Below are 109527 nucleotides of genomic sequence, written 5' to 3'. Positions count from 1 at the left end.
CATCGAGGTCGCGATCAATCTCGGCGTCGATCCGCGCCACGCCGACCAGATGGTCCGCGGTGTCGTGACCCTGCCAAACGGCACCGGCCGTACGCTCCGCGTCGGCGTGTTCGCCCGCGGCGCCAAGGCCGATGAAGCCAAGGCCGCCGGTGCCGACGTGGTCGGCGCCGAGGACCTGGTCGAGAAGGTGCAGAACGGCACGATCGATTTCGACCGCTGTATCGCCACCCCCGACATGATGCCGCTGGTCGGCCGCCTCGGTAAGGTGCTCGGCCCGCGCGGCCTGATGCCGAACCCGAAGATCGGTACCGTGACCATGGACGTCACCGGTGCGGTGAAGGGCGCCAAGGGCGGCTCGGTCGAGTTCCGCGTCGAGAAGGCCGGCATCCTGCAGGCCGGCGTCGGCAAGGCCTCGTTCTCCGAGGAGAAGCTAGTCGAGAACATCAAGGCTCTGGCTGACGCGGTCTCCAAGGCGAAGCCGGCCGGTTCCAAGGGCACCTACATCCAGCGCGTTGCGGTGTCCTCGACGATGGGCCCCGGCGTGAAGGTCGAGCCGGGCACCATTCTCGGCTGAGGTTTGGAAATTGCATGAGGCGAGGGGCGGGATCGGGCGACCGATTCCGCCCCTCGTCGTTTGTGGCGGCGCTCTTCGGAAACAACAACAATGGCTGACAAGGTCCTGATCTACTCGCGCTTTCCCAAGTCGATGATGGCGCGCTTCGCCGAGCGGTTCGAGCTGCTCGACACCGGCGGCAAGCCCGTGCGGGAGGTGTTTCCGGCGGAGGAGCTGGGCGGCATCCGCGCACTGCTGACTGCTGGCGGCTCGCCACTCGGTGCGGAGGCGATGGACCTGTTTCCGAAGCTCGGCGCCATCGTCTGCTATGGGACTGGCTATGATGGCGTCGACTTGAAGGCGGCGGCCAGCCGGAACATCGCGGTCGGTCACAGCCCCGGTGCCAATGCGGCTTCCGTCGCCGACATCGCGATGACCTTGATGCTGGCGACGACGCGGCGGATTTTGGTGGCCGACCAATATGTCCGCAGCGGCGATTGGGCGGCCTCGAAACAGTCACCGATGATGCGTCCCCAGGCCGGCATGCCCGGCCGCCGCATCGGCATCTACGGCATGGGTGAGATCGGCCGCAAGATCGCCGCGCGTTGTGCTGCTTTCGAGAGCGAGGTCGGCTATTTCAGCCGCACCCGGTATGATCTGCCCTATCAGTACTTTCAGACCCTGGAGGCGCTCGCAGATTGGTGCAGCGTCCTGATGATCGCGGTGCGGGCAGGGGCCGAGACCCAACATGTTGTCAACGCCGATATCCTCAGGCGCCTCGGCGCGGACGGCTATGTCGTCAACATCTCCCGCGGCTCCGTCATCGACGAGCGGGCACTGGTCGCCGCGCTCACCGACAAGACGATCGCGGGGGCGGGCCTCGACGTCTTCGAGAAGGAACCGCACGCGCCTGACGCCCTGACCGAACTCCCCAACGTGGTGTTCGCCCCGCATATCGGCGGCCACACCCTGGATTCGCACGTCGCCATGCAGAACTGCGTGCTGGCCAACCTGACCGCGTTCTTCGAGGGCAAACCGCTGCCGTATCGGGTCAAATCGGCCTGAATCGGCCCTTGTTGGGCCATCTCAAGCCCAACCGCCAATCGATTGGAACTGGTGTGAATTTTGCTCTTGGCAAGCAGGCTCCGAGCGGTTAAAGAACCGCTTCCGGACGTGCCGGCCTCGGCTGGCGCGCTCGTGCACGCATTCCGAAAACCCGACACGACAGGAGATCATTCCTTTTCAGGACGTCCGTGAGGATTTGCCCGAAAAGGAAGGAAGATCCGTCGTTTGGCAGGGATGCGGGCAGAGGTCGGGCGGTTCGCCGGCTGACCTCGTCCTGTCCAAGACTGCAGGCGCCCGCGGGGAATTTCGATTCCTCAACGGCTTAATCGCATGGCCTGCATAGACGGGTGAAGACCGGATTTCACTTCGCATCCAGCTTTAAGGGCTGGTTTTGCGAAACGGGTCTGGTTCGGACCTCGACACGCCGTGGGCCCTTGGGCTCCCGGAGGGCAGGCTTTGAATTGTCGTCTTGCCCGGCGTGTCCGATGGGTTTTTGGCCCGGAGGTTCAGGTTGGGGCGGGACGATGGGTGCAACCCGGCGGTCCCGCTTCTCGCGATGACCGCCAACCGGAGAGAGCTTGCTGTGGAACGAGCGGCAAAAAAAGAAGCGGTCGAACAGCTCAACGAGGTCTTCAAGACCACGAGCGTCGCGATCGTTGCTCAATATTCCGGCCTCACCGTCGCCCAGATGCAGAAGCTGCGCCAGCAGATGAAGCAGGCGGGCGCCTCGGTGAAGGTCTCGAAGAACCGTCTCGCCAAAATTGCTCTTGAAGGCACTGACGTCGTTGCCATCGGCCCCATGCTGAAGGGGCCGACCGTGATCGCGACTTCGAACGATCCGGTAGCGGCGCCAAAGGTCGCCATCGAATTCGCCAAGGCGAACGAAAAGTTCGTCATCGTCGGCGGATCGATGGGGAAGACCGTCCTGAATGTCGACGGCGTGAAGGCGCTTGCCTCGCTGCCGTCGCTTGACGAACTGCGCGGCAAGATCGTCGGCCTCATCGTGGCCCCGGCGACCAAGCTGGCCCAGCTCGCCAACGCGCCCGCGGGCAAGCTCGCGCGCGTCATCCAGGCTCATGCCTCAAAGGGCGAAGCGGCCTGACGCCCTTCGCAAAACTCAAACCCGAACCAGACTTACAGTTAAGGAAACTGAACAATGGCTGACCTGCAGAAGATCGTTGACGACCTCTCGAGCCTGACCGTGCTCGAAGCTGCCGAACTCGCGAAGCTCCTCGAAGAGAAGTGGGGCGTTTCGGCTGCCGCGGCTGTCGCCGTGGCCGGCCCGGCCGCTGGCGGCGGCGGTGCTGCCGCTCCGGCGGAAGAGAAGACCGAGTTCACGGTCGTTCTCGCCAGCGCCGGCGACAAGAAGATCGAGGTCATCAAGGAAGTCCGCGCCATCACCGGTCTCGGCCTGAAGGAAGCAAAGGACCTCGTCGAGGGTGCTCCGAAGCCGCTGAAGGAAGGCGTGAACAAGGACGAAGCCGACAAGATCAAGGCCCAGCTCGAGAAGGCTGGCGCCAAGGTCGAGCTCAAGTAAGCACTGCTTACTGGCGGGATCCCGGGCGGGCACGGCTCTGCCCGGGATCCTGGTCCCCCTTCGAGAGGGTGGACCGGAATGCAAAAGGCGTGCGACGGAACGATCCGACGCAGGCCAAACACGAAAAAGTGTGGGGATTTGAGGGTTTGACCCTCGAATCTGCACTATTGTCGCCCCATATCGGGTCGGCAGCACGAAAGCGCGGTGGGCAGGGATGCCGGATTTCCCTGTAAGCCGTTGGGAGAGCAGGCTATTTCGGGCTTTTGCAGTCCGTGAAGATGATCGTTGTGACGGGCGGGCGCGCATCTGCGCCCCGCGCGTCGTTTTGCGTTTTGAAGGTCTGAAGAACAGATTCAGGACATCGGCGCCTGAAACTGCGTCTCCGGCCCCCCAAGACGGGTTCGAAAATTCAACCCGGAAAGCGGTGGCAGCCGCGGTCCGGACGGTGCGCCCAGGGCGGGCGACGAAAATGAGAGGCCACGATGGCGCAGCAGACATTCACCGGTCGCAAACGCGTTCGCAAGTTCTTCGGACACATCAAGGAAGTCGCCGAGATGCCGAACCTCATCGAGGTTCAGAAGGCGTCCTATGACCAGTTCCTGATGGTGGACGAACCCCAGGGCGGACGTCTCGACGAGGGTCTGCAGGCGGTGTTCCGCTCGGTGTTTCCGATCTCCGACTTCTCCGGCACCTCGATGCTGGAATTCGTCCGCTACGAGTTCGAGCAGCCGAAATACGACGTCGACGAGTGCCGCCAGCGCGGCATGACCTTCGCTGCGCCCCTCAAGGTGACGCTGCGCCTCATCGTGTTCGATATCGACGAGGAAACCGGCGCGAAGTCGGTGAAGGACATCAAGGAGCAGGACGTCTACATGGGCGACATCCCGCTCATGACGATGAACGGCACCTTCATCGTCAACGGCACCGAGCGCGTCATCGTCTCGCAGATGCACCGTTCGCCCGGCGTGTTCTTCGACCACGACAAGGGCAAGACCCATTCCTCGGGCAAGCTGCTGTTCGCCGCCCGCGTCATCCCGTATCGCGGCTCCTGGCTCGACATCGAGTTCGACGCCAAGGACATCGTCTATGCGCGTATCGACCGTCGCCGCAAGATTCCGGTGACGTCGCTGATGTTCGCCCTCGGCCTCGACGGCGAGGCGATCCTCTCAACGTTCTACAAGAAGATTCTCTACAAGCGGACCAAGGAAGGCTGGCGCGTTCCGTTCGACGCCAACCGCTTCCGCGGCTACTCCACGGTCAACGACCTGATCGATGCCGACACCGGCAAGGTCGTGCTCGAGGCCGGCAAGAAGCTCACCGTCCGCGCCGCCCGCCAGCTCCAGGAGAAGGGGCTGAAGGCGCTGCGCATGGCCGACGAGGAGCTGGTCGGCAACTACGTCGCCGAGGATCTCGTCAACCCCAAGACCGGTGAGATCCACGCCGAGGCCGGTGAGGAGATCACCGACAAGCTGATGAAGGCGCTCAACGAGCAGGGCTACAAAGAGCTGCCGCTGCTCGACATCGACCACGTCAATGTCGGCCCCTACATCCGCAACACGCTCTCGGCCGACAAGAACATGACGCGCGAGGACGCGCTGTTCGACATCTACCGCGTGATGCGTCCGGGCGAGCCGCCGACGCTGGAATCGGCGCAGGCCATGTTCCAGTCGCTGTTCTTCGACGCCGAGCGCTACGACCTCTCCGCGGTCGGCCGCGTCAAGATGAACATGCGCCTCGACCTCGATGCGCCCGACACCCAGCGCACGCTGCGCAAGGAGGACATCCTCTCCGTCATCAAGACGCTGGTGGATCTGCGCGACGGCAAGGGCGAGATCGACGACATCGACCATCTCGGCAACCGCCGCGTGCGTTCGGTCGGCGAGCTCATGGAGAACCAGTACCGCATCGGCCTGTTGCGCATGGAGCGCGCGATCAAGGAGCGCATGTCCTCGGTCGACATCGACACGGTCATGCCGCAGGACCTGATCAACGCCAAGCCGGCCGCCGCCGCGGTGCGCGAGTTCTTCGGCTCCTCGCAGCTCTCGCAGTTCATGGACCAGACCAACCCGCTCAGTGAGATCACCCACAAGCGCCGCCTCTCGGCGCTCGGACCGGGCGGTCTCACCCGCGAGCGCGCTGGCTTCGAGGTGCGCGACGTGCACCCGACGCATTACGGCCGCATCTGCCCGATCGAGACGCCGGAAGGTCCGAACATCGGCCTGATCAACTCGCTCGCGACCTTCGCGCGCGTGAACAAGTACGGCTTCGTCGAGACGCCGTATCGCAAGGTCAAGGATGGCCGTGTCACCGACGAGGTCGTGTACCTGTCGGCGATGGAGGAAGGGCGCTATTCCGTGGCCCAGGCCAACGTGCCGGTCGACGCCAAGGGCCGCTTCACCGAAGACCTCGTGGTCTGCCGTTCGAGCGGCACCCGCGACGTCGTGCCGATGACGCCCGACAAGGTCGACTACATGGACGTGTCGCCGAAGCAGCTCGTTTCGGTCGCCGCGGCGCTGATCCCGTTCCTCGAGAACGACGACGCCAACCGCGCGCTGATGGGCTCGAACATGCAGCGCCAGGCGGTGCCGCTGGTTCGCGCCGAGGCGCCGTTCGTCGGCACCGGCATGGAGGGCGTGGTTGCCCGTGACTCGGGCGCTGCGATCGCGGCGCGCCGTTCGGGCGTGATCGACCAGATCGATGCGACCCGCGTCGTCATCCGCGCCACGGAAGATCTCGATCCGACCAAGTCGGGCGTCGATATCTACCGCCTCATGAAGTACCAGCGCTCGAACCAGTCGACCTGCATCAACCAGCGTCCGCTGGTGAAGGTCGGCGACGTCGTCAGGAAGGGCGACATCATCGCCGACGGTCCCTCGACCGATCTCGGCGAGCTCGCGCTCGGCCGCAACGTGCTGGTCGCGTTCATGCCGTGGAACGGCTACAACTTCGAAGACTCGATCCTGCTCTCCGAGCGGATCGTGAAGGAGGACGTCTTCACCTCGATCCACATCGAGGAGTTCGAGGTGATGGCCCGCGACACCAAGCTCGGACCTGAGGAAATCACCCGCGACATTCCGAACGTCTCGGAAGAAGCGCTGAAGAACCTCGACGAAGCCGGTATCGTCTACATCGGCGCGGAAGTGCGCGCCGGCGACATCCTGGTCGGCAAGATCACGCCGAAGGGCGAAAGCCCGATGACGCCGGAAGAGAAGCTGCTGCGCGCCATCTTCGGCGAGAAGGCCTCCGACGTCCGCGACACCTCGCTGCGCGTTCCCCCGGGCGTGCAGGGCACCATCGTCGAAGTGCGCGTGTTCAACCGCCACGGCGTCGACAAGGACGAGCGTGCGCTGGCGATCGAGCGGGAGGAGATCGAGCGCCTCGCCAAGGACCGCGACGACGAGCAGGCGATCCTGGACCGCAACGTCTACAACCGTCTTGCCGAGCTGCTCGAGGGTCGGCAGGGCATTGCAGGTCCCAAGGGCTTCAAGAAGGACACCAAGATCACCCGTGCGGTGCTCGAGGAGTATCCGAAGTCGCAATGGTGGCTGTTCGCTTCGCCGAACGACAAGCTGATGGCCGAGATCGAGGCCATGCGGAAGCAGTACGACGAGTCGAAGAAGGGGCTGGAACAGCGCTTCCTCGACAAGGTCGAGAAGCTTCAGCGCGGTGACGAATTGCCGCCCGGCGTGATGAAGATGGTCAAGGTCTTCGTCGCGGTGAAGCGCAAGATCCAGCCCGGCGACAAGATGGCCGGCCGCCACGGCAACAAGGGCGTGGTGTCGAAGATCGTGCCGATCGAGGACATGCCGTTCCTCGAAGATGGCACGCATGCCGACATCGTGCTCAATCCGCTCGGCGTGCCTTCGCGCATGAACGTCGGACAGATCCTCGAGACCCATCTCGGCTGGGCCTGCGCCGGCCTCGGCAAGCGTATCGGCCAGACCGTCGATGCGTACCTGTCGAGGCAGGACATCAAGCCGCTGAAGGAGACCTTGAAGAAGGTCTACGGCGAGGACGAGACGATCAAGTCGCTCAACGACAACGAGCTGCTCGAACTCGGCCATAACCTCAGCCGCGGCGTGCCGATCGCAACCCCGGTGTTCGACGGTGCCAAGGAAGCCGATATCGAGGAGATGCTGAAGCTCGCCGGTCTCGACGCTTCGGGTCAGTCGACCGTCTATGACGGCCGCACCGGCGATCCGTTCGATCGCAAGGTGACGGTGGGCTACATCTACATGCTCAAGCTGCACCATCTGGTCGACGACAAGATCCATGCTCGTTCGATCGGTCCGTACTCGCTCGTCACCCAGCAGCCGCTGGGCGGCAAGGCGCAGTTCGGCGGCCAGCGCTTCGGCGAAATGGAGGTGTGGGCGCTCGAGGCTTACGGCGCGGCGTACACGCTCCAGGAGATGCTGACGGTGAAGTCGGACGACGTCGCCGGCCGTACCAAGGTGTACGAGGCGATCGTGCGCGGCGACGACACGTTCGAGGCCGGTATTCCGGAATCGTTCAACGTGCTGGTCAAGGAAATGCGCTCGCTCGGCCTCAACGTCGACCTGCACAACTCCAAGATGGGACCGGCGCCGACGTCGGAAGCGGCCGAGTAATTCGACCTGTCATGCCCGGCCTTCGCGGCCGGGCATCGGCGCCCCGCCCGAGGCCTTGAGGGCAGGGCGCCATGCAGAAGTGATTTTCGAATTTGCGGCCGGAGGCGACCGGCACGCGAGGAGAAGACGATGAACCAAGAAATTATGAATCTCTTCAATCCGACGACGCCGGCTCAGGTCTTCGACCAGATCCGGATCTCGATCGCGTCTCCAGAGAAGATTCTGTCCTGGTCCTACGGCGAGATCAAGAAGCCGGAGACCATCAACTATCGTACCTTCAAGCCCGAGCGCGACGGACTGTTCTGCGCCCGCATCTTCGGGCCGATCAAGGACTACGAGTGCTTGTGCGGCAAGTACAAGCGCATGAAGTACAAGGGCATCATCTGCGAGAAGTGCTCGGTCGAGGTCACGCTGTCGCGCGTCCGGCGCGAGCGCATGGGTCATATTGAGCTCGCAGCCCCCGTCGCGCACATCTGGTTCCTGAAGTCGCTGCCCTCGCGCATCGGCCTCCTGCTCGACATGACGCTGAAGGATCTCGAGCGGATCCTCTACTTCGAATATTACGTCGTGCTCGAGCCGGGCCTCACCGCGCTGAAGGACCGTCAGCTGCTGTCGGAAGACGAGTATCTGAAGGCGCAGGACGAGTACGGCCAGGACAGCTTCACCGCCATGATCGGCGCCGAGGCGATCCGCGAGCTGCTCAAGGGCATGGACCTCGAGAAGCTCGAGGCCTCGCTGCGTGCCGAGATGCAGGAGACCGACTCCGACATCAAGCACAAGAAGCTCGCCAAGCGTCTGAAGATCGTGGAAGCGTTCCGCCATTCCGGCAACAAGCCGGAATGGATGATCATGACCGTGATCCCGGTGATTCCGCCGGACCTGCGTCCGCTGGTGCCGCTGGACGGCGGCCGTTTCGCGACCTCTGATCTCAACGATCTCTATCGCCGCGTCATCAACCGCAACAACCGCTTGAAGCGGCTGATGGAGCTGCGCGCGCCCGACATCATCATCCGCAACGAGAAGCGCATGCTTCAGGAAGCGGTCGATGCGCTGTTCGACAACGGCCGCCGCGGCCGCGTCATCACCGGCGCCAACAAGCGTCCGCTGAAGTCGCTCGCCGACATGCTCAAGGGCAAGCAGGGCCGCTTCCGCCAGAACCTGCTCGGCAAGCGCGTCGACTATTCGGGCCGTTCGGTGATCGTGGTCGGTCCCGAGCTGCGCCTGCATCAGTGCGGCCTGCCGAAGAAGATGGCGCTCGAGCTGTTCAAGCCGTTCATCTATTCGCGGCTCGACGCCAAGGGCCTGTCCACCACCGTGAAGCAGGCCAAGAAGCTGGTCGAGAAGGAACGGCCCGAGGTCTGGGACATCCTGGACGAGGTGATCCGCGAGCATCCGGTGCTGCTCAACCGCGCCCCGACGCTGCACCGCCTCGGCATTCAGGCATTCGAGCCCGTGCTGATCGAGGGCAAGGCGATCCAGCTTCACCCGCTGGTCTGCTCCGCGTTCAACGCCGACTTCGACGGCGACCAGATGGCCGTGCACGTTCCGCTGTCGCTCGAAGCGCAGCTGGAAGCGCGCGTCCTGATGATGTCGACCAACAACATCCTGCATCCGGCGAACGGCCAGCCGATCATCGTGCCGTCGCAGGACATCGTGCTCGGTCTGTACTACGTCTCGATCATGCGCGAAGGTCTGCCCGGCGAGGGCAAGGTGTTCGGCGACATGGCCGAGCTCGAGCATGCGCTGCACGCGAAGGTCATCCACCTCCACACCAAGATCAAGTACCGGTGGGAAGGCATGGACGAGACCGGCAAGGTCTCCAAGCGCTGGATCGAGACCACCGCCGGCCGCGTCATGCTCGGCAATCTGCTGCCGAAGAACCCGCGCATCTCCTACGAGATCATCAACAAGCTGATGACCAAGCGCGAGATCTCCGGCGTCATCGACCAGGTCTACCGCCACTGCGGCCAGAAGGAGACGGTGATCTTCTGCGACCGCATCATGGCGCTCGGCTTCTACAACGCCTTCAAGGCCGGCATCTCGTTCGGCAAGGACGACATGGTCGTGCCGCACGGCAAGTGGAAGATCGTCGACACCACCCGTACGCTGGCGAAGGATTTCGAGCAGCAGTACAACGACGGCCTGATCACCCATGGCGAGAAGTACAACAAGGTCGTCGACGCCTGGTCGAAGGCCACGGAAGAAATCGCCAAGGCGATGATGAAGGAGATCTCCGCCACCAAGAAGACGGCGAGCGGAGCCGACGCCGACATCAACTCGATCTACATGATGGCTCACTCCGGTGCCCGCGGTTCGCCGGCCCAGATGCGCCAGCTCGCCGGCATGCGCGGCCTGATGGCCAAGCCGTCGGGCGAGATCATCGAGACGCCGATCATCTCGAACTTCAAGGAAGGCCTCTCGGTGCTCGAGTACTTCAACTCGACCCACGGCGCCCGCAAGGGCCTCGCGGACACCGCGTTGAAGACCGCGAACTCCGGCTACCTGACCCGTCGTCTCGTCGACGTGGCGCAGGACTGCATCATCACGCAGAGCGACTGCGGCACCAAGCTCGGCATCAAGATGCGCGCCATCGTCGACGCCGGTACCGTGGTCGCCTCGCTCGGCTCGCGCATCCTCGGACGCACGGCCTGCGAAGACGTGCGTGACAGCTCGGGCCAGGTGATCGTCAAGCGCGATACGCTGATGGAGGAGAGCCACGTGGATGCCATCCATCAGGCCGGCATCCAGGAGGTGAAGATCCGCTCGGCGCTGACCTGCGAGCTCGTCAACGGCATCTGCGGCAAGTGCTACGGCCGCGACCTCGCCCGCGGCACGCCGGTCAACCACGGCGAAGCGGTTGGCGTCATCGCGGCGCAGTCGATCGGCGAGCCGGGCACCCAGCTCACCATGCGCACCTTCCACATCGGCGGTGCGGCGCAGCTCAACGAGCAGTCCTTCGTCGAAGCCAACTTCGACGGCAAGATCGTGATCAGGAACAAGGCCATCGCCCGCAACAGCGAAGGTCACCTTATCGCGATGGTGCGCAACATGGTTGTCGCGATCGTCGATGCCGACGGCACCGAGCGTGCGACCCACCGTATCCAGTACGGTTCGCGTCTGCACGTCGACGAGGGTGACATGGTCAAGCGCGGCCAGCGCATCGTCGAATGGGATCCCTACACCCGTCCGCTGCTCACCGAGGTCGAAGGAACCATCGGCTTCGAGGATCTGGTCGAGGGGCAGTCGATCTCGGAAACGCTCGACGAGGCCACCGGTATCGCCAAGCGCGTGGTCATCGACTGGCGTTCGACGCGCGGCGGCTCGGACCTGCGTCCGGCCATCGTGGTGAAGGGCAAGGACGGCAAGGTGCTCAAGCTCGCCCGTGGCGGCGATGCCCGCTACATGCTGTCGGTCGACGCCATTCTCTCGGTCGACATCGGAGCCAAGGTCCAGCCGGGCGACATCCTGGCCCGTGTCTCGACCGAAAGCGCCAAGACGCGTGACATCACCGGCGGTCTGCCGCGGGTGGCGGAACTGTTCGAGGCTCGGCGCCCGAAGGATGCGGCGATCATCGCCGAAATCGCGGGCACCATCCGGTTCGGGCGCGACTACAAGAACAAGCGTCGCATCTCGATCGAGCCGATGGACAAGACCGACGAGCCGCGCGAGTACCTGATCCCGAAGGGCAAGCACATCCACCTTCAGGACGGCGACGTCGTCGAAAAGGGCGACTTCATCGTGGAAGGCAACCCGGCGCCGCACGACATCCTCGCGGTCAAGGGCATCGAGGAGCTCGCTGCCTATCTGGTCAACGAGATCCAGGAGGTCTACCGGCTGCAGGGCGTGCTCATCAACGACAAGCACATCGAGGTGATTGTCCGTCAGATGCTCCAGAAGGTGGAAATCACCGACCAGGGCGACACGGACATGATCTCCGGCGAGCAGGTCGACAAGATCGAGTTCGACGCGCTGAACGTGAAGGCCAAGGAAGAGGGCAAGAAGCCCGCCACGGGAACGCCGGTTCTGCTCGGCATCACCAAGGCGAGCCTCCAGACCCGCTCCTTCTTCTCGGCGGCATCGTTCCAGGAGACCACCCGCGTCCTCACCGAGGCGGCGGTCAACGGCAAGATCGATCCGCTCGAAGGCCTCAAGGAGAACGTCATCGTCGGCCGACTGATCCCGGCGGGCACCGGCGCCTCCATGGCCAAGATCCGCGAAGTCGCCATGAAGCGCGACAAGCTGATCCTGGACGAGCGCGAGAAGCAGGCCGCCGTCGTGTCGCCGGCGCCGGAAGCCGAGCTTCCTGCGCTGCCGCCCGCGGAATGATCGTTCATCCGTAGGAATACCGAGGACAATGAAAAGGCCGGCTTTTGCCGGCCTTTTTGCTGCTTTGTTGCGATGCGGGATCAACCTTTGTTCATCTTTCCTTCAGCCGCAAAAGCGCTTGTGCTATGGCGCCTTAGACCGGTGGTCCCGCCAAGGGGGCAGGGCCGGAAGACCACGGAACTCTCATGCTTGATCTCGCAATCGTAGGCGGCGGCCCCGGCGGGCTGATGAGCGCCTGGTACCTGAAGCGCAAGCTCGGCGACCTATGCCGCGTCACCATCTACGAGGCCTCCGACAGGCTTGGCGGAAAGATCGCCACCCGCAAGTTCGATTCGGCGCCCGCGATGTACGAGGCCGGCGTTGCCGAGATCTACGACTACTCGATGACGGGCCCGGACCCGCTGCGCGAGCTGATCCAGCATTTCGGCCTTCAGACCATTCCGATGGATGCCGAGCAGGTGCAGTTCGGCGGTGAGCTGCTCAACGACGTTCCCGGCATGCGCCGCAAATACGGCGCCAAGACTGCCGCCGCGATCGAAGCCTTCCGCAAGCGCTGCGCCGAGGTGATGTCGCCGGTGGAATATTACGAGGGCGTCGGCGCGCACGACAACGAACATCCCTGGGCCTACAAGACCGCCGAGCAGGTGCTCGACGAGGAGGTCGAGGACGTCACCGCAAAGCGCTTCTTCAAGGTGATGGCGCGTTCCGACATCGCGACCGAGAGCCACAACACCAACGGGCTCAACGCGCTCAAGAACTATCTGATGGACGTCGACGGCTATATCGGCCTCTATTCCATCCAGAACGGCAACGAGCAGCTGATCGAGTGCCTGCAGTCGGAGGTCAATGCCGACATCCAGCTCAATCACCGCGTGCTCACCGTCGGCAAGGCGCCGACCGGCCGGTATCAGCTCAAGATGATGAACGGCAAGGGGCCGGAGACCCGTGACTTCGATCTCGTGCTGGTCTGCCTGCCGCATTCCTGGCTCGCCACTCTCGGCTGGGAGGGCGAGCAGCTGCGCAGGTCGATGGTCAAGCACGTGGCCTATTTCGACCGGCCCGCGCACTATCTGCGCGTCTCGATCCTGTTCGACGAGCCGTTCTGGGGCGACAAGATTCCGGGCGCTTGGTTCATGTCGGAAGCCTTCGGCGGCTGCTGCGTCTACAACGAGGGCGCACGTCACGACGTCGGCAAGCATGGTGTTCTGAACTGGCTCATTCCCGGCTCCGATGCGCTGGCTTTTGCCAATCTGTCGGACCAGGAGCTGATCGAGGCCGCCCTGAAATCGCTGCCGGCTTCTCTCGGCGATGCGCGTCTGCACTTCATGGAAGGCAAGATCCACCGCTGGCTGTCCTCGGTGAACGCGCTGCCTGGTGGTTTGCCGGTGCGCGATGTCATGACAAATCACCGGCCCGAGCCGAAGGAGCATCCCGGCATCGTGGTGGTCGGCGACTATCTGTTCGATTCGACGCTGAACGGCCTGCTCGATTCCTCGGACGCGGCGACCGACATCATCCTGACCGAGATGATGCGCCTGCGCCGCCAGCGCGCGCAGGACGTCAAGCCGCTCTCGGACAAGATCGATCGCAAATATTTCGAGAATTATCGCGGTCTCGGCCCCTATCACCAGGCGTGGCGGCACTTCACCGATCCCGACTACCTGACGAAGCTGATCGGCATCGTCTGGGGCAGGGCGGCGGGCGCCAAGCTGCTGGTCGCGGGCTCCGCCAGCGGCGAACTGGTTGGCGCCCTGCGCGATCGCGGCATCGATGCATGGGGAATCGAGAACAACCGCGCGATCCACGCCAGGACGCCGAAGGCGTTGAAGAAGTACAACAAGCTCGGCACGATCACCGACATGCCGTTCAAGGACGCCACGTTCGACTTCGTGTTCGAGACCAGCCTCTGCCACGTTTCCCCGAAGCAAGTGGTCCGCGCGATCCGCGAGCTCAACCGCGTGGTCAAGACCGGCCTCGTGTTCGGCTCCATCACCTCGGACATGGCGCCGGCATTGATCGACCGCTACGACCTCTTGCGCGGAGTCAAGAAGCTCGGCACCTGGTGGGAATGGTCCGAACTGTTCTTCGGCAACGGCTTCGACCTGTCGATGCACCGCAAGGATTGCACCGATGCGCTGTGGGAGGCGACGCTCGCCGCCAACAAGGGGCCGGGGCAGTGGTACGCCGACGCGGACAGCTTGCGCTATTCCTTCTTCGACAAGGTCGAGGACGAGGACTAGCCTGGGGGACGCCAACCGAGTTCGCCAATTGTTTTGCCGAATTCATCCTGATCGCATAGAATCGGTGCAATAGCGGTTGCCGCTATTTCCTGCGTTCTCTGCGGTCATGCCGGCCGTCAGCATCGGTTGGTTTCATGGCATCCAAGCCTTTCTTGCCTGGCGACAAGCCTCTATCTCCCGATCAACAGAAGCTCGCCGCGGAGGAGGCGGCCGGGCTCGATGGCAAGCTCGCCGACGCTGCCAAGCCGGATATCAAGGACGACGAGGACGCCGAAGACGAGGGGGATGACGAGCTGGAGCTCGACGAGGACGATGAGGACGAGGACCTCGTCGTCTTTACCGCGCGCGAAGCCGCCGGGGCCCTTGCGACCATTGTCGGGTTCGTCAAGCCCTATCTCTCCAACTACAAGCGGATGCTGTCATTCGTGGCATTCGGCGTCGTGGTCGAGACGTTGTTCAACGTCATCATGCCGCTCAGCCTCAAGTTCCTGATCGACGATGCACTCGGCGAGGAGGATTTTCAGGCGCTCTACAAGATCCTCGGCGTGCTCGCCGTCGCCGGCATTTTCACCTCGATCGTTGCAGTCTGGTACGAACGCTGGGACGCCCGACTTGCCGCTTGCATCATCTCCGATGTCCGCAAACGCCTGTTCGAGCACGTCCAGGACCTGCCCGCCGCCTATTTCGGCCGCACCAGGCGCGGCGAGATCCTGTCGCGCTTCTCGGTCGATCTGTCGGCCTTCGAAGGCTCGGTCAAGACGTTCGCCAACAGTGCCGCGCTGCCGTTCCTGGAGCTGATCGCCGGCATCATCCTGATGTTGTTCCTCAACTGGCAGCTCGCCGTCGTCGCGCTGCTGGTGTTCCCGATCACGCTGATCGGCCCGCGGATCCTGACGCCGAAGGCGGTGCAGGCCAATTACGAACAGAAGCTCAATGAATCGGCGTTGCTGGGCCAAGTCCAGGAGAACGTGGCCGCCCAGGCGGTCATCAAGGCATTCAGCCTGCAGCGCAAGATGTTCGGCTTCTTCAGGTTGCGCAACGATGAGACCCGCAACAAGATGGCCTCGGCCACATTCCTCTCGACCATGGTGGAGCGGACGGTCACCATCTCGGTGCTCCTCCTGCACCTTGTGGTGCTCGCGATCGGCGCGTATCTGGCGACCACGGGCCATATCACCATCGGCACCTTCGTCACCTTCGAGAGCGCGTTCTGGGAGGTCTCCTACAACATCGCCCATGTGATGCATTTCATCCCGGTGTCGATCTCCTCGGCCGCCGCGATCCGCCACATCCAGGAACTGCTCGACGAGCCGACCCGCAGCGCCGATCGCTCGGGCGCGCCCGATCTGCCGCGCATCACCCACGACATTACCTTCGATCACGTCACCTTCCAGTACGAGGGTGGTCAGACGCCGGTGCTGGACAATCTCAGCCTCAAGCTCGATGCCGGCAAGCGCATCGCGATCGTCGGTCCGAGCGGCTCCGGCAAGAGCACGCTGCTCAATCTGATCCTGCGGCTCTACGTGCCCGACGAAGGCCGCGTCACCATCGACGGCGTCGACGTCCGCAAGGTGACGCTGGACTCGCTGCGCCGGAGCATGGCGGTGGTGTTCCAGGAGAACATGCTGTTCAACATGTCGATCCGCGAGAACATCCGGCTCGGCAAGGAGGGCGCAACCGACCAGGAGGTGGAGGAGGCGGCCAAGAAGGCCGAGATCCACCGCTACATCATGAGCCTGCCGCAGCGCTACGACACGCCGGTCGGCGAGCGCGGTGACACGCTGTCGGGCGGCCAGCGCCAGCGCATCGCGATCGCGCGCGCGATCATCCGCAACCCCTCCGTGCTGCTGCTGGACGAAGCCACCTCGGCGCTGGACCAGACCACCGAGGCCGCGATCAACCGGACGCTGCTCAAGGTCGCCAAGGGCCGCACCATGATCTGGTCGACCCATCGCCTGACCTCGGTGGTCGAAATGGACGAGATCATCGTGATTTCAGGGGGCAGGGCGATCGAGCGCGGTTCCCATGCCGAACTGCTTGCCAAGAACGGCACCTATCGCAAGCTGTGGAACGACCAGATCCACCAGCCTCATGGCGCGGCAGCTCATGCCGACGACGACCGCGATGATGACGACGAGGACGAAGACCTAGATGACGATGAGGACGACGAGGAGGAGTAACCGCGGGCGGTTAGCTTCGAGCGGCCGCGTCTGATCGTCTCGTCTCACAGGCAACGCGCGGTTCAGCGCCGACTCGTCGATTCTCTGATGCAAGGCGTTCGGCCGCCGCGACGCCGCTTTTTTTCGCACGCATGGCTTGGGGCAAGAGCCATCCGCGGCTCGACAGGTCCGGGCCGAAGCCCGGTCACACCGGGCATCGCGGCGGGCCGGGAAAAGCTGGTAGACCGGCCACCAGCCAGCAAACTGAGCGCAGGCAGGAGAAAAGCCCCTCAGCTTGGTAATAAAACTACATTAAACCCGGGTACAATTTCTTTCAGATCTGGCAGGTCAAGCGCCTCGATCCTATATCAGGCAGGCGCGGGGAGGCGGCGAAGAGGCGATTTTTTGCAGGCGCATGAAGCGCTTTGTGACTGTCGTTTCACCTTGACTTGACCGATTCCCACTTATAGAAAGCGCCTCACTTAACGACAGGCGGTGAGCATCGCCAGCGTCGGAACGGGCCACCCGTTGATCCCCAAAGACTAGATCTGCCAGGGGTCGCAAAGACGGGCACCAACCTCGACGAATGCCGCTCAAACGCTGTCGATCATAGCTAGGCAATGCCAGTGCGACTTTAGTTCTCTCGAGCACGTTCTCTTGAGATCGAATTCGGATGCATGACCTCAGTGCGCGGGCCGCGGCGTTACGCTGAATGGCTTCGAGACTGCGGTCCTCTGTGGCGTCGAAGCGCTTTCCGCTCGTTGATGGAGCGGTTGGCGCAATTTCGCTTTGCGCGGGTCATTCGCGCCAGGCGGCCCGTTCGGGCGGGTAGCTCGAGCAGAATTTGCGGACCCGGTGACGGGCCGCGGCAAGACAGCGGACCCGAGAGGGGCCGCAGCAGAAAAGGGTGAAGGCCAGAATGCCGACGATCAACCAGCTGATCGCTCAACCGCGGGAAGTGCAGAAGTCGCGCAAGAAGGTGCCGGCGCTGCAGCAGTCGCCGCAGAAGCGTGGTGTTTGCACGCGCGTCTACACCACGACCCCGAAGAAGCCGAACTCGGCGCTTCGTAAGGTTGCCAAGGTGCGCCTGACCAACGGCTTCGAGGTGATCGGCTACATCCCCGGCGAGGGCCATAACCTCCAGGAGCACTCGGTGGTCATGATCCGCGGCGGCCGCGTCAAGGACTTGCCGGGCGTGCGCTATCACATCCTCCGCGGCGTTCTGGACACCCAGGGCGTCAAGAACCGTAAGCAGCGTCGTTCGAAGTACGGCGCCAAGCGTCCGAAGTAAGCGGGAACCAAGCCTATGTCTCGTCGCCACTCTGCGGAAAAGCGCGAAGTTCTTCCGGATCCGAAGTTCGGGAACATCATCGTCACGAAGTTCATGAACTCGGTGATGTACGCCGGCAAGAAGTCGGTTGCGGAAGGCATCGTCTATGGTGCGTTCGGCATCATCGAATCCAAGACCAAGCAGAACCCGCTCGGCGTGTTCGAGCAGGCGCTCGAGAACGTCATGCCGACCATCGAGGTTCGCTCCCGCCGCGTCGGCGGCGCGACCTACCAGGTTCCGGTCGAGGTCCGCTCGACTCGCCGGCAGGCGCTCGGCATTCGCTGGCTGATCGCGGCTGCGCGCGAGCGCAACGAGAAGACCATGACCGAGCGGCTCTCGGCGGAGCTCTTGGACGCATCGAACAACCGGGGGAACGCCGTCAAGAAGCGCGAAGACGTGCACCGCATGGCGGAAGCCAACCGCGCCTTCTCGCACTACCGCTGGTAACGGCGACACACTCGGACTCGCAAGGAACGACCCATGCCCCGCCAACATGCCATCGAGGACTACCGTAACTTCGGTATCATGGCGCATATCGACGCCGGCAAGACCACGACGACCGAGCGCATCCTCTATTACACCGGCAAGAGCCACAAGATCGGCGAAGTGCACGAAGGTGCCGCGACGATGGACTGGATGGAGCAGGAGCAGGAGCGTGGCATCACGATCACCTCGGCTGCGACCACCGCGTTCTGGAACGGTAAGCGCCTGAACATCATCGACACTCCCGGTCACGTCGACTTCACCATCGAAGTCGAGCGTTCGCTCCGCGTGCTCGACGGCGCCGTCTGCGTGCTCGACTCCAACCAGGGCGTCGAGCCTCAGACCGAGACCGTCTGGCGCCAGGGCGACAAGTACAAGGTTCCGCGCATCGTCTTCGCCAACAAGATGGACAAGATCGGTGCCGACTTCTTCAAGTGTCTGGCGGACATCGTCGACCGTCTGGGCGCCAAGCCCGTCGCGATCCAGCTTCCGATCGGTGCCGAGAACAACTTCAAGGGTCTTGTCGACCTCGTGAAGATGAAGGGCGTCGTCTGGAACGACGAGTCGCTCGGTGCCAAATTCGACTATGTCGACATTCCGGAAGACCTCGTCGACCAGGCCAAGGAATACCGCGAGAAGATGGTGGAAGCCGCCGTCGAGCTCGACGACGATGCCATGGCCGCCTATCTCGACGGCAAGGAGCCGGACGAGGCGACCCTGAAGCGCCTGATCCGCAAGGCGGTGCTGACCGGCGCGTTTTATCCCGTGCTGTGCGGTTCGGCCTTCAAGAACAAGGGTGTGCAGCCGCTGCTCGACGCCGTGGTCGACTATTTGCCGTCGCCGCTCGACGTGCCCGCGATCAAGGGCACCGACGACAAGGGCAACGAGATCGTGCGCAAGGCGGACGACAAGGAGCCGCTGGCGCTGCTCGCGTTCAAGATCATGGACGACCCGTTCGTCGGCACCATCACCTTCTGCCGCATCTATTCCGGCATTCTGCAGAGCGGCACCGGCGTCGTGAACTCGACCCGCGAGAAGAAGGAGCGGATCGGGCGCATGCTGTTGATGCATGCGAACAACCGCGAGGACATCAAGGAAGCCTATGCCGGCGACATCGTCGCGCTGGCGGGCCTGAAGGAAGCGCGCACCGGCGACACGCTGTGCGATCCCGACAAGCAGGTGATCCTGGAGAAGATGGAATTCCCCGAGCCGGTCATCGAGATCGCGATCGAGCCGAAGTCCAAGGCCGACCAGGAGAAGCTGGGCGTGGCGCTGGCCAAGCTCGCCGCGGAGGATCCGTCCTTCCGCGTGTCGACCGACCACGAGTCCGGCCAGACCATCCTCAAGGGCATGGGCGAACTCCACCTCGACATCAAGGTCGACATCCTCAAGCGCACCTACAAGGTCGACGCCAACATCGGCGCGCCGCAGGTCGCCTTCCGTGAGCGCGTCACCAAGCGGGTCGAGCACAGCTACACCCATAAGAAGCAGACCGGCGGTACCGGCCAGTTCGCGGCCGTGTCGTTCATCGTCGAGCCGAACGAGCCCGGCAAGGGCTACGAGTTCGAGTCGAAGATCGTCGGTGGCGCGGTGCCGAAGGAATACATTCCCGGCGTCGAGAAGGGCCTGGAGAGCGTGCTGTCGTCTGGCGTGGTCGCGGGCTTCCCCGTGGTCGACGTCAAGGTGCAGCTGGTCGACGGCAAGTATCACGACGTCGACTCATCGGCGCTCGCCTTCGAAATCGCCTCGCGCGCCTGCTTCCGCGAAGCGCTGCAGATGGGCAAGTCGGTCCTGCTCGAGCCGATCATGAAGGTCGAGGTGGTGACCCCGGAAGACTACACCGGCTCGGTCATCGGCGACCTGAATTCCCGGCGCGGTCAGATCCAGGGGCAGGACATGCGCGGCAACGCCAACGTCATCAACGCGATGGTGCCGCTCATGAACATGTTCGGTTACGTGAACAATCTGCGCTCGATGAGCCAGGGTCGCGCGACCTTCACCATGCAGTTCGATCACTACGCAGAAGCGCCGGCCAACGTGTCGGCAGAAGTCCAGAAGAAGTTTGCCTGATTGTCGTCGGTTGAAAGCTGACGATTGAACGGAGAGTCAAATGGCCAAAGCAAAGTTTGAACGTACCAAGCCGCACTGCAACATCGGCACCATCGGTCACGTCGACCATGGCAAGACGTCGCTGACCGCGGCGATCACCAAGGTTCTCGCCGAAGCCGGCGGTGCGACGTTCACCGCGTACGACCAGATCGACAAGGCGCCGGAAGAGAAGGCCCGCGGCATCACCATCTCGACCGCGCACGTCGAGTACGAGACGCCGAACCGCCACTACGCCCACGTCGACTGCCCCGGCCACGCCGACTACGTCAAGAACATGATCACCGGCGCTGCCCAGATGGACGGCGCGATCCTGGTCGTGTCGGCCGCTGACGGCCCGATGCCGCAGACCCGCGAGCACATCCTGCTCGCCCGCCAGGTCGGTGTGCCCGCGCTCGTCGTGTTCCTCAACAAGTGCGACATGGTCGACGATCCGGAGCTGCTCGAGCTCGTCGAGCTCGAAGTCCGCGAGCTGCTCTCCAAGTACGAATTCCCCGGCGACAAGATCCCGATCATCAAGGGTTCGGCGCTCGCCGCTCTCGAAGACTCCGACAAGAAGCTCGGCCACGACGCCATCCTCGAGCTGATGAAAAACGTCGACGAGTACATCCCGCAGCCGGAGCGTCCGATCGACCAGCCGTTCCTGATGCCGGTTGAAGACGTGTTCTCGATCTCGGGCCGCGGCACCGTCGTGACCGGCCGTGTCGAGCGCGGCGTCGTCAAGGTCGGCGAGGAAATCGAGATCGTCGGTCTCCGCGCCACCCAGAAGACCACCGTCACCGGCGTCGAAATGTTCCGCAAGCTGCTCGATCAGGGCCAGGCCGGCGACAACATCGGCGCGCTGCTCCGCGGCACCAAGCGCGAAGACGTCGAGCGCGGCCAGGTTCTGGCCAAGCCGGGTTCGGTCAAGCCGCACACCAAGTTCAAGGCCGAGGCCTACATCCTCACCAAGGAAGAGGGCGGTCGCCACACCCCGTTCTTCACCAACTACCGTCCGCAGTTCTACTTCCGCACCACCGACGTGACCGGTGTCGTGCACCTGCCGGAAGGCACCGAGATGGTGATGCCGGGCGACAACATCGCGATGGAAGTGCACCTGATCGTGCCGATCGCGATGGAAGAGAAGCTCCGCTTCGCGATCCGCGAAGGCGGCCGCACTGTCGGCGCCGGCGTCGTCGCCTCGATCATCGAGTAACAACGCGAATAGGGAATGGCGAGTGGCGAATAGTTTCTATTCGCTATTCGCTACTCGCCACTCACTAAGAAAGATTCGGCAATGAACGGCCAAAACATTCGTATCCGTCTCAAGGCGTTCGACCATCGTATCCTCGATACGTCGACCCGTGAGATCGTGAACACGGCGAAGCGCACCGGCGCGCAGGTCCGCGGACCCATTCCGCTGCCCACCCGCATCGAGAAGTTCACCGTCAACCGTTCGCCCCACGTCGACAAGAAGAGCCGCGAACAGTTCGAGATGCGCACTCACAAGCGCCTGCTCGACATCGTCGATCCGACCCCGCAGACCGTCGATGCTTTGATGAAGCTCGACCTGGCCGCCGGTGTCGACGTCGAGATCAAGCTCTAAGATTTTGGATCCCGTTCGCCAAAAGCGGACAAAGAGAACAGGAAGCAAGCCGATGCGCTCCGGAGTGATCGCACAAAAGGTCGGGATGACGCGGGTCTTCACGGAGGCCGGCGAACATATCCCCGTGACCGTGCTGAAGCTCGGCAATTGCCAGGTCGTAGGCCACCGCACCGAAGAGAAGAACGGTTACGTCGCGCTCCAGCTCGGTTCGGGCAGCCGCAAGACCGTTTACATGCCGAAGGCCGAGCGCGGCCAGTTCGCGGTCGCCAAGGTCGAGCCGAAGCGCCGGGTCGAGGAATTCCGCGTCACCGCGGACGCCATGATCCCGGTCGGCGCCGAGATCCAGGCCGACCACTTCGTCGTCGGCCAGTTCGTCGACGTCACCGGCACCTCGGTCGGTAAGGGCTTCGCCGGCGGCATGAAGCGCTGGAACTTCGGCGGTCTGCGCGCCACGCACGGTGTGTCGATCTCGCACCGCTCGATCGGTTCGACCGGTGGCCGTCAGGACCCCGGCAAGACCTGGAAGAACAAGAAGATGCCCGGCCACATGGGTGTCGACCGCATCACCACGCTCAACCTTCGCGTCGTCCAGACCGATGTCGAGCGCGGCCTGATCCTCGTCGAAGGCGCCGTTCCCGGCTCCAAGGGCGGCTGGATCCGCGTGCGCGACGCCGTCAAGAAGCCGCTGCCGAAGGAAGCCCCGAAGCCCGGCAAGTTCAAGGTTGCTGGCGACGCGGAAGCCGCTCCGGCTGCGCAGGAGGCGTGAGATGGAATTGAAGGTCACCACCCTCGAAGGTAAGGAAGCCGGCTCCGTCCAGCTGTCCGACGCCATTTTCGGCCTCGAGCCGCGCGAGGACATCATCGCGCGCTGCGTGCAGTGGCAGCTCAACAAGCGCCAGGCCGGCACGCACAAGGCCAAGGGCCGCGCCGAGATCTGGCGCACCGGCAAGAAGATGTACAAGCAGAAGGGCACCGGCGGTGCTCGTCACGGCTCGGCCCGCGTGCCGCAGTTCCGCGGCGGCGGTCGTGCCTTCGGTCCGGTGGTGCGTTCGCACGCCACCGACCTGCCGAAGAAGGTCCGTGCGCTCGCTCTGAAGCATGCGCTCTCGGCCAAGGCCAAGGACGGCGATCTCGTCGTGATCGAGAAGGCCGCGCTGGAAGCTGCCAAGACCAAGGCGCTGCTCGGCCACTTCTCGGGCCTCGGCCTCACCAACGCGCTGATCATCGACGGTGCCGAGCTCAACAACGGCTTCGCCGCTGCGGCTCGCAACATCCCGAACATGGACGTGCTGCCGATCCAGGGCATCAACGTCTATGACATCCTGCGCCGTCAGAAGCTCGTTCTGACCAAGGCCGCCATCGATGCGCTGGAGGCGCGCTTCAAATGAGCAAGAACATCGAGCCTCGCCACTACGACGTGATCCTGTCGCCGGTCGTGACCGAAAAGGCGACGATCGCCTCGGAGCACAACAAGGTGCTGTTCAAGGTGGCCGCCAAGGCGACCAAGCCGCAGATCAAGGAAGCGATCGAGAAGCTGTTCGACGTCAAGGTCAAGAGCGTCAACACGCTGGTCCGCAAGGGCAAGGTCAAGGCCTTCCGCGGCACCATCGGCTCGCAGTCGAACAGCAAACGCGCGATCGTGACCCTCGAAGAGGGTCACCGGATCGACGTCACCACCGGTCTGTAAGGTCGTACGACGATGGCACTGAAGACATTCAATCCCACGACGCCGGGCCAGCGCCAGCTGGTCATGGTCGATCGTTCGGCCCTCTACAAGGGCAAGCCGGTCAAGGCGCTCACCGAAGGCAAGAAGTCCTCGGGCGGCCGCAACAACACCGGCCGCATCACCGTGCGCTTCCGCGGCGGTGGTCACAAGCAGACGCTGCGTACCGTCGACTTCAAGCGTGAGAAGATCGACGTGCCCGCGACCGTCGAGCGTCTCGAGTATGATCCCAATCGCACCGGTTTCATCGCCCTGATCAAGTATCAGGACGGCGAGCAGGCCTACATCCTGGCGCCGCAGCGCCTGGCGCTGGGTGACACGATCATCGCCGGCAATTACGTCGACGTGAAGCCGGGCAACGTCATGCCGCTCGGCAACATGCCGGTCGGCACGATCATCCACAACATCGAGGTCAAGATCGGCAAGGGCGGCCAGCTGGCGCGTTCCGCCGGTACCTACGCCCAGCTCGTCGGCCGTGACCAGGATTACGTCATCATCCGCCTGAACTCGGGCGAGCAGCGCCTCGTGCACGGTCGTTGCCGCGGCACGATCGGCGCGGTGTCGAACCCGGATCACATGAACACCTCGATCGGCAAGGCCGGTCGCAAGCGTTGGATGGGCCGCAGGCCGCACAACCGCGGTGTTGCGATGAACCCGATCGACCATCCGCACGGCGGTGGTGAAGGTCGTACCTCGGGCGGCCGCCACCCGGTCACCCCGTGGGGCAAGCCGACCAAGGGCAAGAAGACCCGCACCAACAAGTCGACCAACAAATTCATTCTCCTAAGCCGCCACAAGCGGAAGAAGTAAGGAACGCCGGACATGGTTCGTTCAGTCTGGAAAGGCCCGTTCGTCGAGGGTTCTCTGCTCAAGAAGGCAGATGCCGCGCGCGCGTCCGGCCGTCACGACGTCATCAAGATCTGGAGCCGTCGCTCGACGATCCTGCCGCAATTCGTCGGCCTGACCTTCGGCGTCTACAACGGTCAGAAGCACGTGCCGGTGGCCGTGAACGAGGAAATGGTCGGTCACAAGTTCGGCGAGTTCTCGCCGACCCGGACCTTCCATGGCCACTCCGGCGACAAGAAAGCCAAGAAGGCTTGAGGATTAAACGATGAGCAAACCTAAGCGCGAACGGAGCCTCGCCGACAACGAGGCCAAGGCGGTCGCCCGGATGCTGCGGGTGAGCCCGCAGAAGCTCAACCTGGTCGCCCAGCTCATTCGCGGCCGGAAGGCGTCTGCCGCGCTCGCCGACCTGCAGTTTTCGCGCAAGCGGATCGCGGTCGACGTGAAGAAGTGCCTGGAATCGGCGATCGCCAACGCCGAGAACAACCACGACCTCGACGTCGACGATCTCGTCGTGGCGCAGGCCTTCGTCGGCAATGGCCTCGTGATGAAGCGCTTCGCCGCTCGCGGCCGCGGTCGCTCGGGCCGTGTCTACAAACCGTTTTCGCAGCTGACGATCATCGTTCGTCAGGTCGAAGCTGAAGCCGCCGCTTAAGGGCGCAGGAGAACACGATGGGTCAAAAGATCAATCCGATCGGTCTGCGTCTCGGCATCAACCGGACCTGGGATTCCCGCTGGTTCGCCGGCAAGCAGGAATACGGCAAGCTGCTGCACGAGGACGTCAAGATCCGCGAGATACTGCACAAGGAGCTCAAGCAGGCGGCCGTCGCCCGCATCGTGATCGAGCGTCCGCACAAGAAGTGCCGCGTCACCATCCACTCGGCCCGTCCGGGCGTGGTGATCGGCAAGAAGGGCGCCGACATCGACAAGCTGCGCAAGAGGGTCGCGGACATCACCTCGTCCGACGTCGTCATCAACATCGTCGAGATCCGCAAGCCGGAGCTCGATGCGACGCTGGTGGCCGAATCGATCGCGCAGCAGCTCGAGCGTCGCGTGGCGTTCCGCCGTGCCATGAAGCGCGCCGTGCAGTCGGCAATGCGTCTCGGCGCGGAGGGCATCCGCATCAACTGCTCGGGACGTCTGGGCGGTGCGGAAATCGCGCGCATGGAGTGGTACCGCGAAGGCCGCGTGCCGCTGCACACGCTGCGTGCCGACATCGACTACGGCGTTGCGACCGCGTTCACGACCTTCGGCACCTGCGGCGTCAAGGTCTGGATCTTCAAGGGCGAGATCCTCGAGCACGATCCGATGGCCCAGGACAAGAGAATGGCCGAAGGCGAGACCGGCGGCAGTGGCGATCGCGGTGGCCGTCAGCGCCGCGAGACGGCCGCTGCCTAAGGCCAGACAGGAATTTGAGGGCTTAAAGCCATGATGCAACCTAAGAAAACGAAGTTCCGGAAGGCGCATAAGGGCCGCATCCACGGCGTTGCGTCTTCGGGCGCGACGTTGGCGTTCGGCCAGTTCGGCCTGAAAGCGACCGAGCCTGAGCGCGTCACCGCGCGCCAGATCGAAGCCGCCCGCCGCGCGCTGACCCGCCACATGAAGCGCGCCGGCCGCGTCTGGATCCGCGTGTTCCCCGACGTTCCGGTGTCGAAGAAGCCGGCCGAAGTCCGCATGGGCTCCGGCAAGGGTTCGCCGGAATTGTGGGTCGCGCGCGTCAAGCCGGGCCGGGTGCTGTTCGAGATCGACGGCGTCAACACCCAGACGGCGCGTGAGGCGCTGACCCTGGCGGCCGCCAAGCTGCCGATCAAGACGCGCTTCGTCGAGCGCATTGCGGAGTAATGGCCATGGCACAGATGAAGATCGAAGACATCCGCGCGATGAGCCCCGACCAGCAGGATGAGGCCATCCTGAACCTGAAGAAGGAGCGCTTCAACCTGCGCTTCCAGCGCGCCACCGGGCAGCTCGAGAACACTTCGCGCCTGCGCGAGGCCCGCCGCGACATCGCCCGGATCAAGACCATCGCCGCGCAGACGCGCGCGAAGAAGAAGTAAGAGGCTTACGAAGATGCCGAAACGTACTTTGCAGGGCGTGGTCGTCAGCGACAAGCAAGCCAAGACCATCGTGGTGCGCGTCGACCGCCGCTTCACGCACCCGATCTACAAGAAGACGATCCGCCGTTCGAAGAACTACCACGCGCACGACGAGAGCAACCAGTTCAAGCCGGGCGACATGGTGTGGATCGAGGAAACGAAGCCGATTTCGAAGTTGAAGCGCTGGGTCGTGATCCGGGGCGAACACAAGAAAAGCGCCTGATCTGTTGGCTTTAGCCGACTGACTTCAGGGAAATGTTGAGCGCCGGCTGGGCTGGCGCAAAGAGAAAGAGGACGAGGTGCATCAATGATTCAGATGCAGACCAACCTCGACGTGGCCGACAATTCTGGCGCACGCCGTGTCATGTGTATCAAGGTGCTCGGAGGCTCCAAGCGCCGCTACGCCACGATCGGCGACATCATCGTCGTGTCGATCAAGGAAGCCATTCCGCGTGGCAAGGTGAAGAAGGGCGACGTGATGAAGGCCGTCGTGGTGCGCGTCCGCAAGGACATCCGCCGCGCCGACGGCTCGGTCATCCGTTTCGACCGCAACGCCGCCGTGCTGATCAACAACCAGTCCGAGCCTGTCGGCACCCGTATCTTCGGGCCCGTGCCGCGCGAGCTGCGCGCCAAGAACCACATGAAGATCATCTCGCTCGCGCCGGAGGTGCTGTGATGGCTGCGAAGATCCGCAAGGGCGACAAGGTCGTCGTGCTGACCGGCCGCGACAAGGGCCGCACCGGCGAAGTGTTCGAGGTTCGCCCCGACGCCGGCACCGCGCTGGTGCGCGGCATCAACATGGTCAAGCGTCACCAGAAGCAGACGCAGGCCCAGGAGGGCGGCATCATATCGAAAGAGGCGCCGATCCAACTGTCCAACATCGCGTATGTCGGCAAGGACGGGAAGCCGACCCGCGTCGGATTCAAGATTCTGGCGGACGGCAAGAAGGTCCGCATCGCCAAGAGCTCGGGAGCTGAGATCGATGGCTGAGGCCGCTTACACGCCGCGCCTGCGCGCGGAATATGACGCGAAGATCCGCACGGCTCTGACCGAGAAGTTCGGTTACGAGAACGTCATGCAGGTTCCGCGCCTGGACAAGGTTGTACTGAACATGGGCGTTGGCGATTCCGTCAACGACCGCAAGAAGGCCGAGACCGCCGCCGCCGAATTGACCCAGATCGCCGGCCAGAAGGCGATCGTCACCTATTCGCGCATCGCGATCGCGACCTTCAAGCTGCGTGAGAACCAGCCGATCGGCTGCAAGGTCACGCTGCGCAAGGCCCGCATGTACGAGTTCATCGATCGCCTGGTGAACGTCGCGCTGCCGCGCGTGCGCGACTTCCGCGGCCTGAATCCGAAGAGCTTCGACGGCCGCGGCAACTACTCGCTCGGCATCAAGGAGCACATCATTTTCCCCGAGATCGACTTCGACAAGGTCACGGAAGCCCGCGGTATGGACATCACCGTCTGCACCACGGCCAAGACCGACGAAGAGGCAAGGGCCTTGTTGACCGCTTTCAATTTCCCGTTCCGGCAGTGAGACGCTGACTTAGAGCCTCTCAAACGCGGATACCCAGGAGCCAAGCATGGCAAAGAAGAGTTCAGTCGAGAAGAACAACCGGCGCAAGCGGATGGTGAAGAACGCCGCCGCCAAGCGCGAGCGGTTGAAGGCGATCATCGCCGACAAGACGCTGCCGATGGAGGAGCGGTTCGCCGCGACCCTGAAGCTGGCGGAAATGCCGCGCAACTCGTCGGCGACCCGCATCCGCCTGCGTTGCGAGCTGTCGGGCCGTCCGCGCTCGAACTATCGCAAGAACAAGCTGTCCCGTATCGCGCTGCGCGAACTTGGCTCCAAGGGCATGGTCCCGGGCCTCCTGAAGTCCAGCTGGTAAGGAGGGTCGTTTAGATGTCTACGCACGATCCAATCAGCGATCTGATCACCCGTATCCGCAACGCGCAGATGCGTTCGAAGACCAAGGTCTCCACGCCCGGCTCGAAAATGCGCGAGAACGTGCTCGAGGTTCTGAAGGCTGAGGGCTACATCCGCGGTTACGCCACGCTCGAGCACTCCTCGGGCCGCAGCGAGATCGAGATCGAGCTGAAGTATTTCGACGGCGAGCCCGTCATTCGCGAGATAGAGCGCGTTTCCAAGCCCGGGCGCAGAGTCTACGCCTCGGTGAAGAACCTGCCGCGGGTGAACAACGGTCTCGGCATTTCGGTGTTGTCGACGCCGAAGGGGATCATGGCCGACCACAGCGCGCGCGACGCGAATGTGGGCGGTGAAGTCCTCTTCACGGTGTTCTGAGAAGGATTTTTCATCCATGTCACGAGTTGGCAAAAGGCCTGTGGCGGTTCCGTCGGGTGTGACCGCGACCGTCGATGGGCAGACCGTCAAGATGAAGGGGCCGAAGGGCCAGCTTCAGTTCGTCGTCCACGACGACGTCGAGGTGAAGCTCGAGAACGGCCAGGTCAAGGTCAAGCCGCGGACCGAGACCAACCGCGCGCGGGCCCTCTACGGCACCGCTCGCGCCCAGGTCGCGAATCTGGTCGAAGGCGTCACCAAGGGTTTCGAGAAGAAGCTCGAGATCACCGGCGTCGGCTATCGCGCCGCGATGCAGGGCAAGAACCTGCAGCTCGCGCTCGGTTACAGCCATGACGTGATCTACCCGATCCCCGAGGGGATCACGATCACCGTGCCGAAGCCGACCGAGATCACGGTGGCGGGCAGCGACGTCCAGCGCGTCGGCCAGGTCGCCGCCGAGATCCGCTCCTATCGTCCGCCGGAGCCCTACAAGGGCAAGGGCGTGAAGTATGTGGGCGAATTCATCTTCCGCAAGGAAGGCAAGAAGAAGTAACGGAGCCGGTCATGTCGAAAGCCAAGGTTACGAATGCCCGGCGCAAGCGGAGTGTGCGGCTGAAGCTGCGCCGCTCCGCCGGCGGCCGTCCGCGCCTGTCGGTGTTCCGCTCGTCCAAGCACATCTACGCCCAGGTCATCGACGACCTGAAGGGCGAGACGCTGGCCTCTGCCTCGTCGCTCGAGAAGTCGATGCGCGACGGCGGCAAGACCGGTGCCGACATCGATGCGGCGAAGGCGGTCGGCAAGCTGCTGGCTGAGCGCGCTGCAGAGAAGGGTGTCAAGGAAGTCGTGTTCGATCGCGGCAGCTATCTCTATCACGGGCGCGTCAAGGCTCTTGCCGATGCAGCGCGTGAGAGTGGGCTGAGCTTCTAACAGAATTTGAGGATTGAGGCGTAAGTCTCTGAAGGATTAGAAAAATGGCAGAACGCGAACAACGTGGTGGACGCGATCAACGCGGCGGCGGACGTGAACGCAGGGAGCGCGAGGAGCGCGACAGCGAGTTCGTCGACAAGCTCGTCCACATCAACCGCGTGGCCAAGGTCGTCAAGGGCGGCAAGCGCTTCGGTTTCGCAGCGCTGGTCGTGATCGGCGACCAGAAGGGCCGCGCCGGCTTCGGTCACGGCAAGGCGCGCGAAGTGCCCGAGGCGATCCGCAAGGCGACCGAGTCCGCCAAGCGCAACCTGACGCGGGTGTCGCTGCGCGAGGGCCGCACGCTCCATCACGACATCGCCGGCCGTCATGGCGCGGGCCGTGTCTATCTGCGTGCAGCTCCGGCCGGTACCGGCATCATCGCCGGTGGCCCGATGCGCGCTGTGTTCGAGACGCTAGGCGTCCAGGACGTGGTGGCGAAGTCGATCGGCTCGTCGAACCCGTACAACATGGTGCGCGCGACCTTCGACGCGCTCAAGCACCAGGATTCGCCGCGTTCGGTCGCCGCCCGCCGCAACATCAAGGTGTCCACCCTCCAGTCCCGTCGTATCGGCGGTGATGCCGAGGCGGCCGCCGACTAACGGAAGCTTTTCGGAGTAGACTCCCATGGCCAAGGCCGCAAAGACGATCAAGGTCGAGCAGACCGGCAGCGCGATCCGCCGCCATCACTCGCAGCGTTCGACCCTGATCGGGCTCAAGCTCAACAAGATCGGCCGCACCAGCGAACTGCCGGATACCCCGGCGGTCCGCGGCATGATCGAGAAGGTTCACCATCTCGTCCGCATCATCGACGAGAAGTAAGCAAAGGCGCACGGTCCCGGAGAGCGGGAAGCGGTTTTCGGTGAAGATCGTGCGCAAGACACAAGGAGAAGGGCGATGAAGCTCAGCGATATCGCCGACAACGCCGGCTCGCGCAAGAAGCGTATGCGCGTCGGCCGCGGCATCGGTTCCGGCAAGGGCAAGCAGTCCGGCCGCGGCGGCAAGGGCCAGACCGCGCGCTCGGGCGTGCGCATCAAGGGTTTCGAAGGCGGCCAGATGCCGATGCATCGCCGTCTGCCCAAGCGCGGCTTCAACAACATCTTCCGCGTCGAGTTCGCCGAGATCAATCTCGACCGGCTCCAGGAAGCGGTCGACGCCAAGAAGATCGACGCCGGCAGCGTCGTCAACGTCGAGGCCCTGGTGAAGGGCGGCGTGCTGCGCCGCGCCAAGGGCGGCCTGCGGCTGCTCGGCCGAGGCGAGCTCAAGTCCAAGCTCAACATCGAAGTGCACGGCGCCAGCAAGACCGCGATCGCTGCGGTCGAGAAGGCCGGCGGCTCGGTGAAGATCCTCGCCCAGCCCAAGGAAGAAGGCGAGGCGGCGTAACAACTGCGTCATTGGCCCGCGCCTCGCGGGCCTTTACGCATGCGGGACGTGGACTTATCGAAGCCGAGCCCCAGATAATGTCCGGCGTCCGCTAATTCAGCCCGGCCGCGGGCATCAACGGCGCAACAGGCGGCGGGAGAAAGTCCAAGATGGTCTCTGCAGCGGAACAACTGGCAGCCAATCTCAATTTCGGCGCGTTTGCCAAGGCCGACGAACTGAAGAAGCGCATCTGGTTCACCCTGGGTGCGCTGCTCGTTTATCGGCTCGGGACCTACATTCCGCTGCCCGGCATCGACCCGAGCGCCTGGGAACAGGTGTTCCGCTCGCAGGCCGGCGGCATCCTCGGCATGTTCAACATGTTCGCCGGCGGCGGCATCAACCGCATGGCGATCTTCGCGCTGAACATCATGCCGTATATCTCGGCCTCGATCATCATCCAGCTGTTGACCACAGTGTCGCCGCAGCTCGAAGCGCTGAAAAAGGAAGGCGAAGCCGGCCGCAAGACGCTGAATCAGTATACCCGCTATCTCACGGTGATCCTGGCCGCGTTCCAGTCCTACGGCATCGCGGTAGGACTTCAGGGCGCCGGCAATGTCGTCAGCGAACCTGGACTGTTTTTCCTGCTCTCGACCTCTATCACGCTGACCGGCGGCACCATGTTCCTGATGTGGCTCGGCGAGCAGATCACCTCGCGCGGCATCGGCAACGGCATCTCGCTGATCATTCTCGCCGGCATCGTCGCCGAGTTGCCCGCGGCACTCGCCGGCATGCTCGAGCTCGGCCGTCAGGGCGCGATGTCGACCGGCCTGATCCTGGTCGTCATCATCATGGCCGTCGTCGTGATCGCCTTCATCGTCTTCATGGAGCGTGCCCAGCGCCGCCTCTTGATCCAGTATCCGAAGCGCCAGGTCGGCAACAAGATGTTCGAGGGCCAGTCCTCGCATCTGCCGCTCAAGCTCAACACCTCCGGCGTGATCCCGCCGATCTTCGCATCCTCGCTGCTCCTCTTGCCGACGACGGTTGCGAACTTCAACACGGGCAGCGGGCCGGAATGGTTCCAGTGGATCACGACACAGCTCGGCCATGGCCGTCCGCTGTTCCTGATCATGTATCTGGCGCTGATCGTGTTCTTCGCCTTCTTCTACACCGCGATCGTGTTCAACCCGACCGAGACCGCGGACAATCTGAAGAAGCACGGCGGTTTCATTCCCGGCATTCGCCCGGGCGAACGCACCGCGGAATACATCGACTACGTGCTGTCGCGCATCACCGTGCTGGGTGCGATTTATCTCGCCATCGTCTGCTTGATCCCGGAAATCCTGATCTCCTACGCTTCGGTGCCGTTCTATTTCGGCGGCACCTCGCTGCTGATCGTCGTCAGCGTCACCATGGACACGGTGGCGCAGGTCCAGGGCTATCTGCTGGCGCACCAGTATGAAGGTCTGATCCGCAAGTCCAAGCTGCGGGGCCGCCGTAGATGAGCAGGGAGCTCGCGCGCCGAATCGCTTTCACGATCGGCGCGCTGCTCCTTTTCAGGCTCGGCACGCAGATCCCGATTGCGGGACTGAATCTCTCCGACGTCTCGCCGGCGCTGGATCTCGTCTCCCGGCTTTCGATCTTTGCGCTCGGCCTCATTCCCTATCTGACTGCGGCAATCTTGATCCGGCTGCTGTCCGTGGTGTGGCGCGGCCTGAGTTCGCTCGAACGATCCGGCGAGGGCGGACGGCGTAAGATCGCACGTGCCACGCTCGGGCTCACACTCGGAATTGCGGCCTTTCAGGCCTACGGCATCGCCTCGGCACTGACGTCGATCCCGGGCCTCGTCAAAAATCCCGACGGCTGGTTCGTGACGACGGCTACGGCCTCGATGGTCGGCGGCGTCGTCGTGCTGGTGTGGCTCAGCGAACAGATGACCCGCTACGGCATCGGCAATGGCTTGGCGCTGATCTTGAGTGCCGCCTTCATCGTCGCCGTTCCGCAAAACATTGCCGGTATCGCGGATCTCGTGCGGAGCGGGACGATCTCGGGCAATCTTGTGCTCGGCCATGTCGTGTTTTGGATCGCGATCGTCGTCGTGATCGTGCTTGTCGAAGGTGCGCGGCGAAATATCCGGGTTCAGTTCGCAGCACAAAGCGTCGGTACGCGGCAACTGCCTGTGCGTGATGCAATACTGCCGATCAAGCTCAACAGCGCCGGGTTCGTGATTCCCGTCACCGTGGCGCCGTGGATATTCTATCTGCCGCTTGCCTTTGCGGGCTTCATCCTGGGAGGCGATCATCCCCTGGTTGCCGCAACCTACCGGCATCTCCAGCTGGGGCAGCCGGCGCACCTCATTCTCGTGTCGATCGCCGTGTTCGTGCTCGCCTTCGTCTACACTGCTTATGTGATCGATCCCGAATACAGCGCCAAATCCCTGACCCGCCATGAGGGCGCAATTCCCGGTGTCGCTCCCGGCGAGGCCACCGCGGACTATCTCGATCGCGTCGTGTCATTGACGACAGTCGTCGGAGCCGTCTACCTGACGGCGTTGCAGTTGATTCCGGAGGTGTTCGAGCTTTACGGGATCGGGCTGCCTTATAGTATGGTCGTCAATGGTGGTGCAGTGCTGGTTGTGGTTTGCACCGTTCTTGATATCAAAACGCAGGTGCGCGAGGTGTCGCTCACCAATCCGGGGGGCGTACGCCGATGAGAATTATACTTCTGGGACCGCCGGGGTCGGGCAAGGGGACCCAGGCCCAGCTCTTGGTGCAGCGCTATGGCATTGTCCAGCTCTCGACTGGCGAGATGCTGCGTGCCGCGGTTGCGGCCGGCACCCCGGTCGGGTTGAAGGCCAAGGAGATCATGGCGAGCGGCGGCCTCGTGCCCGATGACGTCGTGGTGGGAATCATTTCCGACCGCATCGAGCAGCCGGACGCCAAGAGCGGTTTCATCCTCGACGGTTTCCCCCGCACCGTGCCGCAGGCCGAGGCGCTGGACGAACTGCTCAAGCGCAAGCACCTCAAGCTGGACGCCGTGATCGAGCTCCGGGTCAATGAGAGCGCGCTCCTGAGCCGCGTCGAGACCCGCGTCGCCCAAATGCGGGAGCGCGGCGAGGAGGTCCGGCTCGACGATACCCCGGAGGTCCTGACCAAGCGGCTGGCCAGCTATCGCAGCCAGACGGAACCGCTGATTCACTACTATTCCGAGCGGCGGAAGCTCTCGACCATCGACGGCATGATGACCATCGACGAGGTCACCCGCGCCATCCACCGCCAGCTCCTGGCTCTGGGGGCGGTCGAGCCAAAGACGCATGCCCGGAGCGCCGCCAAGGCGGCGCCGGCTAAAAAGGCCCAGGCGGGGAAGAAGGCGGCGGCAAGGCCGGCAAAAACGGCCAAAAAGGGCGTCAAATCCGCTAAAAAGGCCGCCAAATCGGCGGTGAAAGGCCCAAAGAAGGCGGCCAGGAAAGCCTCCAAGAAAGCCACCAAGAAAACCGTCAAGAAAGCAGCCAAGAAGTCGGTCAAAAAGGGTGCCAAAAAGGCCGCAAAAAAGGTCACGAAAAAGCGAGCCAAGCGCTAGCAGCGGTTGACGAAAGCCCCCGGAATCCCCTAATAAGCCCCGCATCCAAGTCGGATAGTTTCAGACGATGCCGGGCCCCAGGAAGACCGGGGGTGGGCGTCGTGTTCGCGTTTGTGAACACCTGCCCGAGAAAGCAAGCACTTAAAGCCCGATCCCTGACGAGGGATCGGCAACAGGAGAGAAGGCCGTGGCCCGTATTGCCGGCGTGAACATTCCCACCAACAAGCGCGTGCTGATCGCGCTCCAGTACATCCATGGCATCGGCCAGAAGATCGCTGGTGAGATCCTCGAGAAGGTGAAGATCCCCGTGGATCGTCGCGTCAATCAGCTCAGCGACGCCGAAGTGCTCCAGATCCGCGAAGTGATCGACCGCGACTATCTCGTCGAGGGCGATCTGCGTCGTGAGGTCGGCATCAACATCAAGCGTCTGATGGACCTCGGCTGCTATCGCGGCCTGCGTCATCGTCGCGGTCTACCGGTGCGCGGTCAGCGGACCCACACCAATGCGCGCACGCGCAAGGGCCCGGCCAAGGCCATCGCCGGCAAGAAGAAGTAAACTGGCGAATTGGACGTGGCGAGTGGCGAGTAGGGGGCTTCCCTATTCGCCACTCGCTACTCGCTATTCGCTTCCATAGGTGTAGCCGCTGGCATTACGGCGGCGTTTGAGATCTTCAGGAAAGGGACTCAATGGGCAAGGAAGCCACCCGCGTTCGTCGTCGTGAGCGCAAGAACATCGCCTCCGGCGTCGCGCATGTGAACTCGTCGTTCAACAACACGACCATCACCATCACCGACGCGCAGGGCAATACGATCGCCTGGTCCTCGGCCGGCACGATGGGCTTCAAGGGCTCGCGCAAGTCGACCCCGTATGCCGCGCAGGTTGCCGCCGAGGACGTGTCCAAGAAGGCGCAGGAGCACGGCATGCGCACGCTGGAAGTCGAGGTCGCCGGTCCTGGTTCGGGCCGCGAATCGGCGCTCCGCGCGCTCCAGGCCGCCGGCTTCACCGTCACCTCGATCCGCGACGTGACCACGATCCCGCACAACGGTTGCCGTCCCCGCAAGCGTCGGCGCGTTTGATTTTGACGAGCTGCGGGCGCGTCGGCGCCCGCGGCGACTTTGCAAGAAGCCGCGGGAATGATCTGCGGCCTTTCTCCAACGCCAGTATTTGCACCGTCAAATTGACTGGCCTGTATGGGTGAAACAGTGACGATCCAGAAAAATTGGCAAGAACTGATTCGGCCGAACAAGCTCCAGGTCACGCCCGGCAGCGATTCCTCGCGTTTCGCGACCATCATCGCCGAGCCGCTCGAGCGTGGCTTCGGCCAGACCCTCGGCAATGCGCTGCGCCGCATCCTGCTCTCCTCGCTCCAGGGCGCGGCGGTGCAGTCGGTGCACATCGACGGCGTGCTGCACGAGTTCTCCTCGATCGCGGGCGTCCGTGAGGACGTCACCGACATCGTGCTCAACATCAAGGACATCTCGATCAAGATGCAGGGCGAAGGCCCCAAGCGCATGGTCGTGAAGAAGCAGGGCCCGGGTGTCGTCACCGCCGGCGACATTCAGACCGTCGGCGATGTGGTCGTGCTCAACCCTGATCTGCAGATCTGCACGCTCGACGAGGGCGCCGAGATCCGCATGGAGTTCACGGTCTCGACCGGCAAGGGCTACGTGCCCGCCGAGCGCAACCGTCCCGAGGACGCGCCGATCGGCCTGATCCCGGTCGACAGCCTGTACTCGCCGGTCCGCAAGGTCTCCTACAAGGTCGAGAACACCCGCGAGGGCCAGATCCTCGACTACGACAAGCTGACCATGACGATCGAGACCAACGGCGCGATCACGCCGGATGACTCGGTGGCCTACGCCGCCCGCATCCTGCAGGATCAGCTCAACGTGTTCGTCAACTTCGAAGAGCCGCGCAAGGAAGTCGCCCAGGAGATCATCCCGGACCTCGCCTTCAACCCAGCCTTCCTCAAGAAGGTGGACGAGCTCGAGCTGTCGGTGCGTTCGGCCAACTGCCTAAAGAACGACAACATCGTCTACATCGGCGACCTCGTGCAGAAGAGCGAGGCGGAAATGCTCCGCACCCCGAACTTCGGCCGCAAGTCGCTGAACGAGATCAAGGAAGTGCTGGCCCAGATGGGTCTGCACCTCGGCATGGAAGTGCCGGGCTGGCCGCCGGAGAACATCGACGAGCTCGCCAAGCGCTTCGAGGATCATTACTGAGCGCAGCATGATCCCGGAAAAGTGCGAAGCGGTTTTCCGATAAGGATCATGCTCAAACAAGAAAGCGCGTCGCGCTTTCGCGGGCGAACGCAGGAAGCCCACCTGAAAACCAGTCGCTGAACCACCGCGACACAATCGAAAAGGACTACACACATGCGTCACGGCAAGGTTCATCGGAAGCTCAACCGCACGGCCGAGCACCGCAAGGCGATGTTCGCCAACATGGCGGCCGCGCTGATCAAGCACGAGCAGATCGTCACCACGCTGCCCAAGGCCAAGGAGCTTCGCCCGATCGTCGAGAAGCTCGTCACCCTCGGCAAGAAGGGCGGCCTGTCGCTGCGCCGTCAGGCCATCTCCGAGCTGCGCGACGTCGATATGGTCAAGAAGCTCTTCGATACGCTCGCGACCCGCTACAAGGACCGCCAGGGCGGCTACACCCGCATCATCAAGGCCGGCTTCCGCTATGGCGACAACGCCGCGATGGCCGTGATCGAGTTCGTCGATCGCGATGTCGATGCCAAGGGCCAGGATTCCGGCCCGGTGCTGGAGAAGGAAGCCGAGGCGGCGTAAAGCCCGATCGGCATGACGTTTCAAAAGCGGCGCCTTCGGCGCCGCTTTTTTTCTGATTGGAGTATCCTGCGCAAAACGGCGGCGAGGTGGAACGTCAAATGAGTGCCCCAGAACTGCAAGTCGTCTACAGGACCGACGAGGAATACACCGGGCAGATCAGGGCAACCGTAAAGTCAGGTCCATTCTCTGCAGCAGGGGCCGCCTGGTTTGATCGGATCAACGTCAAGGAGACGTTCCTGGTCGCGCTTCGGAAATTTCCGCTCCCGGAGAATGATCCGCCAACACTTGAAGGCGGCTTCTGGCAAAGTGGAAATCCGAAGCGCCTCGACCAATGCCATCTGAGAATCAGCATCAGGCCGTACGATCGCCGCGGAACGTTGCTTGTGCACGTGGATGTATCTTCTGAAGTTTGGAAAACACCTGATGCCGACCTTCAGAATTCGGCGTCTCTTCGTTTCCGAGCCGAATATCCGGCGGTGGAGGCCTTCACGCGAGAGTTCGAGGAGGTTCTCGACGGGAAGAGGGAGATTGCCATCCTTACGGGCATCGTGGCGTAACAGCTCCGCGTCGTCGTACCGAAAGGGTGAGCGCGCTGCACTTTGCTGCCCCTGCGCTTAGCCCGTCGCGACGGTAGATGCTCACGCGTCGGTGAAGGACGGTTGCAGCTGCTTTTGCTGCGCACGATATGCCCGTCAGCGTCAGAGGAGACTGCGCATGAACATCGACCTTTCCGGAAAAACCGCCCTCGTCACCGGCTCGACCGCCGGCATCGGCCACGCCATCGCCAGGGGTCTCGCTGGCTCCGGCGCCAGCGTCGTGATCAACGGCCGCGGCCAGGAGAAGGTCGATGCGGCGGTACGCAGGCTGGAAGGGACGGGCGCCAAGGTCCGCGGCATCGCGGCCGACGTCTCGACCGCGGCAGGCTGCAAGGCACTCGTAGCGGCGCTGCCCGAGGTCGACATCCTCATCAACAATGCCGGTATCTTCGAGCCCAAGGATTTTTTCGACATCCCGGACGAGGATTGGAGCCGCTTCTTCGAGGTCAACGTGATGAGCGGCGTGCGGCTGTCGCGGGCCTACATGAAGGGCATGCTCGCGCGCAAATGGGGCCGCATCGTCTTCATCTCCTCGGAGTCCGGGCTCAACATTCCCGTCGAGATGATCCACTACGGCATGACCAAGACGGCCCAGCTTTCGGTCGCGCGCGGCCTGGCGCAGCTCACCGCTGGCACCGGCGTCACCGTCAATTCCGTGCTGCCGGGCCCGACCATGTCGGAAGGCGTCGAGACGTTCGTCAAGGATCTCGCGAAGCAGAACGGCCAGTCCGTGGACGAGGCCGCCGCCAATTTCGTCAAGCAGCATCGCCCGAGCTCGCTGCTGCAACGCTTCGCCAGCGTCGACGAGATCGCCAGCATGGTGGTCTATGTCGCCTCGAAAGAGGCATCCGCCACGAACGGCGCAGCGCTGCGCGCCGAGGGTGGCATCGTCAACACGATCGCCTGAGGGGAAGCGGTCGGCTACTCGTCTTTGATGCCGGCCTTCTGCGCGATGTCCTTCATCTCGGCCGTCTCTTTGGTCACCGCACCGGCCCAGTCGTCAACGCGCGCGAAGCCGGGCTCGAAGCCGACCTTGACGAAGCGCTCCACAACGGAGGGGCTATTGATGATCTCCTCCAGCGTCGCCGTGAGCTTGTCGCGAACCGGTGGCGGCAATCCCTTGGGCGCGACCACCGCGCCCCATGACGAGAAGTCAATGGCGGGATAGCCGAGCTCTGCCAACGTCGGCACGTCCGGCAGGAACGGCGTGCGCTTGCCCGAGAACACCGCGAGCACCTTGACGGCGCCCGCCTCGATCTGCGGCTTGGCGGCGATCACCGTGTCGACATGGTACTGAATGTGCTTGCCGATGAGATCGTTCATCGCGGGGGCGCTGCCCTTGTAGGGCAGGTGAACCATCTTGATGCCGGCATTCGACTTGAACAACTCGCCGGCGAAATGCGACACCGTCGCGACGCCGAAGGAGGCCAGCGACAGCTTGTCCGGGTTAGCTTTTGCCTCCGCGACCAGCGCAGGCAGATCCTTGACCGGATTGTCCTTATAGGTGACCAGCGCCAGGGTGATCTTGCCGACCCGGCCGAGCGGCTCGAAATCCTTGGCCGCATCGTACGGAACGCTCTCCTTCACGGCGGCCGGCAAGGTGAAGCTCGAATTCGAGCTGAAGAACAGGGTGTACCCGTCGGGGGCCGCGCGCGCGACCTCCTTGGCCGCGATCGTGGTGCCCCCGCCGGGGCGGTTCATGATGATGACGGGCTTGCCGAGCCGCGCTTCGAGCTCGCCGCCGATGATGCGGGCCACCACGTCCGAGGCTCCGCCCGGCGGGAACGGGACGATCAATTGCAGGGATTTCTCGGGATAGGTCGATTGGGCGGTTGCGAGTGAGTTGACGCTGATCGAGCCGATCGCGGCGAGCGCTAGCGCCAGGAACGTTGTTTTCATCGTGTCGTTTTTCCGCGGTTGAGGTTTCAATCGAAGGCGAGAAATCCCGGCTTGTCCGCAATCGGCGGCTGCCTGGCGAGCCACGCAATGTCGGGAACGGGGCGGGCGGTATCCGGATTGGCGGCGAGCACCGCTTCGATTTCGCGCGCGACCGCGAGCGTTGAGAGATCGCCGCCGCGCGGGCCGATCACCTGGATGCCGAACGGCAGGCCGGCGTCGTCGCGTCCGGCCGGGATTGCGACGGTGGGATGGCCGACATTGGTGACGGCATAGGCGAGCGCGAGCCAGTGGAAATAGCTCTTGGTCGGCCTGCCGTCGATCTCGGCTGGATAGAGTTCCGACCACGGCCGTGGACTGATGGTGACTGGAGGCGCGAGAATGAAATCGTGATCCGCGAAGAAGGTCTGCCAGCGCCGGTAAAGGTCGGTCTGCATCGAGAGCGCGCGCGCCACGTCGGCAGCGGAATAGCCAAGCCCCTCCGCAACATTGTCGCGGATGTTGGGCCCGACCTTGTCCGGAAACTTTTCCACGAGCTCGCGGTGGCGGCCGAGGAATGCGACGGCGCGCAGGATGCTGAACACCTCGTCCGCGCCGGTGCAATCAGGATGAGCCCATTCGACTTTGTGAAACACCGTTTCGAACGAATTGAGCTTCTGTCTGAAGGTGCGGGCGACCGCCCCCTCGGTCGGCGCAAAGCCGAAGTCGCTGGTTGCAGCAATGCGGAGCGCGGAGAGATCGACGCGCGGCGGATTGCGATAGAGCGCCGGCGAAGGCGCGCCGCCCGCATGAAGGATCGCCGACAACGGATCGCGGGCGTCACGATCCAGCATGCAGGACAGCATCAGGCAAACGTCGGACACGGTTCTCGCCATCGGCCCGAGTTGCGAGATCTGCAGCCAGGCCATGTTGCGGCTGTTGCTGGCGATTAGTCCGGGCGAGGGCCGGAATCCGACCACGCCGCAAAAGGATGCCGGATTGCGGACGGAGCCGCCGGTATCGGATCCGGTCGCGAGCGGCACCATGCCAGTGGCGAGCGCGACCGCTGATCCCCCCGACGAACCGGCGGCGGATCGATGGGGATCGAAGGGATTGCCGGTCGCGCCATATACCGCGTTGCGCGTATTGCCGCCGGCGCCCCATTCCGGCACATTCGTCTTGCCGAGCACGATCGCGCCCTCGCGCTTGAGCATCGCGACGATGGCCTCGTCCTGCCTGGCGACATTGTCCGCGAATAGCACGCTGCCGAAGCTGGTCGGCAATCCCTCCGCATCGATCAGGTCTTTGACACCGAGCGGCAGCCCATGCACCGCGCCGAGGGTCTCACCGCGCATCACGGCGGCCTCGCGCTCGCGCGCCGTCTTGCGCGCGGTTTCGAACGAGCGCGCAACAACGGCATTGACCGCCGGATCGACCGCTTCGATGCGGCGGATGCAGCTATCCGTCAGCTCGACGGGGGAAAGCTTGCGCTGTCCGATCAGCGCGCGTGCCGCGACCGCCGACAGGTCGCATGGTTCGGTCATCATCAATCTGCTTGTTGCTGGTCCCGGCGGGCGGGGGGTCGGCCCTCTTGTCCGGGACCGCAGACGCATGATGCATCAATCGTGCCAAGCCTACCACCCCTCCAGCACGATCTTGCCGCGCGACTTGCCGCTCTCCAGCAGCGCGTGCGCGCGCTTGAGGTTGGCTGCGTTGATTGTGCCAAAGGTCTGGTCCAGCGTGGTGCGCAACACGCCCTTGTCGATGAGGTCGGCGACATCATTGAGCAGATGATGCTGCGCGATCATGTCAGGGGTCTGGAACGAGGAGCGCGTGAACATCGATTCCCAGTGCACCGAGATTGCCTTGCCCTTGAATGCGGCAATCGTGAACTCCGGAGGATCATCGATCAGGCCGAACTTGCCTTGCGGTGCCATGAATTCCGCAATCGCCTTGTAGTGCTGGTCGGTAAAGGTGAGGCTGGCCACGAGTGCGACCGGCGGCAGCTTCAGCTTCTCGATCTGCTCCTTCATCGGCTTGCCATGGTCGATCACCACATGCGCGCCGAGATCAAGGCACCATTTCTGCGACTCCGGCCGCGTCGCGGTGGCGAGCACCGTCAGCCCGGTGAGGCGGCGGGCGAGCTGGATCAGGATCGAGCCGACGCCGCCGGCGCCGCCCGTGATCAAGAGGGCACGCGGATCGACGCTCTTGCCCGGCACCGCGCCGAGCCGGTCGAACAGCAGCTCCCAGGCGGTGATGGAGGTGAGGGGAAGAGCGGCGGCTTGCGCGAACGACAGGCTCTTCGGCTTGTTGCCGACGATGCGCTCGTCGACCAGGTGGAATTCGGCGTTGGTGCCCTGGCGTAGGATCGACCCGGCGTAGAAGACCTCGTCCCCCGGCTTGAACAGCGTCACGTCGGGGCCGACGGCATCGACTACGCCGGCCGCGTCATAGCCGAGGATTTTCGTCTCGCCCTCGGGCGGGGCGGCGCGCTTGCGCACCTTGTAGTCGACCGGATTGGCCGAGATCGCTTTCACGGCGACGCGGATGTCGCGCCCTTTGGGGTCGGGTTTAGCGGTCTCGAAATCGAACAGTGACTCCGCGTCCTCGATCGGAAGCGATTTCTTGTAGCCGACGGCTTTCATGGCGTGTCTCCATCAGATGGCTTTGTTCGCCTGCTGCCTTAACTGTCGCTCTGGCTCCGATTTGGCAAGTACTGTAAATTTGGGGATATAGTCCCTGTTTGGATACTATTGGGAAAAAGCGCATGAAACGCCGTAGTTTCGCCCGCCGTCCAGGCTGCTCCGTCGAGGCGACGCTGGACCTGATCGACGGCAAGTGGAAGGGCGTGATCCTCTACCACCTGCAGAGCGGCACCCAGCGCTTCGGCGAATTGCGCCGCCGGATGCCTGGCATCACCCAGCGCATGTTGACGAAGCAGCTGCGCGCGCTGGAGGAAGACAAGCTCGTCATCCGCAAGGTCTATGCCGAGGTGCCGCCGCGCGTGGAGTATTGCCTGTCCGAGCTGGGCGAGAGCCTGAGGCCCGTGATCGACATCCTGAAGGCCTGGGGCGAGAGCCACCAGGAGCGGTTGTCCTGCGCGCCGCCGCCCGTGGTCGTGAAGAAGAAGCGCGCGGCGTGATCGTTCGGAGCGGACGCTGCCGCTCCCGAACGAGCGCGTTCTAAAGCGCGATCGCGCTTTAGGTTGTTGTTTGAGCATGATCTTTTCGGAAAACCGCTTCACACTTTTCCGGATCATGCTCTAGAACGCGAACTGCGTGCGCATCGCGACCGCGTCGAACTTCGAGCCGACGTCGGCGGTCGAGATCGGCGAGGCCTGTCGCGACACCGTGCCGTGCAGATAATCGAGCATGAAGCGCACGTTGCCGTTGACGTACCAGTTGAGCGCGAGCGTATAGACGGTCTGCCGGCCGCCTGCGACGCCGCTCGCGGTCGCGAGCTGATCGTTGAGGTCGATCGTCGAGAACCGTCCTGCGATCTCCCACGCGCCCCAGCCGCCGCCGTCGAGCGAGAACGGATGTGCCGGCTTGACGCCGCTATAGGCCGCGTTCGCCGCATTGTAGGAGCGGCCTTCGCCGGTCAGCACATAGCCGGCCTGCGCGTAGCCGCCTTGGAATTTCAGGCTCGGTGCACCCGTCAGCGGCACGGCCGTGTTGGCGGTGCGATCGACATTGTACCAGAAATACTCGCCCTGGACGATGAACGGACCGTAGGTCGCCGCCGCCTCGACGCTGTAGACCTGCGCGCCCGAGGCATTGGCGATAGCGCCGGTCGAGATCAGCGTGGTCGGGTCGAGCCGCAATTCCGGACGATCGCTTAGCGTGACCGTCTGGGTGTTGGCGATCAGATTGCGCGGCGGCTGGATCAGCCATTGCGCATTGGCGCCGATATGCACCGAGTAGTCCTTGGTGCTGATCGGATTGCCGGCGACGCGCGCCACGGCACCATATTGCTCGCTGGTGCCGGGCGGCGCCGCGCTCGAGGCGGAATGGATCGCACCGGTCGTCGGTCCCGTGACATAGCCGCCGATCCAGAGCTGGTCGTTGAACCAGCGCGCACCGGCTGCGGAACGGAAGTCACCGGCGGCGATGTTGGTCGCGATCACGCCGGGCGAGGCGCGCTCCATGAACATGATGTCGTTCGAGCTCGTGGCTTCATCCATGGTGTAGGGCAGGTCCATGATGCCGGCCTCGATCGCCATCTTGCCGCCGAACGGCTTCAGGCCGGTATAGCTGATATAGGCGTTCTCGACGCCGGAGACGCCGCCGCCGGGCAGCGATCCCGGCGCGGCGCCGCCAAATCCGTCGGACGAGCCGCCGAAATCGTAGACCAGTGCGAAATTCCAATCGTGGAAGAACTTGCCGGTGACACCGATGCGCGCGCGGCGGACGTTCTGGCCGCTATCGAGCTTTTGCGGCACGGTGGCCGCGGTGTTGGGGCGGTAGTCATAGCCGCCGACATCCCAATGCAGGCGACTGGTGATGGCGACGCAGTTGGCCTGGTCGGCGGTGCAGATCGTCGGCCGGTTGTTCGGCATCGTCACGACGACGCCGGAGGCCGGCGCCGGCCCCTTGACGGGGATCGCCGCGTTGGCATTGGCCACCGCGGCCTTTGCCTCCGCGCGCGCCTCGGCTTTGGCCTCAGCCTTGGCTTCGACTTTCGCCTTTGCTGCGGCGGCCGTGTTCGCCGCGGTCTGGCTCTGCAGCTTGTCGAGCTTCTGCTCGAGCATCTTCAACTGCTGCTTCAACAGCGCGATCTCCTGCTCGCTGCTGCTTGCCGACTGGGCCTGGGCCTGCGAGGCCGCCAGCGCGCCGGCGAGACCCATCGCTGCAGCCGCAATTCTTGTTCTGCTCACGTTACGCTCCATCATCTGACTGTTTTCCCCAAGTCGCGAACGGAGAGCCTAGGTGTGATCGATGACTGCCCCGCGACGCTGCGATCGGTTGCATGGGTTCCCACTGATGCAAATTCGCCGCAACCGAATCCGCTTCCCACCACCATGCAAGATGACGAACATCATGCCAATCCGCGCCCGAGCAAATTGCCGATTCGCACGGCACCATTGCATGCCGGACACGGCTGGGAAGGGGCCGAATATTGCCTCCGGCGGCCTTCTATTGGGAGGCGAACGCGCCTATATTCCGGCGTCTTTTCCAAGAGGTAGGAATGTTTCGAGCGACCTGGACTGCCGCCCTCACGGCGCTGTGCGTAGCCTTTTCGGCCACCTTCAATCCGACTGCTGCGCAGGACCGTCGGGTCCCGTCGTCGCCGGCCGAGCTGCGGATGTCCTATGCGCCGATCGTGCAGCGGGTGCAGCCGGCGGTCGTCAACGTCTATGCCGCAAAGGTGGTGCAGAACCGCAATCCGCTACTGGACGATCCGATCTTCCGCCGCTTCTTCGGCGTGCCGGGCCAGCAGCCCGAGCAGATGCAGCGCTCGCTCGGCTCCGGCGTCATCGTCGATGCCTCCGGCCTCGTCGTCACCAACGTCCACGTCATCGAGGGCGCCGACCAGGTGAAGGTATCGCTGTCGGACAAGCGCGAGTTCGAGGCCGAGATCCTGCTCAAGGATTCCCGGACCGATCTCGCCGTGCTGCGCCTGAAGGACAGCAAGGAGAAGTTCCCGACGCTGGACTTCACCAATTCCGATGAGCTCCTGGTCGGCGACGTCGTGCTCGCGATCGGCAATCCGTTCGGCGTCGGCCAGACTGTGACCCAGGGTATCATTTCGGCGCTGGCGCGCACGCAAGTGGGCATCACCGACTATCAGTTCTTCATTCAGACCGATGCGGCGATCAACCCGGGCAATTCCGGCGGCGCGCTGGTCGACATGGGTGGCAAGCTCGCCGGCATCAATACCGCGATCTATTCGCGCTCCGGCGGCTCGCAAGGCATCGGCTTTGCGATTCCCGCCAACATGGTGCGCGTCGTCGTCGCCTCCGCCAAGAGCGGCGGCAAGGCGGTGAAGCGGCCCTGGCTCGGTGCGAAATTGCAGGCGGTGACGCCCGACATCGCCGAGAGCCTCGGCTTGCGCTCGCCGACCGGTGCGCTGGTCGCGAGCGTGGTGTCGAACGGTCCGGCGGCGAAAGCCGGCCTGAAATCCTCCGACCTCATCACCGGGATCGACGGCCAGATCGTGGATGATCCCAACGCCTTCGACTATCGCTTCGCAACCCGTCCGCTCGGCGGCACCGCGCAGCTCGACGTGCAGCGCGGCGGCAAGTCGGTGAAGCTCACGGTAGCGCTGGAGACTGCGCCCGACACCGGGCGCAACGAGCTCGTCGTCACCGCGCGTTCGCCGTTCCAGGGCGCGAAGGTTTCGACCATCACGCCGGCCGTCGCCGATGAGCTGCGTCTGGATGCCGACACCGAAGGTGTCGTGATCACCGATATCGGCGGCGATACCGCTGCTGCGAGTGTCGGCTTCCAGAAGGGCGACATCATCCTGGCCGTCAACAATCAGAAGATCAGCAAGACCGGCGACCTCGAGAAGGCCGCAGGTGAACGGGCACGGATCTGGCGCATCACGCTGGTGCGCGGTGGCCAGCAGATCAACGTCACGCTGGGCGGATGAGTCCGAAGCGACCAACGGAGACACCGACTCTCTTTGCTGCGGCGGGGCTCGATCACGATGCGCCGCATCCGCTGCCGGACCGGCTGCGCCCGCGTGCGCTGTCGGAGGTCGTCGGCCAGGATCACATCCTCGGCCCGGACGGTGCGCTGACGCGCATGCTGGAAACGCGCACGCTCGGCTCGCTGGTGTTCTGGGGCCCGCCCGGCACCGGCAAGACCACGGTGGCGCGGCTCCTGGCTGACGCGACGGATCTGCATTTCGAGCAGATCTCCGCGGTGTTCTCTGGCGTCGCCGACCTCAAGAAAGCGTTCGATGCCGCGCGCGCCCGCCGCGAGATGGGCAAGGGCACGCTGCTGTTCGTAGATGAGGTGCACAGATTCAACCGCGCCCAGCAGGACTCCTTTCTGCCGGTGATGGAAGACGGCACTGTCGTCATGGTCGGCGCCACCACCGAGAACCCGTCCTTCGAGCTCAATGCAGCGTTGCTCTCGCGTGCGCGCGTGCTGGTGTTTCGCTCGCTCGATGCTGCCGCGATCGAGAAGCTGTTCGCGCATGCCGAGGCGGTCGAGGGCAGGAAGCTGCCGCTCGATGCGGAGGCGCGCGCGGTGCTGGTGCGCATGGCCGATGGCGACGGAAGGGCCTCGCTGACGCTTGCCGAAGAGGTCTGGCGTTCGGCGCGGGCGGACGAGATCTTCAACGCAGCGCAGTTGCAGGAGATCCTGCAGCGCCGCGCGCCGATCTACGACAAATCCGCCGATGGCCACTACAATCTGATCTCGGCACTGCATAAATCGGTGCGCGGCTCCGATCCCGATGCCGCGCTGTATTACCTCGCGCGCATGCTGGACGCCGGCGAGGACCCGCTGTTCCTGGCCCGCCGCGTCGTGCGCATGGCGGTCGAGGACATCGGGCTGGCCGATCCGCAGGCGCTCGTCATCGCCAATGCCGCCAAGGACGCCTTCGACTTCCTCGGCCATCCCGAGGGCGAGCTCGCCATCGCCCAGGCCGTAGTCTATCTCGCCACCGCGCCGAAGTCGAACGCGGTCTACACTGCCTTCGGCACCGCGATGCAGGTCGCCAAGCAGGCCGGCTCGCTGCTGCCGCCAAAGCACATCCTCAATTCCCCGACCAAGCTGATGAAGTCCGAAGGCTACGGCTCCGGCTACGCATACGACCATGATGCGCCTGACGCCTTCTCCGGCCAGGATTACTTCCCGGAAGCCCTGGGACGTCAGACCTTCTACGACCCGCCCGAGCGCGGCTTCGAGCGCGAGATCAGGAAGCGGCTCGATTATTGGGCCAAGCTGCGCAAGGAGCGAGGCGGGACGTAGGGCTGTCGAGGTTACTACAGGGCGTACATTTACGGTTTACGTAACGCGTAAATCTTGCTACTCGCCGGGGAAACTCCCATGGCTCATACACCAACACATCCCGGTGAGCATCTTGCCGAAGAGCTGCGCGAAATCGGCATCACGGCCGCAGAGCTGGCGCGTCAGATCGACGTGCCTGTGAATCGCGTCACCAGCATCATCAACGGGCAGCGCGGCATTACCGCTGACACGGCGTTGCGCCTGGGTCACTGGTTCGGCACCAGCCCGCAATTCTGGATGAACCTGCAACAGCAATATGAGCTGCGGCTGGCGGAGAAGGAGGTGGGCGCGCAGGTTGCGTCGCTGCCCCGCCGGGCCAATGCGCAGTCGACGCGAAAGCTTGGAAAAACCGCATGAGCCGCCGTATCAAGAGAATGAACCCAAAGCCGCGTTCGCGTGACGAGCGCGACGACTCGCGGCCGCATCAGGCGCGTAGCGCGAAGAAGGCGGGGCCGCGTCCGGGTGGCAAGCCCGGCGGTAAGCCGCCGCGCTTTGTTGGCGAGCGCGCCGAGCGGCGTCCGCCCAAAGCGGTCCAGGAGAGGCCTGCGCCTGAAAAGTCCGTCGAGGCGCTGCTACCGACCAAGGTGCAGACCGTCACGGTCACGGCCGACGAGAACAACATGCGCGTGGATCGATTCCTCGAGGCGCGCTTTCCCGGCCTGTCGTTCTCCCACATCCAGCGCGTCGTACGCAAAGGCGAGCTGCGCGTTGACGGCAAGCGCGTCGACAGCAAAGACCGGCTGGAGGAGGGACAGAGCGTCCGTATCCCGCCGCTCAAGCTCGATGCGCCGAAGGTCGTCGGCGAGCTCTCGGAGGCCGCGCAGAAGACGCTGAAGGCGCTGAAGGAGATGACGATCTGGGAGGACGACGACGTCCTCGTCCTGAACAAGCCGGCCGGCCTTGCCGTGCAGGGTGGCTCGGGCATGACGCGGCACATCGACCAGATGCTTGAGGTGATGCGCGATGCCAAAGGCCAGAAGCCGCGTCTCGTCCACCGTATCGATCGCGAGACCTCGGGCTGTCTCCTGATCGCCAAGACGCGCTTCGCTGCCTCACACCTGACCGGCGCGTTCCGCTCGCGCTCGGCGCGGAAGGTCTATTGGGCCTTGGTGCCGGGCCTGCCGAAGCCGAAGCAGGGCCGCATCTCGACATTCCTTGCAAAGGAGGAGGGCGAGGACGACACCATCATGCGCATCGCCCAGCATGGCGATGAGGGCGCCAGTCACGCGGTGACGTACTACGCCGTGGTCGAGACCGCCGGTAACAAGCTGACCTGGGTGTCGCTGAAGCCGGTGACGGGCCGCACCCACCAGCTGCGCGCCCACATGGCCCATATCGGCCATCCCATCGTCGGCGATCCCAAATATTTCAACATCGAGAACTGGCAGCTGCCGGGCGGCTTGCAGAACCGGCTGCATCTGCTCGCACGCCGGATCGTCATCCCGCATCCGCGCGGCGGCGTGATCGACGCCACCGCGCCGTTGCCGCCGCACATGCAGCAGTCGTGGAACCTGCTGGGTCTGGACGCAACCAGATTTGATCCGATCGAGAATGCGCCTGAAGAATAGTGAGGTTGAATAGGGGCGCCTGGCGCACGACATGTTCCCCCATGAGACGATTGTCGATCTGCTTTGCGCTCTTGGCTACTCTGTTGGTAGAGCCGGCCGCCCGCGCGCAATATGTCTCGCCGGACGCCGCGCGGCTCGCTCCACCGCTGCCTGCGCCGCCACCGCCGCCGAAGATCGAGGTGCCCAAGGTTCCGCAGTTTGACGCGCCGCCGCGCTACAATTACCAGCCGCTCCCGCGCAATTCGTTCAGCGATCGCGTCACGAAATGTCTTCACGACGGCGCAGCCGCAGGACTGGGGCCGGCCGATCGCGGCACGTACGCGCGCATGTGTGCGAACTAGCAGCACTCCTGGTCCTACTGGCGAGGTCGTGATGACACTGGTAATTCGACTGACGACAGGAACAAAAAAACGACATGCGCGAATTGTTCGAAGAAGCTGCGGGGCAGCCCCCGCCTGATCCCCGGGAATCGGCGCGCGCGTCCGCGCGCACGCCGCTGCGCAAGCGCTTCTACAAGGAGGCCGGCGTCGTCGATGCCGAGGGCGGCTTCGCCATCACTCTCGACGGCAAGCCGATCCGTACGCCCTCCGGCCGCCAATTGGAGATCCCGACGCGCGCGCTCGCAGATAGTGTCGCCGCGGAATGGTCCGCCCAAGGCGAGGAGATCGATCCCGTGACCATGCCGTTGACGCGCATCGCCAACAGCGTGGTCGAGGGCGTTATCGATCGCGTCGAGCTCGTCAGCGAGGACCTCGCCAAATATTTCGAGTCTGACCTGCTGTTCTATCGTGCCGGCCATCCTGAGGGACTGGTCGCCCGGGAGGCCGCGCATTGGGATCCTGTGCTGTCCTGGGCGGCGCAGACGCTGGGTGCGCATTTCATCCTGTCCGAAGGCGTCATGCACGTGAAGCAGCCGGACGAGGCGGTGAAGGCCGCACGGGCCGCGCTGCCCGGCGACCCCTGGTCGGTCGCCGCGCTCCACATGGTGACCACCCTGACCGGATCGGCGCTGCTCGCGCTGGCGCTGGACCAGGACGTGCGCGATGCCGACCAGGTCTGGGCCGCCGCGCATGTCGACGAGGACTGGAACGTCGAGCAATGGGGCGTGGACGAGGAGGCGGCCGCCCGCCGCGCCGCCCGCCTGAAGGATTTCCAGGCCGCTGCGACGGTTCTGGCGGCGGTGAAGCCGCCGGCCGTGCCAGGTTAACGAGAGGTTTACGAGGCGGCGGTTACGGTAGCCAGCATTCCCCTAGGGCTGCCGAGATGCCGACGCCGGTCACCCCCATCGCTCCCGTCAACGCTGCCAGCCGCCCGGCTGATGCGGCGACGCCGGATCTCGTGCTGCAAGCCGGCAGTGTCGTCGATGCCAGGGTGGTCAGCGTGCTCGCCGACAATCTGGTGCGGATCGCGATCGCCCACCTGGCGATGGACGTGATGTCGGAGGTGGCGTTGACGCCGGGGCAGAATCTCCAGCTCGCGGTCTCGCAGAGCAACGGCACCATTCGCCTTGCAGTCATGGGCGGGGCGGGCGAGGCGGCGGGAGATCAGGTCACGCTGACGCCGCGGGCGGCCTCGCTGGTGGACAGCCCGCCGCTGGCGCCGTCGGTGGCCACGGCACGTAACACCCTCAGTCCGTCCGAGCAGGTCGCCGTCCAAACGGCCTCTGCCGGAGCCGTGACCAAACAGGGCAGCCAGGCGCCGCTGTTCGCCAACCTGGCCTCTGTTGTGACGAGCAGCAATCTGCCCGCAGGGCTGAAGCAGGCGGTGCTCGATGTGCTGGCGCAGCAGACGCCGCTCAACACCGCCCTCGACGGCGGCGATATCGAATCCGCGTTCCAAAAGTCAGGGCTGTTTCTCGAGGCGTCATTGGCCGCAGGCACGTCGCCGTCCTCCGGCACGATCCCGGACTTGAAGGCCGCTCTGCTGGTGTTGCGCCAGACCCTGGCATCGACCTCCGGCGCGCCGCAGGCAACTGCGCCAGGTGTGGCGCTGCCGGCGAGTGCTGCGGCCACGACGCAGACCGCAGCCTCCGCGCTGGCGGGCGCAACGGCCCAAGCGGCGTTGCCGGAACTCGCCCGGCCGGCGCAAGCGTCGCGCGGTGCGCTTGCTGCCGCTCTGCTGGCAGATGTGGCGGGCAACAATCCGCAAGCCTTGGTGTCGCGCACCATGTCCGCGCGCCTTGCCGCGAGCCTGCTGCAGGAGGTCACGGAAAACCTGCCGCGCCTGACCGGCAACGTGCCGGGCTCCAACAAGTCCGTGCCGGACGCCCATATCTTCGAGGCGGCCGCACACCCGACACCTCCGCCGGTCCGCGGTGCGCTGCCGGCGCCTCAGTCCATCGCCGCGCCGTCGCTCGCACCGGATACGCCGCTGGCTGCGACCGTGCATCGTCTGCTCGATGACACCGATGCCGCGATCGCGCGGCAGACGCTGTTGCAAATTGCCTCGCTTCCCGATCGCACCGACGCCAGCGGCCACCGCATCGATCCGGCCGCGCCGCAGTGGAATTTCGAGATTCCGTTCGCGACCCCGCAAGGTACCGCGATGGCGCAGTTCGAGATCTCGCGCGACGGCGGCAATGAGTCGGACGATCCCGCCAAGCGCGCCTGGCGCGCACGCTTCTCACTCGATGTCGAGCCGCCCGGACCCGTGCATGCGCTGATCACGCTGAACGGCGACAAGACCTTCGTTCGGATGTGGGCGGAGCGGCCGGCCACGGCGCAGCAGCTCCGCGCCGGCATCGGTGAGCTCAGCCAGGCCTTGACGAAGGCCGAGCTCAAGCCCGGCGATATCGTGGTCCGCGACGGCACGCCGCCGCAACCGGCGCCGGCTCGCGCCGGCCACTTCCTGGATCGCGCCACATGAGCGATCCCTCCAAGCTCGCGATCGCGCTGCATTACGAGAAGGGATCTGGCGCGCCCATCGTCGTCGCCAAGGGCAAGGGCACGATCGGCGAGAAGATCGTCGAGATCGCCAAGGCCCACGACATTCCGATCGAGGAGAACGAGGTCCTGGCCGGCGCGCTGTCGAAGGTCGAGCTCGGCGACGAGATCCCGCCGGATCTCTACAAGGCCGTCGCCGAGGTGCTGGTGTTCGTGCTGCGGCTGTCGGGCCGGGGGCGGTAGAGCATGATCCGGACCCGAAGGGCCGCGCTAGCGCAAAGTGTCTAGCGGTTTCCCGAATAGATCATGCTCAAGATGTAACCTGTCATCGTTTCACCATGGAGCGGCTGCATGGTCGCGCTGGTTTTCGCTGCTCACGGATATCGCTTTTGCTGACCCGCCGTTCCACCCTCGGCCTCCTCGCCGCAACCGTGATCCTGCCTCAACGCGCGCGCGCCCATGTCGCGCCGCCGCGCAATGAAATCCGCGACGCTCTTGCAAAGCGCTTCACCGACCTCGGCACGTCGGGCACCTTCGTCGGCTACAAGGTCGAGGATTATCTGATCGTCGCCAGCGACAAGGAGCGCTCGGGCGAGGGCAAGTTGCCGGCCTCGACCTTCAAGATTCCCAACTCGCTGATTGCGCTCGAGGCCGGCGTCGTCACTGACCCCGACAAGGACGTGTTTGCCTGGGACGGCGTCAAGCGCCCGATCGAGGCCTGGAACAAGGATCACACGCTGCGCAGCGCGATCGCGGTGAGCGCGGTGCCGGTCTATCAGGAGATCGCGCGCCGCATCGGCGAGGCGCGCATGCAGCAATATGTCGACGCGTTCGACTACGGCAATCGCGACATCGGCGGCGGCATCGACCAGTTCTGGCTCACCGGGGCCTTGCGCATCGATCCGGTCGAGCAGGTCGATTTCGTCGACCGGCTGCGCCGCCGCGCGCTGCCGATCTCAAAGCGCAGCCAGGATCTCGTTGCCGATATCCTGCCGGCGACCAAGGTCGGCGACGCCGTCATCCGCGCCAAATCCGGTCTCCTGGGCGCCGAGCGCGGCGAGCCGTCGCTCGGCTGGATGGTCGGCTGGGCCGAGAAGGGCGAGGCCCATACCGTGTTCGCGCTCAACATTGATTGCAAAGAGTCACGGCACATCGAGGCTCGCATGACGCTGACGCAAGCCTGCCTTGCCGAGATCGGCGCGCTCTAGCGCGACCGTGTGGTTGATGGAGAAGCAACCCGATCCCACACGGTCAGCTTAAGCGCGCGGTTGCAGATCAAGCCGGCACCTGAACCTCGGTCGTCGCAATCAGGCGCCAATCGGCGAGCGCGGCCAAACGGTGGGGCTCGGCCTCACGCCGGTAATCGGAGCTCGAGACGATCGCTCGAAAGGTCGCGAAGTCCGGGTAACGAACGATTGCGGCGTCGTGCCAGGCTTCGCCTTGCGCGGCCACCAGCAGAGCTCCGACAGAGCCAAGCCAAGTCGGCGTGACCCGTAGCGGAATCGCGACCTTGCGAAATGCGGGGACATAGCGCGTGTAATAGGCCTCGCGGCCGCTACAGGCCGGAAGCTCGGTCTTGCCCGGGTACAAGGCCTCATCTCGATAGCGCAGAAGATTGAGCATGAAGATGGGTTGATCTCCGGGCAAGCTCGAGGCTGCCCTTTCGAGTGAGGCATTGTCGATATCGACGAACATTGTTGTCTCCGGTCGTGGGTTCCTGCTGCGAGCTGATATCGCTTCCAACGCCCGGCTTTGTAGTGGCTTCGATGTCACTGCTATGATGACGCAAGGGCAACACCAGTCGCCACCAGCTCCTCAATCTGCTCCAGTTCGTTCGCGTTGTCGACGCGGGCTCCTTTGCCGAAGCTCTCCGCCGCGCCGGAACGTCGATCTCGGCGATGTCGAAGGCGATCGCTCGGTTCAGACAGGATCTGACTTCGCGGTCAGCGCGCGGTCGATCGCAAAGCCGCCGATCTCGCTCATGGCCTGCGAGATCGGATCGCCGCGCCGGGCAAAGCCGCTGGAGAGATAATCGAACTGCGTGCGCGCCAGCCGCAGCACCTCGATCGGCACCGAGACCGCCGTCTCGTTGAAGCTCTCGACGGAGGTGCGCAAGCTGTCGAGCTCCGTCGTGAGCTTGCCGATATGTCTCTCGGCATGCTGCATCAACTCGAACAGCTTGCCGCGCTCGGCATCGAAGGCGGCGCGCTCGGCTGCGGTCGCGGCGGTTAGCTCGACGAGCTGTGCCCGCAGCGCCGCGATCTGGCCGACCATGGCGTCGGAGGCGAGTTTGGCGGACTCGCGCAGCTCGGCGTTGCGCGTGCTCTCTTCCTGCGCCTGATGATAGAGCCGCTCGGCCGACATCGCCCGCTGGTTCAGCGACTCGATCATGCTGGCCGCGCGCAGCAGCATCTCGCCGTTCCGCCCCGACACCATGCCGGCCATGCGGCGCAGGAAGTCGATGGTTTCGGACGATGGATTCGGCGGCAGGGGGACGACCGTCGCGGACATCTCGGTGATGCCAGTAGGTAGATGCTGGAGCCAGGGCGTGAGGATCGCCGCCGTACCAACTGGGCTCACGCAACATTCGGCGCCTGATCTGACTCGGAGCAAGCCTGAATCGGTGGGCCCGGTCAACCTGCCGGGCTGCCAAATTTGAGGTCAGGAATCCTTCTGCCGCCCGATCCGCCCCAAATGGGTGAAGCCGAATCCGGCGGAATATTTCAAGCCGTAGCCGAGCGCCCGGTCGATGCCGATATGGGCAACCCAGATCAAGGCGATGGAGAGGGTGAGGGGCGAGGCGAGGGCGAAGCCCAGCGTCAGCAGCGCCACCGGTGCCATGTAGCTGTGAGCGGCGTTGTAGACCATCGCACCGAACCTGGCGTCGGACAGGTAGGCCAGGAAGCTCAGATCAGGCACGAAGAACAGCAGGGCAAACACCAGCCACGAGCCGTCCCAGGCCGCATAGAGCGTCACCATCCCTGCAAACAGGGTCAGGCCCTCCAGCCGCAGCAGGATGTTGACGCCGCCAGTCGCGGCGCCTGTCTCGGCCGTTCCTTCGCTCACGCTCGCCTCCTGGGCAAAACTTTGTAATTCCTTGCGCTTTCCCGCTGCGGCAGGGCAGCCCTGCGACGGCGAAAGCGGCTTTCCGGGCCGCAAAATGCCGTGTTAGAACCCGCCCACCACTTAAGAACTGGCGGGAGCAAATGAAACACATCCTGGACGCCCTTGAAGATCGTCGTGCCGGCGCAAAGCTCGGCGGCGGGGAGAAGCGCATCGAGGCGCAGCACGCCCGCGGCAAGCTGACCGCCCGCGAGCGCATCGAGCTGTTGCTCGACAAGGGATCGTTCGAGGAGTTCGACATGTTCGTCGAGCACCGCTCCACCGAGTTCGGCATGGAGAAGACCAAGGTGCCGGGCGACGGCGTCGTCACCGGATGGGGCACCGTCAACGGCCGCAAGACTTTTGTCTTTGCCAAAGACTTTACGGTGTTCGGCGGCTCGCTCTCGGAAACGCACGCGCTGAAGATCACGAAACTCCAGGACATGGCGATGAAGGCGAGGGCGCCCATCATCGGCCTTTATGACGCGGGTGGCGCCCGCATCCAGGAAGGCGTCGCCGCGCTCGCCGGCTATTCCTACGTGTTCCGCCGCAATGTGCTCGCCTCAGGCGTGATCCCGCAGATCTCCGTCATCATGGGCCCCTGCGCCGGCGGCGACGTCTATTCGCCTGCGATGACCGACTTCATCTTCATGGTGAAGAACACCAGCTACATGTTCGTCACGGGCCCCGACGTGGTGAAAACCGTGACCAACGAGGTCGTCACCGCCGAAGAGCTCGGCGGTGCCTCGGTGCACGCCACGCGTTCCTCGATCGCCGACGGCGCCTTCGAGAACGACGTCGAGACGCTGTTGCAGATGCGTCGCCTGATCGACTTCCTGCCGTCCAACAACACCGACGGCGTGCCGGAATGGCCGAGCTTCGATGACATCGAGCGGGTCGACATGTCGCTCGACACGCTGATCCCCGACAATCCGAACAAGCCCTATGACATGAAGGAGCTGATCCTGAAGGTCGTGGACGAGGGCGACTTCTTCGAGATCGCGGAAGCCTTCGCCAAGAACATCGTCACCGGCTTTGGACGCATCGCCGGGCGCACCGTCGGCTTCGTCGCCAACCAGCCGATGGTGCTGGCCGGCGTGCTCGACAGCGACGCATCGCGCAAGGCGGCACGCTTTGTTCGTTTTTGTGATGCCTTCAACATTCCGATCGTCACCTTCGTCGACGTGCCAGGCTTCCTGCCCGGCACCGCGCAGGAATATGGCGGCCTGATCAAGCACGGCGCCAAGCTCCTGTTCGCCTACTCGCAATGCACCGTGCCGCTCGTCACCATCATCACCCGCAAGGCCTATGGCGGCGCCTTCGACGTCATGGCCTCCAAGGAGATCGGCGCCGACATGAACTACGCCTGGCCGACCGCCCAGATCGCGGTGATGGGCGCCAAGGGCGCGGTCGAGATCATCTTCCGCTCAGACATCGGCGACCCGGACAAGATCGCCGCCCGCACCAAGGAATACGAAGACCGCTTCCTGTCGCCCTTCATCGCCGCCGAGCGCGGCTATATCGACGACGTCATCATGCCGCACTCGACCCGCAAGCGCATCGCGCGGGCGCTGGCGATGCTGAAGGACAAAAAGACGGAAATGCCGGCGAAGAAGCACGACAATTTGCCGTTGTAATAGGAGGTAGCCGGGATGAGCGCAGCGAAATCCGGGTCTTTGCCGAGGTCCCGCATGTCGCTTTGCTCATGCGGGCGACAGGCTCCTTCTGATTTGGCACGCTCGATCCAATGACCGAAGACGATCCGACGGACGAAATCTCCGACATCGAAGATCGGATTGAGCGGCTCGCCGAGATCGCCGAACGATGCCGGAAGTACATTCTGGCGTCCAAGATCGCCATAGGTGGCGGGGCGGCGCTGCTGCTGGTGACGATCCTCGGTGTGTTCGGCTTCGGTCAGACCGCAGCGCTCGGATCTATCGCGCTGGTGCTGGGCGGGATCGTCTCGCTCGGCTCGAATGTCTCGACGTTGCGACAGACGGACGAGGCCATTAGTGCCGCGGAGGCGCGGCGTGCGGCGTTGATCGGCAGCATTGACCTCAGGGTCGTCGCCGATGCACCGCTGAAGCTGGTGTGACGCATCCGGCGCCAGCACGCTTCACGCAGCGGACTTGAGCGTCAGCTCCGATAATTCGGCGCGGCATTCGGCGGCGTAGGCCTGGAGCCGGTCGGCGGTCTGCCGGTCGAGGATGGACTTGGCCAGCCGCTCGGCGCGGGCGATCTGTCGCTTGAGATATTCGATGCGGACCATGGGTCACCTGTCGAATTGAATCGTTCCGATGCCGGCGACTTTATGCCAAGCACAGGATCGGTTATGTGAGGCACATCACGCCCCGCGCGCCTTATCCGCCGCAGCGAAATGCGCCAGCTGATCGGCGTGGGCCTTGGCGAACGCCGGACGTCCGGTGGCGCGCGCGACGTAAGCGCGGCAGGCAGGACTGTCCGTCAGCCCGTTGAAACCATCGACGACGCGCAGCACGTCCGCCATCAGGATGTCGGCGACGGAGAAGGAGCCCGCCAGCCATTCGCGGCTGCCCAGCACCGGCTCGAGATGCCTAAGCCGAAGCTTGAGGAAGTCATCCACGAACTTCCATGCTGCCGTGTCGGTCGGATGTCCCATGAATTTCGACATGCCCCATGGCAGGCTGGCCATCTCCACCGAATTGAGCGCCGCGAACACCCATTCCGTCGCTTCAGTGCGGCCGCGCTGGTCCTTTGGCATCAGCCTCTCACTGAGGCCGCCGAGATGCAGCAGGATTGCGCCGGTCTCGAAGATTGAGACGCTGCCGTCGGTCAGCCAAGGAACTTGGCCGAACGGCTGGTGGGCAAAGTGCGCAGGCGCGCGATCGTCGAACGGAGTGCTGGCGACGCGATACGGCAGGGCGGCCTCTTCGAGGGCCCAGCGCACGCGGAAGTCGCGCACGAAGCCTCGCGGCGCTGCGGGAACCCAATCGAAGGTAGTCAGGGTGAGCTCGGCCATTTTCTGTCTCCGTGTCCTGGTTCGATGCAAAGGACGAACGAAGGGCGCCCGTTCCGACACCGGAGGCAACTCTTTTTGCCACCGGCAGCTTGAGCGGTTAGTCTCGCGTCAAACAACAGGAGGAAATCCGATGTCAGCAGCCTTCTTCGTCGTTCGCGCCGTCGTTACCGACACCAGCAAGCGCGCTGCTTTCGACCGATGGTACGAGACGGAACATTTGCCCGACGCGGTGCAGGCCTTCGGCGTGAGCAAGGCTTGGCGATTCTGGAGCCTCGACGATCCCTCGCTGCACCAGGCGATGTATCAGTTCGATGACGAGGCCAAGCTGAACGCGATGCTGAAAGGTGATGCGCTGAGAAAGCTCGTCGCCGATTTCAACCGCGACTGGCCCGACGTGAAGCGCTCGCGCGAGACGCTGGTGCTGGCGCAGGAGTTCGCGACGTAGCGAGGTCCTGTAGCCCGGATGGAGTTACGAATTCTTCATCTCGGCTCGCATGAATCTGAACGCCAGCTTCAGCTTCGGTTCATGGCGTTGCGGCGACATTCCTTCTGCATCACGTGCACGATGATCTAAGAAGGAAGAAACGATGGAGCGCCGGAATTTTTTGAAACTTGCTTTGGGATTGACGGCGGGCGCCGCCGCTTTCGCCGCGACGGCCGCACAGGCCGCGCCGCTGTCGCCGCAGCCGCTCGCTGATCCCGCCCGTCCGCTGCAAGGCAATCCCGACGCTCATCCTGCCGTCGCCACCGGCGAGGAAGCTGCGCAGCTCGCTCCCGAGCAGGTTCACTGGCGTGGGCGTGGCCGCCACTGGGGCTGGCACCGCCGTCATTGGCGCCGGCATCGCCGGCGCTGGCACCGCCGCCACTATTGGTAGGCTCGCGACCATTCGCGGACCGGACGGGGATCGCCGTTGGCGGTCCCCGTTTCGATTTGGGAGGTGCTTCGGTTCCGCGGCGGACAGATCGTCAGCAACAAAAATGGCCGCGCAGGCTTTCGCCGCGCGGCCATTTTGCAACGGAATGGAGAAGATCAATACGGGCGGCAGCGGCCGGCGTACCAGCGGAAGCCGTAGGGGCACACGCGCGCACGCGGTACGACGACGACCGGCGCTGGGGCGACCACCACGGGGGCGGGGCGAACCACGACAGGGGCGCGCATCGGACGGCAGCTGCCATAGGGGCCGCGATACCAGCCCGGGCCGCAACCGCCGGCGGCGCTGGCCACCTCGCTGAAACCGACGACCGTGCTGGCGAGCATGACGGCGGCTAACAGGTATTTCATTTTTGACCTTCCTTCTTATCCTTTGGGGCAGGCTCGGAGAATGGCGCTTGTGGCGCACGATGAATCAAGAGACACGATTCGACACGTTAAATCTGGGACGTGCCGACACGTCGCGATCCAAACCTGCCAATCATGACCTGAATGCGGCATGAACGTTTTCCGTAGCTGGCTTTGGGCGACACGCTGGTGTCGCTAGCGGCCGAGAAAGCCCAGCACCAGTTCCTTGTACGTCTCCGGCGCCTCCAGGAACACGAGATGGCCGGTGTCGGGGATCACCTCGGCCCGCGCGTTCGGCATCTTCGCGGCGAGCTGCTTCGCAAGCTCTGCATTCTGCCCCATCTTGGCCCGCAGCGGCTCCGGCGCGAGCGGCCGGCCCGGCGCGTTGTGGTCGTCCGCGCCCATGATGAACAGAGTCGGTGTCGCGATCAGCGGGATCTCGTGCGCCACCGGTTCACGATAGATCATCTGGCCGGAAGAGACGAAGGCGCGCAGCCAGCGCGGATAGTCCGGGCTGCCCTTGATATTGAAGCGGGCCTCGATGAACGGCGTGATCGCCTCGGCCGGCAGCTTGATCGCGTAATTGGTCTGGAGTTGCTTGCGATAGCCGTCGGCGGTGAGCTTGTCCTCGGTCTCGATCATCTTCTCGGTCGGTGTCGGCGGCACGTAGAGGCGGTAGTCCTCGAGCCCGATCGGCGCGGTCAGCACCAGATGGACGAGGCGGTCCGGATAGGCGCGGGCGATGCGCACGCCGAGCATGCCGCCGAGCGAATGCGCGACGATCTCGGCCTTATCGATCTTGAGATGATCGAGCAGCGAAATGGTGTTGCGGGCCAGATTGTCGAAATGCAGCTCGCCCTGCGGCTTGGATGATTTGCCGAAGCCGACCTGGTCCGGTACCACGACGCGAAAGCCGGCCTCGCTCAGCATCTTGATCACGGGTACCCAATAGCTCGACGGGAAATTGCGCCCGTGCAGCAGCACGACGGTGCGGCCGTTCGGCCGCGCCGCGGCGACATCCATATAGGCCATGCTGAGCTGCTCGCCGTCGTTGATAACTGGGAGCAAGTGCACGGGGTAAGGATAGGCAAAGCCTTCGAGCGCGATGCCATAGGGCTCGCGCGGCGTGGCATCGGCGGCGTGGGTCGATGTGAGTTGGAAAGTAAGAAGGGCGGCGGCGAGCGCGGCCAGGAAGATGCGGTTCATGACTAGTCTCCGTCATGCCCGGGCTTGTCCGGGCATCCACGTGTCCGCCGCAATAAAGACGTGGATGGCCGGGTCAAGCCCGGCCACGACGGAAGCGAGAGGGCACACGCAAAAGTGTGATCAGTCTTTGCCGCCGCCGAACAGCGCGGCGAACTGCTTCTCGCCGGTGCGGGTGAACGTCACGACGCGGCTGCCGGGCGCGGGATCGCGCGCGGCCCATTTCAGCTCGGCGAAGCGCTGCATCATGGCTGCGCCCAACGTGCCGGCGAGGTGGTGCCGCCGCTCGCTCCAGTCGAGGCAGGCCTTGCAGACCGGGCGGCGCGGGTGGCTGAGCATGTCGGGCGAGATCTGCAGGTGCTTGGCGAGAAAGCGCTCGCCCTCGGCCGTCAGCTCGATCTCCTGCTTCCTCTGCCGGACCAGATGCCGCTCGCGCAAGGAGTCCAGCATCTGGACGCCGAGGTCGCCGGCGAGATGGTCGTAGCAGATCCGCGCGCGCCGCAGCGCAGGGTCCTTCGGCCCGGTGCGCACGCGCATATGGCCGGTCCGCGCGGCAAGGCCGGCGAGCCCCTCAAGCACGCCGGCGACGTCGTCGTCGGTGAGGCGGTAGTAGCGGTGGCGGCCCTGTTTCTCCGGCTCGATCAGGCCGCCGGCCTCGAGCTTCGACAGATGCGAGCTTGCGGTCTGCGGGGTGATGCCGGCCTCCTGCGCCAGCTCGCTCGCCGTGAGCGCGCGGCCGTTCATCAGCGCCGTGAGCATGTTGGCGCGGGCGGGATCGCCGACCAGCGAGGCGACCATGGCGATGTCGGGTCCTGATTTCATTGCTTCGATGGTAACCGAAGCGTTGGTGTCGGGCAAGGGCGTAGCGTGTTGTCACGAGCACGTCATTGCGAGCGAAGCGAAGCAATCCAGACTGCGTCCGCGGAGGGACTCCTGGATTGCTTCGCTACGCTCGCAATGACGGCGAAAACAAAGGAGCCCATCATGTCCGTCACCGTCTTCATCCGCTACCAGCTCGATCCGTTCAAGCGCGCGCAGTTCGAGGAATATTCGAAGCGCTGGCTCACCATCATCCCGAGATGTGGCGGCGAGTTGATAGGCTACTTCATGCCGCATGAGGGCACCAACAACATCGCGTCCGCCCTGATCTCGTTCGAGAGCCTGGCCGCCTATGAAGCCTATCGCAAACGGCTGCGCGCCGATCTCGACGGTATGGCAAACTTCAACTTTGCGGAGGCGGAGAAATTCATCCTCGCCGAAGAGCGCACCTTCCTGCGCAAGGTGGTATTGTAGGTCCACCAACAGCAGGAGACGCCCATGATCGCCGTGATCTTCGAGGTCTGGCCCAAGCCGGAACACCGCCAGACCTATTTCGACCTTGCAGCCGACCTGAAGCCGCTGCTGCAGACCATCGACGGCTTCATCTCGGTCGAGCGCTTCGAGAGCCTGACGGAGAAGGGCAAGATCCTGTCGGTGTCGTTCTGGCGGGATGAAGCGGCCGTCCAGGCCTGGCGCAACACGATGGAGCACCGCCGCACGCAGGCCAGGGGCAGGGCGCAGATCTTCGCCGATTATCACTTACGCATCGCCAGCGTCATCCGCGACTACGGCATGAACGATCGCGACGAGGCGCCGAAGGACAGCCGCGCGGTGCACGACGCGCACTAGCGGACTCGAAAACGCAGCCTTATCTCTGCGCGGCCAACAAGGGAGAGAAACATGCACGTGACGACCGCTGACAAGCGCGCGACGTTCAGGAAGATGCACGAGAGCGGCTGCTTCATCCTGCCCAATCCGGTCGATGTCGGCAGCGCGAAAGCCTTGCAGCATCTCGGTTTCAAGGCGATCGCGTCATCGAGCGCCGGCTTTGCCTGGACCATTGGCAAGGCCGACAATCACGTCACCCTCGAGGACGTCTGTCAGCATCTGGCAGCATTGAGCTCGGCTGTCGACATCCCCGTGAACGCCGATTTCGAGGGTGGCTTTGCGGTCGAGCCCGACAAGGTCGCGGACAATGTCGAGCGCGGTGTGCGCACCGGCGTTGCGGGCCTCTCAATCGAGGATTCCACCGGCGACAAGGACAAGCCGCTCTACGATCGTGTGCTGGCCGTCGAGCGCATCAAAGCCTCGCGCAAGGCGATCGGCGACAGCGGCACGCTGCTGGTCGGCCGCTGCGAGGCCTATCTGTGGGGCGTGACCGATCTCAAGCTCGTCATCGACCGGCTCACCGCCTATGCCGACGCCGGCGCCGACTGCCTCTATGCGCCGGGTCTGAAGAGCCGCGAGGACATCGCCGCGGTGGTCAAGGCGGTCGCACCGAAGCCGTTCAATCTTCTGATCGGCGGCTCCGGCCTGTCGCTGCAGGAAGCCCAGGATCTCGGCGTGCGCCGCATCAGCGTCGGCGGCTCGCTCGCCCGCGCCGCCTGGGGCGGCTTCATGCGCGCGGCCAAGGAGATGGCGGAGAAGGGGACCTTCACCGAGCTCGGCGGCGGCTATCCCGGCGGCGAGCTCAACAAGATGTTCGGGTAGGCAAACGAAAAGCGGCGGGATGTTGCATCCCGCCGCTCTCGCGCATCATTACGAAATGTTACTTCGCGCCGTCGGACGGAGCTGGCGTATTCGGGGCCGGCCTGTTCGGCGCTGCACCCGTGGTCACGCCCGGCTCGGTGTTGCTGCGCGGCGTCACGTCACGCATGCCGGGAGGTGCGGCCGGATTGGTCGGCTGCGTCTGCGCAGTCTGCGAGGCCGGTGTGTTGCTGGCCTCGTTGGTGGTGCTGGAATTGTTCAAGCCGTAGAACACTGCGCCCAGCACCAGGGCGACAGCGACCGCAAACAGCGCGATCTTGCCGCTGGAGGCGGGGCCTTCCCCGAGCTCGGGATCGGCCTGCAGGTCGGCATCCCGGCGCGCCGCGCGAGAGTACTCATCGTCGGCGAGGTTCGGGCGGTACGGATCGTTGGGAAAACGGTCGTCTGCCATCGATTTGGTCTCCTCGGTTATGACCCCGGGACAACCCTCAGGTGCGAGATTCTGTTCCGCCCGCCTTGATGCTTTCGTCGCATGTTGCCTCGGTGTGGGGAATCGGGAACCTGTTCCATGGGAACCCGCGCCTGAGTTCGAGGGCCACGGAGAGGGAACACGCGATGTGGAGCCTGCCGCCTACCGATAGCGTGCTGCATTTCCTGTCCCTGGCCGCGGTGGCCGCGCAGGGCATGACGGCTGCGCTCGCTGCCGGACGCCGCAGCATGGATTGGCTGGGCGTCTGCTTCCTCGGCTGCATCACCGCGCTAGGCGGCGGCACGTTGCGCGATCTCTTCCTCGGACATTATCCGCTGGCTTGGGTGCAGAACCCCATCTATCTCGCGCTCGCCGGCGGCGCCGCCTTCCTCACCATCCTGTTTGCGCGCCTCGTGCACCGGCTGAAGGTCGCCTTCATCGTGCTCGATGCCATCGGTCTCGTCGTCTTCACCATGGCCGGCTGCGACGTAGCCTGGCAGATGGATGCTTCGCTGCCGATCGTCATCGTCTCGGGCATGGTGACGGGCTGCGCCGGCGGCGTGTTGCGCGACGTGCTCTGCAACGACGTGCCGCTGCTGTTTCGCTCCGAACTCTATGCCAGCGTCTCGGTGGTGACGGGGTTGTTCTATGCGACCGCGTTCGGTCTCAAGCTCAACGCGGAGCTCTGGACCATTTTGACATTTGTCCTCGGCATCAGCTTCCGCCTGCTTGCGGTGCGCTACAAATGGGAGATGCCGAAATTCGTGTTCACGGGGGATGAAGAGCGGTGAGCGCTGTCGCGCGCGAATGGCGAATAGCGAATGGTTCTGGGCCATTCGCCACTCGCTATTCCCCATTCGCCTCTCGCTTCCTTGCTTTTGCCACCTGTGCCGGTGTCACCAGCGGGCCGGCATTGCCCCAGGAATTGCGGATGTAGTTCGTCACCGCGGCGATCTCGGCGTCGGACAGCTGCTTGGCGTAAGCCGGCATCTCGCCGGTGTTCGGCGCGCGCGGCGTCGTCACGGTGTGGGCACCGTCGAGGATGATGCGCAAGGTCGAGGACGGATTGATCGATTGCAGCAGCGCATTGCCCGGCAGCGGCGGGTAGATGCGCGGGCTGCCTGTGCCGTCGGCCTCGTGGCAGGCGATACAGAGCTTTGCGTAGACCGCCTGGCCGGCCTTCATCTCGGCAGCGTCCGGCGGCGTCACGATGGTCTCGCGCCGGGCCGGCGGCAGGCTCTTCAGATAGATCGCGATCGCGCGCACGTCGGCATCGCTCATCTTCGAGGTCGAGTTGACGACGACCTCCGCCATCGGCCCGCCGGCGTGGCTTTTGGCGTTGCGCCCGCTTTGCAGGTACTCCGTGATATCGGCCTCGCTCCAGGATTTCAGCCCGGTGCGGGCGGCGCCATCGAGCCGCGGTGCGAACCAGCCGCCGACCGCGTTGCCGGACAGCGCCTGCGCATCCCGGTCGGCGCCGAAATAATTCTTGGGCGTGTGGCAGGCGCCGCAATGGCCGAGCCCGGTGACCAGGTAGCCGCCTCTGTTCCAGGCCGCGCTCTTCGTCTGGTCCGGCTCGAACAGGCCGGGCTTGAAATACATCGTGTTCCAAAGCCGCATCAGGCCGCGATAGCCGAATGGCCAGCGCAGCTCCGGCGGCTTGTTGCGGCTGGTGACGGGCGCCAGCGTGGCGAGATAGGCGCGGATCGCCAGCGTGTCGTCCTTCGTCATCCTCGTGAAATAGGGGTAGGGAAACGCCGGGTAATAATTCGAGCCGTCAGGCGCGATGCCGGTGCGCAAGGCGCGGGTGAAATCGGCATCCGTCCAGCCGCCGATGCCGGTGTCGCGGTCCGGCGTCAGGTTCGGCGCATAGATCGCGCCAAAGGGCGTGTCGATGCGCTTGCCGCCCGCGAACGGTTTTGCCGGATCGGCAGTGTGGCAGCCCGCGCAGTCGCCGGCCTCGGCCAGCGCCTTGCCATAGGCGATCAGCTCGGGCGATGGTCCGGCGGCGCCGGCCGCGCTTGTGACCGTACTTGCAACCGCACTGCACAACGCCAGGCCCACAAGCGCCAGGCCCGTCAGAATCGTCCGCATCGACAGCCTCCCCTGCGACCCATCGACCCTACCTGCGTGAAGGGAAGCGTCGATTCATTTCGCAACGATGGGGGTATGGTGACACAAACTGAAAATCGCCAACGTGTTTCAGGCCACGAAATTGCGATTTTTACCCGAGGCCTCCTTTGGTCCAGAATTGTGATGCGGAGCATGAAATATCCGACATAGAGTGGCGGAGGTGGTCGGCGCGCCCTAGCTAAAACCAATGGGCAGGCAACGACTTAAGTCAGCAAGACCTGAACAGGGCGCAAGCGAGGACAGCATGGGCATCAACCAGGGTCCGATCAGTCTCGATCAAAAGTACACCCAGCAGACCGGACACGTCTTCACCACGGGCATCCAGGCCCTGGTCCGCTTGCCGATGGCCCAGATCCGGCGCGACCGCGCCAACGGCCTCAACACCGCGGGCTTCATCTCCGGTTATCGCGGCTCGCCGCTCGGCGGCTACGACCAGCAGCTGTTCGCCGCGCGCAAGCATCTCGAGCAGTACAATATCAAGTTCCAACCCGGCGTGAACGAGGACCTCGCCGCGACCGCGGTATGGGGCTCGCAGCAGCTCAACCTCTCGCCCGGCGCCAAATACGATGGCGTGGTCGGCATCTGGTACGGCAAGGGCCCGGGCGTCGACCGCTGCGGCGACGTGTTCCGTCACGGCAATGCCGCGGGCTCGGCCAAGAACGGCGGCGTGCTGTGCCTTGCCGGCGACGACCACGGCGCAAAATCCTCCACCGTCCCGCATCAGTCCGACCATGCTTTCATGTCGGCACTGATGCCGTATCTCTATCCCTCGAGCATCCACGAGATGATCGAGATGGGCCTGCTCGGCATCGCGATGTCGCGCTATTCCGGCTGCTGGGTCGGCATGAAGGTGATCACGGAGACGGTGGAGACCACCGCCGAGATCGACCTCACCGACGAGATGAAGCCGTTCATCATTCCCACCGATTTCGAGCTGCCACCCGGCGGCCTCAACCTGCGCTGGCCCGACGACCGCTTCGAGCAGGATCGGCGCCTGCAGGACTACAAGGGCTTTGCCGCCATCGCCTTTGCCCGCGCCAATAAGGTCAACCGTGTCACCATGGATTCGCCGAGCGCCCGTTTCGGCATCATGGCCTCTGGCAAGAGCTACGAGGACGTTCGTCAGGCGCTGCGCGAGCTCGGCATCACCGAGGAGGTCGCCGCCAAAATCGGCCTTCGTCTCTACAAGATCGGCATGCCCTGGCCGCTCGAGCCGGAAGGCGTGCACGAATTCGCCGTCGGCCTGGAGGAGATATTCATCGTCGAGGAGCGGCGCGAGATCGTCGAGAACCAGGTCAAGCAGGTGTTGTTCAACTGGCGCGACGATGTGCGCCCGCGCATCGTCGGCAAGATGGACGAGCACGACAAGCGCTTCCTGACCTTCGCCGCCGAGCTCAGCGTCGCCTCGCTCGCGACCTCGCTCACCGAGCGCCTGCTTCGACTTGATCTCAACCCTGAAATTGCGGAGATGCTCCGCGCCAAGGCCGATTGGTTCAACGGCCGCCAGGCGACCCAGATGCAGGCGGTCGCCCCTGTCTCCCGAACCCCGTATTTTTGCTCCGGCTGCCCCCACAACACGTCGACGAAAGTCCCCGAAGGCAGCCGCGCGCTGGCCGGCATCGGCTGTCACTTCATGGCGCTGTGGATGGACCGCTCGACCGAGACGTTCACGCATATGGGCGGCGAGGGCGTGCCCTGGGTCGGCATCGCGCCTTTCACCAACGAGAACCACATCTTCGCCAATCTCGGCGACGGCACCTACTTCCACTCCGGCATTCTCGCCATCCGCCAGGCGATCGCCTCCAAGGCCAACATCACCTACAAGATCCTCTACAACGATGCGGTAGCCATGACCGGCGGCCAGCGTCATGACGGCGATCTCTCGCCGCAGCAGATCACCCAGCAGCTTTACGCCGAAGGCATCCGCGAGCTCTATCTGGTCTCGGAAAACCCCGACGCTTACCCGGCCGATACCATCGCGCCCGGCGTGAAGAAGTATCACCGCGACGAGCTCGACAACGTCATGAAGATGTGCCGCGAGTTCAAGGGCACCTCGGCGATCGTCTTCGTGCAGACCTGCGCCGCCGAGAAGCGCCGTCGCCGCAAGCGCGGCCTGATGGAGGACCCGGCGCGCCGCGTCATGATCAATCCGGCCGTCTGCGAAGGCTGCGGCGATTGCTCGGTGCAGTCGAACTGCATCTCGGTCGAGCCGCTGGAGACCGAGTTCGGCCGCAAGCGCGCTATCAACCAGTCATCCTGCAACAAGGACTATTCCTGCCTGAAAGGATTCTGTCCGTCCTTCGTCACCATCGACGGCGGCGCGCCGCGCCACCGCGCGCCAGCCGAGCTCGCTGAGATCGGCGCGCTGCCCGAGCCGGCCTCGCGCCCGACGCTCGACAAGCCCTATAACATCGCCGTCGGCGGCGTCGGCGGCACCGGCGTGCTCACCATCGGCGCGCTGCTCGGCATGGCCGCCCACATCGAGGGCAAGGCCTCGATGATCCTGGATATGTCGGGCCTCGCGCAAAAGGGCGGGGCGGTGCTCAGCCATGTGCGGCTATCAGATCATCCGGCCGAGGTGACCTGCTCGCGCATCGTCACCGGCACGGCCGATCTCGTGCTCGCCGCCGACGAAGTCGTCGCAGTCGCCAAGGACACGATCACCCTTTGTGACACCAGCCGCACCCACGGCATCATCAACAGCCACGTCATTCCCACCGCCGATTTCATCCTCAATCGCGATTTCAATTTCCAGACCCGCAAGCTGAACGGGCTCCTGGAAACGGCGCTGCACAAGGATTCGGTGTTCTTCGACTTCACCAAGCCGGCCGAGCAGCTGCTCGGCGATGCCATCGCCACCAACATGATGATGATGGGCTATGCCTATCAGAAGGGTCTGTTGCCGCTCTCCGCGGAAGCGATCGAGCAGGCGATCGAGGTCAATGGCGTCTCGATCAAGATGAACAAGGAAGCTTTCCGCCTTGGCCGTCTCGCGGTCGCCGATCCCAAGCGCCTTGCGGATATGCTGAAGGGCGGGGACGAAGTGGCCGCGCCGAAGGCGCTCGATGCCATGACGCTCGACGAGGTCATCGAGCACCGTGCCAAGCATCTGACCGCCTACCAGAACGCTCGTCTCGCCAAGCGCTATCGCAAGCTGGTCGACCAGGTCCGCGATGCCGCCGCGAAGGGCGGCTATGGCGATGCGCTGCCGCGCGCGGTTGCCGTGAATTATGCAAAGCTCCTCGCCTACAAGGACGAGTACGAAGTGGCGCGCCTCTACACCGACGGCGCCTTCGAGCAGCAGCTCCGCGACCAGTTCGAGGGCGACTTCAAGTTCAACTTCAATCTCGCGCCGCCGATCCTCAGCAGCGGTGTCGATGCGCTGGGGCGCCCGAAGAAGCGCGCCTTCGGCCCGTGGATGCTGAAGGTCTTCCGCGTGCTGGCCAAGTTCAAGTTCCTGCGCGGCACGCCGTTCGACATCTTCGGCCGCAGCGCCGACCGCAAGCTCGAGCGCGACCTGATCGCCGGCTACGAGAAGGACGTCGCAAGGGTGCTCGGCCTGTTGTCGCCGCTCACGATCGACACCGCGGTCGAGCTGCTCTCACTGCCCGACCGCATCCGCGGCTACGGCCCCGTGAAGGAGAAGGCCGTACACGACGCCAAGGCCCGCTACGCCCAGCTCGCCGCGGATTTGGCCAACCCGCCGCCGGCGCCCCGGCAGATCGCGGCGGAGTAGGCGTAGTAGCCCGGATGGAGCGCAGCGTAATCCGGGACGAGTGCCTCCGCGGGTGACGGCCCCGGATTGCGCTGCGCTCCATCCGGGCTACGACACCATCCGTTGCGTTGCCCGCCGGGCAAAACACCCAAGCCATGGTCAATCCGCGCGCGCAAAAACATTCCGCTTTACCGAAATTCGGAATTATCGTATCTCTCCGCCACCTCATCCCTCTCAGAGGGGCGTATCGCGATCGTCACGAAACGCGGGGTGAGCGGCGGTGGACGCGGGCTGCGTCGCGCGAGTCTTTCGCGCGCACGACGGGCGCGGTCTCGCGTACGGCAAAATCGTGTGGTCCTGACGCCCGGGGTCTGTGCGTCAAGTCGTGCGGGTCTCTCTCGCAAGGCGACGGGGGCAATAGTGCATCGCTCCCCGGGGAGAGCGCGACATAAGCCGTAGAGCCACTGCGCAGGGAAGGCGCTGTGGAAAAAATCCCAGATAAATCAATCTGTTTCGGCTGAAGTGTCCACTTTAGTGTCCCTTTCCGCCGAAAAACCGCCCCCGTAGTCTTCCGGTGGCGCAAATGTCACCCGACGGAGCCCTAATCATGTGGGTATCGCAGTAGCTTGATTGATCGACGACGCCGAAACATCCCATAGTTGCGATTTCCACAACGCGATTGGCTGCCAACTTGAGCAGAATGCAAGTTACTCCCCTGAAAGATTCACTTGTGACTTGGTCACGGCTGCGTGCCATTGGAAAGTCTCCGGCAGCAAAAATGACCGTATTGCTTCCGCTGATCGGCTACCTCATCATTTTCAACAAGAGCGTTGCTGAATTCTTGCACCTTGTTTCCGAGTTGGCCGGAGGTAGTGAGAAGCAACTGATGAGCGTTTCGCCGAAGTTGATGCTGGTTTATTTGGGGACTTGTGGCATCGCTATGGGACAGGTGCTCTATGGAGTCTTCTGCCCTAGCGAGGTGAAGGCATACGGTCACGAGACACCCTACGTCGCTGATGCCGAAAAGGTCACTAAAGATTTTGGCTACGAGAAGCTGGAAGCTGCCCTTCGGGAGTCAGCATATAATCCCGAATATCAGCGTATGCGGGATCGGTATGAGAAAAGTCCCTTCGCTCGACCCATTACAGAAGATCAAAAAGCAATTATCAACAATGGCGTTTTGCACCTTCATTTCCGGCTTTTGAACAATCGCTGGTTGGCCGCTCGATGGGCGACAGCTGTATTCTACTTTTGTGGTCTCGTTTGCCTTATGGTGCCCTCTCTCGGCGTTTTCGTTCGTGTAATGAAAATCATCGGCGTCGTCATTTTTGCTGACTACTCTCAACTGTTCTAGTTCGCTGAAACACAGTCACTCCGCTGACAAGGTCGGGTTCGCATATGTTTGAATTTGTTGATCCAGAGGTCGGCTTTACGTCGAGCGCTATTCGTGATCCTCGGCGTTTTGTTGGTCGAGCTGATCTCATTCAAAGCTGTATGAACGCTCTCAATGCGAAGGAGGGCGTAATTGCGGTGTATGGCAAGCGCGGAGTTGGAAAGACCTCGCTGGTTCGTCAGATACAGCAAATGGCCAACGGCAACTATGACATCGCGCAGAAAGCGGGTCTTGCTCACCTCATTCCGAAAAAGCCGCGCCGTTACTATACGGTGTACTATGCCTGCGATTCCAACATCAGCAACACTGACGAATTGATAAAGCGCCTCTGCAATGACACTGACCCAGAGGACGGCCTTTTGCGTCTTGTTCCAGACGCAGGCAAAGAACTAGCGGAGTTTTCTCGTTCCGACGAAGCGTCGTCCGCTGGTCTCGATCTCAAATTAGTCAAGTGGGGAGTAAAGGGCGCTGACTCGCAGAAATACGCCAGTGTAGTCCCGAACGACACGATTCAGTCATTCCGGAATTTTGTAAGCGGCTCGGTTGATGCAAACAATCGAGCATGGGCGAAGCGAGAGGGGCTTCTCGTGCTGCTTGATGAGTTCGACGTTATCGGTACGAAGTACGGAATGGGATCGCTGATCAAGTCCCTGACGTCGCCGACCGTGAAGTTTGGCGTTTGCGGCATCGGGCAAGACCTTGGTGCTCTGATCAAGGATCACAAATCTGTCGGCAGACTCATCGAACAAGGCGCTATCCATGTAAGGGCAATGAGTCCTGCCGAAACGCGACAGATTTTTGCGACCGCCGAGGAGCTATTTGGAAATAAGGTGCGGTTCAACAAGGACGTGGTTGATCAAATCGTCGAACTGAGCGAGGGCTTTCCCTATTTCGCGCATCTTATTGGCAAGGCTTCGGTGCAGTACGGAAATGAGATGGGCACCAACGATATTGACAGCAAAATCTTTGGCGAGGTGCTCGAAAAGATTCGGTCAGGGCAATCGTTTCCAAATCTAGAGCAACAGTATCAGCTTGCAATCGGTCGCAGCGCTGAGCGGGCTATGTTGCTTGTCCTGCTCGCCGAGCAAACGAGCGAGGCGACGCTCTATAGCGATGAACTAGGCCGGATCGTTTTGCAACGAACACGGGCGACTGCTCAGGGTCTAGGTATTGAGTACATCGATCAGTTGATGCCGAGGCTTGTTGAAGAGCGGTATGGTCCTGCGCTCGTCAAAGGTGAGGACCGGGGAATCTACGAGTTTGCTGATCCGGTATTCCGGGCATATGTTAAGCTGCGACGGCTCGATTGAACTTCTGCGTTCGCCCCCGTCACGGTTCGCTCGGTTCTACTGGGGTTTCGAATACCCCGGTAACTAGTTGAGTTCAGGTTCTGCCGATGCCCGCTTTGGCGAGCAGGTGGTTTCCCCTCAAGGATCACATCGATTGATGCTCGGCCTCGGCGAGCGCGGTCATCGGGTCGGGTTCGAACCTGCTGACACCGGCATCGAGCATTTGCTGCAACAGCGTGGCGGCGGCGTTCCGGCCGCGCCGGGGTTCGTCGTCGCTGGCGGCGAGCGCGGCGTCGATGTTCGCGATCTGGCACGGCGGCGGTTGCCACGGCATCAGACCGAGATTGCTGGTCTGGACGCAACTGGCGGCGAACTTGGCGATCTCGTCCCACGAGCGCGAGGGGTCGCGCAGCATCGCATCGATCTGCTTGGCGCGGGCCGGGCTCTCGCTGCGGGCGGCATTGAGCGCGCGCTTGAGCGCGTCGCGGTCCGACTCGCTGAGATCGGCTCTAGCCATCGCGCTTCTCCAGCCCCATGCGCTCGTAAGCATTAGGCACGATGTAGTCGCGCTCGGCGGTGACCGGCTTGGCGTGGCGCCCGGCCGGGTTGAGCTTCAGCATGCGGGCCAGCGAGCGCACGGTGCGGTCCCGCGCCTGCCAGATCGCCAGCCACGGGCTCGGCTTCAGGTCAATGATAGGACTCTCGCGCAGCCGTTCGTCGGCTTCCTGCTCGGCGAGCAGGGCGCGAGCGTAGCGGGCCAAAAGATGCGAGTCGGTGGGTTCGAAGAAATCCGGCCGGGCTTGCATCACGATCTCGACGAACAGCTTGCGGGCCTCGCCCGTGAGATCGTCGGGCGGGCGAAGCCTCGCCGCCACCGGGGCGAAGTCGAGAGCGGTCGAGCTGATGCGAGGCATGGCGGGCTCCTCAGCACTATCGCTGCGGTTGTGTCTCGGTAGCATAGTAGTGGAGACGGGTTTGGCGCGATCTTAGCATGATCTTCTCTTTTCAGGGCCGAGTTCCCCGGCGGTAGGTTCCGGACCACAAACTCTGGTTGGTCCGATGGAACTTTTCCGGGCGCCGCCGCGCTCGGAAATAGTACCTCCGAATTTTCTGCGGGGTCCCCCCGGCCCCCGTTGATCGCAGGCAGGCCAGCCAGCCCCGCTGGTGCGCTTTTCCGAGCTGGCTGATCTTTCCGCATCGTCGTGCGCCGAAATAGCCCATCAGCGGCCTTCCTAGAGGCTCGGACTCCGGCGCGCCGTAACCCATTGACGGAATTGGCATTTAGGACCGATGGCATCGTTCTCTAAGCCGTTGATATTGTTGCGTTTTGAGCGATCTGATAGGGCCGGAGCGGGACACAAGAGACCGGAACCGCGTAGAAGAACTTTCCAAAAGCCAGCTTTTTGGTTCCGGTCACTGTCGGGCCAGCCAATTCGCGCGACCCGAAGTACCACTTGTGCGGGTGGCGCGGCTTCACGTCTGTTTTGGATTGTCGCGTGGCGCCACGGGACAACCATCGCCGAACACCAAGACCACCAGCCGCTCCCGGTCCACTTCGCTCAGGGATGCGAACCATGCGGCCAGCTCCTCGCAGTCGGCCTTCAGGTCCGCGACGGCGGCGTGCCGGTTGATCGCCTGCACCTCGCTCAGGACTCGCTGCTGGTGGTCGGGGTCACGCACGGCGACGCTCCAGAAATTCCGGCACCTCGACCACCTCACCGCGCGCATGCGCCTTGGCAATGGTCAGATCGGCGCGCAGCTCGGCCAGTTCAGCGCGGAGCTTCTCGATCTCATCTCCGACTTCAGCCCGGCGACGTTTGCGCTCCTCCGCAATCGCCGCCCCGAAGACATCAAGCCACAGCGTTTCGTGCTCGGCTTGGTGCTCGGCCTTCGCGGTGGTGATCTCGCGCCTAACGAACGTCTCCAGCTCTGTCACCGCGTCGGCGATCTTCGCCTCGACCTCGGCCATGGTCGGCGGCGCTGGCTTCGGCGGCATGCCGCGCGCCCAGTCAGTCGAAAATCCGTCGTCGCGATGAACGCGGCGCTCGACCTTGACGTCGGCGAGACGCGCCAGAGTCTCGCGGGCATCATCGAGAATTGCTTGGGCTCGTTCATCCATCACAATCACCACACCGCGCCGTTGACGACCTGAACCGCGCCCGGCGCCGCGCTCCACGTCACGCGAGCGATGCAGCGAAGCGCGAGTGCATCGACCTGAAACAGCGAGATCGTCGGCGCAGCGACGATGCTCGGGTCCGGCGCCACAGCGGGCAGTCCGATGTCGGTCGGCGTGTCGCTCATGTGCAGCACCGCGCCCTTGCTGACATCGACAACCGGCAAGCCTTCGCCCGCCACCGCGAGTCCGCTCGTCGCCACCGCAATCACGGTGCCCGGCGCAATCGGCGCACCGATCACGCGATACGAGAACAACGGACCGGCAGCGAGTCTCATCGCCATTGCCTGCGCAGTCGACGCGACGAAGACGACGCTCTCGGCATCGATTCCAGCATCGGCAATTGCGGCCACGAGCGCGCTGAGGTCTTCCGACATCGATGCGCCAGCCGTGAGCGGCGTGACACCGAACAATAGACCGGCGGGCGCGGCTTCGGTGGCGGCGTCGGCGCTGAACAGCACCTTGGCGAGCCCCTTATCGACGGCGACCTTGAGGACATGCCCAATGATCACGCTGGCCACGGGTGCCGAGAAGTTCTCCAACGCGCCCGACAGCGCGCCGAGCAACGCGACTTTGCGGACGGGGCCGAGCGGCATGCCTTCGAACGTGCCTTGCCCCACCGGGATCGGCTCGCCTTCGACGACAAATTTGGCCTCGGTGAAATTCGACGGCAGCGGAAACGAGAAGCTCGAAACGCCAGCGAGATCGACCTTGACCGCCAGCTCGAAAAGTTTCGCCGCAGCGCTCTGCGGCGCCAGCAACATCAGCGCGGCGACGGCATCGGCCGGAATCGCGGCCTGCTTCAGCGGCTCGACGGGAGCCCGCAGCTCCAGCCGTACTTCCTCGGCGCTGGTCTTGCGCATCCGGGACAGCACGGTCACGGTGGCATCGTTGATGTACGCTGCGCGCCAAGCCGCGCCGCGCTCGGTGACGGTCGGAGGCATGAACGGTTTGCGGAACATCTCGGTCATAGCCGGGAGACTACACCGGCTCCGACCGGGTGAACGTCACTGCTGACGTTTGCGTTCTCTCAGGTAGTTGCGCGCCCACTGTCTGATGATCTCGGACAGGTCGGCGCTAACCTTCTTGCGGTTGCGAGCATCGCGCTCGGCGGCATCGACGGACAGCCCGGCGTCGATGCTGTGCGCGATTACGGCGTCGAGCACGACTTCGTCGGCGTGAACGTTGTAGAGCTTCTGATGCTTCCGCTCGCGGGCGCGACGGCGGGCCTGCGCCAGCCGGTTCTGCTCGCGCCGCCGCTGCCGCTTCTGTCGCGACGACGGCGGGCGCGAAGGTGGGCGATGGAGCATCAAGCGGCGGTCTCGATTCTCGCTCGGCGTTTCAGCTCACGCTGCCAGTCCGCCTCATCGATCTCGGCCCAGCGCTTTTCGAGAGCGGCTTGGTAGGCTGCCCGGTAGCGCTCTTGGATCGTGTCCAGCAGCGGCAGCTTCTCGCCGATGTCGACAACGCTGCTCTTGCGACCGCGCGTCGGGACGATGCCATCATCCATGTCTCGCAAAAGCTGATTGATGTCCTGCCGACGATGTTGGCACGTCCACAATTCCTGAACGCGATCTTGTTCGCTCGCCGACATCGCCAAGACCCTGCAATGCCACGGGATCAGAGTTTCTCCGGGCTGCTGCGCCAGTGGTCCGAGCGCGGCCTTGATCTGCTTTAGCTCGCGACCGAGCAGGCGATAGCGCTCGCGAAGCGCGCCGTACAACGTCGTAATCTCGGCCCAACTGGCGTAGCTTGCCAAGCGTCGGCTGTAATCGAGGCCATCCATGCGATCCACGTAAGGACCTTGGCGGCGACTCAAAAATTCCTCCCGTGTTGGCCAGTCGATCATGGTTCGTTGCTCCCTTACGTGCTACCGGCCATCCGGACCGGCGCGGTTGATGTCAAGCCCGCCCCATCGTTCGCGTGCGCCGCACGAACTCGGCGAGCTTCGGATTGCGCCGGGCGCGTTCGATCTGGTCGGCGAGATCATCCTGCAAGCGGGTGACGGTGGCCTCGTCGGCACTCTCCGGGGCCATCGCTATCGTCATGCCGAGCGCGCGCATCAGCGCTCGCGTGGTTTCGGCGACCCGCACCGCCGCGACGTCGTCGCCGATCATCGACGCCTGCCTGATCGCGGCGCCGATGGCGCTGTAGACTCGCTGCTCGAATACCGGATCATAGCTCATGGCGTCTTCCCGCTTTGTTGCTTGCGCGCGCCGGTCACCGGCTTGATCTGTAGCCGGGCCACCATCTTCTTGCGCAAGTACGGGCGCACGGTGATCATTCCCAGCTCCTGCTTCATCAGCTCCAGATCGACGCGCTCCGTCGCCATCTCGGTGAGCAGCGCCTCGTTCTCGTCCCCGATCATGTCGCCCGTCCGAAGTATCTCCGCGCGCAGTTGCTCCTCGCGCTCGCGGAGCAGCTTGATCTCGGCGCGGACGTCGGCGAGCTGATCAACCGGGTGACGGTTCATCGCGGGCCTCAATCATCGCTTGCAATGCCGCCCAGCGCGGCGACGGCGGCACGTCCTCACCGTCGTCATCCTCGTAACCTTCTTCGTCGGAGTCCTGCATCACGCGCGCCACGTCGGCTCCGACGCGCGCGTAAGCTGCCTCCCACGCGAGGCGATCATGCGCGAAGACGCAGCGGTCGCATTTGCGCAGCAGCTCCAGCCAGCGTTGCAGATCGGCGTCGAGATACAGGATCGAATTTCTGGCTTCCTGCATCGCGCTGCGCAGCTCGGCGGCCGATGTGAAGGCGGTCGTGTTGATCAGCTTCCTGACGGCCAGCGCGAGGATCACGGGATGCTTCGAGATCGACGACCATAGGCCGGTCGCCTTCCCAACGACGTCGCTGACGGGATCGAACATCTCGATGCAAGACGCGAGCAGCGCTTCGGTCTCCACGTTCTTCACTTTGCCGACGGAGCGAAGCAGCACCGACAGCATCGTGTATGCGATCTGAGCTGTGACGACGGGCGTCGCGATCATGTGCGGATGAGCCACTGACCACAGCGCCGTGTGCGCCGCCTCGACGACCACGGCGCGTTTTAGCATCCGGTCGTGATTGAGTTTGGCATTCGGCAAGTTGGCACGATGCAGATTGCTGTTGTGAACGAGCCGCAGCGTGTCGCGCATCTCGTCGCGGCAGCGGCCAGCAACTTCAAGCGGCGAGGCGACTCCACGCATCGTGGCGCCGATCAGCGCGTGGCCCTGCTTCTGGAGTTCACGGAGCGCGACGGCGCTGCCGGGATATTTGATCAGCGCGGTCATGTGCCGTACCAGTTTTTGCTATGAGGGCCGATGAGCTGCGTCAGATAGTCATCGGCGCTCTGCTCCTGATGAGCTTCGGCGACGACGTTGCCGGTGCCGCTGTTGTCGATGGTGACCGCACCCGTGCTCGGCGGTTCGTCGTTCCAGCACTCGCCCTTGATCCACTTCGCGGGGTGCTTGGTGAACTTCGGGTCCTGCCCGGAGCGCTCGGCAGCGTAGCGCGCGGCCCCAGCGTTCATGACGGCGGTGGGCGTCCCGGCCTTGGCTTTGGCGAGGTAGGCCTTCTCGGCGTCGAGCTTGCCGACCTTCAGCGGATAGATGGCCCAGAACTCGGCGAAGGCGGCGTCGAGGTCGATAGTGCTTACATTGTCAGGACTATCGCTGGCTTTTGGTGTGCGCGGTTTTCGATCCGGCGCTCGCGTGTCCTGACCAGCATCACGCGAAGCAACATCGGAGGGCTGAGATATATATCTTCCCTCTCTCTCTTTCTTCGCTTGTCGCTCTTTATGTGCTGCCACCGTATGGCACCCTAAAGTGCCCTTTTTGGCACCCTTGAGGGTGTCACTGGTGACAGGGTAAGCGGGGTCTAACCCTGCCACAGCTTTGGCACCCTTAAGGGTGTCACCACTGACAGGGTAAGACAGGACGTACTGATTGCGCTGGCCCGGTCCTCGGCCGCCGCGCTGAAGCGTGATCCGGCCTGCTTGCTCCAGCAGCGCGATCTGACGATAGACGGAACGCTTCGGGATGTTGCTGGAGGCTTTGATGTCGTCGATGGATGGATCGCAGCGGCCGGACTTCACATGAAGATGGGCGCCGATGGCCAGCGCGACCCGTACAGCGACGTGCGGCAGATCGGAGGCAAGGACGGCACGCATCCAGTCGTCGCGCTCTAGGAAGGTGCGGGGCTGCTTGGCTTCGGTATCCGGCATTGCGTGCCTCTCGGCTTCGCGCTACCGTCACCTCCGCCAGCCAAGGCACAGATGACGATCAGCGACAGAGAGTGATGCGCCGCCCCGGCTCTAGCCCCCTTGCCGGGGCGGTCGCGTGTTTGGGTCTCGGCTCGCTCACAGTCGCACGCTCTCAATGCCCGAGCTTTGAAAGCCGGGGACACTTTGGATTCGCGTGCGGTGTTGATGATCATGACGGGCAAGTCCGCATGCGTAGCGCTCGACAAAAAGCCGCTGTAATAGCGCTGCTGTTTTGAAGCGATACCGCGTGGCCTGATCGATCTCTGTCGCCAAGGTCCGCTGTTGATCTTCGGCTTGCCCGCCAGTGGATTCAGGAAACTGGCCCGAGAGAGAAACTGGGCCAGTTTAATTCAGACAGACGCCGCCCTAGTGTCTGCGATCTTCTTAGTCGCGGCCGCAGCGTCCGCCTCGCGCGCGATTAGCCACTCATTCGCGGCCTGCACCGAGATCATCGTTCGCGAGCCTACCTTCATCAGCCTCGGCGCTTTGCCTTGGCGCTTCAGCTTGTAAAAGAAATCCTCGGAGATGCCGAGCGCCGCGCAGAATTCGAGGATGCTGAGCGCGAGACGGGCCGGTTCGTTGTCGGTCCCGTTGAAATCAGGAGCGGGCGTCCTATCGACGACCAGCTTGGCAGCCGGTCGTTCTATCATTCCGCGTCGGGCCATGGTTCGCTCTCCCGGATGATTTGCTATCAAGCGTCAACAGTATGCAGGAGAGGCAAAGGCGCAACTGACCAAAAGCCAGTTGTATGGCTTTAAGCCAGTTCGCCCCTTAGAAAGCTGGAGAAAATTGCTGTTTGCGTGCTCGAAAAAAATTTTCAAAGCACTGCATTCGATTCCCGTCTGTTTTTGCGCGTGTGGGTTGATTGCTAAAAGCCAGTCGTCACCGCATCGCCACGACATTGCCGCCGCTAGGCGGCTCGTGTTGCAGCAACGCGACGCGCGAAATGTCGTCGCTGTGCTCGGTGATGTACTTCGAATAATTCCGCTCGATCATGGCGACGCTGGTGTTGTGCAGCGATGCGACCAGCCTGATCGGCACGTTCTTCAACAGCATCCTTACGATGCTGCTGTGCCTGAGCGCATAGGCGGTGACTTCAGCGGGGTCGAGACCGATGGCGGTGACGATGTGATCGACCTGCCGGTGATAGGTCTGTCCCGGATTGTCGCCCCACGGGGTGCCGTCGCTCTGCAACAGCAAGGGCGCATCGTCGGCGCGGCCCTTCGCAGCGTCCTTCAGCCGGGCCGCCAGTTGCAGCGTGATTGGCACGCTATAGCGCTCGGCTTTTTTCTTTGAACGATTGCGCCCGCCGCCCTTCGCGGACTTCGGCATCATCAGCTTCGGCCGCACCGGGTGGTCGTGGAGGTCCTCGACGCGCAGCCGCACGGGTTGGCTGGGCCGCGCCCCGGTCACGGCGAGCGTGTCCATCAGCAAGCCGAGTTGCAGATCGCGCGCGTAGGCCTCGACCACGAAGGCGCGCACCTTGTCGTCGGTCAAGATCACGTTGCGCACCTCCTGCGCATCGGGCAGCCCGGCGAGGCCGATGGTCCATTGCTCGCGGTTGGTGATGCGCTTGCTGTCCTGCTGCGCGGCCTGCTCCAGCGCTGCGCACAGGCAGCGGCAGAGCCGGTTGACGGTGCTCGGTGCCATGACGTCGAGCAGGCTGTCGCGCCACTTGCGCAGCTCGCTGGCCCCGAGCAACGGCACCGGCTTGGACAGCAGCGACGCGGTCAGATGAACGCGCGGCCATTCGGCATTGTAGGGGTTGGCATTGCGCGCGATCAGGTCGCGCCTGTAGGCCGTCAGTGCGGCCTCGACGGTGACGGGCGCGGTGTCGGCGCCGCCGTCCTCGCCGAGCGCCAGCTTCTTGGCGACGTCCTGCACCTCGAAGAATGTCAGGATGGTCTTGCCATTGCTCGGATCAAAGTCGTCCGCATCGGCGATTGCCTTGGTCCAGTATTTGCCGTGGCCATGGCTGGCCTTTAGCACCCACGTCCCGTTGCCCTTGTTGCGGCGATAGAGCAGCAGCACGCCGCGTGCGAGCGCGGGGCCGTTGTAGGGCTTGCCGCGCACCGCGAGGGCAAGCCTTGCGGTCGGGGTGTCGAGCTTGCCGTGTCGAACCTTACGCGCCGTGCGGGGCTTGCGTGCCATGTCGTCTGTCCCTTGTTCTGTCACTTCCAGCGTGTGAAGTGCTGTCAGGGCGCTATACGGTCGAGGCGGGTAATCGGCAAGAGCGGGAAGGACTTAGCTCGATTGCTATCAAGCGCCATAAAGCGAAAACGGAAAAGAAATTCCCCTGCGCAGGGAAGGCCGGATGTTGGGCTTCACCTGTATGCCGCTGTGCATCTGTTTTTCGCGCAATTCGCGCACAGCGGACCGTGGGTGCCCAGCCGGCACCCGGTCTTCCCTGCGCCCTCTGTCTTCGGAGGGAGCAAGACGGGAGCAAAACTCGGGCGAGATGTGCCGCGAGGATGCGAGCGTGTGTCTGCGAGCGAGTCTTGAGTTGAAGCAGCGCCATCAGTGGCAACAAACTCCGTCATTGCGAGCGTAGCGAAGCAATCCAGAATTCCTCAATGGAGGGGGCTCTGGATTGCTTCGTCGCAAGGGCTCCTCGCAATGACGACGCGGCGGGCAGGTTCGCTTGCTATCTGGGGCGGATTTTCGGATGTGCTCCCCCTTGCGCCAATCCGCTACCCTCTCGCGGGGCGGAATATTTCCGCGCTTGCCAATCAGCCCGGTGCGGTTCAGAAAAAAGAGCCAAAAAAAGAGCCACGAACGAGACGCGAGCGGAGACTGAAGTTTTGACCATCAAGGGCAAGGCCTACATTGCCGGGATCTACGAACACCCGACCCGGCATGCGCCGGACAAATCCACCGCCCAGCTCCACGCCGAGGTCGCTAAGGGCGCGATCGAGGATGCCGGGATCAGCAAGGATGATATCGACGGCTATTTCTGTGCGGGCGACGCGCCCGGCGGCGCCTGGCCGATGGTCGATTATCTCGGCCTGAACACCAAGAAGCTTCGCCACATTGATTCCACCGAGACCGGTGGCTGCTCCTACATCATCCATCTCGGCCATGCCGCCGAGGCGATCGCCGCGGGCAAATGCTCGATCGCGCTCGTGACGCTCGCCGGCAAGCCGCGCACCGGCGCGATGCCGCCGCGCGCTTCCGGCGCCGAGGTCGATTTCGAAACCGCTTACGGGGCGACCACGCACAATGCCTATGGCATGTGTGCCATGCGCCACATGCACGACTATGGCACCACCTCCGAGCAGCTCGCCTGGATCAAGGTCGCGGCCTCGCATCACGCGCAGTACAATCCACATGCGATGCTCAAGGACGTCGTCACTGTCGAGGACGTCCTGAACTCGCCGATGATCTCCGATCCCCTGCATCGCATGGATTGCTGCGTCGTCTCCGACGGCGGCGGCGCGCTGATCGTGACGACGCCGGAGATTGCCAAGAGCCTGAAGAAGCCGCTGGTGCGCCTGATCGGCCATGGCGAGGCGATGAAGGGCCCGCGCGGCGGCAAGGATCTCGACCTCACTTACTCCGCCGGCGTCTGGTCCGGTCCGCGTGCGTTCGAGGAAGCCGGCATCACGCCGAAGGACATCAAATACGCCTCGATCTATGACAGCTTCACCATCACCGTGCTGATGCAGCTCGAAGACCTCGGTTTCTGCAAGAAGGGCGAGGGCGGCAAGTTCGTCGCCGACGGCAACCTGATCTCGGGCGTCGGCAAGCTGCCGTTCAACACCGATGGTGGCGGCCTCTGCAGCAACCACCCCGTCAACCGCGGCGGCATGACCAAGATCCTCGAGGCCGTCAGGCAGCTGCGCGGCGAGGCGCATCCGAAGGTGCAGGTCAAGAATTGCGATCTCGCCATCGCCCACGGCACCGGCGGCCTCCTCGGCGTCCGCCACGCCGCCTCGACCGCCATTCTGGAGCGCGTGTGATGAGCGAAGTGAAAAAGTATCCGGCCCCGGTGACGAATCCCGAGACATCAGCGTTCTGGGACGCCGCGAAAGAGGGCAAGTTCATGATCAAGCGCTGCACCGCCTGCGGCGAAGCGCATTACTTCCCGCGCTCGATCTGCCCGTTCTGCTACTCCGACAAGACGGTGTGGGAGCAGGCCTCGGGCGAGGGCACGATCTACACCTACAGCTTGATGCGGAAATCGCCGACCGGTCCTTACGCCATCGGCTACGTCACGCTGAAGGAGGGGCCATCGGTGCAGACCAATTTCGTCGACTGCGATCTGGAGAAGCTCAAGATCGGTCAGAAGGTGAAGGTGGTGTTCAAGCCGACCGACGGCGCCCCGCTGCCGTTCTTCACGGTGGCTTGATTGCTTTCTTCCTTCCCCCCTTGCGGGGGAAGGTGGCGCGAAGCGCCGGATGAGGGGTTCTCTCCACGGAGAGAATCTTCAATGTGGAAGCAACCCCTCACCCAAACGCGTATGTGGCCGGCACCTCGGAGCCCTCTCCCGCAAGGGGAGAGGGCGCATCAGTAAGCGCCGGTGAAATCCCGGGAGAAACCAGAAGAATGTCCGCCAGATACGAAGAGCTCAAAGGCCTGAAAAATCTCGGCCAGAAATACGCCTACACCGATCGCGAGGTGATGCTCTACGCCTACGGCATCGGCCTCGGCGCAGATCCCATGGACGAGAACGAGCTCGCCTTCGTCAACGAGGGCACGTTCACGCCGCGGCCGCTGAAGGTGGTGCCGACCTTTGCTTCAGTCGCGGCCTGGGGCTCGGGCCCGGGCGAGATGAATCTCAACCGCGTCATGGTGGTCGACGGCGAACGGGACATCACCTTCCACCAGCCGCTGCCGGTCGCCGCCAACATCACCGCCGACTCCTCGGTGCTCGAAGTCTACGACAAGGGCAAGGACAAGGGCGTGGTCATCGTTCACCAGACCGTGCTGAAGAACGAGAAGGGCGAGAAGCTGGCAACGCTGGTCGCCTCGCGCTTTGCCCGCGGCGATGGCGGCTTCGGCGGGCCGAACCTGACCCAGCCCGATCCGCACAAGATCCCATCGCGCGAGCCGGACAAGACCATCGACATCACCACGCGCCCCGACCAGGCGCTGGTCTATCGCCTCTGCGGCGACCGCAACCCGCTGCACTCCGATCCCGAGTTCGCCAAGAAAGCCGGCTTCCCGCGTCCGATCCTGCACGGCATGTGCACCTACGGCATCACCTGCCGCGGCGTGCTCCAGACCTATGCCGACTACGATGCGAGCGCCTTCCGTCAGCACGTCGCGCGGTTCTCCTCGCCGGTCTATCCCGGCGAGACCGTGACCATGGACCTCTGGAAGGACGGCAACGTGATCTCGTTCGAAGCCAAGGTGAAGTCGCGCGGGGTGACGGTGATCAAGAACGGCAAGACGGTGCTGGGTTAGTGGGCACCGGCGTTTCACTCCCTCGCCCCGCTTGCGGGGAGAGGGTCGGGTGAGGGGCTCTCACCACGAGTCGGGACGGTATTGAGACCTGTACCCCCTCACCCGATCGCTACGCGATCGACCTCTCCCCGCAAGCGGGGAGAGGTGGAAGAAAAACAAACAGGGAGACGCCACCATGGGACTACTCGACGGCAAGGTCGCGCTGATCACCGGCGCGGGCGGCGGGCTCGGTGAGGCCTACGCAAAGCTGTTCGCGCGGGAAGGGGCCTCGGTCGTGGTCAACGATCTCGGCGGTCCCCGCGACGGCTCCGGCGCCGACAAGTCCATGGCGCAGCAGGTCGTGGACGCGATCAGGGCCCAGGGCGGCAAGGCGGTCGCCAACGGCGCCGACATCTCCACCATGGAGGGCGGCCAATCGGTGTTCGACGACGCCATCAAGCACTTTGGCCGCGCCGACATCCTGGTCAACAATGCCGGCATTTTGCGCGACCAGACCTTTCACAAGGCCAGCGAGGCCGACTGGGACAAGGTCATCAAGGTCCATCTGAAGGGCACCTTTTGTTGCACCATGCCGGTGTTTCGCTGGATGCGGGAAAACGGCGGCGGCGTCATCGTCAACACCTCCTCGACATCAGGGCTGATCGGCAATTTCGGCCAGACCAACTACGGCGCCGCGAAGGGCGGCATCTGGGGCCTGTCCAACGTGCTCGCGATCGAGGGCCGCAAGTACAACATCCGGATCTGGACGCTGGCCCCGGGTGCCCTGACCCGCATGACCGCAGACCTGCCCCGCTATAAGGAGAACCCCGGCGCCGCGCTCGGGCCGGACGGCATTGCGCCGGCCGTGCTATACATGGTCAGCGATTTGTCGGGCGACCAGACCGGCAAGGTGCTGGGCGTGTCCGGGCCCCGCGGCGTGCGCGAGATGCGGATGATGGAAATGGAAGGCTGGAAGCCGCCGCACTCGGGCTGGAACGCCCAGGACATTGTCGATCATGCCAAGGAGATCTTCTTCTCCGAGGAGCAGATCAAGATGGGGGCACGGCGGTTTTAGAAGGCCGTCATCCCGGGGCACGCGAAGCGTGAGCCCGGGATCCATACTCCGGATCATGGTTATGGATTCCGGGCTCGCGACTGCGTCGTGCCCCGGAATGACAGATTAGAGAAAGACGAGGACCGATGAAACTCACCGCCGACGCCAAGGGCACCTTCGCAATCGCGCCGACGCCGTTCCACGACGACGGCCGGATCGACGAGCGCTCGATCGACCGCCTGACCGATTTCTACGAGGAGGTCGGCTGCGACGGCGTCACGGTGCTGGGCATTCTCGGTGAAGCCCCCAAGCTTGATGCCGTCGAGGCCGAGCAGGTCGCGGTGCGCTACGTCAAGCGCGCCAAGAAGATGCAGGTGATCGTCGGCGTCTCCGCGCCGGGCTTTGCCACCATGCGTTCGCTGGCCAAGGCTTCGATGGATGCGGGCGCGGCCGGCGTCATGATCGCGCCGCCGCCCTCGCTTCGCACCGACGACCAGATCATCGGCTATTTCAAGCAGGCGGCGGAAGCCATCGGCCCTGATGTGCCCTGGGTGCTGCAGGACTATCCGCTGACCTTGCAGGTGGTGTTCACCCCCGCCGTGATCCGCAAGATCGTCATGGACAATCCGAACTGCGTGATGCTCAAGCACGAGGACTGGCCGGGCCTGGAGAAGATCTCGACACTACGCGGCTTCCAGAAGGACGGCTCGCTCCGTCCGCTCTCGATCCTCTGCGGCAATGGCGGCACCTTCCTGGACTTCGAGATGGAGCGCGGCGCCGACGGCGCCATGACCGGCTATGCCTTCCCGGAGCTCCTGATCGACGTCGTGAACCTCTCCAAGGCCGGCAAGCGCGACGCGGCACATGACATCTTCGACGCGCATCTGCCGCTGATCCGCTACGAGCAACAGCCCGGCGTCGGCCTCACCGTGCGCAAATACGTGCTGCAGAAGCGCGGCATCATCGCCTCCAGCGCGCAGCGCAAGCCTGGTGCGACGATGACGGCAACGGCGAAGGCCGAGGTCGACTATCTCTTGTCGCGGGTCGCCCGTTTCGACAAGCGCGCCAATCTCGGCCCGCAATCCAGCGCCGCAGGCTAGTTGCATGGCCGAGACATCAGCATCACGCCCGGCCTCGACGATCCTCCTGCTGCGCGACGGCGCGAGGGCCGACGGCGAGAGCCGCGGCGAGATCGAAGTCTTCATGATGGTCCGCCATCATCAGATCGAGTTCAACTCGGGCGCGCTGGTGTTTCCCGGTGGCAGCGTCGATGCCGGCGACAACGAGATCGTGGCCCGCGCCGACCTCTATTCGGGCGGCGAAGGCTTGAGCGAAGCGGATCGCGGCTTTCGGATCGCCGCGATTCGCGAGACCTTTGAAGAAAGCGGCATCCTGCTCGCGCGGTCCAAGGACACAGGCGCGCCAATCGATGCCAAGCGCGCCGGCGAGATCGCCGACGCCTATCGCGTCGCCCTCAACGAGCACAAGATCAGCTTTCTGAAGATCCTCGACGACAACGGCCTCCAGCTCGCGCTCGACACGCTGGTGCCTTACGCGCACTGGATCACGCCGGAGGGCATGCCGAAGCGGTTCGACACCTGGTTCTTCCTGGCCGCCGCACCGCCCGACCAGCTCGGTGCCCATGACGGACGGGAATCCACCGATTCGATCTGGGTGTCGCCGCGCGAGGCGGTGGAGGGCGGGGAGAGCGGCCGTTTCAAGCTGCCGTTCCCGACCACACGCAACCTGATCCGCCTCGCCAAGCAGGGAAGCGTGAGTGCGGCGCTGGAGCACGCCCGTGGCCTCTCGATCGTCACGGTGATGCCGGTGATGACCAAGACCGAAACCGGCCGCCAGCTCCGCATCCCCAGCGAGGCCGGCTATGACGGCGAGGTGTTCGAGGTCGGGGCCGTCGGCTAGTACATTTCGACGAGTAGCGAAGTATCGACGAATCCCGGCCCGCAGGGCAGGCAGCGTCAAACTGTCGTAAAGCTGAAGCGGGCGCCAGGTCCTGATATTAACGATATTCTGTGTCCCGAGGCATGTTCCCCCCGGGCAGCAATACGTCGTATATTGGACCTCCAGCAGTCCGGTCCTCAACCACCAATGTCCGCCGAATTGACGCCGCCCCCTGAGAAAAGGCGAACCTTCTCGCTCTCCATCGGCCAGCTCACCTTCGGTAGCTTCCTGTTGGTGCTGGCGGTGATCATTGTCACCTCGACTGCGAGCGTGATCGCGATCCGGCACATCGACACGACATTCGCCGAGCTGCAGCGGCTGCAGAGCGTCGGCGACCTCGCCGAGGACATCGATCGCCGCATGAACGAACTGCGTCTTGCCGCGCGCGACTTCGTCACAGATCCCGGTGCCGGCATCCAGTTCCAGCAGGTCGGCGAGGCGGCCTCGACGCTCAGCGACATCCTGAAGAAGACCCGCATCGAGCTCGCGCCCGAACAGCAGGACATGATCGACGGGGTCAGCGAACGGCTCGCGACTTATCGCACAGGCCTGGAGCGGATCTCCACCCTGATCGACCGCCGCGCCCAGCTGCTCGCCGGACTGCCGCCGCTGCGCGAACAATTCGACGCAGCGGTCGAAGGCACCGCGGACCGCGAGCTGGCGTCCCGCCTGTCCGAGGCACAGGGCCGGATCGCGATCGGGCTGCTCGCGCGCAACCCGTCCGCAGCCGAGCAGGCTGCACAGGGAATGCGGGGGCTCGATATTGCCGATGCCAAGCTGAAGTCGGCGGTGAACGACTATGCCGAGGCGATCATGGCCGTCGCCGTCCGCGAGCGGCAGATCGCCGACATCGATCGCGAGGTGCTGGGAACGGAAGGACGGCTGATCGGCCGCGTCACCGAATTGCTGCGCGAGGTCAGCTCCCGACGCGGCCACGTGCTGTCGCGCGATTTTGCCCGCACGCTGACCGAGGCGCGATGGCAGAGCATCGTGCTCGGCACGGTCGGCGTGCTGATCGGCATCGGCGCTGCCTGGTTCGTGGTTCGCAGGACGGTGCGTCCGCTCGCCCAGATCGCGCGATCCATTCGCGCGCTTGCCGCCGGCCGGAAAGATGTCTCAATTCCGTCCGCCGACCTCGGCAATGAGATCGGCGACATTGCGCGGGCGGCCGAAGTGTTTCGCCGCGCGCTGGAGGAGGCCGACACCGCGCGCGAGGCGGCGGTGCGCGCGCTCACCGAGCAGCGGCTCGCCGAGGAGAGCTATCGAAAACTGTTCGAAGGCTCCATCGACGGCATCTACGTGACGACGCCGGCCGGTGACCTCCTCAACGCCAATCCCGCGCTGGCGCGCATGATGGGCTATGACAGCCCGCAGCAGCTGATCGACAGCATCAGCGATATCGCCCACACGATCTACGTCCACCCCGAGGCGCGCGCCGAATACCAGCGGTTGATGGCGCGCGACGGCATGGTGCGCGAGTTCGAGTATCAGGTGCGCCAGCGCAGCGGCGACATCCTCTGGCTCTCCGACAGCGCCACGGGCGTGCGGGACGAAGCGGGCAACATCATCCGCTACGAGGGCACGCTGCGCGACATCACCGACCAGAAGCGGGCGGAGGAAGCCATCGCCGAAGGCCGGCGCCTGCTCCAGCAGGTCATCGACACCGTGCCGGCGGTGATCAACGTCAAGGATCGCAATCTACGCTACGTGCTGATGAACCGCTACATGGCCGGCATCTTCGGCATCGAGCCCGGCGAGGCGCTCGGCCGCACCACGGCCGACCTGATGTCGCGCTACGGCGCATCCAAGTCCGACGAGAGCGACAAGCGGGTGCTCAAGCTTCGAAAAGGTCTCGGTTTCTACGAGGAGGAGTATCAGGACGCCTCCGGCAACATGCGGCAATGGCTGGTCAACAAGTTGCCGTTGCTCGACGCCGAGGGCGAGATCGAGCGGATCGTGACCGTTGCGCTCGATATCGGCGAGCGCAAGCGGGGCGAGCAGGAGATGCGCAAGGCCAAGGAAGCCGCCGAAACCGCGCTGCGCAATCTCCGCGAGACCCAGGCCTCCCTGATCGAGGCCGAGAAGCTGGCCGCGCTCGGGCGCCTCGTCGCCGGCGTCGCCCACGAGGTCAACAATCCCGTCGGCATCAGCCTCACCGTCGCCTCCGCGCTGGAGCGCAAGACCGCCATGTTCACCGCCGAAGTCGAGCGCGGCGAGCTGCGCCGCTCCACGCTCAACGACTTCCTCAGCACCAGCCGCGATGCGTCCTCACAGCTCGTCTCCAATCTCAACCGCGCCGCCGAGCTGATCCAGTCGTTCAAGCAGGTCGCCGCCGACCGCAACTATTCGGATCAGCGTACTTTCGATCTCGGCGACCTCACCGAGCAGGTGGTGATGAGCCTGCGGCCGGGCCTGCGTAAGCACAATCTGACGCTCAACGTCGAGTGTCAGCCGGACCTGACCATGAACAGCTATCCCGGCCCGTACGGCCAGGTGCTGACCAATCTGTTTCTGAACTCGGTGGCGCACGCCTTCCCGGACGGCCGGCCCGGGACGATCGAGATTCAGGTGCGCGAGTCCGGCAAGGACAACGTCGAGATCATCTTCTCCGACAATGGCTGCGGCATGTCGCTCGACGTCCGTCGCCGCGCCTTCGATCCGTTCTTCACCACGCGGCGCGACCAAGGCGGCACCGGCCTCGGGCTGCACATCGTCTACAGCATCGTCACCAACCGGCTCGGTGGCCGGCTCGATCTCGATTCCGAACCGGGTGGCGGTACGCGCATCCAGATGATCCTGCCGCGTGTGGCGCCGCTCGAACAGGCCGCGGAATAGCTAATCGACGTCTGCAAGCTTGTGCAGCGTCGCGCCGAAGATCTGGCTGGCCTTGCCGACCAGCGCGGTGCCGGTCATCTGTCCGCGCGTGTCCGTGAACGTGCCGGTGACGCCGATGCCGACCGGGGCAGGGCCGCCGAACAGCGGATTGTCATCGCCTCGAGGCGAGGTGTGCCGTTGCACCAACACCTCGCCCTTGAAGCTGTTGTTGTCCTTCACCGTGTAGCTGCCGGTGTAATACAGGTAGGCATCGCCGCCGAGAATCTTGCCGTCGCGGAAGAGAATCACGCCGCTGCCCTTGCCGACTCGACCATCGAGCAAGGTGACGTGAATTGAATAGAGGCCGTTTTTCATAACGTCCCGTGGGCCGGCCGCCATCGCCCAATGGCGCAACCGGTCCCGCTTTTATGCCAAAGCCCATCCGTGCGCGCAACGAGGCAGTTTGCCGGGCCGGTCGCGGCGGCCTGCGAGCCGTAGTTGTTCCGGCTTATCCATGACACCGTCGTGACGCTCTGATGGTGAGGCGAGGCCCGACGTTGCGAATCAGAGTTGGCCCGCGAAATGCATAACCATTGTTGCACTGGCCGCGGGGTGCTGGAGCAAGACGAACGTGACCAACTGGATCGATTCCGGCGGCAATGAGCCGCGTCTGTGCAGTGCGCGTCCCACGAATTGCAAAAGCGAACAACGGCGGATTGGCAATGCGATACGCCGGGCAAACCTGACGAGGCTGGCGCCCGCCTTGGCTTTGATCGCGCTCGCAGCCTCCTCGGGGCACGCGCGTGACCGCGGGCAGTTTGTCAACACCAATCCCGAATTGAAGGCCTGGTTCGACAGTCTGCGCAGCGGCAAGGGGCCTTGCTGCTCCGATGCCGACGGTTCGGCGCTCTCGGACTCCGACTGGGACAGCAAGGACGGGCATTATCGCGTTCGCGTCCCGCGCTATGGCTTTGCGCTCGATGGCCAGCAGCAGGAGCTCGTCTGGGTCGACGTGCCCGCGGAGGCCGTGATCTCGGAGCCGAACCGGGTGGGACGCACCATGGTCTGGCCGATCTACGGCTACATGGGTGTCACCATCCGCTGCTTTATGCCCGGTAGCATGACTTAGCCTTCGGGCGTGACGTCGTCGCCGGCTCGGATGCCTGGACGGCGGGGCGCCCCGTCGCGTCAGGTATATTTCTTGTCGCGCTCGAGCAGCTCGATCGAGATGCCTTCGGGCCCGCGGATGAAGCAGATGCGTACGCCGGGACGAATGGTCGTCGGCTCGCGCGTGAACGTGACGCCCTTGGCCTTGATCTCGGCGGCGACCGCGTCGATGTCCTTCACCGTCAAGCCGAAATGGTCGAGGCCCTGATGCGGGTGCGGAGGTGGCGGGCTGACGGCGCTGTCGCCCTCGAGTGGCGCGATGAAGATCCTGGCTCCGCCGAGGTTCACGTCGATTCGTCCCGGCGCGCGCACGATCTCGCCACCAAGGATGTCCTGCAGCCAGGCCGCGGTGGCCTCCGGATCGGGGCTGCGCAGATGGACGTGATCCCAAGCGACGGCGAACGGCATTTCATAATCTCCCAACGGGTCTTTTCGATGCTATGGCGCATGCTAGCAGTATCGCCGGTGGCCACCACCGCCGTTGCCGACTCGCATGACGTTGGGGGAACCTTAGTTCGTCGCCCGAATTAACGTAAGCTGTGACTAAATCCATCTTCGATGGTGCTGCGGTCGCGATCGGTGTGCAACCATGAATGCGAGGCTCGACCGACTCGGATTGGGGCGCTTGGCCGGCACCGGCGAACGACTGGCGCGGGCGGTGACGATTGCGAGCGTCTCATTTGGCCGAAGCCTTCTATGGCTGCTGGCGGCAATCATCGCCGGTTGCGGCATTTGGATGCTGCTACCTCTCTCCAAGGGCAACAGTGCTGAGCCGGTGAGGCCTGAGCTGGCGGCTGTTGAAGCGCCTCCCTCCGGCGATGCGTCCAAAATAGCCTCGCCAGTATCCGAAGCTCAGGTGCCGGCGACAGCAGAACTTGGTCGTCTCAGGATTTCATCACAGACCTGGCGTCGCGGCGGCCTCGGCTCCAAAGCCCTGGTGACGTTCACGCTGCGAAACGACAACGACTATGCCGTAAAGGATGTCGAGATCGTCTGCGCCTTCACGCGGCGCGATGGAAGTCATCTGACCGACCGCAGCCGCGTGCTGGCGGATCCGGTCAGCATGAAGAGCCGCAAGACCTTCGTGCGTATCCCAATCGGCTTCGTTAACGTGAATGCCGATCAGGCAAAATGTTCCCCGATTGCAGCACGCCGTGCTTGAAGGCGACTTGTCCCGGTAGCTGAAAAGTTACCTTCTGCGGTCCTTGGCCGAAAACTATGCATCACCATTTGAACCGAACGGCTGGGCCAGGAACCAATTGGAAGATCGCCTGTTGAGGCGAGCAGAGCCCACGCGGGGATGCGGGGGGCGGAGCGCGGCCAATGCCCATCTTTAGGTATTTCATCTTTGTCGGTGGAGCTTTGCTCACACTGCTGCTCGCGGCGAACGTGGTTTTCCCGGCGCCGTCGCCCGTAGCGCACGTGGTCGCGACTGCAGGCAACGACCAGCCGCTGATCCGAATCCGGTCCGATCGTCATCTGCCTGAGCGCGTCGTCCTCGACACCAGCCAGCCGACGATTGTCGCACCCGGTGTTCAAACCGCCGCAGTTGCGGCTCCCCAGCCACCGGTACAAGAGAGCCTGTCGCCGGCTTTGGCCGAGATGTCGGCCAAGACGCGGGTGCGCGAGACCTTCGCCCAGTTCACGCCAGAGCCGAGGGCCGGGACCGCCGCAGCCAGGAAGTCCGACGCGGGCCAGCCCCAGACGTTCCAGGCCCAAGCGTCTCCTGTCCAGGCTCAGCCCAAGCGTAAGATCGTCAGGACGCAACCGGCGCATCAGCCGGGCCGCCCCATGATGCAGGTCGCTCAGCAGCCGCATTTCGGCCTCTTCAACACGACCTGGTAACAGCGCCTTCGGCTGCCTAATCGAGCTGGGAAGGGCTTTTTATTGGCCGGCCTCTCTGCTAATTCGAACCAATCCGACCGCCGTCGGGTGTACTGGCTCCTCGCCAGTGCCGGCCGGCGGATCTCGGTGGCCCGCTACTCGGGCCAGGGCGCTCGTAGCTCAGCTGGATAGAGCATCGGATTTCGATTCCGAGGGTCGGAGGTTCGAATCCTTCCGAGCGCGCCAGTCCTCTTTGTTCCATATATGTTCTAAAGCGGCGAGGATGCCGGGTCACCGCCGCGAGGGCCTGCGGCGTCCATCAGCCTGCCGGGACACCGCTTTGCCGGCCGCGTGCCAGAGTGTCGGAGGGCGCCTCGTGGAAGATCGCGCGGTAGGCTGCGGCAAATTCGCCAAGATGATGGAAGCCCTGGGCACGTGCGCAGGTGGCCACCGTGACGCCGCCCTTGAGGAGGCGGGCGCGGGTCGCCCACAGCCTCTTCAGGCGAATGTACTGGTGCAGGCTCATGCCCCGCACCTTGCTGACGGCGCCGCCGAGGGTACGGATCGAGACGTCGAACTCGCGGGCGAGATCGGCTGTATAGATCGGCGCGGTCGGATAGGTAGCGACGTAGTCGTCGATGCGCTGCACGAGCTTGATCGCCCGCTCGCTGTGGACCGAGGTGCTCCGATCCGACGTCGAATCGATTCGAAACAAATCGTCGAGCGCGAGCAGCAGGCCTTCCTGCAGATGGGCCGCAACCTCGGTCGTCTCGAACAGGCCTGGCTGCACTGACGCGGTGCGCAGGATATCGAGCAGGAGCTGTCGGGTGTGGAGCAGGGCGGGCCGGTTCGCGACATGGGCGCGCAAATGGTCGGCGCGGTCGAACCAGCCCCGGTCTCTCAGCTCGGGGGAGAAGATGATCATGGCGTGATGATTGGTCCGGGGCTCGACGAAATGGCACTCATCGTTGCCGTGGAGGGCAGCGAAGAAGCGGGCGTCGAGATCCACACCTTTGAAGTTGACCTGAAGATCGTCGCTCATCGACAGGATCACCATCCCGCCCGGCATGCGATAGGCGGTATCTAGGATCCGCGCGAACGATCTCATTACGATGATGCGGCACGCCGGCAGGGAGACGATGGCTCGGGCCGCCGCGAAGTTCGGGATGTCGAGCGGAATGCTCCTCGCATCCTCCATCGTCTCAATCGGCCGAAACGCATCGACATCGGAGAAGCCGATCAGTTGAAGCGCAGAGGAAGGAGCGAGGTCGTCGAACAACATGATTCTGGCGGGCCGCTGAAATGAGACAATCAAATGAACGTCGCTGCATCATCAATGGCGAAGCATCGAGTTTCAGTAAACCGAATTTCAGGGCCGTAGTATTGCGGACATCATGTCATGAGATCCGACGCTCTGCACCTTCATGTTGACGGCACCGAAACACGATCGGTTAAATCGTCATAAGTGACCTTTTCGGCTGATCTCATCTTTGATCTAGATCAAACATGAACGGCTTCGGGCCAGTGATCCACTGCGCAAGACATGATCTCGCAAAAGAAGGGGCCCGAAGGCCCCTTCAAACGTCACCAGCGGCGATAGCCGTAGTACCCATAATGGCGCGGCCCGTAGTAGCGCGGCGGCCCATAGTACCGCGGGCCGTAATAATATGGCCGCGGCCTGTAGGAGTAGCCATAATAGTTCGGCCGCCACCAGCACCGTCCCCAGGCGTCGCAGACCATGCGGACCTGCTCGACGCCGGAGACCTGCGGTGTCGCAGGTGCAGGCGCGATGGGCATGGCGGATGCCGTCGACGATGCAACGAGAGCGCCGAACAGGAACGCGGCCAATCGGCCAGTCGTGAGGTTCATGATGTCTTTCTCCGCTTACGCGATGCAGGATATCGAGGTTGTTCTGATCAAATTGTGGCCGAACCGAAATGTAATACAGATGAACAAACCTTCGGCGAGCTGACCCTTACGTCACGGCTCGGCAGCGGGCCGTAGGCCGGGCAGGCCGTGTCGTGACTCGAGCTTGATCCTGCGCAATTCGCAAGCTTGCCTTGGCTCTTACTGTCGCCGTCATGGCAGCGGCGTGGTGCCTGCTGCCGGGCAAGGTGAGCTGAATGCGAGTCATTCCAGATCTGTCGATCTCGCCGGAGAAGGTGTTCTTCGTCATCTCGAAATCGCGCCGGTCCGACAGCGAAGCGGGCGGGGGTGGCGTCGTCCTGGACTTCGGCGACGACGACATGAGCTACGGCCGCGGTGGACGCGGCGAAAGCACCGACCGTGCGGAGCTCGCGGGCTTCATCCGCGCTCTCAATGTTGACGAGCAGATCGATCTTGTGGCGCTGACCTGGCTTGGCCGCGGTGACGGTGATCTCTCTGATTGGCGTCAACTGCGCGCCCAGGCCGCCCAGGCTCACAACCAGCGTACCGCCTCCTACCTGATCGGTACGCCAATGCTCGCCGACTATCTGGAGGAGGCGATGACGCAATTCGGCAAGTCCTTCGAGGAATTCGAAGAACAGCTCTGATGCCGGATGCGGCGTCTGCAAGTGAAGGAGAAGTTGCGATGGACAAGATGAGAATGGACAAGGGTGACTGGCTGGTCGTGTGCGACGGGCGCAAGGCGCTCATTCTGGAAAACCTCGGCGACGAGATGTTTCCGAACCTCCACACCAGGGAGGTGCACGAGCAGCCCAATCCCGCGACCGCCGCTCAGGGGGCCGACGCGCCGGGCCGGTTGCATGGCGCAGCCGGCAGCGCACGCAGCTCGGTCGAGCAGACCGATTGGCACGACGAGGCCGAGCGCGCCTTTCTGCGGAGCCTGGCCGGCCGGCTCGATGCCGCCGTCAGCTCCGGTGAGACGACGGCCCTGACCATGGTGGCCTCGCCGCGTGCGCTCGGCATGATCCGCGCCGACTATTCGGACGGGCTGCGCAAGGCGCTTCAGGGGGAGGTCGGCAAGGACCTCGTCAAGCTGCCGGTCTACGAGATCGAGAAGCAATTGCTGCGGTCGGGCGCCGCCAAATAACAGAGGAGTCGCAGCGGCCGCGGCGCCTCAGTAGCAGGGGTGCCGCCGGCCGTCCTGACCAATATAAGCGGCCGCGCTGCGGTAGCAGTGGTTGGTCGCCGGGCCGTCATAGTAGGCGAAGGTGCCGGGGGTGATACCCGGGCCGTAATTGTGCAGGTAGCTGATCGGGTAGGGCAGCGGGCTCGCGTAGGAGCGGTGGTACCGGTGGCGGCCGTTCGCCTCCGCGAGGGCGGGGGCCAGGACCGCAGCCGTCAAGGCCGCAACCGCGGCGACACGCGTCAACTTGCTCATCTCGATTCTCCGGAACCCGCTCGAATGGTCAGCCTGTTATAGCAATTTCGAGCGGCCAAGCATCGCTCCGGAGGCCAGAAATCAAGGCCAATCCCGCAGATTTCCGGGTGGGTGTGACAGAATTGCCGGACATGCGGCCAAAGCTGCCCATTTTTGGCCTTTTCGGGATGCTTAACGAATTCCCCACACAAGTATGACCAAAGACTATTCGGTTCAGAATTCTTCCGCCGGCCCGGGGGGGCATTTGCCGGCCCCTCGAGTCCGGTACATTCCTGAAGGCCTTCGCCGTCATCTCGCCATGCGCATCACGCTTCCGAGTCTGCTGTTGCTCTGCCTCGCCGCCGCCACGCCCGCGCGCGCCGAGCTGCACATCACGCGCGACCACGGCGGCTATGTCGAGGAGTACAAGGCCAAGTACAAGCGGGTGCGCGAAAAGGGCGAGCGGGTCATCATCGACGGCATCTGCAATTCGGCCTGCACGCTCGTGCTCGGCATCGTGCCGATGAACAAGATCTGCGTGACGCCGCGCGCGAGCCTCGGCTTCCACCAGGCCTATTACGACAAGGCGTTCACCTTCGGCATCAAGGTCACCAGCGCTGAGGGTACCTCCGATCTCATGTCCTACTACCCCGACACGGTGAAGGACTGGATTCGCCGCAATGGCGGGCTCACCACCGACATGAAGAAAATTAAGAACGGGGTCGAGCTCTGGAAGATCGTCAATCCCTGCCCGGACGAATGGTGAGCGGCTGAGACGGACCGCGATCCTCCGTCGCAGCGCAGCATATCGTCACCACGAAATTCGCATTGCCGCATGGCCGAGGGTCGGGCAATGAGGGCGGCAATGAACCATAATCAAGAAACCCTGGCCGCCCGCGCCGCGCCGATCCTGTTCGTGCTGCTCTGGAGCACCGGATTCATCGGGACCAAATACGTCGTCAACAATGCCGATCCCTTGACCTATCTCGCCATCCGCATGGCGATCGTGGTCGGGCTGATGGCAATCATCGCAGGAATCGCCCGGCCGAAATGGCCTGATAGCGCCGGCATCGCGCACAGCGCGGTCGCCGGAATCCTCGTCCACGGCTTCTATCTCGGCGGCACCGCGATTGCGATCGCGCATTCGATTCCGGCCGGCCTGTCGGCGCTGATTCCAGGTCTGCAGCCGATCCTGACCTCGACCATCGCTAATCGCTGGCTCGGCGAACGGGTCACGCCGCTGCAATGGGCCGGGCTCGTGCTCGGCCTCGGTGGGGTGGTGCTGATCCTGCACAACCGTCCGATGACCGGCGAAGCCGGCTCGGCTGGCTCGCCTCGGTGGTCTCGCTGGTCAGCATCACGCTCGGCACGCTCTATCAGCGCCGCTATTGCAATCACATCGACTGGCGCGCCGGCAATCTCGTGCAGTACGTGGCGGTCACCATCTTCTTCGCGGTCGGCGCCTTCCTGTTCGAGGATCGCGTGGTGCACTGGACGCGGGAGTTTGTGCTTGCGCTCGCCTGGCTCGCGGTCGCGCTCTCGATCGGATCGATCGGGCTGTTGTACTGGCTGATCCGCCACGCCGCGGCGACCTCGGTCGCGAGCCTGTTCTATTTGGTTCCGGCCGTCACGGCCCTGATGGCCTATCTGCTGTTCGGAGAAAAGCTGGATGCGATTGCCATTGCTGGCATGGCGCTCTGCGCCGCGGCGGTCTTTGTGGTCAATTGGCGGTCCTGACGGCACGCAGTTCGGCTCGCCGGAAACGCGGAAGTGCTTCAACGCCGAGCAAGCGGCGAGGATAGATGCGGGCTGTCTCCGGGCGCGCCCGCACCCGGAGACGTCTTCCGGTGCGATCAGCGCTTGGCCTTCTTGACCTTCTTCTTCGACTTGCCGGCTTTCTTGGTCGCCTTTTTCGCAGACTTTTTCGCGGCCTTCTTGGACGACTTCTTTGCGGCCTTCTTCGTCGTCTTCTTCGCAGCCTTCTTGGCTTTCTTCTTGGCCGCCTTCTTCGGCGCTACTTTCTTCGCGACCTTCTTGGCGGCTTTCTTCACCTGCTTGACTGCGGTGACTGCCGCGTCCTTGGTCGTTTCCACGGCACTGGTGATCGTCTCCATCGCCTGTTCGGTGATCGGTTTCTCGTCGTCCATATCGTCCCCCACGGTTTGCATGGAGCGATGACGATAGCGGGTTTCGAAATCGTGTCAAAGCGACGCTCAACCTTTGCGGATCTTTGCGTAGGCGGCGAGCGCGCGTTCGCGTGCCCTGGCATGATCGACGATCGGCTGCGGATAGGTCTTGCCGATCGTGATGCCCGCGCTCGCAAGCTCGATCGGCGTTGCCTGCCAGGGCCGGTGGATCAGCTTGGCGGGCAGGGCCTTCAGCTCCGGAACCCAGCGTCGAACATAGGCTCCATCAGGATCGAACTTCTCGCCCTGGAGCTGCGGATTGAACACGCGGAAATAGGGCGCAGCGTCCGCGCCGCAGCCGGCGACCCATTGCCAGTTGGCAGGATTGCTGCCGGCGTCCGCGTCGACCAGCGTGTCCCAGAACCAGGCCTCCCCCTCGCGCCAGTCGATCAGGAGGTGCTTGACCAGGAAGGAGGCCACCACCATCCGCACCCGGTTGTGCATCACGCCGGTGTGCCAGAGCTCGCGCAGGCCGGCATCGACGATGGGATATCCGGTGCGCCCGCGCTGCCAGGCGGTGAGCGCTTCTTTGTCGGGCTGCCAAGGGAAGCGATCGAAGTTCGTCTGCAGGTTTTGGGTGGCGAGCTGGGGATGATCGTGGAGCAGGTGGCGGCAGAATTCGCGCCAGCCGAGCTCGCTCAGGAATTTATCCACACCCTGCCCGAGTGCTGGATATTCCGCCGCGGCAAACCGGGCGGCGTGCCAGAACTGACGCGGGCTGAGCTCGCCGAAGCGCAGATGCGGCGACAGCCGTGAGGTGCCCTCTCGGTCCGGACGGTCGCGGTCGCCCACATACATTCGAACAGTGTGCTTGAGGAAGTCGCGCAGGCGCAGATGGGCAGAGGCGGCACCGGGGCTCCATGCCTCGCGCAGGCCGCCCGCCCAATCGGGCGTGGTCGGCTCGAGCTTCCAGCTCTCCAGTCCATCGCTCGCGATGCTCGGTGCAGGGCGCAGCTGCTTCGGCGCGGGCAGGGGCTTTGGCGGGTCGCCGAGGGCCAGTACGCGGCGCCAGAACGGGGTGAACACGCGCAGGCCCCGGCCGTCCTTGGTGCGGATCGCCGCGGGCGGGACCAGCAAGTCGCCCGGAAAGCTTTGCGCGTGCATGCCGAGCTTCGCAAGGGCCGCTTGGAGCTGTCGCTCAACCGCCTGATGAGGCGCCTGCGCGATCTCGTTCCAGTAGACGGCGCGGGCACCGCTCTGTCGCACCACCTCAGGGATCACCTTGGCCGCCGGTCCTCTGCGCAGGACGAGCGAGCCGCCGCGCGCGGCGATCTCGGCTCCGAGCGCCCGCAGCGACTGCGCCAGCCACCAGCGTGCCGCGCCGCCCGGCGCTCGCCCCGCCGCCTCGTCCAGTACGTAGAGGCAAAGCACCGGCGCTCCGGACTTGGCGGCGGCGTGGAGGGCGGGGTGGTCGGACAGGCGGAGATCGTCGCGAAACCAGACGATGACGGGCGGGGTCAGGGAAGGCCTCGTTTACCAATTGGAAACCGTACGGCGTGCGGCGGTGGGAACCCGTCGTTAATGCGGCTGTAAGTCAATTGCACCAATATGCAGGAATTACGGGGGTCATTCCATCCATGTCCAATCTTCTAACGGCGAAGTTCCTGCCGCGGTTCAAGCTCGGCACCAAAGCGGTCCTGTGCGCGGTGCTGCTGATCGCAATGAACACGGCGCTCGTGGTCGGCGCCGGCTATTGGTCACTGACATCCGCCTTCAATGACCGCGCCCTGCGCGACATCGAGGTCAATCTGCGCACGCTGGGGCTGGCCTTTGCGGAGACCGTTCCCGAAGCCAAGATCACGATCCGAGACGGCGCGGTGGTCCGCGCCGAGATCCCCAAAATGCCCGACTTCAGGGATCACGCCATCGTCGACCGGGCGGTGTCCTATGTCGGCGGCAACGCGACCCTGTTCGTGTTCGACGCGGCGAGCGGACAGTTCATCCGCCGCTCGACCAACGTGAAAAAGGAAAACGGCGACCGCGCCGTCGGGACCCAGCTGGCCGCCGATCATCCGGGGCAGGCCCCGCTGCGCCGTGGCGAGGCCTATAAGGGGCCGGCCACGCTGTTCGGCAAGACGTTCATGACCGCCTATTTCCCGATCGCCGATGGCACCGGCAAGGTCGCCGGCATTCTCTATGTCGGCATCCCCATGGTGCAGTTCGAGGGCATGCTGTCCCAGGCGATGGAGAGCATGGCGGCCGCTGCCGGGCTTGCCGCGCTTCTGGTGCTGGTCCTGACCCTGCTGGTCGTCCGGCGCATCACCCGGCCCCTGACCTCGGTGACGCATTCGCTCACCGCGCTTGCCAACGGCCAGGGCGACGTCGCGATCGAATGCGAGGACCGTGCCGACGAGATCGGCGAAATCGCCCGCACGGTCGCGGTGTTCAAGAGCAACTCGCAGGAGCGGGCGCGCCTGCGCACTGAGCAGGCAGCGGCAACCGCTGCCGCAGCCGAGCAGCGCAAGGCCGAGCTGCGCAACTTCGTCGAGGGGTTCCGCGGCAGCGTCGGCGGCATTCTCGACAAAGTGCTGGCATCGTCCGGCGAGTTCGAGCGCGCCGCGCGACAACTCACCGACGCCGCGCGCTCCACGGCAGATCTGTCGGCGCAGTCGGCGGGAGCTTCCGAAAGCGCCTCCGAGCATGTGCGTTCGGCGGCGTCCGCTTCCGACGAGCTGTCTCAATCCATCTCCGAGATCACCCGCCGGGTGCAGGAATCGAACGAGATCTCCGCCGAGGCGGTGCGGCAGGCCGAAGCGACGGACCAGCGCATCGCGCAGCTCTCGGAGGCCGGCTCGCGCATCGGCGACGTCGTCAAGCTGATCACCTCGATCGCCGAGCAGACCAATCTGCTGGCGCTGAATGCGACCATCGAGGCTGCACGCGCGGGCGATGCCGGCCGCGGCTTCGCGGTGGTGGCTCAGGAGGTCAAGACGCTCGCCGGCCAGACCGCGAAGGCGACCGACGAGATCTCGAACCAGATCGAGAGCATGCAGCTTGCGACCGAGGAATCGGTCGCAGCCATCAAGGCGATCAGCCAGACCATCGAGCGCATCAGCGGCATCGCAGGCTCGATCTCGGCGGCGGTCGAGCAACAGAAAAGCGCGACGCACAACATCGTGGCCAGCGTGCGCGCCGCGGTGTCAGGCACGGCCGATGTCGCGGTCAATGTCCGTCACGCCGCCAAGGGCGCCAGCGAGACGGGCGAAACGTCGAGCCGCATGTTTGCTTCCGCCCAGGCGCTGTCGGGCGAGAGCCTGCATCTGAAGGCCGAGGTCGAGAGCTTCCTCGACCGCGTGCACGCGGCGTGATTCTGGGTCATCATCCCGGGATGGTCCGAAGGACCAGCCCCGGGATCTCGAGATCTCGGGTTCGATGCTGACGCATCGCCCCGGGATGACTTTTTGGGGCCGCTATCCGCGACCGCCAAAAGTCATCTGGGCTGCGGGACGATGCGGATGTAGGGCTTCGGCTCCTTCCAGCCCTGCGGATAGATCGTCTTGGCCTCGTCGTTGGAGACCGAGCCCGCGATGATGACGTCGTCGCCCTGCGACCAGTCGGCCGGGGTGGCGACGCGATGCTTGGCGGTGAGCTGGAGCGAGTCGATGACGCGCAGGATCTCCTGGAAGTTCCGGCCCGTCGTCATCGGATAGACCAGCACCAGCTTGATCTTCTTGTCCGGGCCGATGATGAAGACGTTGCGGACGGTTTGGTTGTCGGCCGGCGTGCGGGTGAGGGGATCGCCAGAGGTCGAGGCTGGCAGCATGCCGTAGAGCTTGGAGACGTTGAAATCGGTGTCGCCGATCATCGGGTAGTTCGGCGCGGCGCCTTGGGTCTCCATGATGTCTTCCGACCATTTGGCATGACGGTCGACCGGATCGACCGAGAGGCCCATCAGCTTGACCCCGCGCTTGTCGAATTCCGGCTTCAGCTTGGCGAGGGCGCCGAGTTCGGTGGTGCAAACCGGCGTGAAATCCTTCGGGTGTGAGAACAAGAGGGCCCAGCTGTTGCCGATCCAGTCGTGGAATTTGATCTTCCCTTCGGTGGTTTCGGCTTCGAAGTCAGGGGCGGTGGCGCCGATCGGAAGTGTCATGATCTTACCTCATCTCATTGAATCTAATCGAGAATTCGTCTCCTGCCGTCACATCCATTATAAGGGCTTCGCCGGCCTAAGTGAACGCCAACTGAACCGGCTCAAGTAAAATGTGAATTCCTTCTTTGAAGAGCCGATTTTCTAGCAACTTATTGTTACAGCGGCAGCTGCGGCGAAACAGCTCCACCCGGGGTCACACGGTCTCGCTCGCCCCGATAATGCCTTTTATGACTTTCATCACGCTCGCCCGGCGCGTTCTAGAACCAGATTGGTCCTGATAGCGACCAATTGGCAACCATCTAGAAAAGTCGCGATCCCCGTATCGAATCGTTAACCACCCCTTTACGCCGGCATGGAAATGCTGGTCGATCAGAAGAAGTCTGGAAGTGAACTATGTCCGCCGCTGCGCCTAAGCCTACCGAGCCGTCGTCCCTCGTGCCGTCCTGCCGCGATACTGCAGCTCATGCCCTTTCCGTCGTGCGCGACGGCGTGATCACGGGCGAAGGCCCGACCACCAAGGGACGGGTGCATTTCTCCCGCTCGCTCGACGCCGATGACACCGCCTGGTGCATGCGCATCCTCACCGCCACCGCCGTCAACGACCAGCCGGTCAGCCGCGCCGAGGCTGAAGTCCTGTTCGAGATCAACGAGGCCGCGACCGAGCGCTCCGATGGCGGCCGGTTCGACGACCTGCTTGCCAAGGCGGTCGCCCATTATGCCGCGAGCGCCTCGGGCTTGAAGGTGCCGCCGCGCAGCGTCGCGCTGTCGGCCGACACCGAGATCGAGAGCTGGGCGCCGTCCTATGCCTCCAAGGTCAACAGCGAGATGCTGGAGTGGATCGCCGGCCAGATGCGCGGCAAGCGCCAGAACAACCGTCGCCTGATGGCGATGGTGGCGACCTTCCTCGGCGCCACCGCACTGCCTCTGGCAGGCCAATTGCCGAACGTGTTCGACATCGGGATGTAAGGCAAATGGGCCGCGGTCGCGGCTCACAGCTCGTGTCACGCTTGCGTCCGGGGCACGAGACTACCGTATTGTGACGCCGCTGTCTCAACAGCGTCATTGCGAGCGCAGCGAAGCAATCCAGAATCTTTCCGCGGATACATTTCTGGATTGCTTCGCTGCGCTCGCAATGACGGAGCAAGTTGCGACACCGCGTCTCTCCAATTCGCGTGACTCGCAGGCACGCTGCCGCATCCTCGCGGCGCATTTCGCCCGAGCTTTGCCTTGTCACCTTCAATTGAAAGAGGGCGCAGGGAAGACCGGGTGCCGGCCGGGCACCCACGGTCCACTGTGCGAAAGGTGGCAACGAAGAATTTGCACAGCGGCATACAGGTGAAGCCAAACATCCAACCTTCCCTGCGCAGTGGCTTTACGGCTTATGTCGTGCTCTCCCCGGGGAGCGATGCACTATTGCCCCCGTCGCCTTGCGGATGGCTGATGCGCATCGCCCGGTCGGGCAACCACATCACCACAAGACTTGGCGCACAGACCCCGGGCGCCAGGACCACACGATTTTGCCGTACGCCGATGACACCGGTCGTATGCGCGAGGTCTTTGCTCACGGCTCTCCGCCCTGCAAACCCTTTCGCGCCAACGCCATCAGCGTCCACCGCCCCCCGGCCCGCGTTCGTGACGATCGCGATACGCCCCTCTTCCTTGGGCCGGGTTGCGCGACACATACGCGATTTCCGATTTCGGTAAAACGAAATATTTTCGGCCGCGTGCGTTGACCTAGCGCTCGCGTGTTTTGCCCGTCGGGCAACGCAAGGGATGGTAGCTGCAACCATTCACCTGCGCCGCCGGTGGATTCGGTGCAAGCGCCTGCGCCGGCTTCGTCGCGGCCGGATAAAGTTCGGTCTCCAGATCGGCGACACGAACACGGGAGCAGTGTGCTCGACTGACTGCGCAAGCTGCAGGGCCGCTGACGCACGAAGCCGTTGAAATGAGATGGGAATTCCGGGCGTTCTGCCACCCTCTTGTTCCTGGTTATTCGCGTGCCTTAACCAATAATTAATTATACGTTTGCGGGTGGGCGACAGCCCGGCCTAGCCTCCTTTCGGGGAGCCGCTATCGCGAAGCCAAACGAGTGTGGTGCGTATCATGATTGCCAGATCATATGGGGCGTTGTTCGCCTCGCTCAGCGCAGCTGCGCTGCTGCTTAGCTCCAGTGACAGTCCTGCCGGACCTGCTGCCGCCGCCGCCCCAGGCGTCGCAACGGCAGCTGCCCCGCCGGTTGCGGCACGTCCGCCGATCGGGCCGGGCGCCCGGTTCCACCGCCGCAGTGCTCCCTGGGTCTATTGGCCGGGCGGCGGCAGCTACTTCTACGACGGCGCCGGCTACAGCCAGCCGTTCGCCGATGTGAACCAGTCGCTCTCCGCCGATGTGCGCTACACCTACACGTATGATGTGCCCTGGGACTGGACGCATCGCTATCCGCCGAACGTCGTGCCGTCCAATCGGCCCTACGTGCCGAGCTGCCCGACGGAGCAGGTGACGGTGCCTGGCCGCGGCGGCAGCGAGCACACCGTCAACATCATGCGCTGCTACTGAGCTAGCCAAGTTCGAAGCTGGTCAAGCCGAAGACGCGGTCGAGCCGCAGCGGCGGGATCGGCCCCGTATACATCCGCGCCGTCTCGAACACCGGCTCGAGGCCGAGCGCCTCGGCGAGCGCGATGGCGGCGGGATTGACGGCGGGGACGTCGAGGAATACCTCGCCGGCGCCCGCGCTTCCGAGCAGCGACTGCACGACTTGATCGGCGGCGGCGCGGTGGTCGGCGACGAGTGGGCCGATTTTGTAGCCCGTCCGGCAGGGCCGGATCACACCCCATGCAGCGAGCTTGCCCTCGCGCAGCAACGCGCGGCCGACGTGGCCTCGCGTGTTGATCCAGGCGCGCAGGAAGGCGCTGCGTGCGGCGGGGAATACGCTGGCGTCATCGGCGTCCACCAGCGCAAACGGGACCTTGTCGAGCGCAACGACATCGGCCGGCGGCGTGACGGATCCCGCGACGGTGCCGCCATAGCGGATATTGGCGTAAGCGAGCTGGAAACCCGACTTCTTGTAATTCTCCTGCTGCGCCACCACGCCGTCGAGGCCGATCACGCGCGCGCCTGCATGCGTGATCGCGGCATTCCAGATGCGCAGGCCATGGCCCGCGCCGCGAAAGCGCTCGCGCACGATGTAGAAGCCAAGGAAGGCGAAGCGGTCGTCGTAATTGACGCAGGAGACGGTCGCGACCGGCTCGCCGTCGATCTCGCCGACGAAGAAGCCTCGGGCATCGGGGATCGCGAAGCAGGCGGCATCCGCCAGCCCCGGATTCCAGCCCTCCGCCGCGGCCCAGTCGACGGCGAGGGCGATTTCGTCGGGGCGCAAATTGCGGATCTGCAGATCACTCATTTCAAGCGCCTCATGATGGATGCCTTCGGCCATGGACCTGCCGACGGGTCTGGCTGTAGAAGGCCTCATGATAGGCCGAGCCTGCGGCTCGCCTCAACTAAAGGGATCATCGGATCATGGCAGTAGAGAAGGTTGCGCTCGTCACCGCCGGCGGCAGCGGCATGGGGGCGGGGGCTGCGCGGCGGCTGGCGGCGGACGGGTTTGGCGTCGCGATCCTGTCGTCCTCGGGCAAGGGCGAGGCGCTGGCGGCCGAGCTCGGCGGGCTCGGCGTTACCGGCTCGAACCAGTCGAACGACGACCTGAAGCGCCTCGTCGAAGCTGCGATGGCGAAGTGGGGACGGATCGACGTGCTCGTCAACAGCGCCGGGCACGGGCCGCGTGCCCCCATCACCGAGATCACCGACGAGCAGTGGCACACCGGCCTCGACACTTATCTCCTCAACGTGATCCGTCCGACCCGGCTGGTGACGCCGCTGATGCAGGCGCAGAAGGGCGGCGCCATCATCAACATCTCGACCGCCTGGGCGTTCGAGCCCAGCGCGATGTTCCCGACCTCGGCGGTGTTCCGCGCAGGGCTCGCCGCCTTCACCAAGATCTTCACCGACACTTACGCGGCCGACAATGTCCGCATGAATAACGTGCTGCCGGGCTGGATCGACAGCCTGCCGCAACAGGACGCGCGGCGCGACAGCGTGCCGATGAAGCGCTACGGCAAGGTCGAAGAGGTCGCGGCGACGATCTCGTTCCTGGCCTCCGACGGCGCCGCCTACATCACCGGCCAGAACATCCGCGTCGACGGCGGGCTGACGCGCTCGGTCTGAGGCGGCCGCCTCAATGTGAGGCGATGAGCCGCGCCAGCTCCGGCAGGATCTTGTAGCGGGCGATCTCGTGCGGATACTCGCCGCGATTGGCCAAGAGGACGATGCCGATCCGCCGCGCCGGCACCAGGCCGATATAGCCGGAGGCGTTGTTGAGGCCGCCGGGCTTGTCGACGATGGTGACGCCTGGAAGGCGCACGGTCTCCCAGGCCAGGCCCTGTCCGAACTTTTCGTCGACGCGGAAGGCCTCACGCTGCGTCAGCCGCAGCGCCTCGCGCAATTGCGGGTCGATCGCGCGGCCGTCGACGCAGGCGGCCGCGAAGACGGCAAGGTCCCGGGCGGAGGCGAACATCTGGCCCGTGCCGGGAAAATCAAAGTAGCCCTGCTGATCGCCGATCGGTCCGATCGCCATGCCCTGGTCGGAATAGCCCTGGACCACGCGCTGCATCGCCGCCGCGTCCATGATTGCGCGGTGGTCCGGGCCGCGTTCGGGGACGAAGGTGGAGTCCATGGCGAGGGGGCGGAGAATGCGGTGCTGGATCTGCGCCTGGATCAGCCTGCCGTAGCAGCGTTCGAGCACGAGCTGAAGCAGTACATAGCCGGCATGGGTGTAGACGCGCTGCCGGCCGGGTACGACGCCGGGTGCCGGCGTGAAGGCGTTCAGCAGGGTGAGGAACTGCTCGCGCGTAAACTCTTCGTTCGGCCAGGGTGGATGGTCGGTCGGCAGCAGCAGGCCCGATGTGTGCGTCGCCAACTGGCCCACAGTGACGTTGCGGATGTAGTTGCCGCTCAGCTCGGGCAGGTATTTCGACAGACGATCGTCGAGCCGCAGCTCGCCGCGCAGCACGCCGAGCGCCACGAGCGTGGCCTCGAACGGCTTTCGCAAGGAGGCGAGGTTGAACAGCGTGTCGGGCGTCACCTTGCGCCTGGCGGCATCATCGGCGAAACCATAGTTGAAGAACTCGACATGGCGCCCGGCATAGAGCGCGGCGGCAAGGCCGCCCGCATGGTCGGGCGTCGCGGTCGGCGCCAGCGCGCCGGCGACGATGTCGCGCATCTGCGCAATCATGTCGGAATCGGCCGAGGCGCGGCGCGGGCAAAGCCCCATCGCCAACGAAATGGATGCGGCCCGTGCGAAGCTTCGCCGGGTGATCGGTGATGAGATGACAACGGGCGGCACGTGCTCTGATCGATCATGCTGATGCGCCCCCGGATGAGGTTTAGCGAGAAGGGCGCAAGGTCCCAATTCACGATTGCGCGTGGTGGGTTCCCGACAATCCGGGCCACGAAACTGAGCCGTTCGGCTAACAATTGTTGACGTCCGCGATCCTGCGTGTATAGTTAGCTTCATGGCTAACCAATTATCCAATCTCGACCAGGTCTTCGCCGCGCTTGCCGACCCAACGCGGCGGGCGATCGTGATGCGGCTGTGCGCGGGCGAGGCGTCGGTCGGCGAGCTCGCCGGCCCCTTCGACATGGCGCTGCCGAGCTTCATGAAGCACATCCACGTGCTCGAGACGAGCGGGCTCGTTCAGTCCGAGAAATCGGGACGCGTGCGCACCTGCCGTCTCAGCGCGGATGCGCTTGTCGGCGCCGAGGATTGGTTCCAGCAGCAGCGCGCGGTCTGGGAAGCGCGGCTCGACCGCTTCGAGGCCTATGTGATGAAGCTCAAGAAAGAAAGGGCGGGGGCCAAGCGACCGTCCCGAACAACCAAACGGAAAGGTTCCTGACAATGACTGGTTCTGCCAACCCCGCTCTGTCGCAATGGTCGCTCGACCGCGAGATCGTGATGTCGCGCGTGATCGACGCGCCGCGCGATCTGGTGTTCGAGGCATGGTCCGACCCGAAGCATCTGCCGCAATGGTTCGGCCCGAAGGGCTTCAAGGTCGAGACCTTCGAGATCGACGTGCGCGTCGGCGGCGTCTGGCGCTTCAACATGATCGGGCCCGACGGTACGGTCTATCCGAACCGGATGCGCTTCCGCCGCATCGAGCGGCCGTCGCTGATGGAGATGGACCACGGTACCGACCAGGATGACGATCCCCGCATGTTCCGCTTCACCGTCACCTTTGCCGAGCAGAGCAACGGCAAGACCGTGCTGATGATGCGTCAGCTGGCCTCGAGCACCGAGCAGCGCGATGGCATGATCGGTTTCGGCGCCGTCGAATACGGCTACCAGACGCTCGACAAGCTCGCGGCCTATGTGGCGGGCATGAAGCGGTGAAGGCAGCCCCGCCATTCCCGGGCCCTGAGATGGCGAGCCGGGAATGACGGCGTGCGCGAACGCATTCTGATCAGCCGCCGTCGAAATGGCGGCTTGCCTCGTACAGGTCAGGTCAGCGCGTTGGTGACCGGCGGCTCCTGCATCTGCTCCACTTGCGCGGCGCTGTCGGGACGTGCGGGTCCAAGCACGGGCTCGTCGCCGAGCGGCTCGAATGCCGGGTGGAAGCTGAATTCGCCGCGGCCGTCGAG

At 64.0% G+C, this 109527-nt stretch carries 119 protein-coding genes, 1 tRNA gene and 2 pseudogenes (2 of these 122 only partly in view); 84 read left to right on the top strand and 38 right to left on the bottom strand.

What is annotated here, in order from left to right; all coding sequences use genetic code 11:
* The 42 genes from rplA to I6F17_RS10955 form a co-directional block, all read left to right on the top strand.
* Positions 1–574: the 3' portion of a 50S ribosomal protein L1 gene (gene rplA / locus I6F17_RS11160; RefSeq protein WP_025037003.1), read on the top strand. 119 nt of this gene lie to the left of the window's left edge; only the last 574 of its 693 coding nucleotides appear in the window; its start codon lies beyond the left edge, outside the window; it ends in the stop codon at positions 572–574.
* A gap of 90 nt (positions 575–664) precedes the next feature.
* A complete protein-coding gene (locus tag I6F17_RS11155; protein WP_225128146.1) occupies positions 665–1618 on the top strand; it encodes a 2-hydroxyacid dehydrogenase in 954 nt (317 codons plus the stop codon).
* 583 nt (positions 1619–2201) lie between these two features.
* Positions 2202–2720, top strand: coding sequence for a 50S ribosomal protein L10 (gene rplJ, locus I6F17_RS11150; RefSeq protein WP_036041495.1), 519 nt, complete (start codon positions 2202–2204; stop codon positions 2718–2720).
* A 54-nt stretch (positions 2721–2774) separates the two neighbouring features.
* Positions 2775–3155 carry a 50S ribosomal protein L7/L12 gene (rplL, locus tag I6F17_RS11145; protein WP_036027614.1) on the top strand — a complete coding sequence of 127 codons (381 nt, stop codon included), beginning with the start codon at positions 2775–2777 and terminating at the stop codon, positions 3153–3155.
* Positions 3156–3637: 482 nt separating this feature from the next.
* Positions 3638–7762 (top strand): DNA-directed RNA polymerase subunit beta, encoded by a 4125-nt coding sequence (gene rpoB / locus I6F17_RS11140; protein WP_036011012.1) that lies wholly within the window; start codon positions 3638–3640, stop codon positions 7760–7762.
* Between the two features lie 129 nt (positions 7763–7891).
* The gene (gene rpoC, locus I6F17_RS11135) at positions 7892–12088 is read left to right on the top strand and encodes a DNA-directed RNA polymerase subunit beta' (protein WP_036011015.1); all 4197 of its coding nucleotides are present in this window, start codon (positions 7892–7894) and stop codon (positions 12086–12088) included.
* A 185-nt stretch (positions 12089–12273) separates the two neighbouring features.
* Positions 12274–14328 carry an FAD-dependent oxidoreductase gene (locus tag I6F17_RS11130; protein WP_225128143.1) on the top strand — a complete coding sequence of 685 codons (2055 nt, stop codon included), beginning with the start codon at positions 12274–12276 and terminating at the stop codon, positions 14326–14328.
* A gap of 134 nt (positions 14329–14462) precedes the next feature.
* On the top strand, positions 14463–16508 hold the full coding sequence (locus I6F17_RS11125) for an ABC transporter ATP-binding protein (protein WP_225128141.1): 2046 nt from the start codon (positions 14463–14465) through the stop codon (positions 16506–16508).
* 898 nt (positions 16509–17406) lie between these two features.
* Positions 17407–17778, top strand: a complete 372-nt coding sequence (rpsL, locus tag I6F17_RS11120) for a 30S ribosomal protein S12 (protein ID WP_007603006.1) — start codon at positions 17407–17409, stop codon at positions 17776–17778.
* Between the two features lie 15 nt (positions 17779–17793).
* Complete coding sequence (gene rpsG / locus I6F17_RS11115) at positions 17794–18264, top strand: 30S ribosomal protein S7 (protein WP_018647239.1); 471 nt, start codon at positions 17794–17796, stop codon at positions 18262–18264.
* Between the two features lie 33 nt (positions 18265–18297).
* A complete protein-coding gene (fusA, locus tag I6F17_RS11110) occupies positions 18298–20370 on the top strand; it encodes an elongation factor G (RefSeq protein ID WP_036041492.1) in 2073 nt (690 codons plus the stop codon).
* 40 nt (positions 20371–20410) lie between these two features.
* Positions 20411–21601 carry an elongation factor Tu gene (gene tuf / locus I6F17_RS11105; protein WP_025036994.1) on the top strand — a complete coding sequence of 397 codons (1191 nt, stop codon included), beginning with the start codon at positions 20411–20413 and terminating at the stop codon, positions 21599–21601.
* Between the two features lie 81 nt (positions 21602–21682).
* Positions 21683–21991, top strand: coding sequence for a 30S ribosomal protein S10 (gene rpsJ, locus I6F17_RS11100; RefSeq protein ID WP_002712302.1), 309 nt, complete (start codon positions 21683–21685; stop codon positions 21989–21991).
* 52 nt (positions 21992–22043) lie between these two features.
* Complete coding sequence (rplC, locus tag I6F17_RS11095) at positions 22044–22757, top strand: 50S ribosomal protein L3 (protein WP_025036993.1); 714 nt, start codon at positions 22044–22046, stop codon at positions 22755–22757.
* Between the two features lies 1 nt (position 22758).
* Complete coding sequence (gene rplD / locus I6F17_RS11090; protein WP_018647243.1) at positions 22759–23379, top strand: 50S ribosomal protein L4; 621 nt, start codon at positions 22759–22761, stop codon at positions 23377–23379.
* Positions 23376–23678, top strand: a complete 303-nt coding sequence (locus I6F17_RS11085) for a 50S ribosomal protein L23 (RefSeq protein WP_025036992.1) — start codon at positions 23376–23378, stop codon at positions 23676–23678. The genes rplD and I6F17_RS11085 overlap by 4 nt, the downstream gene beginning before the upstream one ends.
* A 12-nt stretch (positions 23679–23690) precedes the next feature.
* Complete coding sequence (gene rplB, locus I6F17_RS11080) at positions 23691–24524, top strand: 50S ribosomal protein L2 (RefSeq protein WP_225128139.1); 834 nt, start codon at positions 23691–23693, stop codon at positions 24522–24524.
* Positions 24525–24536: 12 nt separating this feature from the next.
* Positions 24537–24815 (top strand): 30S ribosomal protein S19, encoded by a 279-nt coding sequence (gene rpsS, locus I6F17_RS11075; protein WP_008136357.1) that lies wholly within the window; start codon positions 24537–24539, stop codon positions 24813–24815.
* Between the two features lie 10 nt (positions 24816–24825).
* Positions 24826–25212: a 50S ribosomal protein L22 gene (gene rplV / locus I6F17_RS11070; protein WP_008549264.1), complete on the top strand. Its 387-nt coding sequence runs from the start codon at positions 24826–24828 to the stop codon at positions 25210–25212.
* Between the two features lie 17 nt (positions 25213–25229).
* Entirely contained in the window at positions 25230–25955 is a 726-nt protein-coding gene (gene rpsC / locus I6F17_RS11065) for a 30S ribosomal protein S3 (protein WP_036011029.1), read from the top strand.
* 30 nt (positions 25956–25985) lie between these two features.
* Positions 25986–26399 (top strand): 50S ribosomal protein L16, encoded by a 414-nt coding sequence (gene rplP / locus I6F17_RS11060; protein ID WP_008136349.1) that lies wholly within the window; start codon positions 25986–25988, stop codon positions 26397–26399.
* Positions 26400–26404: 5 nt separating this feature from the next.
* Positions 26405–26611: a 50S ribosomal protein L29 gene (rpmC, locus tag I6F17_RS11055; protein WP_025036989.1), complete on the top strand. Its 207-nt coding sequence runs from the start codon at positions 26405–26407 to the stop codon at positions 26609–26611.
* 13 nt (positions 26612–26624) lie between these two features.
* On the top strand, positions 26625–26873 hold the full coding sequence (gene rpsQ, locus I6F17_RS11050; RefSeq protein WP_024342452.1) for a 30S ribosomal protein S17: 249 nt from the start codon (positions 26625–26627) through the stop codon (positions 26871–26873).
* A gap of 84 nt (positions 26874–26957) precedes the next feature.
* On the top strand, positions 26958–27326 hold the full coding sequence (gene rplN / locus I6F17_RS11045) for a 50S ribosomal protein L14 (protein ID WP_007603030.1): 369 nt from the start codon (positions 26958–26960) through the stop codon (positions 27324–27326).
* A complete protein-coding gene (rplX, locus tag I6F17_RS11040; protein ID WP_011088142.1) occupies positions 27326–27640 on the top strand; it encodes a 50S ribosomal protein L24 in 315 nt (104 codons plus the stop codon). Before rplN ends, rplX begins: the two co-directional genes overlap by 1 nt.
* Entirely contained in the window at positions 27633–28190 is a 558-nt protein-coding gene (gene rplE / locus I6F17_RS11035) for a 50S ribosomal protein L5 (protein ID WP_025036988.1), read from the top strand. Before rplX ends, rplE begins: the two co-directional genes overlap by 8 nt.
* A 46-nt stretch (positions 28191–28236) precedes the next feature.
* Complete coding sequence (gene rpsN / locus I6F17_RS11030) at positions 28237–28542, top strand: 30S ribosomal protein S14 (RefSeq protein ID WP_225128137.1); 306 nt, start codon at positions 28237–28239, stop codon at positions 28540–28542.
* A gap of 14 nt (positions 28543–28556) precedes the next feature.
* Positions 28557–28955: a 30S ribosomal protein S8 gene (gene rpsH, locus I6F17_RS11025; RefSeq protein ID WP_024342456.1), complete on the top strand. Its 399-nt coding sequence runs from the start codon at positions 28557–28559 to the stop codon at positions 28953–28955.
* A 16-nt stretch (positions 28956–28971) separates the two neighbouring features.
* Positions 28972–29505 carry a 50S ribosomal protein L6 gene (rplF, locus tag I6F17_RS11020; protein WP_036011036.1) on the top strand — a complete coding sequence of 178 codons (534 nt, stop codon included), beginning with the start codon at positions 28972–28974 and terminating at the stop codon, positions 29503–29505.
* Positions 29506–29516: 11 nt separating this feature from the next.
* Complete coding sequence (rplR, locus tag I6F17_RS11015) at positions 29517–29879, top strand: 50S ribosomal protein L18 (protein ID WP_024342458.1); 363 nt, start codon at positions 29517–29519, stop codon at positions 29877–29879.
* Between the two features lie 44 nt (positions 29880–29923).
* A complete protein-coding gene (gene rpsE, locus I6F17_RS11010; RefSeq protein WP_025036985.1) occupies positions 29924–30517 on the top strand; it encodes a 30S ribosomal protein S5 in 594 nt (197 codons plus the stop codon).
* A 25-nt stretch (positions 30518–30542) separates the two neighbouring features.
* Positions 30543–30737 carry a 50S ribosomal protein L30 gene (gene rpmD, locus I6F17_RS11005; protein ID WP_025036984.1) on the top strand — a complete coding sequence of 65 codons (195 nt, stop codon included), beginning with the start codon at positions 30543–30545 and terminating at the stop codon, positions 30735–30737.
* Between the two features lie 75 nt (positions 30738–30812).
* The gene (gene rplO / locus I6F17_RS11000) at positions 30813–31298 is read left to right on the top strand and encodes a 50S ribosomal protein L15 (RefSeq protein WP_036011044.1); all 486 of its coding nucleotides are present in this window, start codon (positions 30813–30815) and stop codon (positions 31296–31298) included.
* A gap of 149 nt (positions 31299–31447) precedes the next feature.
* Positions 31448–32779: a preprotein translocase subunit SecY gene (gene secY / locus I6F17_RS10995; RefSeq protein ID WP_036011045.1), complete on the top strand. Its 1332-nt coding sequence runs from the start codon at positions 31448–31450 to the stop codon at positions 32777–32779.
* On the top strand, positions 32776–33987 hold the full coding sequence (locus I6F17_RS10990) for a preprotein translocase subunit SecY (RefSeq protein ID WP_225128135.1): 1212 nt from the start codon (positions 32776–32778) through the stop codon (positions 33985–33987). Before secY ends, I6F17_RS10990 begins: the two co-directional genes overlap by 4 nt.
* The gene (locus tag I6F17_RS10985) at positions 33984–34853 is read left to right on the top strand and encodes an adenylate kinase (protein WP_225128134.1); all 870 of its coding nucleotides are present in this window, start codon (positions 33984–33986) and stop codon (positions 34851–34853) included. Before I6F17_RS10990 ends, I6F17_RS10985 begins: the two co-directional genes overlap by 4 nt.
* 187 nt (positions 34854–35040) lie before the next feature.
* Positions 35041–35409 (top strand): 30S ribosomal protein S13, encoded by a 369-nt coding sequence (rpsM, locus tag I6F17_RS10980; RefSeq protein ID WP_008549231.1) that lies wholly within the window; start codon positions 35041–35043, stop codon positions 35407–35409.
* Between the two features lie 131 nt (positions 35410–35540).
* Positions 35541–35930 carry a 30S ribosomal protein S11 gene (gene rpsK / locus I6F17_RS10975; protein ID WP_007603045.1) on the top strand — a complete coding sequence of 130 codons (390 nt, stop codon included), beginning with the start codon at positions 35541–35543 and terminating at the stop codon, positions 35928–35930.
* Between the two features lie 114 nt (positions 35931–36044).
* The gene (locus tag I6F17_RS10970; protein WP_225128123.1) at positions 36045–37076 is read left to right on the top strand and encodes a DNA-directed RNA polymerase subunit alpha; all 1032 of its coding nucleotides are present in this window, start codon (positions 36045–36047) and stop codon (positions 37074–37076) included.
* 153 nt (positions 37077–37229) lie between these two features.
* Positions 37230–37646 carry a 50S ribosomal protein L17 gene (gene rplQ / locus I6F17_RS10965; protein WP_225128122.1) on the top strand — a complete coding sequence of 139 codons (417 nt, stop codon included), beginning with the start codon at positions 37230–37232 and terminating at the stop codon, positions 37644–37646.
* Positions 37647–37744: 98 nt separating this feature from the next.
* Positions 37745–38203 carry a hypothetical protein gene (locus I6F17_RS10960; protein ID WP_036041511.1) on the top strand — a complete coding sequence of 153 codons (459 nt, stop codon included), beginning with the start codon at positions 37745–37747 and terminating at the stop codon, positions 38201–38203.
* 157 nt (positions 38204–38360) lie between these two features.
* Positions 38361–39149 carry an SDR family oxidoreductase gene (locus tag I6F17_RS10955; protein ID WP_225128111.1) on the top strand — a complete coding sequence of 263 codons (789 nt, stop codon included), beginning with the start codon at positions 38361–38363 and terminating at the stop codon, positions 39147–39149.
* A gap of 14 nt (positions 39150–39163) precedes the next feature.
* On the opposite strand, the gene I6F17_RS10950 is transcribed toward I6F17_RS10955, so the two are convergent.
* The 3 genes from I6F17_RS10950 to I6F17_RS10940 all read right to left on the bottom strand — a co-directional run bounded on the left by I6F17_RS10950 (position 39164) and on the right by I6F17_RS10940 (position 42765).
* Positions 39164–40141, bottom strand: a complete 978-nt coding sequence (locus I6F17_RS10950) for a tripartite tricarboxylate transporter substrate binding protein (RefSeq protein ID WP_225128110.1) — start codon at positions 40139–40141, stop codon at positions 39164–39166.
* A 26-nt stretch (positions 40142–40167) separates the two neighbouring features.
* On the bottom strand, positions 40168–41661 hold the full coding sequence (locus tag I6F17_RS10945) for an amidase family protein (protein WP_225128255.1): 1494 nt from the start codon (positions 41659–41661) through the stop codon (positions 40168–40170).
* A 90-nt stretch (positions 41662–41751) separates the two neighbouring features.
* Entirely contained in the window at positions 41752–42765 is a 1014-nt protein-coding gene (locus tag I6F17_RS10940; RefSeq protein WP_225128109.1) for a zinc-binding alcohol dehydrogenase family protein, read from the bottom strand.
* A gap of 122 nt (positions 42766–42887) precedes the next feature.
* Between I6F17_RS10940 and I6F17_RS10935 the strand changes: the two genes are divergently transcribed.
* A complete protein-coding gene (locus I6F17_RS10935) occupies positions 42888–43262 on the top strand; it encodes a helix-turn-helix domain-containing protein (protein ID WP_225128107.1) in 375 nt (124 codons plus the stop codon).
* 120 nt (positions 43263–43382) lie between these two features.
* Here I6F17_RS10935 and I6F17_RS10930 read toward each other — a convergent pair whose 3' ends face one another.
* Positions 43383–44996, bottom strand: a complete 1614-nt coding sequence (locus I6F17_RS10930) for an OprO/OprP family phosphate-selective porin (protein ID WP_225128105.1) — start codon at positions 44994–44996, stop codon at positions 43383–43385.
* Between the two features lie 311 nt (positions 44997–45307).
* Here I6F17_RS10930 and I6F17_RS10925 point away from each other — a divergent pair, with 311 nt between their 5' ends.
* The 9 genes from I6F17_RS10925 to blaOXA all read left to right on the top strand — a co-directional run bounded on the left by I6F17_RS10925 (position 45308) and on the right by blaOXA (position 53742).
* Positions 45308–46714 carry a DegQ family serine endoprotease gene (locus I6F17_RS10925; protein ID WP_036011123.1) on the top strand — a complete coding sequence of 469 codons (1407 nt, stop codon included), beginning with the start codon at positions 45308–45310 and terminating at the stop codon, positions 46712–46714.
* Positions 46711–48045: a replication-associated recombination protein A gene (locus I6F17_RS10920; RefSeq protein ID WP_036041471.1), complete on the top strand. Its 1335-nt coding sequence runs from the start codon at positions 46711–46713 to the stop codon at positions 48043–48045. Before I6F17_RS10925 ends, I6F17_RS10920 begins: the two co-directional genes overlap by 4 nt.
* 78 nt (positions 48046–48123) lie before the next feature.
* On the top strand, positions 48124–48441 hold the full coding sequence (locus I6F17_RS10915; RefSeq protein ID WP_225128103.1) for a HigA family addiction module antitoxin: 318 nt from the start codon (positions 48124–48126) through the stop codon (positions 48439–48441).
* Positions 48438–49652, top strand: a complete 1215-nt coding sequence (locus I6F17_RS10910) for an RluA family pseudouridine synthase (RefSeq protein ID WP_036041468.1) — start codon at positions 48438–48440, stop codon at positions 49650–49652. The genes I6F17_RS10915 and I6F17_RS10910 overlap by 4 nt, the downstream gene beginning before the upstream one ends.
* A gap of 41 nt (positions 49653–49693) precedes the next feature.
* Positions 49694–49993: a hypothetical protein gene (locus I6F17_RS10905; protein ID WP_036027575.1), complete on the top strand. Its 300-nt coding sequence runs from the start codon at positions 49694–49696 to the stop codon at positions 49991–49993.
* Between the two features lie 74 nt (positions 49994–50067).
* Complete coding sequence (locus I6F17_RS10900) at positions 50068–50859, top strand: ATP12 family protein (RefSeq protein WP_225128091.1); 792 nt, start codon at positions 50068–50070, stop codon at positions 50857–50859.
* Between the two features lie 56 nt (positions 50860–50915).
* A complete protein-coding gene (locus tag I6F17_RS10895; protein ID WP_225190427.1) occupies positions 50916–52517 on the top strand; it encodes a flagellar hook-length control protein FliK in 1602 nt (533 codons plus the stop codon).
* Positions 52514–52777, top strand: a complete 264-nt coding sequence (locus I6F17_RS10890; RefSeq protein WP_225131173.1) for an EscU/YscU/HrcU family type III secretion system export apparatus switch protein — start codon at positions 52514–52516, stop codon at positions 52775–52777. The genes I6F17_RS10895 and I6F17_RS10890 overlap by 4 nt, the downstream gene beginning before the upstream one ends.
* Positions 52778–52923: 146 nt before the next feature.
* Complete coding sequence (gene blaOXA, locus I6F17_RS10885) at positions 52924–53742, top strand: class D beta-lactamase (RefSeq protein ID WP_225131174.1); 819 nt, start codon at positions 52924–52926, stop codon at positions 53740–53742.
* 67 nt (positions 53743–53809) lie between these two features.
* On the opposite strand, the gene I6F17_RS10880 is transcribed toward blaOXA, so the two are convergent.
* From I6F17_RS10880 to I6F17_RS10870, 3 genes are all read right to left on the bottom strand, one after another.
* Positions 53810–54229 (bottom strand): hypothetical protein, encoded by a 420-nt coding sequence (locus I6F17_RS10880; protein WP_225131175.1) that lies wholly within the window; start codon positions 54227–54229, stop codon positions 53810–53812.
* Between the two features lie 225 nt (positions 54230–54454).
* A complete protein-coding gene (locus I6F17_RS10875; protein ID WP_225131214.1) occupies positions 54455–55045 on the bottom strand; it encodes a hypothetical protein in 591 nt (196 codons plus the stop codon).
* 150 nt (positions 55046–55195) lie between these two features.
* Entirely contained in the window at positions 55196–55600 is a 405-nt protein-coding gene (locus tag I6F17_RS10870) for a DUF4260 domain-containing protein (protein ID WP_225131176.1), read from the bottom strand.
* Between the two features lie 140 nt (positions 55601–55740).
* Here I6F17_RS10870 and I6F17_RS10865 point away from each other — a divergent pair, with 140 nt between their 5' ends.
* Entirely contained in the window at positions 55741–57273 is a 1533-nt protein-coding gene (locus tag I6F17_RS10865; RefSeq protein WP_025036964.1) for an acyl-CoA carboxylase subunit beta, read from the top strand.
* Between the two features lie 110 nt (positions 57274–57383).
* A complete protein-coding gene (locus I6F17_RS10860) occupies positions 57384–57731 on the top strand; it encodes a hypothetical protein (protein WP_225131177.1) in 348 nt (115 codons plus the stop codon).
* Positions 57732–57752: 21 nt separating this feature from the next.
* On the opposite strand, the gene I6F17_RS10855 is transcribed toward I6F17_RS10860, so the two are convergent.
* Complete coding sequence (locus tag I6F17_RS10855) at positions 57753–57905, bottom strand: hypothetical protein (protein ID WP_225131178.1); 153 nt, start codon at positions 57903–57905, stop codon at positions 57753–57755.
* Positions 57906–57980: 75 nt separating this feature from the next.
* Positions 57981–58634 (bottom strand): glutathione S-transferase family protein, encoded by a 654-nt coding sequence (locus tag I6F17_RS10850; protein WP_225131179.1) that lies wholly within the window; start codon positions 58632–58634, stop codon positions 57981–57983.
* Positions 58635–58764: 130 nt separating this feature from the next.
* Between I6F17_RS10850 and I6F17_RS10845 the strand changes: the two genes are divergently transcribed.
* Together I6F17_RS10845 and I6F17_RS10840 are read left to right on the top strand one after the other, a co-directional pair.
* Positions 58765–59079 (top strand): hypothetical protein, encoded by a 315-nt coding sequence (locus tag I6F17_RS10845; protein WP_225131180.1) that lies wholly within the window; start codon positions 58765–58767, stop codon positions 59077–59079.
* 142 nt (positions 59080–59221) lie between these two features.
* Complete coding sequence (locus I6F17_RS10840) at positions 59222–59509, top strand: twin-arginine translocation (Tat) (RefSeq protein WP_225131181.1); 288 nt, start codon at positions 59222–59224, stop codon at positions 59507–59509.
* A 155-nt stretch (positions 59510–59664) separates the two neighbouring features.
* Here the strand turns inward: I6F17_RS10840 and I6F17_RS10835 are convergent, their stop codons facing one another.
* The 3 genes from I6F17_RS10835 to I6F17_RS10825 form a co-directional block, all read right to left on the bottom strand.
* Positions 59665–59916: a hypothetical protein gene (locus I6F17_RS10835; protein ID WP_036041450.1), complete on the bottom strand. Its 252-nt coding sequence runs from the start codon at positions 59914–59916 to the stop codon at positions 59665–59667.
* A gap of 192 nt (positions 59917–60108) precedes the next feature.
* A complete protein-coding gene (locus I6F17_RS10830) occupies positions 60109–61119 on the bottom strand; it encodes an alpha/beta hydrolase (RefSeq protein ID WP_225131182.1) in 1011 nt (336 codons plus the stop codon).
* Between the two features lie 120 nt (positions 61120–61239).
* On the bottom strand, positions 61240–61938 hold the full coding sequence (locus tag I6F17_RS10825; protein ID WP_225131183.1) for a winged helix-turn-helix domain-containing protein: 699 nt from the start codon (positions 61936–61938) through the stop codon (positions 61240–61242).
* Positions 61939–62100: 162 nt separating this feature from the next.
* Here I6F17_RS10825 and I6F17_RS10820 point away from each other — a divergent pair, with 162 nt between their 5' ends.
* Genes I6F17_RS10820 through I6F17_RS10810 form a run of 3 tightly spaced genes read left to right on the top strand, consistent with a single transcriptional unit; the run spans position 62101 to position 63645 of the window.
* Positions 62101–62409, top strand: a complete 309-nt coding sequence (locus tag I6F17_RS10820) for an NIPSNAP family protein (RefSeq protein WP_036011128.1) — start codon at positions 62101–62103, stop codon at positions 62407–62409.
* A 24-nt stretch (positions 62410–62433) separates the two neighbouring features.
* Positions 62434–62784: an antibiotic biosynthesis monooxygenase gene (locus tag I6F17_RS10815; protein ID WP_036011104.1), complete on the top strand. Its 351-nt coding sequence runs from the start codon at positions 62434–62436 to the stop codon at positions 62782–62784.
* 51 nt (positions 62785–62835) lie between these two features.
* Positions 62836–63645, top strand: coding sequence for an isocitrate lyase/phosphoenolpyruvate mutase family protein (locus I6F17_RS10810; RefSeq protein WP_225131184.1), 810 nt, complete (start codon positions 62836–62838; stop codon positions 63643–63645).
* Between the two features lie 58 nt (positions 63646–63703).
* Here I6F17_RS10810 and I6F17_RS10805 read toward each other — a convergent pair whose 3' ends face one another.
* Complete coding sequence (locus tag I6F17_RS10805) at positions 63704–64093, bottom strand: hypothetical protein (protein ID WP_036011109.1); 390 nt, start codon at positions 64091–64093, stop codon at positions 63704–63706.
* A 164-nt stretch (positions 64094–64257) separates the two neighbouring features.
* Here I6F17_RS10805 and I6F17_RS10800 point away from each other — a divergent pair, with 164 nt between their 5' ends.
* Positions 64258–64902 (top strand): trimeric intracellular cation channel family protein, encoded by a 645-nt coding sequence (locus tag I6F17_RS10800; RefSeq protein WP_036011112.1) that lies wholly within the window; start codon positions 64258–64260, stop codon positions 64900–64902.
* 55 nt (positions 64903–64957) lie between these two features.
* On the opposite strand, the gene I6F17_RS10795 is transcribed toward I6F17_RS10800, so the two are convergent.
* Positions 64958–66205, bottom strand: coding sequence for a c-type cytochrome (locus I6F17_RS10795; RefSeq protein ID WP_225131185.1), 1248 nt, complete (start codon positions 66203–66205; stop codon positions 64958–64960).
* A 283-nt stretch (positions 66206–66488) separates the two neighbouring features.
* Here I6F17_RS10795 and I6F17_RS10790 point away from each other — a divergent pair, with 283 nt between their 5' ends.
* The 3 genes from I6F17_RS10790 to I6F17_RS10780 all read left to right on the top strand — a co-directional run bounded on the left by I6F17_RS10790 (position 66489) and on the right by I6F17_RS10780 (position 72662).
* The gene (locus I6F17_RS10790) at positions 66489–69980 is read left to right on the top strand and encodes an indolepyruvate ferredoxin oxidoreductase family protein (RefSeq protein ID WP_225131186.1); all 3492 of its coding nucleotides are present in this window, start codon (positions 66489–66491) and stop codon (positions 69978–69980) included.
* 679 nt (positions 69981–70659) lie between these two features.
* Positions 70660–71313, top strand: a complete 654-nt coding sequence (locus tag I6F17_RS10785) for a hypothetical protein (protein ID WP_225131187.1) — start codon at positions 70660–70662, stop codon at positions 71311–71313.
* A gap of 44 nt (positions 71314–71357) precedes the next feature.
* Entirely contained in the window at positions 71358–72662 is a 1305-nt protein-coding gene (locus tag I6F17_RS10780) for an AAA family ATPase (protein ID WP_225131188.1), read from the top strand.
* A 124-nt stretch (positions 72663–72786) separates the two neighbouring features.
* Here I6F17_RS10780 and I6F17_RS10775 read toward each other — a convergent pair whose 3' ends face one another.
* The 13 genes from I6F17_RS10775 to I6F17_RS10715 form a co-directional block, all read right to left on the bottom strand.
* The gene (locus tag I6F17_RS10775) at positions 72787–73158 is read right to left on the bottom strand and encodes a hypothetical protein (RefSeq protein ID WP_225131189.1); all 372 of its coding nucleotides are present in this window, start codon (positions 73156–73158) and stop codon (positions 72787–72789) included.
* Positions 73151–73555, bottom strand: a complete 405-nt coding sequence (locus I6F17_RS10770; protein ID WP_225131190.1) for a P27 family phage terminase small subunit — start codon at positions 73553–73555, stop codon at positions 73151–73153. Before I6F17_RS10770 ends, I6F17_RS10775 begins: the two co-directional genes overlap by 8 nt.
* Positions 73556–74114: 559 nt before the next feature.
* The gene (locus I6F17_RS10765) at positions 74115–74321 is read right to left on the bottom strand and encodes a hypothetical protein (RefSeq protein WP_225131191.1); all 207 of its coding nucleotides are present in this window, start codon (positions 74319–74321) and stop codon (positions 74115–74117) included.
* Complete coding sequence (locus I6F17_RS10760; protein ID WP_225131193.1) at positions 74314–74817, bottom strand: hypothetical protein; 504 nt, start codon at positions 74815–74817, stop codon at positions 74314–74316. The genes I6F17_RS10765 and I6F17_RS10760 overlap by 8 nt, the downstream gene beginning before the upstream one ends.
* Positions 74766–75758 (bottom strand): hypothetical protein, encoded by a 993-nt coding sequence (locus I6F17_RS10755; RefSeq protein ID WP_225131195.1) that lies wholly within the window; start codon positions 75756–75758, stop codon positions 74766–74768. Before I6F17_RS10755 ends, I6F17_RS10760 begins: the two co-directional genes overlap by 52 nt.
* Before the next feature lie 63 nt (positions 75759–75821).
* Complete coding sequence (locus tag I6F17_RS10750) at positions 75822–76127, bottom strand: hypothetical protein (RefSeq protein ID WP_225131197.1); 306 nt, start codon at positions 76125–76127, stop codon at positions 75822–75824.
* Positions 76124–76663: a hypothetical protein gene (locus tag I6F17_RS10745; protein ID WP_225131198.1), complete on the bottom strand. Its 540-nt coding sequence runs from the start codon at positions 76661–76663 to the stop codon at positions 76124–76126. Before I6F17_RS10745 ends, I6F17_RS10750 begins: the two co-directional genes overlap by 4 nt.
* A 52-nt stretch (positions 76664–76715) precedes the next feature.
* Complete coding sequence (locus I6F17_RS10740; protein ID WP_225131199.1) at positions 76716–77000, bottom strand: hypothetical protein; 285 nt, start codon at positions 76998–77000, stop codon at positions 76716–76718.
* On the bottom strand, positions 76997–77287 hold the full coding sequence (locus tag I6F17_RS10735) for a hypothetical protein (RefSeq protein ID WP_225131200.1): 291 nt from the start codon (positions 77285–77287) through the stop codon (positions 76997–76999). Before I6F17_RS10735 ends, I6F17_RS10740 begins: the two co-directional genes overlap by 4 nt.
* Entirely contained in the window at positions 77268–77951 is a 684-nt protein-coding gene (locus tag I6F17_RS10730; protein ID WP_225131201.1) for a hypothetical protein, read from the bottom strand. Before I6F17_RS10730 ends, I6F17_RS10735 begins: the two co-directional genes overlap by 20 nt.
* Positions 77952–78082: 131 nt before the next feature.
* The gene (locus I6F17_RS10725) at positions 78083–79018 is read right to left on the bottom strand and encodes a helix-turn-helix domain-containing protein (RefSeq protein ID WP_225131202.1); all 936 of its coding nucleotides are present in this window, start codon (positions 79016–79018) and stop codon (positions 78083–78085) included.
* A gap of 389 nt (positions 79019–79407) precedes the next feature.
* Positions 79408–79722, bottom strand: coding sequence for a hypothetical protein (locus tag I6F17_RS10720; protein ID WP_225131203.1), 315 nt, complete (start codon positions 79720–79722; stop codon positions 79408–79410).
* Positions 79723–79939: 217 nt separating this feature from the next.
* Complete coding sequence (locus I6F17_RS10715) at positions 79940–81208, bottom strand: site-specific integrase (protein WP_225131204.1); 1269 nt, start codon at positions 81206–81208, stop codon at positions 79940–79942.
* Positions 81209–81858: 650 nt separating this feature from the next.
* Here I6F17_RS10715 and I6F17_RS10710 point away from each other — a divergent pair.
* The 7 genes from I6F17_RS10710 to I6F17_RS10680 all read left to right on the top strand — a co-directional run bounded on the left by I6F17_RS10710 (position 81859) and on the right by I6F17_RS10680 (position 90290).
* Positions 81859–83016 (top strand): thiolase domain-containing protein, encoded by a 1158-nt coding sequence (locus I6F17_RS10710; protein WP_036011137.1) that lies wholly within the window; start codon positions 81859–81861, stop codon positions 83014–83016.
* The gene (locus I6F17_RS10705) at positions 83016–83405 is read left to right on the top strand and encodes an OB-fold domain-containing protein (RefSeq protein ID WP_036011139.1); all 390 of its coding nucleotides are present in this window, start codon (positions 83016–83018) and stop codon (positions 83403–83405) included. The genes I6F17_RS10710 and I6F17_RS10705 overlap by 1 nt, the downstream gene beginning before the upstream one ends.
* 197 nt (positions 83406–83602) lie before the next feature.
* The gene (locus I6F17_RS10700) at positions 83603–84463 is read left to right on the top strand and encodes a MaoC family dehydratase (protein ID WP_036011141.1); all 861 of its coding nucleotides are present in this window, start codon (positions 83603–83605) and stop codon (positions 84461–84463) included.
* A 175-nt stretch (positions 84464–84638) separates the two neighbouring features.
* Positions 84639–85517 carry an SDR family oxidoreductase gene (locus I6F17_RS10695; RefSeq protein WP_057029663.1) on the top strand — a complete coding sequence of 293 codons (879 nt, stop codon included), beginning with the start codon at positions 84639–84641 and terminating at the stop codon, positions 85515–85517.
* Between the two features lie 125 nt (positions 85518–85642).
* A complete protein-coding gene (locus tag I6F17_RS10690) occupies positions 85643–86596 on the top strand; it encodes a dihydrodipicolinate synthase family protein (protein ID WP_036027535.1) in 954 nt (317 codons plus the stop codon).
* Between the two features lie 4 nt (positions 86597–86600).
* Positions 86601–87416: an NUDIX hydrolase gene (locus I6F17_RS10685; protein WP_225131205.1), complete on the top strand. Its 816-nt coding sequence runs from the start codon at positions 86601–86603 to the stop codon at positions 87414–87416.
* Positions 87417–87602: 186 nt separating this feature from the next.
* Positions 87603–90290: a PAS domain S-box protein gene (locus I6F17_RS10680; protein ID WP_036041433.1), complete on the top strand. Its 2688-nt coding sequence runs from the start codon at positions 87603–87605 to the stop codon at positions 90288–90290.
* Here the strand turns inward: I6F17_RS10680 and I6F17_RS10675 are convergent, their stop codons facing one another.
* Complete coding sequence (locus I6F17_RS10675; RefSeq protein ID WP_036011154.1) at positions 90291–90644, bottom strand: GrlR family regulatory protein; 354 nt, start codon at positions 90642–90644, stop codon at positions 90291–90293.
* Between the two features lie 256 nt (positions 90645–90900).
* On the opposite strand from I6F17_RS10675, the gene I6F17_RS10670 reads away from it, so the two are divergent.
* Positions 90901–91398 (top strand): hypothetical protein, encoded by a 498-nt coding sequence (locus I6F17_RS10670; protein ID WP_225131207.1) that lies wholly within the window; start codon positions 90901–90903, stop codon positions 91396–91398.
* Between the two features lie 59 nt (positions 91399–91457).
* On the opposite strand, the gene I6F17_RS10665 is transcribed toward I6F17_RS10670, so the two are convergent.
* Positions 91458–91844 (bottom strand): VOC family protein, encoded by a 387-nt coding sequence (locus I6F17_RS10665; protein WP_036011159.1) that lies wholly within the window; start codon positions 91842–91844, stop codon positions 91458–91460.
* 181 nt (positions 91845–92025) lie between these two features.
* Between I6F17_RS10665 and I6F17_RS10660 the strand changes: the two genes are divergently transcribed.
* From I6F17_RS10660 to I6F17_RS10650, 3 genes are all read left to right on the top strand, one after another.
* The gene (locus tag I6F17_RS10660) at positions 92026–92598 is read left to right on the top strand and encodes a hypothetical protein (RefSeq protein ID WP_225131209.1); all 573 of its coding nucleotides are present in this window, start codon (positions 92026–92028) and stop codon (positions 92596–92598) included.
* Between the two features lie 161 nt (positions 92599–92759).
* Complete coding sequence (locus tag I6F17_RS10655; RefSeq protein ID WP_225131211.1) at positions 92760–93281, top strand: hypothetical protein; 522 nt, start codon at positions 92760–92762, stop codon at positions 93279–93281.
* Between the two features lie 148 nt (positions 93282–93429).
* Positions 93430–93506 (top strand) — tRNA-Arg (locus tag I6F17_RS10650).
* Between the two features lie 73 nt (positions 93507–93579).
* Here the strand turns inward: I6F17_RS10650 and I6F17_RS10645 are convergent.
* Both I6F17_RS10645 and I6F17_RS10640 read right to left on the bottom strand, forming a co-directional pair.
* Complete coding sequence (locus I6F17_RS10645; RefSeq protein ID WP_036041430.1) at positions 93580–94542, bottom strand: AraC family transcriptional regulator; 963 nt, start codon at positions 94540–94542, stop codon at positions 93580–93582.
* Between the two features lie 302 nt (positions 94543–94844).
* Entirely contained in the window at positions 94845–95129 is a 285-nt protein-coding gene (locus I6F17_RS10640; RefSeq protein ID WP_225131212.1) for a hypothetical protein, read from the bottom strand.
* Positions 95130–95383: 254 nt separating this feature from the next.
* Between I6F17_RS10640 and I6F17_RS10635 the strand changes: the two genes are divergently transcribed.
* Both I6F17_RS10635 and I6F17_RS10630 read left to right on the top strand, forming a co-directional pair.
* The gene (locus I6F17_RS10635; protein ID WP_036011173.1) at positions 95384–95794 is read left to right on the top strand and encodes a DUF3775 domain-containing protein; all 411 of its coding nucleotides are present in this window, start codon (positions 95384–95386) and stop codon (positions 95792–95794) included.
* A 38-nt stretch (positions 95795–95832) separates the two neighbouring features.
* On the top strand, positions 95833–96294 hold the full coding sequence (locus tag I6F17_RS10630; RefSeq protein ID WP_057029669.1) for a host attachment protein: 462 nt from the start codon (positions 95833–95835) through the stop codon (positions 96292–96294).
* Between the two features lie 27 nt (positions 96295–96321).
* Here I6F17_RS10630 and I6F17_RS10625 read toward each other — a convergent pair whose 3' ends face one another.
* Entirely contained in the window at positions 96322–96585 is a 264-nt protein-coding gene (locus I6F17_RS10625; protein WP_225113203.1) for a hypothetical protein, read from the bottom strand.
* 298 nt (positions 96586–96883) lie between these two features.
* Here I6F17_RS10625 and I6F17_RS10620 point away from each other — a divergent pair, with 298 nt between their 5' ends.
* Together I6F17_RS10620 and I6F17_RS10615 are read left to right on the top strand one after the other, a co-directional pair.
* Positions 96884–97330 (top strand): hypothetical protein, encoded by a 447-nt coding sequence (locus I6F17_RS10620; RefSeq protein ID WP_036011182.1) that lies wholly within the window; start codon positions 96884–96886, stop codon positions 97328–97330.
* A 99-nt stretch (positions 97331–97429) separates the two neighbouring features.
* Positions 97430–98301, top strand: a pseudogene (locus I6F17_RS10615) (DMT family transporter).
* A gap of 116 nt (positions 98302–98417) precedes the next feature.
* Here I6F17_RS10615 and I6F17_RS10610 read toward each other — a convergent pair.
* Complete coding sequence (locus I6F17_RS10610) at positions 98418–98711, bottom strand: hypothetical protein (protein WP_036041424.1); 294 nt, start codon at positions 98709–98711, stop codon at positions 98418–98420.
* Positions 98712–98777: 66 nt separating this feature from the next.
* Positions 98778–100169 carry a deoxyribodipyrimidine photo-lyase gene (locus I6F17_RS10605; RefSeq protein WP_050991858.1) on the bottom strand — a complete coding sequence of 464 codons (1392 nt, stop codon included), beginning with the start codon at positions 100167–100169 and terminating at the stop codon, positions 98778–98780.
* 158 nt (positions 100170–100327) lie between these two features.
* Between I6F17_RS10605 and I6F17_RS10600 the strand changes: the two genes are divergently transcribed.
* Entirely contained in the window at positions 100328–102058 is a 1731-nt protein-coding gene (locus tag I6F17_RS10600) for a Cache 3/Cache 2 fusion domain-containing protein (protein WP_225128971.1), read from the top strand.
* Between the two features lie 122 nt (positions 102059–102180).
* Here the strand turns inward: I6F17_RS10600 and I6F17_RS10595 are convergent, their stop codons facing one another.
* Complete coding sequence (locus I6F17_RS10595; protein ID WP_036011192.1) at positions 102181–102840, bottom strand: peroxiredoxin; 660 nt, start codon at positions 102838–102840, stop codon at positions 102181–102183.
* A 393-nt stretch (positions 102841–103233) separates the two neighbouring features.
* On the opposite strand from I6F17_RS10595, the gene I6F17_RS10590 reads away from it, so the two are divergent.
* Entirely contained in the window at positions 103234–103806 is a 573-nt protein-coding gene (locus I6F17_RS10590; protein WP_225128973.1) for a hypothetical protein, read from the top strand.
* A gap of 1137 nt (positions 103807–104943) precedes the next feature.
* A complete protein-coding gene (locus I6F17_RS10585) occupies positions 104944–105393 on the top strand; it encodes a hypothetical protein (protein WP_225128976.1) in 450 nt (149 codons plus the stop codon).
* Between the two features lies 1 nt (position 105394).
* Here I6F17_RS10585 and I6F17_RS10580 read toward each other — a convergent pair whose 3' ends face one another.
* A complete protein-coding gene (locus tag I6F17_RS10580) occupies positions 105395–106237 on the bottom strand; it encodes a GNAT family N-acetyltransferase (protein WP_225128986.1) in 843 nt (280 codons plus the stop codon).
* 116 nt (positions 106238–106353) lie between these two features.
* Between I6F17_RS10580 and I6F17_RS10575 the strand changes: the two genes are divergently transcribed.
* Positions 106354–107058: an SDR family oxidoreductase gene (locus tag I6F17_RS10575; RefSeq protein WP_157280473.1), complete on the top strand. Its 705-nt coding sequence runs from the start codon at positions 106354–106356 to the stop codon at positions 107056–107058.
* 10 nt (positions 107059–107068) lie between these two features.
* On the opposite strand, the gene I6F17_RS10570 is transcribed toward I6F17_RS10575, so the two are convergent.
* Positions 107069–108124 carry a serine hydrolase gene (locus I6F17_RS10570; protein ID WP_225128988.1) on the bottom strand — a complete coding sequence of 352 codons (1056 nt, stop codon included), beginning with the start codon at positions 108122–108124 and terminating at the stop codon, positions 107069–107071.
* Between the two features lie 280 nt (positions 108125–108404).
* Here I6F17_RS10570 and I6F17_RS10565 point away from each other — a divergent pair, with 280 nt between their 5' ends.
* The gene (locus I6F17_RS10565; RefSeq protein WP_036044766.1) at positions 108405–108785 is read left to right on the top strand and encodes a metalloregulator ArsR/SmtB family transcription factor; all 381 of its coding nucleotides are present in this window, start codon (positions 108405–108407) and stop codon (positions 108783–108785) included.
* 2 nt (positions 108786–108787) lie between these two features.
* Positions 108788–109279 carry an SRPBCC family protein gene (locus tag I6F17_RS10560; RefSeq protein ID WP_225124945.1) on the top strand — a complete coding sequence of 164 codons (492 nt, stop codon included), beginning with the start codon at positions 108788–108790 and terminating at the stop codon, positions 109277–109279.
* 107 nt (positions 109280–109386) lie between these two features.
* On the opposite strand, the pseudogene I6F17_RS10555 reads toward I6F17_RS10560, so the two are convergent.
* Positions 109387–109527 (bottom strand): annotated as a pseudogene (locus tag I6F17_RS10555) (manganese catalase family protein); it runs 745 nt beyond the window's last position.

Origin of the sequence: Bradyrhizobium sp. NBAIM18, assembly GCF_020193825.1 — a bacterium.
Lineage (GTDB): Bacteria > Pseudomonadota > Alphaproteobacteria > Rhizobiales > Xanthobacteraceae > Bradyrhizobium > Bradyrhizobium yuanmingense.
Note: the sequence above shows the minus strand (reverse complement) of the source record. Positions and strands in the feature narration are given on the sequence as shown.

Bases quoted from the DNA above. Each gene is read 5' to 3' on its own strand.
- I6F17_RS11155 (WP_225128146.1), top strand. From the start codon at position 665: ATGGCTGACAAGGTCCTGATCTACTCGCGCTTTCCCAAGTCGATGATG.
- rplL (WP_036027614.1), top strand. From the start codon at position 2,775: ATGGCTGACCTGCAGAAGATCGTTGACGACCTCTCGAGCCTGACCGTG.
- rpoB (WP_036011012.1), top strand. From the start codon at position 3,638: ATGGCGCAGCAGACATTCACCGGTCGCAAACGCGTTCGCAAGTTCTTC.
- rpoC (WP_036011015.1), top strand. From the start codon at position 7,892: ATGAACCAAGAAATTATGAATCTCTTCAATCCGACGACGCCGGCTCAG.
- I6F17_RS11130 (WP_225128143.1), top strand. From the start codon at position 12,274: ATGCTTGATCTCGCAATCGTAGGCGGCGGCCCCGGCGGGCTGATGAGC.
- I6F17_RS11125 (WP_225128141.1), top strand. From the start codon at position 14,463: ATGGCATCCAAGCCTTTCTTGCCTGGCGACAAGCCTCTATCTCCCGAT.
- rpsL (WP_007603006.1), top strand. From the start codon at position 17,407: ATGCCGACGATCAACCAGCTGATCGCTCAACCGCGGGAAGTGCAGAAG.
- rpsG (WP_018647239.1), top strand. From the start codon at position 17,794: ATGTCTCGTCGCCACTCTGCGGAAAAGCGCGAAGTTCTTCCGGATCCG.
- fusA (WP_036041492.1), top strand. From the start codon at position 18,298: ATGCCCCGCCAACATGCCATCGAGGACTACCGTAACTTCGGTATCATG.
- tuf (WP_025036994.1), top strand. From the start codon at position 20,411: ATGGCCAAAGCAAAGTTTGAACGTACCAAGCCGCACTGCAACATCGGC.
- rpsJ (WP_002712302.1), top strand. From the start codon at position 21,683: ATGAACGGCCAAAACATTCGTATCCGTCTCAAGGCGTTCGACCATCGT.
- rplC (WP_025036993.1), top strand. From the start codon at position 22,044: ATGCGCTCCGGAGTGATCGCACAAAAGGTCGGGATGACGCGGGTCTTC.
- rplD (WP_018647243.1), top strand. From the start codon at position 22,759: ATGGAATTGAAGGTCACCACCCTCGAAGGTAAGGAAGCCGGCTCCGTC.
- I6F17_RS11085 (WP_025036992.1), top strand. From the start codon at position 23,376: ATGAGCAAGAACATCGAGCCTCGCCACTACGACGTGATCCTGTCGCCG.
- rplB (WP_225128139.1), top strand. From the start codon at position 23,691: ATGGCACTGAAGACATTCAATCCCACGACGCCGGGCCAGCGCCAGCTG.
- rpsS (WP_008136357.1), top strand. From the start codon at position 24,537: ATGGTTCGTTCAGTCTGGAAAGGCCCGTTCGTCGAGGGTTCTCTGCTC.
- rplV (WP_008549264.1), top strand. From the start codon at position 24,826: ATGAGCAAACCTAAGCGCGAACGGAGCCTCGCCGACAACGAGGCCAAG.
- rpsC (WP_036011029.1), top strand. From the start codon at position 25,230: ATGGGTCAAAAGATCAATCCGATCGGTCTGCGTCTCGGCATCAACCGG.
- rplP (WP_008136349.1), top strand. From the start codon at position 25,986: ATGATGCAACCTAAGAAAACGAAGTTCCGGAAGGCGCATAAGGGCCGC.
- rpmC (WP_025036989.1), top strand. From the start codon at position 26,405: ATGGCACAGATGAAGATCGAAGACATCCGCGCGATGAGCCCCGACCAG.
- rpsQ (WP_024342452.1), top strand. From the start codon at position 26,625: ATGCCGAAACGTACTTTGCAGGGCGTGGTCGTCAGCGACAAGCAAGCC.
- rplN (WP_007603030.1), top strand. From the start codon at position 26,958: ATGATTCAGATGCAGACCAACCTCGACGTGGCCGACAATTCTGGCGCA.
- rplX (WP_011088142.1), top strand. From the start codon at position 27,326: ATGGCTGCGAAGATCCGCAAGGGCGACAAGGTCGTCGTGCTGACCGGC.
- rplE (WP_025036988.1), top strand. From the start codon at position 27,633: ATGGCTGAGGCCGCTTACACGCCGCGCCTGCGCGCGGAATATGACGCG.
- rpsN (WP_225128137.1), top strand. From the start codon at position 28,237: ATGGCAAAGAAGAGTTCAGTCGAGAAGAACAACCGGCGCAAGCGGATG.
- rpsH (WP_024342456.1), top strand. From the start codon at position 28,557: ATGTCTACGCACGATCCAATCAGCGATCTGATCACCCGTATCCGCAAC.
- rplF (WP_036011036.1), top strand. From the start codon at position 28,972: ATGTCACGAGTTGGCAAAAGGCCTGTGGCGGTTCCGTCGGGTGTGACC.
- rplR (WP_024342458.1), top strand. From the start codon at position 29,517: ATGTCGAAAGCCAAGGTTACGAATGCCCGGCGCAAGCGGAGTGTGCGG.
- rpsE (WP_025036985.1), top strand. From the start codon at position 29,924: ATGGCAGAACGCGAACAACGTGGTGGACGCGATCAACGCGGCGGCGGA.
- rpmD (WP_025036984.1), top strand. From the start codon at position 30,543: ATGGCCAAGGCCGCAAAGACGATCAAGGTCGAGCAGACCGGCAGCGCG.
- rplO (WP_036011044.1), top strand. From the start codon at position 30,813: ATGAAGCTCAGCGATATCGCCGACAACGCCGGCTCGCGCAAGAAGCGT.
- secY (WP_036011045.1), top strand. From the start codon at position 31,448: ATGGTCTCTGCAGCGGAACAACTGGCAGCCAATCTCAATTTCGGCGCG.
- I6F17_RS10990 (WP_225128135.1), top strand. From the start codon at position 32,776: ATGAGCAGGGAGCTCGCGCGCCGAATCGCTTTCACGATCGGCGCGCTG.
- I6F17_RS10985 (WP_225128134.1), top strand. From the start codon at position 33,984: ATGAGAATTATACTTCTGGGACCGCCGGGGTCGGGCAAGGGGACCCAG.
- rpsK (WP_007603045.1), top strand. From the start codon at position 35,541: ATGGGCAAGGAAGCCACCCGCGTTCGTCGTCGTGAGCGCAAGAACATC.
- I6F17_RS10970 (WP_225128123.1), top strand. From the start codon at position 36,045: ATGGGTGAAACAGTGACGATCCAGAAAAATTGGCAAGAACTGATTCGG.
- rplQ (WP_225128122.1), top strand. From the start codon at position 37,230: ATGCGTCACGGCAAGGTTCATCGGAAGCTCAACCGCACGGCCGAGCAC.
- I6F17_RS10960 (WP_036041511.1), top strand. From the start codon at position 37,745: ATGAGTGCCCCAGAACTGCAAGTCGTCTACAGGACCGACGAGGAATAC.
- I6F17_RS10955 (WP_225128111.1), top strand. From the start codon at position 38,361: ATGAACATCGACCTTTCCGGAAAAACCGCCCTCGTCACCGGCTCGACC.
- I6F17_RS10950 (WP_225128110.1), bottom strand. From the start codon at position 40,141: ATGAAAACAACGTTCCTGGCGCTAGCGCTCGCCGCGATCGGCTCGATC.
- I6F17_RS10945 (WP_225128255.1), bottom strand. From the start codon at position 41,661: ATGACCGAACCATGCGACCTGTCGGCGGTCGCGGCACGCGCGCTGATC.
- I6F17_RS10940 (WP_225128109.1), bottom strand. From the start codon at position 42,765: ATGAAAGCCGTCGGCTACAAGAAATCGCTTCCGATCGAGGACGCGGAG.
- I6F17_RS10935 (WP_225128107.1), top strand. From the start codon at position 42,888: ATGAAACGCCGTAGTTTCGCCCGCCGTCCAGGCTGCTCCGTCGAGGCG.
- I6F17_RS10925 (WP_036011123.1), top strand. From the start codon at position 45,308: ATGTTTCGAGCGACCTGGACTGCCGCCCTCACGGCGCTGTGCGTAGCC.
- I6F17_RS10920 (WP_036041471.1), top strand. From the start codon at position 46,711: ATGAGTCCGAAGCGACCAACGGAGACACCGACTCTCTTTGCTGCGGCG.
- I6F17_RS10915 (WP_225128103.1), top strand. From the start codon at position 48,124: ATGGCTCATACACCAACACATCCCGGTGAGCATCTTGCCGAAGAGCTG.
- I6F17_RS10910 (WP_036041468.1), top strand. From the start codon at position 48,438: ATGAGCCGCCGTATCAAGAGAATGAACCCAAAGCCGCGTTCGCGTGAC.
- I6F17_RS10905 (WP_036027575.1), top strand. From the start codon at position 49,694: ATGAGACGATTGTCGATCTGCTTTGCGCTCTTGGCTACTCTGTTGGTA.
- I6F17_RS10900 (WP_225128091.1), top strand. From the start codon at position 50,068: ATGCGCGAATTGTTCGAAGAAGCTGCGGGGCAGCCCCCGCCTGATCCC.
- I6F17_RS10895 (WP_225190427.1), top strand. From the start codon at position 50,916: ATGCCGACGCCGGTCACCCCCATCGCTCCCGTCAACGCTGCCAGCCGC.
- I6F17_RS10890 (WP_225131173.1), top strand. From the start codon at position 52,514: ATGAGCGATCCCTCCAAGCTCGCGATCGCGCTGCATTACGAGAAGGGA.
- I6F17_RS10880 (WP_225131175.1), bottom strand. From the start codon at position 54,229: ATGTTCGTCGATATCGACAATGCCTCACTCGAAAGGGCAGCCTCGAGC.
- I6F17_RS10875 (WP_225131214.1), bottom strand. From the start codon at position 55,045: ATGTCCGCGACGGTCGTCCCCCTGCCGCCGAATCCATCGTCCGAAACC.
- I6F17_RS10865 (WP_025036964.1), top strand. From the start codon at position 55,741: ATGAAACACATCCTGGACGCCCTTGAAGATCGTCGTGCCGGCGCAAAG.
- I6F17_RS10860 (WP_225131177.1), top strand. From the start codon at position 57,384: ATGACCGAAGACGATCCGACGGACGAAATCTCCGACATCGAAGATCGG.
- I6F17_RS10855 (WP_225131178.1), bottom strand. From the start codon at position 57,905: ATGGTCCGCATCGAATATCTCAAGCGACAGATCGCCCGCGCCGAGCGG.
- I6F17_RS10850 (WP_225131179.1), bottom strand. From the start codon at position 58,634: ATGGCCGAGCTCACCCTGACTACCTTCGATTGGGTTCCCGCAGCGCCG.
- I6F17_RS10845 (WP_225131180.1), top strand. From the start codon at position 58,765: ATGTCAGCAGCCTTCTTCGTCGTTCGCGCCGTCGTTACCGACACCAGC.
- I6F17_RS10840 (WP_225131181.1), top strand. From the start codon at position 59,222: ATGGAGCGCCGGAATTTTTTGAAACTTGCTTTGGGATTGACGGCGGGC.
- I6F17_RS10835 (WP_036041450.1), bottom strand. From the start codon at position 59,916: ATGAAATACCTGTTAGCCGCCGTCATGCTCGCCAGCACGGTCGTCGGT.
- I6F17_RS10830 (WP_225131182.1), bottom strand. From the start codon at position 61,119: ATGAACCGCATCTTCCTGGCCGCGCTCGCCGCCGCCCTTCTTACTTTC.
- I6F17_RS10825 (WP_225131183.1), bottom strand. From the start codon at position 61,938: ATGAAATCAGGACCCGACATCGCCATGGTCGCCTCGCTGGTCGGCGAT.
- I6F17_RS10820 (WP_036011128.1), top strand. From the start codon at position 62,101: ATGTCCGTCACCGTCTTCATCCGCTACCAGCTCGATCCGTTCAAGCGC.
- I6F17_RS10815 (WP_036011104.1), top strand. From the start codon at position 62,434: ATGATCGCCGTGATCTTCGAGGTCTGGCCCAAGCCGGAACACCGCCAG.
- I6F17_RS10810 (WP_225131184.1), top strand. From the start codon at position 62,836: ATGCACGTGACGACCGCTGACAAGCGCGCGACGTTCAGGAAGATGCAC.
- I6F17_RS10805 (WP_036011109.1), bottom strand. From the start codon at position 64,093: ATGGCAGACGACCGTTTTCCCAACGATCCGTACCGCCCGAACCTCGCC.
- I6F17_RS10800 (WP_036011112.1), top strand. From the start codon at position 64,258: ATGTGGAGCCTGCCGCCTACCGATAGCGTGCTGCATTTCCTGTCCCTG.
- I6F17_RS10795 (WP_225131185.1), bottom strand. From the start codon at position 66,205: ATGCGGACGATTCTGACGGGCCTGGCGCTTGTGGGCCTGGCGTTGTGC.
- I6F17_RS10790 (WP_225131186.1), top strand. From the start codon at position 66,489: ATGGGCATCAACCAGGGTCCGATCAGTCTCGATCAAAAGTACACCCAG.
- I6F17_RS10785 (WP_225131187.1), top strand. From the start codon at position 70,660: ATGCAAGTTACTCCCCTGAAAGATTCACTTGTGACTTGGTCACGGCTG.
- I6F17_RS10780 (WP_225131188.1), top strand. From the start codon at position 71,358: ATGTTTGAATTTGTTGATCCAGAGGTCGGCTTTACGTCGAGCGCTATT.
- I6F17_RS10775 (WP_225131189.1), bottom strand. From the start codon at position 73,158: ATGGCTAGAGCCGATCTCAGCGAGTCGGACCGCGACGCGCTCAAGCGC.
- I6F17_RS10770 (WP_225131190.1), bottom strand. From the start codon at position 73,555: ATGCCTCGCATCAGCTCGACCGCTCTCGACTTCGCCCCGGTGGCGGCG.
- I6F17_RS10755 (WP_225131195.1), bottom strand. From the start codon at position 75,758: ATGCCTCCGACCGTCACCGAGCGCGGCGCGGCTTGGCGCGCAGCGTAC.
- I6F17_RS10745 (WP_225131198.1), bottom strand. From the start codon at position 76,663: ATGATCGACTGGCCAACACGGGAGGAATTTTTGAGTCGCCGCCAAGGT.
- I6F17_RS10740 (WP_225131199.1), bottom strand. From the start codon at position 77,000: ATGAGCTATGATCCGGTATTCGAGCAGCGAGTCTACAGCGCCATCGGC.
- I6F17_RS10735 (WP_225131200.1), bottom strand. From the start codon at position 77,287: ATGAACCGTCACCCGGTTGATCAGCTCGCCGACGTCCGCGCCGAGATC.
- I6F17_RS10730 (WP_225131201.1), bottom strand. From the start codon at position 77,951: ATGCGCGACACGCTGCGGCTCGTTCACAACAGCAATCTGCATCGTGCC.
- I6F17_RS10725 (WP_225131202.1), bottom strand. From the start codon at position 79,018: ATGCCGGATACCGAAGCCAAGCAGCCCCGCACCTTCCTAGAGCGCGAC.
- I6F17_RS10720 (WP_225131203.1), bottom strand. From the start codon at position 79,722: ATGGCCCGACGCGGAATGATAGAACGACCGGCTGCCAAGCTGGTCGTC.
- I6F17_RS10715 (WP_225131204.1), bottom strand. From the start codon at position 81,208: ATGGCACGCAAGCCCCGCACGGCGCGTAAGGTTCGACACGGCAAGCTC.
- I6F17_RS10705 (WP_036011139.1), top strand. From the start codon at position 83,016: ATGAGCGAAGTGAAAAAGTATCCGGCCCCGGTGACGAATCCCGAGACA.
- I6F17_RS10700 (WP_036011141.1), top strand. From the start codon at position 83,603: ATGTCCGCCAGATACGAAGAGCTCAAAGGCCTGAAAAATCTCGGCCAG.
- I6F17_RS10695 (WP_057029663.1), top strand. From the start codon at position 84,639: ATGGGACTACTCGACGGCAAGGTCGCGCTGATCACCGGCGCGGGCGGC.
- I6F17_RS10690 (WP_036027535.1), top strand. From the start codon at position 85,643: ATGAAACTCACCGCCGACGCCAAGGGCACCTTCGCAATCGCGCCGACG.
- I6F17_RS10685 (WP_225131205.1), top strand. From the start codon at position 86,601: ATGGCCGAGACATCAGCATCACGCCCGGCCTCGACGATCCTCCTGCTG.
- I6F17_RS10680 (WP_036041433.1), top strand. From the start codon at position 87,603: ATGTCCGCCGAATTGACGCCGCCCCCTGAGAAAAGGCGAACCTTCTCG.
- I6F17_RS10675 (WP_036011154.1), bottom strand. From the start codon at position 90,644: ATGAAAAACGGCCTCTATTCAATTCACGTCACCTTGCTCGATGGTCGA.
- I6F17_RS10665 (WP_036011159.1), bottom strand. From the start codon at position 91,844: ATGCCGTTCGCCGTCGCTTGGGATCACGTCCATCTGCGCAGCCCCGAT.
- I6F17_RS10660 (WP_225131209.1), top strand. From the start codon at position 92,026: ATGAATGCGAGGCTCGACCGACTCGGATTGGGGCGCTTGGCCGGCACC.
- I6F17_RS10655 (WP_225131211.1), top strand. From the start codon at position 92,760: ATGCCCATCTTTAGGTATTTCATCTTTGTCGGTGGAGCTTTGCTCACA.
- I6F17_RS10645 (WP_036041430.1), bottom strand. From the start codon at position 94,542: ATGTTGTTCGACGACCTCGCTCCTTCCTCTGCGCTTCAACTGATCGGC.
- I6F17_RS10640 (WP_225131212.1), bottom strand. From the start codon at position 95,129: ATGAACCTCACGACTGGCCGATTGGCCGCGTTCCTGTTCGGCGCTCTC.
- I6F17_RS10635 (WP_036011173.1), top strand. From the start codon at position 95,384: ATGCGAGTCATTCCAGATCTGTCGATCTCGCCGGAGAAGGTGTTCTTC.
- I6F17_RS10630 (WP_057029669.1), top strand. From the start codon at position 95,833: ATGGACAAGATGAGAATGGACAAGGGTGACTGGCTGGTCGTGTGCGAC.
- I6F17_RS10625 (WP_225113203.1), bottom strand. From the start codon at position 96,585: ATGAGCAAGTTGACGCGTGTCGCCGCGGTTGCGGCCTTGACGGCTGCG.
- I6F17_RS10620 (WP_036011182.1), top strand. From the start codon at position 96,884: ATGCGCATCACGCTTCCGAGTCTGCTGTTGCTCTGCCTCGCCGCCGCC.
- I6F17_RS10610 (WP_036041424.1), bottom strand. From the start codon at position 98,711: ATGGACGACGAGAAACCGATCACCGAACAGGCGATGGAGACGATCACC.
- I6F17_RS10600 (WP_225128971.1), top strand. From the start codon at position 100,328: ATGTCCAATCTTCTAACGGCGAAGTTCCTGCCGCGGTTCAAGCTCGGC.
- I6F17_RS10595 (WP_036011192.1), bottom strand. From the start codon at position 102,840: ATGACACTTCCGATCGGCGCCACCGCCCCTGACTTCGAAGCCGAAACC.
- I6F17_RS10590 (WP_225128973.1), top strand. From the start codon at position 103,234: ATGTCCGCCGCTGCGCCTAAGCCTACCGAGCCGTCGTCCCTCGTGCCG.
- I6F17_RS10585 (WP_225128976.1), top strand. From the start codon at position 104,944: ATGATTGCCAGATCATATGGGGCGTTGTTCGCCTCGCTCAGCGCAGCT.
- I6F17_RS10580 (WP_225128986.1), bottom strand. From the start codon at position 106,237: ATGAGTGATCTGCAGATCCGCAATTTGCGCCCCGACGAAATCGCCCTC.
- I6F17_RS10575 (WP_157280473.1), top strand. From the start codon at position 106,354: ATGGCAGTAGAGAAGGTTGCGCTCGTCACCGCCGGCGGCAGCGGCATG.
- I6F17_RS10570 (WP_225128988.1), bottom strand. From the start codon at position 108,124: ATGATTGCGCAGATGCGCGACATCGTCGCCGGCGCGCTGGCGCCGACC.
- I6F17_RS10565 (WP_036044766.1), top strand. From the start codon at position 108,405: ATGGCTAACCAATTATCCAATCTCGACCAGGTCTTCGCCGCGCTTGCC.
- I6F17_RS10560 (WP_225124945.1), top strand. From the start codon at position 108,788: ATGACTGGTTCTGCCAACCCCGCTCTGTCGCAATGGTCGCTCGACCGC.